We start from the raw sequence: 87,642 nt of genomic DNA, 5'->3' as shown, positions 1-87,642 counted from the left end.
CTAGAAGACCGCCGCGAGGGAAAGCAGCTCCCCCGCGGCGGTCAGCGTTTGCCCAGATAAAACCTGCCAAAATAAACCTGTCCCTTTTTGGCAGGTTAGCGCTTCCAAAAGTGGAGGATGAGCGTGGTGCCTTTTGGTGGAGGGGGGGATATTGATTAATTCGGGTAACAGTTTTTTTAACGCCGGGAACGATGTTAAAATAACCAAAATGCTATCTAAGAGCTTTGATTTTATGGCAACCGAGGCAGCTACCCTGCAAAACGTGACGCGCTCGTTCCTCTGGCATTCAATTATGTTGTTTATAGGGGCGGCTGGTCTGTATTGTGTGGCGCCAAGTATTTATACGGGCCTTTCTGGCACCGTTCTTATCGGTCTGCATCTGCTTTCGGGCTTCTGTGTGGGCCTCATCTCTCGCCCTGTGAGACAGGGTATTTCCAAAAGGCTTTTTGGACTTATGCTCGTAGACATTGCACTTCTTGTGATGTACACGATATCTCTTAATGTCTTTCATCAATTTCATGTTGTGGTTTCGGCGCTCGCGTTCATTTTGTTGTTACTAGCCCCCTTGCTTGTCGCTTGCTGTTCTTGGGCGCTTGGCGGTGAATTCGCAAACATACGTGCGGGATTAAAGGGGAAACATGTGGCCGATGGCTCTGCTCTCCACGGGTATCCTGAGCTCGCACTTTACAGCCCCGTTGTGCTCTTGATTGCTTTGCTTGTTGGCCTTCAGTTTCTTCTCGTCCCGTTGATGGACTCCATCGGTTCTTTCCTTTCCGTTAACGCCGAGATGGGGGTTGCTGCCTTGCTCGTCGAACCTCTTGCGTTTGGTAATGCCGCCGTTATTCTCGATACGGATTGTTTGTTTTCGCGCAATATAAACATCGGAGCTGTTCTCCTGAGCTTTGGTGGGCATCAAGAGATCGTATTGCTTCTGGTTACCGTTTTGGGCAGTATCCTTGCCAGGGCCATAACGCGATTTTTCCCCGACTTAACGAGCGCTTTTTCTGCGGCCGCCAAATTAGGAGGAAAACACTCTGCAGTTGCCGATATCCCTACGGCTTCGGGTTTTTCTCAAAGGGAGTCCGCGGTTTTCTCTATGAGGATAGAGGGAAAAACGTACGAGGAGATTGCTTCTGCCTTGGACATTTCCCCGTCTACTGCCCGTACCTATTTGTCGCGGGCCTTGACTAAAACCGGATATAAAAGCATTTCAGAGGCGACGGCTGGACTTCTCTTGTCAAAGGATGCGTGGCATCTTGACGCAACAAAAGGCCATGATCACCGTTCAGAATCGCTGGGGTCCTCATCGTTCAATCAGAACTGCAGGATAGTCTTCGTCTGCTTCCTGTTTATGTATGCGTCTGGAATGGGCATCGAGGAAATCCTCGTATGCTTCGGCTTTGAGCATGATGCGATAATCCTATCGATAGCTATAGTGCTTGTGGCCCTGTGTTGCCGTGCGGCTATACGGTGGATGTCTGAAATGCACTTGTGCCTTTCGCCTGAACTCACCCTTTCTTCGGTGTCTGTGGGTGCTGGAGCAGCGTTCTGGGTTCACGATGTGGTAAGTCGACTGTACATTTTCTTTGAGTCCGTTGGGAGCGGTGAGGTCGTTGGCGGCCTTATGCCTGCCTTACGCGTGACTGCGTTCCTTGTCGTACTTATCCTTATGGCTAATTCGCTGCTATTCTTGCGTTCGAAAGATACGGTTCGGGTGGGTGATCGACGCGATACCGTGCGTGAGGCCTTCTTGAGACTTGGTTTCACGCCGCTTTATGCCGATATCATGACATGCGTTTTTGATGGCAATAGAACCACCGAGATTTGCGCGCATCTTAACGTTGCTCGGGGAACCGTCAAAGAGGCCAAGAGCAAGAGCTATGCCTTGCTTGGAGTTCACTCGGAGCGTGAACTTAGAGATAGGGTTTTTAGTCTTATGGCAGATGTTATAGAAAATAGCAGGTAGAAGCCTGTAGACAAATAAGATTGTAAATCCATCCTACACGTCTACAGACAGTTCTGACGATGAAGGCGATACTTCCGGACAACGGGTCCAACGACTCGTGTGTTGCGAACCGGAGGTGCTTGCTGTGAAGACCTGTGATTGCCTCACATATGTACGGCTTAATTTAGAAGTTCTTGCGCGCAACCGGGGAATTATGTTGCTGACGGCGCTGCTCGCGCTCGTATTCTGCATCCCGGTATTTCTATCCGTTCCAACGGGAGCAGATTATCTATATGGTAGAGCTTCCATCGAAGACCGGAGAGCCCTTTTGGTCTCTCAAGTCTCTGACGGCGTTTATGACACTGCCCCACAGGAGCTCAACAGCATCATTGCCGACGAAAGGGCGTGCCTTGATCGGGCGCTTGAAAGCAAGGCGGACTCCAGAGAGTATTACGATGCGATTGCCGATTACGACAATCTATTGCTCAAGGAATACCGACTCGGTTATTTGAATGGTGTTGATTCGGAGTTATCGCTTGAAGCCCAAGAACGTCTTCCCCGAGCCATATCGATGCTGGCCCATCCGGAATCGTACGACTCAACAACAAAAATGCCCGGGATGATTCTTCTCGCATATTATTGCGGCGCTGTTCCTGCAATAGCGTGGCTTTTTGTCCCGGTCCTCGTCCTCTATATGTCGCTTGAGGGGGATGGAAAGCGGTTCTACGATCGAGCGTTGTTGTCAAAGTTAGAGATGAATGCATGCCGCGTTCTCGTCTCTGGTATTGCATCGATGCTGGTTTTGGTTCTGGCGTTGGCTCCCTGTTTTGTATTGGCAACGGTGTTTAACGGTGTAGGTCAGGCAGAGTACCCAGTCGTATTCATTCAGTATGGTGACGTAGTCGAAAGAACTGTGTTAGTTCAGCTAGGGCTATTTGCCGTCTTTGAAGCTGTGCTGTCGATGATGTTTGCTTGCTTGGGCGTGTGCGTGTACGCCGGAAGCAGAAACAGGGCCATTTCGTCCATGGTGATCGCTCTTGTGGGGGGCATAAGCCAACTTCCGTTTTATGCGAGCAAAGATGCTCCATGGCATGCGTTGCTGCCGTATATGGTGTCGAGCTATTCTGCCTCTTCGTTTGCGCTCGGCGGCGCATCTTACGCCAATGGAGCGGAGGTATCTCTCGTTCCTGAAGCCAGTGCATCGCACTGCCTCTTTGCCGTGATGGGCGCGTTTGCTGTTTGCGCGTTGGGGGTCATTTCGTTTTCGTGTCTAAAAAGCAAGAATCGCTGGGCCTGGAACCATATTCGCCCGGATAGTTTGGGCGAGAAAAGCTTGCTCTCTCTGTCGCTGGATGCGTTGACGGTTGGAAAAAACCAGCTGGTAAAGGGATTGCAGTTTGATATGCCCGCTGGCCAGATATGGGGTCTTGTCGCGCCAAATGGACATGGCAAGACTACGCTACTGAATACTCTTTGGGGAGATGCTGGGCCATCAGTGCGCGTGTCAGGTTCTCTCTGTTTTCATGCAAAAGTATGCATCGACCGTGAGGAAATGAGAAAGGTATTCTTTTTGGTTCCGAACAGGCCGTCGCTATTGATTCCATACATGACCGTCGCTTTTCATCTCGACCGATGCAGGAGAATTTGGCATTCACCTCGCACTTTGGACCAAGTGCTTGATCGCTTTGACTTGACTGGGTTGAAGAATACGCCCGTATCTAGGCTGTCTGATGGAAATAGACAATTACTTAATGTCGCGATGGCGTATATGTCCTATTGCGAAGTCGTCCTTTTGGATGAGCCCATGAATGCACTTGATGTGAGACACGTTGCGATTGTTTCGAATGCTCTTAGAGATGAAGCGGGTAGAGGAGCACATGTCATTATCTCTTCTCATCTTATCGGAAACCTCGAATCGCTCTGCGATGCCTCCGTATTGCTCACAGGGGATGACTCGCGTGTCGTTACCAGAGAAATGGGAGGTGATTCGAAGTGGATCGGTAATGTATACGCGCAGCTTTTCAAGACGAACGACAGTAAAACTAGGAAAGGAAGATAACCATGAAACGCCATGTAACGAAGAACTTTGTGAAGGCAATGTTCGCATGTTTTATGCTTACCCTGTCGATGGTCACAATTCCCGTTTGTGCGACGGCGAAACCAGATGCAGGTTCTGTCGCGCCTTGTCGTCTTGTGACAGCGGACGTCTTGGACACTTACAAGTCGTTCTCCACTGCGAACCACCCGAGCGAGAATGTTGATTGTTTCGACCAGACATACAAGAGGCTGTCTTTCAAAACTTCGTATTCTCGTACGGGGCAAACGATTCTCTATACGGGTGCAGCGTTAAGCCCACGCGGCAACGGGATGCCCGGGTTTGAGACAAAATATCAGTGCACATATCGTACCTGGTAGACAACTCTAGGATCGGATCTCTCCGAATAACTTTGTGGCGGACTTGTTTAACGCTACCGCTCCTTCGTTTATCTCAATCTGTAACATCTGACTGGCAAAAACGCTTCTACCTGTTACAGATTGAGATTATTCGACGCGCGTTCTGTAACTCGTCTCGATCTGTAACAGTAAGACGGCGATTTGGTCTCCATATGTTACAGATTGAGACGAAAGAAAGCGTGAGCCAGAAGACCGCCGCGAGGGAAAGCAGCTCCCCCGCGGCGGTCAGCGTTTGCCCAGATAAAACCTGCCAAAATAAACCTGTCCCTTTTTGGCAGGTTAGCGCTTCCAAAAATGCAGGATGAGCGTTGTGCGGTTTTGCTGCTCGGTTTTGACCAGGATGTTGTGGATGTGGGTCTTGACGGTGCCCACGGCAAGGAATAGCTCGTCAGCGATCTCTTGGTTCGACTTGCCCAGCACAACCAAGCGCATGACTTCGGTCTCGCGGTTGGAGAGCTTGTAGGCGTTGCGATAGAAAGGCATCTGCTCTTCGATATGCCGGTCAAGATCGCTGACGTTCTTTTCCTCGGGCGCTTCCTGCATGCGGATTGAAAGCACGTGGTAGGAGTAGATAATCAGCAGAATCGCAAAGTAGCACGCAAAGACGTTTTCGCTAAAGTTGCGCTCGGACAGATATAGCTGCAGCCAAGAGGGCGCCAGGCTCATGGGGACAACAAGGATGTTGTAGAAATCCTCGGCAACGATGCAACCGACCAGAATTGCGCCGATAATCAGGTGCTTTCGTTGGTTGTTAACGCGTGCCTTCGGCTCAACTTTTGTACTCTTATGAGCCGTCCAAAAGATATACAGTCCCACAAAGACAAGGAATACCTGACGCATCGTGTAGTAGAGCCACTGATGCATGGGGCCGGAGGGGACAGCGACGATAATCAGCGACTCGCACAGCAAAAACGTTAAGACGGGGATAGCGAACTGCTTTTTTGAATGTTTGTCGAGCAGGTCCATGGCAATCAGCCAAATAAAAGCCTGCGAAGCGGTCGCCACAAGGGTCCGCATTACAGGCATGGTAATTGAGTAATAGTCGCTGGCCGGAAAACTCTGGTTTTGCAATGTGTATTCAAAAAAGAAGATCTCGGTCATCTCGATGGCATAGCAGATAAATACGCCGCTGCCATAGATAAAGAAGCGTCGACGAGACGAGGCATAGGCGGCAAGCGAAAGCACTGCCGTCACAATACAGATAACCAGTATTGCCAAGGTATAGAAGAACATGAGCGTGTTCATCTGTCACCGTCCCGTCTCATTTGATCTGTGTTTGGGCCCCATATAATCCCTAAGGTATATATGCCCCAGCCGGTCGTTTCACCGCGGATTAGGCACCGATATATAGGATAGCCGCATACCGTTCACGGTTCTAGATAGTAAACCCCCTGTAAACTCTTGACCTGCGGGTTTATATTGGATTAGAGAGGGTGTAACTCCGTGAACGGTCTTTAATCCCGAATAAACTAGGTAAAAATTGCATACGGGTGAATGATGGTCTTGTCAACAAGAGGCGTGATGTTCGAGCGCCTCATAGTAATAGTCGGCAAGACCGGCGGAAAGGAAATCGACATGGCACTGCCTAAGGATTTCATCGACACCAACGACTTCACCAAAGAGCAGATCCTGGCTATCGAGGATCTTGGCCTGGCAATGAAGAAGGCCATCAAGGTTGACGGTTATTATCCGCACCTGCTCCGCAACAAGAGCCTTGGCATGATCTTCCAGCAGGTCTCCACCCGCACCCGTCTTTCCTTCGAGACCGCTATGACCGACCTCGGCGGCCACGCCCAGTTCTACGGCCCTGGCACCATCCAGCTCGGTGGCCACGAGTCCCTGGGCGACACCGCTCGCGTTATGGGCTCGCTGCTCGACATCATGATGGCTCGCGTTGACCGTCACAAGGACGTCGTCGGCCTCGCCGAGGGCTCCGCTGTGCCCGTCATCAACGGCATGTCCGAGTTCAACCATCCCACGCAGGAGATGGGCGACCTCATGACCATGCTCGAGAACCTCCCCGAGGGCAAGAAGATCGAGGACTGCACCCTGGCCTTCATCGGCGACGCCACCCAGGTCTGCGTCTCCCTCATGTTCATCGCCTCCAAGGTCGGCATGAAGTTTGTCCAGTTTGGACCTAAGGGCCACCAGATCCCCGACGGCGGCCTGCACGTTGGCACCGTCGAGGAGCGCGCCGAGTTCGGCAAGCAGATGATGGCCATCGCCGAGGAGAACTGCAAGGTCTCCGGTGGCTCCATCGTCATCTCCGACGACATCGAGTGCATCAAGGGCGCCGACTTCATCTACACCGACGTGTGGTATGGCCTGTACGACGAGGAGGTCTCGGGCGAGAACTACATGGACGTGTTCTATCCCAAGTATCAGGTCACCATGGACATGATGAACTTCGCCGGCCCCAACTCCAAGTTCATGCACTGCCTGCCGGCCACCCGCAACGAGGAGGTCGTCGACGAGGTCATGGACGATCCCGAGCGCTCCCTGTGCTGGGTCGAGGCCGAGAACCGCAAGCATTCCATCCGTGCTCTCCTTGCCGCCCTGGGCAAGCGCACCCCGCTCAACGACGAGGGTGTCGAGTACTCTGCCAAGGCTGAGCTTCACGCCGCTCTCGAGGCTCTCGAGCAGCTCTAAGCCTCAAGGCTTCTAAAAGCACGTTTGCGGGCGGCGGATGCTCGTCTCCTGTCGCCCGCTCACCGAGGCCCAAGCAATTGCCTTAATACCTTAGGGCCTCGGATCTGTCCAAGACTGAGCGAAGGAGCTCATCATGAGCGACGGAAAGAAAAAGCTTTCCTTCTTGACGGTCATTTCGACCATCATCTGCGTCGTCTTCGTTTGCGAGGCCGCCGCACCTGCTGCCGCCATTGGCAACCAGCAGTTCTTCTGGTGGATCTTCCTGATCCTGACCTTCCTGCTCCCTTACGGCATGGTCGTCGCCGAGCTCGGCACCACCTATGACGGCGAGGGCGGCATTTACGACTGGGTGCGCGATGGCCTGGGCGACAAGTGGGGCGCCCGCATTTCGTATTACTACTGGGTTAACTACCCGCTGTGGATCGCCTCTCTGGCTACCATGTTCCCCGATATTCTGGGCATGGTCTTTGGCGTCGAGTTCAATCTGATTGCCAAGATGGGTATCGATCTTGCCTTTGTGTGGATCGTCTACCTCATGGGCCGCTCCAAGGCGGCCGACTCCGAGTGGGTCCTTAACGGTGGCGCCATCATCAAGGTCGCCGTTGCCGTTATCGTCGGCGCTCTGGGCATTTGGTATGCCATGGAGAACGGTTTTGCGAACGACATGTCCGCTGCCACCTTCCTGCCCGAGCTCACCAACACTAACGCTCTCGGCTACCTGTCGATCATCATCTTTAACTTCATGGGCTTCGAGGTCATCTGCACCATGACCGACGACATGGCCGATCCCGCTCGCGATATCCCCAAGGCTATCATCGTCGGTGGCCTGTCCATCGCCGTGATCTACCTGTTCGCTGGCTTTGGCATCGGCGCCGCCGTGCCGGCCGACTCCATCGATCCCGACTACGGCATGATCGTCGCAGTCCAGACCATGGTGGGCGACTCCATGATCTTTAAGGTCATCTGCATCGCCTTCCTGATCACCCTGTTCGCCAACATGGCCGCTTGGTCCTTCGGCGTTAACTCCGTTGCTCGCTACGCTGCCGAGCACGGCAACATGCCCAAGGTCTTCGCCTCGATGATCTCGGATGACGACATGCCCAACGGCGCCAACCTGGTCAACGCTGTCGTTGCCTCCCTGGTGCTGTGCCTGCAGCTCGTTCCCATCGACGCCATCTCCAACGGTGTCTTCTGGATGCTCTTTGGCACCTCTGTCGTCTTCCTGCTGTTGACCTACATCCCGATGTTCCCGGCGTTCCTCAACCTTCGTAAGAACGACCCCAACCGTGAGCGCATCTTCACGTTCCCGTTTAAGGGCGCCATGATGAAGGTCATGCTGGCCATCCCCTGCATCGAGCTGGTTCTTGCCATCGTTGCCACGCTGATCCCGTTCTCCGCTGCTGAAATTGGCGACAAGGTCCCGATGATCGTTATCTTCATCGTGCTCGTGCTCATCGGCGAGGTCGTCCGCGTCGTCAGCGCTAAGGGCCGCGAGACCGAGTACAAGGGTCTGACCCCTGAGCTCGCAGCCCAGCGTCTCGCTGAGGAGGCCGCCGAGGCCGAGGAGAACTAGAGCACCCGGTTCTGGGGCTCCAACCCTCCTCGTGTACCAACGCGCGCTTCGTCGGGCTTGTCGCTCCCGACTCCGGGCACTCTAGCCTCTTCGGAGGCGTGTCCAAGCGACAGGTTTGCTAACCATTCCCCCGGGGTGGGTGTGAGCGATAGCTCCGGTAACCACCGCCCACCCCAATCTCTCTTCCGTATCCTTCGTGCGTTTTGTCTCCGCGCACTTGGTTACGTCGTCGCTTGCCGGTGCGATTCCGTGAAAACCGGCACCGGGCGCCCCGACCTTTGCCGGGGAACGGGCGCCTACCATCTCTTGGTTTTAGGCTGCGGGTAACCCGCCCGCAGCAAGCGATCGTTCGATTTGGAGGAAATCTTATGCGTACGATCACCGAGTCCGAGTCAACCCCCAAGGCCGACGGCTTCTTTATGCCCGCCGAGTTCGCCCCGCAGGATCGCGTGTGGATGGGCTGGCCCCACCGCACCGACACCTGGGCCCACGGCGCCAAGCCGGCCCAGAAGCAGTATGCCGCCATCGCCCGCGCCATCTCCGAGTTCACCCCGGTCTATATGTGCGCCAACCAGGTCGACTACGCCAACTGCAAGGCCGTCTTCGAGAACGACGAGAACGTCACCGTCATCGAGATGACCACCGACGACGCCTGGTTCCGCGACACTGCCGCCACCTACGTCATCAACGGCAAGGGCGAGAAGCGCGCCAACCACTGGCACTTCAACGCCTACGGCGGCCTCGTCGACGGCCTGTACTTCCCGTGGGACAAGGACGAGCAGATCGCCCTCAAGATGGCTGAGCTCTCCGGCTGCCGCCGCTACCGTCCCGACGACATGATCCTCGAGGGCGGTTCCATCACCGTCGACGGCGAGGGCACCCTTGTCGTGACCGACCAGTGCCTGCTTTCCCCGGGCCGCACCTGCTCTGCGGTTCTGGAGGAGGAAGAGGATCCCGAGTCCATCTGGCCCAAGTACCACAAGAAGTTTGAGCCCTGGAGCGAGGAGCTTCGCGCCTACATGGACGAGCACCTCAAGGATTACCTGGGTGTCGAGAAGGTCATCTGGGTCAAGGAGGGCATCGACCCCGAGGAGACCAACGGCCACATCGACGACGTCGCCACGTTCATCGCGCCGGGCGTCATGGCCTGCATTTGGACCGACGATCCCGAGTATCCGTTCTACGAGCAGTGCCACGCTGCCTACGAGACCCTCTCCAACGCCGTCGACGCCAAGGGCCGCAAGATGAAGGTCTACAAGCTCTGCATGCCCGTGAACCCGCTGTTCATGGACCAGGCTTCCTGCGACACCATCGACGCCGACGAGAACGCCGAGCCGCGCGTCCCCGACGAGCCGCTGATCGCCTCCTACATGAACTACCTCGTGACCAACCACGGCGTTATCGTCCCGCAGTACGGCGACGAGAACGACCAGCTGGCCGTCGACACGCTCCAGAAGATCTACGACGAGGTCTGGGGCGAGGGCGTCTACAAGTGCGTCGGCGTTCAGTCCGAGCAGGTCGTCTTCGGTGGCGGCAACATCCACTGCATTACGCAGCAGGAGCCGTCCGCGTAATTGTCTGGCTTCCTGAGGCACGGCACCTTCCCGTTCATTCGTCGCTTGCGTACCAAAGTACGCGGCGCTCCTCTTTCACGAGAATCTGCCGCACCTCAGAAACCCAGCCGATCAATCGGACAGTCGGTGAATCGCACCGTGACCATCTCGGGGCATTGATGGTCTGGTCACTTGATGTCTTGGTCGGCTGGGTTTTTCTTTGGGCACTCCGTTGCCTCCACTTCGGAGTGCCCGCCTCTTTGATTGAGTACGCGTCTGATCTGGGATTTATTGCGGGTTAGGCCAATTGTTCGCTTGAATTTCCCAGGTCAGACGCGTATTCAATTGCTGATAGTTTCCGGTTGCGAGCGCGACCGGTTTGATCGGAGTATCTATGTACCAGCGTATCATTATCTACACGCGCCTGTTCCGCGAGCGTTGGTCCAACAATTGCACCCTCTCTTCTCTTTGGGATGGCACCTGTACCGGTGACGCGGCCTGCAACCCTACCTTGGGCTGCGCCTTCGGTGCAGATGCCATCCTTTTTGCTGTAGGGGGAGCGTGCCGTGGCAGGTAAGAAGTTCTCCCTGATCGAGGTCATCCTTTCGGTTATCTGCGTCGTGTTTACCATCGAGGCGGCGGCTCCGGCATCTGCCATGGGTAACGTGCAGTTCTTCTGGTGGATCTTCCTCATCATTACGTTTTTGCTTCCCTATGGCCTGGTGGTGGCCGAGCTCGGTACGGCGTTCGATTCCGAGGGCGGCCTGTACGATTGGGTTCGCCTGGGCTTGGGCGACCGTTGGGGCGCCCGCTGCTCCTGGTGCTATTGGGTCAACTTTCCACTATGGGTAGCAAGTATCGCCTGCATGTTTCCCAGTGTCATCAATGCGGTATGGGGCATCGAATTTTCGCTTGGGGTCCGAATTGCCATCGAGCTTGCCTTTGTGTGGGGCGTCACGGTCATGGCAATGCAGCCGGTGGCCGAGGCCGATTGGGTCATGGATGGCGGCGCCGTCATCAAGGTGCTCATTACCGCCGTGGTGGGAATCGTCGGTATCTGGTTTGCCTGCAATAACGGCTTTGCCAACGACATGTCGCTTAAGACCTTCATTCCAGATTTGGGCGATACCAATTCGTTGACGTACCTATCGATCATCTTGTTCAACTTTATGGGCTTCGAAGTGGTCGCGACCTTTGCCAGTACGATGAAAAACCCGTCGCGTGATATCCCCAAGGCGGTTATCGCCGGCGGCGTTGCCATCGCGGCGATCTACATCATCTGTGGCGTTGGCATTGGGGCCGCGGTCCCCACCGAGCAGCTTTCGCTCGATTCGGGCATTGTGGACGCGGTCGGCGCCATGGTGGGGCGCAGCCACCCGCTGACAATGATCGTGGGCATGACCTTTTTGGTAACGCTGTTTGCCAACATGATCTGTTGGAGTTTTGGCGTCAACAACGTGGCGAGCTATGCCGCGCGCCATGGCAACATGCCACGTCCCTTTGCGCTGGTGTCCAAGAAGACCGGCATGCCCAACGGCTCGGCGCTCATTAACGGTTGTTTTGCCAGCTTGGTGCTGCTACTTCAGATTCCGCTGGGCGAAGGTTCCGACGTCTTTTGGGTCTTCTTCTCGATGAACGTCGTCTTTCTGCTCATGAGCTATATCCCGATGTTCCCGGCGTTTTGGCGCCTGCGTAAATACGACGACCGCCCACGTGTGTTCCGCGCGCCCTTCGAGGGCAAGGTGCTTGCGGTAGCGCTTGCGGTGCCGGTGGTAGAGCTCGTGCTTTCCATTGTTGCGACAATCGTGCCGCTTAACAGCTCGCCCGCCGAGATGTCAAAGTTGCCCATTCTCATGGGTGTGGTGATCGGCGTGTTGCTGGGCGAGGTTTCGCGCCTCATATCGCGCCGCGGCCGCAGCATCGACAATCCCGGCGTTGGCACAAGGGGGACAGGTCGCTTTGCACCAAAACAGTAGCGCCGCGAGTTGTGCGGTGCTAGATGCATCTTGGATTACTGCTCACGCTGCTCGGGATCAGATGCGAGCTTGGGTGCAAAGTAGGGGACGTGGCCCAGGTAGGGGCAGCTGTCCGAACGCGCCTCAACGGCGCAGGGGACATCGTCGTAGGTCATGGAAGAACCGAGTCGGGTGATGGCCTTGGCGGCGGGCGCGACGAGCATCTTGAGCGGAGCGATCGGTGTCATGGCATCTCCTTTCATCGGTGAGACACAGCTTGTTTATCTAAACGATACAGTACGTTTAATCGGTGAGTCTAATCTTGCGGCAAAGAATCTGTCAACATCCTCACAGCATCTAGACAGGGGGAGGCGGGCATGAGTTTCGCGTTCTATATCTACACCACGATTATCATGGGTGTGGCTCTGGTGACCAGTGCCGTGGCATTGGTGGTTTGGCTCATGACGCGCCGTCGCGACAGCCTGGTGGCCGCGGCGGGCTTTTTGCTCTACATGCTCGATATGTCAGTCATCTTTTTTGACGAGTACAATCGGCTCAAATACGACTACGCCGTTACCTTTAGCGAGCCGTTGCAGCACCCCTTGCTGCGCTGCGAGCTCGGTATTGCCATCTATGCCTGCGTGGTACTGTGGATGTTTGCGCGCTTGCGCAAAAGGCCGACGTCGCGCATGCTCGTACTCGCTATCGTGCCGTTTTCAATCTTGCAATTGCTGCTGGTGCCTCGCAGCGGCGCTGCCGGAGAGATGCAGCAGTATCTCTTTTGGCTCACGCGTGACCTGGGCAATGTAGGATGTCTTGCCTATGCCGCCTGGCATTACCGGTACAGAGCCACGCGTGTTGAGAAACTCGACCTCGACCGCTCAAAGCTCTTTTGGAAGGTGGCCCTCGTTCTTGCGTTTTGCGTAATCGCCGAGGACACCTACATGATTTTGCTCTGCCGCCCCGACTCTCAAAACCCCGTCATCAGCCTCTTTTTGTGGTATCTGTCCGAGCGCAATATCTCCGAAAACGTGCTGCTCGTGGTATGCGCGGTCCAACTCTTTTGCCAGTTTAGCCATATCCTGCGTGTGTATGCCCGTCATCCGCGTGCCGATGAGGACGTGGCGGCCCAGAGCGCAAGCTCTGAGGACGACCTCGCATCGCGTGTGGTGATCTATGCCGATGCCCATAAGCTGTCGCGGCGCGAGCAGGAGGTGCTCACGCTGCTGCTGAAGGGCAACGACGCCCAAAACATCGCCAGCGAGTTGGTCATCAGCCCTGGCACGGTCAAGGCGCACTTGCATCGCATCTACGTTAAAAGCGGTGTCTCCAACCGAGATGACCTCATAGATACCTTTTGGCGTTCCTAGCCCCATTCTTCCTCGCATGCGGGTCTTGCCGTGTGGGCGGCCATACCGTTGGGCGTAATGAAGCGGTAATAATCTCAGACAATAAACCTGCAGGTAAAGCGTGTAAACCTGCTTAAACTGACCGTTTGCGGTCCCTGGCCTTGGCACGGATTTGCCCCTGTGTATCAATGGGTGTAGCGCGAAGCCGCGGACGCGGGACAGACGTCCGAGCACGGCTTGTAGGCACGCGCCGATGCGGGAGCGCTACGCTCCCAACCGAGTGCCCACGCGGGCGGTGCGTCCGCGTTGCAACCAAAGATGCCTGAGGAGGCTCACATGGACAAGGCTGATGTAGTTATCAAGAGCAATGCCGTCTTTACCGGCGATGGGCTCGAGCCGTTTAAGGGCGGCGTTGCCGTGCGGGGCGATAAAATCGTTGCCTGCGGTGACGATGCCCACCTGGCACCGTTTATCGGCCCCGATACCGAGGTGCGCGACTTTGGCGACCAGCTCGTCATGCCCGGCCTGATCGACTCGCACACGCATTTTGCCCAGGGCGCGTTCATGACCGACCCCGATTTTGCCGTCAACCTCATCGACTGCACCAGTTTTGAGATGGCGATGGAACGTGTCGTGGCGTTTGCGGCCGACCATCCCGATAACGAGTGGATTCTGGGCTGCCAGATTATCCAGTTCCAGTGGGATGTCCCCGAGATGCCCACAGCCGCGATGATCGATGAGTACATCTCTGACCGCCCGGTTTTTCTGCAGCAGGTTGACCTGCATACCTTTAGTGCCAATACCTGCGCCATCAACAAGGTGGGAGTAACTTCGCAGACGCCCGATCCCGCAGGCGGCAAGATCCTTAAGGATGCCGAGGGCAATCTGACGGGCGTGTTTTCCAACAACGCCGGCGCCTTCTTTATGGACGAGGTCTACGACCCAGCGCCCGAGGTTGTTGACGCGTCGTTTGCAAAAACCGCCCGGCGCGCCAATGCCCTGGGAATCACTACGGTCGGCATGGTCAATCCTACGTTTGTGAGCATGGAAAACCCGTATGCGGTGTTGGCAGGTCTTAATGCCAAGGGCGACTTGCCGTTGCGTGTGTTCCTGTACACCGATCTGTTCGAAAACGAGTCCTTAACACTCGAGCAGATCAAGGAGAAATACGCCTTCCCGGGTACGCAGGTGGAGTGGCACGGCTTTAAGCAGTTTCTTGATGGCGTGTGCTCCGACCACACCGCGTGGATGCTTGAACCCTATAGCAATGCGCCCGATACCTGCGGTGAGCCCGCGGAGGAGCCAGAGCGCATCCGTGCTGCCATCCTCAGGGCGCAGGAATGGGGCGTTGACACGCGCATCCATACGATTGGTGATCGCTCGGTGCGTTTTGTGCTCGATTGTTTTGAGGAGGGCGAGCACTTGCATGGCAAGCGGGATTGTCGCCACTCCATGGAGCACAACGAGACGGTTCAGCCCGAGGATCTGCCGCGCTATGCCGAGCTGGGTATATGCCCTGGCATGCAGCCGTGGCACATGCTGCTCGATATGGCTGACCTTGCCAAGGACGATGCCGTGGGCCCCGAGCGTGCTGCGCTTTCGTGGCCCCTGCATAGCCTGCTTGCCAGCGGTGCCGTGGTGCACCTGGGCAGTGACTTCCCCGTTGTGGGCTTGGAGCCCATGGAGGAGGTGTACGGCGCGGTCTTCCGCATGCTCGAGGACGGCTCCAACCCCGAGGGCTGGTTCCCCCAGGAGCGCATTACCATGGCCGAGGCTCTGCGCGCCTACACCTATGGCAGCGCCTACGCCATGCATGCCGAGGACCGCATCGGCACGCTCGCGTGCGGCAAACAGGCAGATATCTGCGTGCTCGACCGCAATCTCTTTGATTGCGAGCCGGCCGAGGTGCTCGAGGCTACCGCGGCCCTCACGATGATCGCCGGCAAGGTGGTCTTTGAGGCATAGCGCCATCGTTTGATTGGGCGGCTTGGTGCCAGTTGTCAGCCGCCTGACATCCATTCAGCACTACTCTCTCAAGGAAAGGGGAGAACAATGGCAGAAGAAGTAACCGCTGCCGTGGAGGAGGAGCGCGAGCTCGCCTCCCAACCGATTCCCGGCCTGGTGCGTAAGTACACCATCGTCACCGGCCAGGGCATGCTCGCCCAGATCATCATGGTGGTCCTCGAGGGCCTCGTGATGGGTTGGGGCCTGGGTGCCCACGGCCTGGCCTGTGTCTCGATCATCATGTCGGTCGAGTACATCAACCTGGCCTTTGGCAACCTGTTTGGCACCGGCGTGCCCGCCGTGGTGGGCAACCTTTTGGGTGCCGGCGACATCAAGGGCGCAAGCAAGGCTTTTAGCCAGGGCTTTTGGCTTACCACGATCGTGAGTGTGCTGCTTGCTGTGGTGATGGCCGTGTTTACCGAGCCCATCTGCGCATTCTTTGGCGCCACGCCCGACATCATGGCCGATACCGTTGCCGGCGTGCGCACCTTCGCCGTGCTGCTGCCGCTCACGGTCATTGGCCAGATGATCACCGCTGTGATGCGTGTGGATGAGAAGGTTCAGATCCAGGCCAACCTCATGACCGTTTCGGCTATCGTCGCCATCTGCTGGCTCGCGCTTTCCACGTTTGTGCTCAAGTTTGGCGTTATGGGCGCCGGCGTGTACTACGGGCTTTCCATCGGTATCTGGGCCATCGGTATCTTCTGGTTCATCGGGGGCAAAAAGTCCCAGCTCCAGATTAGCCTGGCCGACCTTAAGCTCGACCTCGCCATCTGCGGCCAGATCTTCAAGATCGGCTTCCCGTTCTTCCTGGTCCAGGGCGCGACCTTTATCTTTAATACCGTTGCCAACTCGCTTTTGGGTTCGCTCGGCGGCGACATGGGCTCGCTCTACATCGCAGCCTTTGGCGTGATCAACGGCTACATCCTCTACATTACCATGATGGTTGCCCAGTGCTTCTCCTACGGTCTGCAGCCCATCGCTGCCTTCAACGCTGGTGCAAAGGCGTGGGCGCGCCTTAAGGAGACACTCTCTTGCACGCTTAAGTACCAGGTTGTGACGCTGGCGCTGGTCACCGTCGCGCTCTGGCTTGCCGCCACTCCGGTGTGCGCCTTCTTTGCCGGCAGCGATCCTGCGCTCGTTGAGGTTGCCGCCAACGCCACGCGTACTGTCATCCTGGCTGTTGCCCTGGGCTATCTTGCCATGACCATGTCGATGTATTTCCAGGCGGTCGAGAAGGTTGGTGTCGCCACGTTTACCGGCCTGCTTCGCTATGTGATCTGCTCGGTGCCGCTTATGTACCTCCTCGGCAACATGATGGGTGTCGAGGGCGTGTGGATCGCCCTGGTGGTGGCCGATGCCATTACCGGCATCATCTCCATTGCGCTCGCCGCGCACGAGTCCAAGCGCCTGAGCGGGCTTCCCGCGTAGCCAACGCGCGCTTGCGACACATGACAGCGACTGTTTAATGTAAGCCGCCGCAGATGCTCCCAAGGCGTCTGCGGCGGTTCTTTGCAGCGAGGTTCAAATAGGCAATCTGCCAGCGCTACTTTCAAATTAGAGGCCGGCTTATGATTGTTCTCGAACCAATGCCATGAGGCCCAGGCGGTTTTTGACGCCGAGCTTGTGATAGAGGGCGTTGACATGCTTTTTTACGGTCGACTCCGAGATATAGAGCTCCTCGGCCATTTCGCGGTTGGTCTTGCCGGCAAGCATCATCTTGAGCACCTCTGCCTCGCGGGGGAGGACTTCGAGCTCGCTGATGAGCGCCTCTAAGGGATTCTCGCAAGCTTGCTGTGCGGTGCTCTGCGCAAGGATCCCGTACAGGCGCAGGCTCAGGTGCCGCGCGAGCTGGCGTAGGGCTTCGAGCTCTTCGTCCGAAAAATCCCCCGCTTCTCGTGCGCGAAACAGCGTGAGCGACCCCAGGGATGTGCCCCCGTGCGCGAGCGTGGCAGTGCAGCCATAGTAGATGCCGAGCGGCTTCATCCACTCCTGATAGATGGGCGTTGCGTTGCGGCGCTCGACATCCACGAGGTCCAGGTCGCGATAAACATGCACGTTGTGAACGTCAAAGCTCCAAAGGGTGTAGTCAAAGGCGGCATAGCGTTCGTAGTAGCTCTCGAGCTGGTCTTCTGCCATGCCACGGGCAACGGGGCTTACGAATTCTGTCTGTCCGTGTGTGCCGGCGCGTGCGATATCAAACATCGAGGCCCGGTGCGATATTACCTGATTAACCCTATCAAGAAGCCCGGCTTGAAGCGTGGCGAAGTCGCCGCAGCCATGAATCCATAAGGCGCATTCGTTGAGGGCGGACCAGCGGCTCCCGTGGATCTCATCGGGGTTAAAGCGGGTATGCGTGGTATTGGTCATGGATGTCCTTTCATGCGGCTTTGTCAGTATGACACGTCTCGCGCGCCACTAGAACTTTAGGTCAGTGAACGGTGTCCTTTTGGGTGGCGAAAGGGTCCCCTAGGCCCATTGAGAGTGGGCTTCCGGAGCCGCACAATGGGGCCGTCATCACAAAGGGTCGTCCATATCGTTAGGAGCCAACATGAAGACCATTTACGAGAGCGAGTCTACGCCAAAGAAGGACGGATTCTACATGCCCGGCGAGTACGAGGAGCAGGAGCGCACCTGGATTTTGTGGCCGCATCGTTCGGATGTGTGGCGCTGCGGTGCCAAGCCGGCGCAAAAGGTCTTTACCGAGATTATTAAGACCGTTGCACGCTTCCAACCCATCACCGTTGGTGTCAATGCCGAGGATTTCCCTGCGGTGTGCGAGATTTTCGATGGCGTTGAGAACGTGCGCGTGATTCATATGGAGTACAACGACTCCTGGATCCGCGACCCCGGCCCGGCGTTTCTTGTTAATGACAATGGTGAGGTTGCTCTTTCGCACTTCCACTTTAATGCTTACGGCGGTTTCATTGACGGCCTGTATTTCCCGTGGGACAAGGATGCGAGCATCGGCTTGCAGGTGGCGCAGCTCGAGCAGGTCAACCGCTATCGTCCCGAGGATTACATCCTCGAGGGCGGCTCGTTTAACTGCGACGGCCAGGGCACCGTGGTGACCACCGAGATGTGCCTGCTCAATGAGGACCGCAACCCCCAGTACACCAAGGAGCAGATCGAGGAGAAGCTTGCCGAGTACCTGGGCATCGAGAAGGTCATTTGGATCAAGGATGGCATTGACCCGTTTGAGACCAACGGGCACGTGGACGACGTCGCATGCTTTAGTGCGCCCGGCGAGGTCTGCTGCATGTGGACCGATGATCCCAACCATAAGTTCTACAAGGAGTGCCAAGAGGCGTATAAGACGCTTTCCGAGACGACGGATGCCCGTGGCCGCAAGCTCAAGATCCACAAGGTGATTATGCCTGCGACCTCGGTATATATGACCGAAGAGGAGGCCAGCACGATTGACCCCGTCGAGGGCGTGCTGCCGCGTACCCCCGAGGACGCTTTCGAGCCGAGCTACCTCAACTTCCTGCCCATCAACGGCGCAGTGCTTGTACCGCAGTTCGGCGATCCCAATGACGCCCAGGCGCTCAAGGATATCCAGGCTGCTTATCCGGGCCGTGAAGTCATCGGTATCATGACTCGCGAGGTTATCTACGGCGGAGGCAACATCCACTGCATCACCCAGCAGCAGCCCAAGGCGCGCTGCAAGTAGAGGCGGTTGCAGGCACACGGGGTAGTGTCGATATGACTTGGGGCCCGCTGGCGCACACGCTGGCGGGCCCTTTTGCGTGCGGCGGGCAGCGTTGCACGCGGGCACTCGGGTCTAAGCGAGGGTACCAGGGGCCTTGCTTATCGTCGATAGTTGGTCTAGAATCGTCGATAGTCGATGATAGGGGGTAGCATGCAGCTTGTTGAAAGTGAGACCGTGGAGTTCAAGTGCACATTTACCCCTAAGCTGCTCAAAGCTGTGGTGGCGTTTGCCAATTCGAATGGCGGTACCTTGTATATCGGAATCGACGATTTTGGCAGCATCGTCGGCGTGGACGATATCGATGCCACCATGCTTCAATGCTCTAATGCAATAACCGATGGCGTGTATCCCGACGTTTCTGAAATCACGACGGTCTCCGCATTGGACATCGATGGCGTAGCGTTGGTGAAAATCGAGGTGGAAGCGGGTCCTCACAAGCCGTACTGCCTGTGCTCGAAGGGATTTGTTCCCGCCGGGGTATATCGGCGCCTAGGTCCTGCAAACGTGCCCATCGAGATGGCCCAGATCCGCTCGATGATCAAGCGCACCGACGGCGATTATTTTGAGACCGAGCGCTCTCATGAACAGAGCTTGACGTTTTTTGAAGCCGAGCGGGTCTTTAGGCGCGCGGAGATTACGTTTGACCAAACCTCTCAAAAGAATCTCGGCCTTATCGATGAGCTGGGCTTTTACACCAATTTGGCACTGCTGGTCTCTGACCAAAACCCCTTTGCAGTCCGCGCTGGCCTCTTCAACGACGATGCGTATACCGAGTTTATCGACCGTCAGGATGGCGAGGGCTCGATCTTCAGGCAGATAGAGGATATCGAACGGTTCCTCAATATATCGAACGCAACGCGTATGTACTTTGTGCCGGGAAGGCTCGATCGCATAGATAAGGACGACTATCCCCGCGAGGCTGTTCGAGAGGGAATTCTGAACCTGTTTATCCATCGCGACTACGAATCTTCGGTGGCGTCTCTTATCAAGATGAGCCGTACGGCGCTTGAATTTACCAATGCGGGAGGGCCGCAGCACATCAGCGTCGAGGAGGCGCTTGCGGGCGGCTCGGACGCTCGGAATCCAAAGCTGCAACTGCTCTTTTTGCGTCTGGGGATGGTTGAGGCGTTTGGAACGGGCCTCAAGGGGATCCGTGCGCTCTATGAGGCAGAAGGGTTGGAACCCGAGGTCTGCGCCTACCCTGCAATGTTTAGGTTGTCGCTGCCCAACGTCAACGCCGTGCGCAATTCCTATCTGACGCCTCGTGGCAATAGCGGTCCCAACTTGCGTGGGGATTACAGCGATTATGAGCAGCTCGAGCGGGAAGGGGCGCTGCCGCCCGATGTTTCGCAGGCGTTTGCATCCGTGCGAGCGCAGCGAGAGGGGCACGTGTCGATGAATGGCGACTGCGGCCACGAGGTGCGTGCCAAGCTCGTGGAGGAGCTTGGCTTTGATGTTGCGTGCAAGGCGTCCGCGATGCTACAGGATGTCTCGGACGAGCGACGTGGTGGATACGCTCGCACCTTGATTCGCTTTGCCCTTGAGCGGCCCCGCGGTTTTACGCGCCAGGATGCTTCGGACGCTCTGGGAACTGGGCGCGACGTGACGCTGCGGGTTATCAACGGTTTGCTTGAGGAAGGCGCACTCGTTAAAGAGGGGCGCGCTCGGGCGACGAGATATCGCGCTGTCGGGCAGGTTTAGGGACGGGCGGTCCGGCCCCCTGGGTTATTCCTGGGCAGAGGCCAAGGGCCGGGTGCCCGGCTCGCCTTGATTGAAGGAGTACTTAGAGCGTGCCTCCGTACATATAGACGATAAATCCGTCGCCGGTGTCCTGGCTGTGATCCTCCAGGATGCGCTTCATGTTGAGGTGCTCGTAGAACTGCCAATCGGAGTTGCAGTCGCTCATCAGGAAGAATTTGGTGCACCCGGCTTTGGCGAGTTCGGCGCGCGCAAGGTCGATGAGCGCACGGCCGAGCCCCTTGCCCTGCCATTCGGGCACGATGATGATCAGGTTGAGCTGGCCCTGGGCATATTCGTTGCCCGTGGCGGCAAAGCGGTCGGCTGTTGCCTTCTCGCGGCTATCGCCAAAGAGCGAGCCTTCGAGCTTGGCATCGGCGGTCTTTGCCATCTCGGTTGCCTGGGCGAACATCTCGTTGTAGCAGGGCTCCCACGTGGGATTGGTGCGTGGTTTGCCGTCTTCGAAGATGCCGATGCAGCAAGCGGCGATGATGCGGCCTTCAGCTTCGGCAACGAGCGCGATGGGGGAGCGCTGCAGCTGCATGGCGATGTTAAAGCGCGCACAGAAATCGGCGGCTTCGACGTCGCCTCGGTTGCGCAGCGTGTTGCACCACAGCTGGTTGTAGATGGCGGCGATGCCGGCCAGGTCATCGAGCGTGGCGGCACGCAGAGTTACGTTGTCAAGGCTCATGGGGGCTCCTTCCAAGTTGGGTCAGGCCACTTCTGAGTGTGACATGGCCGCAGGGCGCCCGCATCAATCATTCGGCAGACGAGCCCCGATACCTCGGGGACGGAGAGGTGGCAATTGGGTAGTCATTGGGGATGTTCTTAAACGACCAGTCAAACAAGAGCGTCCCCAACGACTACCTAGCTGCCAGATTTGGCAACGCCGATGTCTTGGTAGTGCCAGCGAGCGACGTCCAGGGCGAACAAGTTGGCATGAAAAAGGCAAGGCATAGACCTTCTGGTCATGCCTTGCCTTTTGAATGACAAATTGTCGCCCTGGGCGGCGCGCAGCGTCGAGCCGTTACGCGGTTTGGTAAAACCGCGTAACCTAGATCCGCTCTGCGATCTCGTGGATGAGGTAATCGGTCTTTTCCCAGCCTAGGCACGGGTCGGTGATCGACTTGCCAAAGACGCCACCGTCGACCGGCTGGTTGCCGTCCTCCAGGTAGGACTCGATCATAAAGCCCTTGACCAGCTTGGAGATGGACTCGTTGCGGCGGCAGCTGTCGAGCACCTCCTTGCAGATGCGGTACTGCTCCAGCGGGCGCTTGCCCGAGTTGTCATGGTTGCAGTCGATGACCGCCGCCGGGTTGGCGTAGCCGGCATGCTCGGTATAGCGCTCGGCCAGGCGCTCCAGGTGCTCGTAGTGGTAGTTGGGGTAGGTGCGACTGTCGAGACCGATGTAGCCACGCATGACGGCGTGTGCGAGCGGGTTGCCGTCGCACTCAACCTCCCAGTTGCGGAAGATGAAGCTTTGATGTGCCTGGGCGGCGTAGATGGAGTTAAGCATGACGGTGGTGGAACCGGCGGTGGGGTTTTTCATGCCCACAGGCACCGAAATGCCGCTCGACACCAGACGATGCTCTTGGTTTTCGACCGAGCGCGCGCCCACGGCAACGTAGCTCAGCAGGTCGACGAGGTACTGGTAGTTGGACGGGTAGAGCATCTCGTCGGCGGTAAAGAAACCGGTCTCCTCGATGACGCGCAGGTGCATGTGGCGGATGGCCTTGACGCCTTCGAGCAGGTCATCGGGCGCCTTGGGATCGGGGTTGTGCAGCAGACCCTTGTAACCGGTGCCCTTAGTGCGCGGCTTGTTGGTGTAGACGCGCGGAATGATGATGAGCTTGTCCTTGACCTCTTCGGCGACCTTGGCCAGTCGGTTCATGTACTCAAGCACCGAGTCCTCGCGGTCGGCAGAGCACGGGCCGATGATGAGCGCTTTGCGTGTGTCCTCGCCGGTAAAGACCTTGGCGACCTCGGCGTCGAATGCCTGCTTTTTGGCGGTAAGCTTGGCGGAAAGCGGCATTTCCTCGCGGATCTCCATGGGGATCGGCAACCTGCGCTTGAATTCCATGGCCATATGGGGCCTCCTTTATCAATTAACGGCAACAATTGGCGAATTCTCGAATGCTCGGCATTATCCGCTGTCGCACGCTAAAGTGCAAGTGAAACCTGCCGAAAAGGGACAGGTTTATTTTGGTCGGTTTTATCTGGGGAAATGTCGGCGCTCGCCGGAAGGGGAGGGCCAACGTACGGCACGCTGGAGCAAGTTGGATCTTCTGCGGCATACCCTGTGGACAAAAAATGGCAAATATGAGTACTGTTGCTAGCGTAGTATCATATCGATCTTACAAGATAATAGACACAACAGTAAATATGTTCATTAACGTTGGCACACAGAAGCATGCTACCGGGCATTTTGATCAATTTGAAGGCATATCTAGGCCGCAAAGAGGTCGTTTGGGGCAGTTTTGGCTGTTACTAAAAAGGTGACAGTACTCATATTTGCCATTTTTTGTCCACGGGGCCTTGAGGGAGGCCGTTAATCAGGTCCCGGGGGAGGCGGTTCGAGGGCCGCAGAACAAAAAACGGGGGCACAGTTCATTCTGCGCCCCCGTTTTTGGGTATTGCGGTTGTTTGCCGCCGGTTTTACGCCGCTTCGTCGAACTGCGAGTTGTACAGGTCCGCGTAGAAGCCGCCTTGGGCGAGCAGCTCGTCGTGTGTGCCCTTCTCGACGATGTCGCCGTCGCGGATCACCAAGATTACGTCGGCGTTGCGGATCGTGGACAGGCGATGCGCGATGACAAAGCTCGTGCGGCCCTGCATCAGCGCATCCATGGCGCGCTGGATGAGCTCCTCGGTGCGGGTATCGACGTTGGAGGTCGCCTCGTCCAGAATCAGCGCCGGGCGGTCGGCCAAAATGGCACGGGCGATGGTCACGAGCTGGCGCTGACCCTGCGACAGGTTGGTGCCCTCCTCGTTAATCATAAAGTCATAACCGCCGGCGAGCGTATGGATAAAGTGATCGCAGCGTGCGGCGCGTGCAGCGGCCTCGACCTCGGCATCGCTCGCGTCGGGGCGTCCGTAGCGGATGTTCTCACGGATGGTGCCGTTAAACAGCCAGGTATCCTGCAGCACCATGGCAAACTCGCCGCGCAGCGCCGCGCGGTCCCAGTCGCGCACGTCGACGCCCTCGACACGCAGCGAGCCGCCGTCCACGTCGTAGAAGCGCTGCAGCAGCTTAATGAGCGTGGTCTTGCCGGCGCCGGTGGGGCCGACGATGGCGATGGTCTGACCGGGCTGTGCCTCGCAGCTAAAGTCGTGGATGATGGTCTTGTCGGGCGTGTAGCCAAACTTGACGTGGTCGAACTCAACGTGACCGGGGCGCTTTTCGGGAATCTGCGCGTCGGCCTTCTGCTCCTCCTCGGGCGCGGCCAGGAACTCAAACACGCGCTCGGTGGCAGCGGACATCGACTGCATCGTGTTGCTCACGTTGCCCAGCTGCTGCACCGGCTGCGTAAAGTTGCGCACGTACTGGATAAAGCTCTGGATGTCGCCGGGCGTGGCGTTGCCGGTCAGCGCGAGCTGCGCACCCACCACGACGACGCCCACGTAGCCCATGTTGCCCACCAAGCTCATAAGCGGCATCATCAGGCCCGACAGAAACTGCGAGCGCCAGCCACTAATAAAGAGGCGGTCGTTTTGACGGTCGAACTCCTCGATCGAGGCCTCGGCGCGGTCAAACACCTGAATGACGTTCTGGCCGGCAAAGTCCTCCTCGATAATGCCGTTGACGGTGCCCAGGACCTGCTGCTGCTCGCGGAAGTACGGCTGCGAGAAGTGAATCATCACGGTCAGGATAATCGCGGCTGCCGGCAGCGTGAGCACGGTAACGCCGGTGAGCGGCAGGCTGATCGAAAGCATCATGACGAGCACGCCGATAATCTGCGTCACCGACGTGATGAGCTGCGTCACGCTCTGGTTGAGTGACTGGCCGAGCGTATCGACGTCGTTGGTGATGCGGCTGAGCACGTCGCCCTTGCTGTGTCCGTTAAAGTAGTTCATCGGCACGACGGCGATCTTGGCGGCGATCTCCTTGCGCATGCGATAGCAGATCTTTTGCGTGACGCCGGTCATGAGCCAGCCCTGGATGAGGCTGCAGGCAGAGCTTGCCAGATACAGGCAGAGCAAAAAGCCGAGCGTCTTGGCGATCCAGGCAAAGTCGACATCGCCGGTGCCGTTGACCTTGGCAACCAGGCCCTCGAACAGTTTGGTCGTAACCTGGCCGAGCACCTTGGGTCCCACAATGTTAAAGATGACCGAGCACACGGCAAAGGCGACGGCGGCAAACACGGCAACCTTGTGTTGACCGATATAGCCGAGCAGCTGCCTCATGGTGCCCTTAAAGTCCTTGGCCTTTTCGCCGCGGCCCATGCCACCCATGCGGCCCATGGGACCACGCTGGCGGGTGGGTTTGGGAATCTGAGTCTTGGTCTCGTCTGCCATTAGTGCTCGCCTCCTTCCATAACGGCTGCAATCTCTTCTTGGGTAAGCCCCAGCTCCTCGGCGGAAAGCTGCGACTGTGCGATCTCCAGGTACGCCGGGCAGCTGTGCAGCAGCTCCTCGTGCGTACCGGTGCCCACCACGTGGCCGTCGTCGAGCACGATAATCTGGTCGGCGTGCATGATGGTCGCGATGCGCTGGGCCACGACCACGAGTGCGGCGTCGGTAACGTTTTTGGCAAGCTCCTCGCGCAGGCGGGCGTCGGTCTTGTAGTCGAGCGCGCTAAACGAGTCATCGAACACCACAACCTCAGGCTTTTTGGCCAACGCGCGGGCGATGGCCAGGCGCTGGCGCTGACCGCCCGAGACATTGGAGCCGCCCTGGCTGATGGGGGAGTCGTAGCCGCCCTCGCGCTCGGCGATAAAGTCCTCGGCCTGTGTGATGCGTGCCGCCTGGCGCATGTCATCATCGCTCACCATGTCGCCGGCAAACTTGAGGTTGCTCTCGACAGTGCCCGAGAACAGGCGTCCCTGCTGCGGGATATAGCCAATGCGGCGGCGTAGCTCGGAAAGGGTCATATCGCGCACATCGACGCCGTCGAGCGTAATGCTGCCGCCGGTGACGTCGTACAGGCGCGGAATCAACTGCACGAGCGTGGACTTGCCCGAGCCCGTGGAACCAATGATGCCGAGCATCTGGCCGGCATGCGTGGTGAAGTTCACGCCGCTGATGACATCGGCGCGGGCATCGGGATACTGGAAACTCACATCGCGGAAGGTGAGCTCACCGCGCGGGGCGCTGGCCGCGGGCAGTTTGGGCGAGACGGGGTCGTTGATGCTCGTGGGGCAAGTGATGACCTCTTCCACGCGCTCGGCTGCGACCTCGGCACGGGGTAGGATGACCGACACCATGGTGAGGATCATAAACGCCATGACGATCTGCATGGTGTAGGAGATAAACGCCATCATGTTGCCGACCTGCATCACGCCGTCGGACACGCCCTGTGCACCAAACCAGACGATAAGCACGGTGATGCAGTTCATGACCAGCATCATGAGCGGCATCATAAAGCTCATGGCTCGGTTGGTGTAGAGCTGCGTGGTCATCAGGTCGAGGGACGCCTGGTCAAAGCGCTCGAGCTCATACTCCTCGCGGTTAAACGAGCGGATGGGCATAAGGCCGTCGAGCAGCTCGCGGGCGGTAAGGTTCACGCGGTCCACAAAGCTCTGCATCTTTTTGAACTTGGGCATGGTGAGGCCCATAAGCACGCCGACGACGGCCGAGACCGCGATGATGGCCACGGCGATGGTCCACTCCAGGCCGGTGTGGTTGGCCAGGACGCGCATGACGGCGACGATGCCCATGACGGGGGCCATGAGGCACATGCGGATAAACAGGGTTGCGGCCATCTGAATCTGCTGAATGTCGTTGGTGCAGCGGGTGATGAGCGAGGCCTGGCTAAACTTGCCCACTTCGGCCGGCGAGAAGTGCATAACCTTGTTGAAGGTCTCGCGGCGCAGGTCGCGGGCGATGGAGCAGGCGGTGCGCGAAGCCACGGCACCGGTCAGGATGGTGGCGACCAACGATACCAGACACAGACCAAACATCGTGGTCGCCATGCGGCCCAGGTAGGCGTTCTGCACATCGGCGGGGTCGATGCCCTGCGCCTTGTACTCGTCCTGCACGTAGGTCACGGCGCGCTGCGTGACAATGGAACCCGACATGGAGCCCATTTTGTCCGCCATACCGTTGGCGCCCTCGACGAGCTTGCCCTGGTCGATTAGGTCGCCTTCAACGCCTAGACGCAGACTCTTCATGGTGATCTTACCGTCGTCAGCATCAATCTGCTTTTGCATATTCTGCGCCGCTGCGGCCTTCTGCTGCATCTCGGCGAGCTGCTCGGGCGTCATCGCTGCCATCTGCTCGGGGGTGGGCATGGACGGGGCGGCGTTGTTGCCCTCCTCGCTGGACGTGCCCATCATGTCGCCCATGGAGCTGGCGTCGATGCCTTGGTTGAGCGAAAGGACGACGGTCTCGGGCAGGCTCATGATATCGGCGAGCTTGCTGCCGTCGGCGCGCTCATCCTCGGTTCCCCTGTACGTGCGAATGCCGTTTTTGTCTGCCTTGCCAAACGCAGCTTCTACTGTCTTGGCGTCCTTGGCGCTCATAAAGAGTTCGAGGTCGTCGAGCGATTCGGCACGAATGGTGTCGGGCACGGGCGAGGCGATGCCGCCTTGCTGCACGCCCACGTCGACGATGTCGCTCATATAGGTAGGCAGTGCCAGATCGGCGTTGCAGCTGATTACGATAAGTACGATAGCTGCGAACAGTGCTGGGACATGCTTTTTAAAGAGCTTGAGAATCCTCACTCGGCATCTCTCCTTTCTTGATTGCGGTCGATAATTTCGTTGGCATGTCTTAGAAGACGCACCATCTCTTGGGTATCTGTTTCGCCGAGCTGCTCGAGGAAAGCCGCGGTGCGGTTCTCGAATTCCCGACGCTTGATTTCGAGATCATGGAATCCCTTGTCGGTCACCGTGACGTGTACGCGACGACGGTCGGTCTTTGAGTGCTCACGCTCAACCCAGCCCTTGGCTTCGAGAGCGCGTAGGATATTGGCGATGCGGGCGTTCGAGACCCAGGCGCGATCAGCGAGTTCGCTCGGCGTGAGCGAGCCGCCAGCGAGTATGAGGGCGCGCATGACAGCCATCTCGCCGCCGAGAGCTTTGTCCGCAAAGCGCGAAATGCGCTGATGCATGCTGCCAAACTCAGTTAAGAGCTGACGCCCAAGCTCATGGAAATCGGTATCTTCCACCGAAAACCCCTAACACTAGAAACTATTTTCGGTGAAAGATGATACCCATGTGCGCGCATCCTAACCGGCAGATTTTGAGGCATGTCCCAAAAATCTACGTGGCTGCCAGTCAATATAAAGAGCGTATAAAGACTTAAAATCATTCAATAATTGTAGCGTTTCAAAGAATTATCATGCACGCGGTTAGGCGAGGGGTTGTCACCACCATGACGACTGGGACTCATATAATCGCCACGTGCGATGCTCCAACTTCCCGCAAGGAGACACCTTATATAAAGGGGGATGGAGTCATGGCATTTGACTTCACGGGCAAGACCGCGATCGTTACCGGTGGCACTCAGGGCATTGGCCTCGAGATCGCCAAGGGCATCGTCGCGGGCGGCGGACACGTCGCGCTCATCGCAAGGAACGCTGCTAAGGGCGAGGCCGCTGTGGCCGAGCTTGGCGAGGGCAACAAGTTCTATCAGCTCGATGTTGCCGATGCGCCCAAGGCGCGTGAGACCGTCGAGCAGATTTTTACGGACCTGCCGCAAACCAACATCCTGATCAACTGCGCTGGCGTCATCAGCACCAAGAAGTTCGACGAGATCGATGACACCGAGTGGCGTCGTACCATCGACATCAACCTCAACGGTACCTTCACTATGATGAATGCTGTGTACCCGCACTTTAAGGCGGCCCATGCCGGCACTATCGTCAACGTGAGTTCCGTTGCGGGCAAGATCGGTGGCGGCCTGCTCGGCACCGCGGCTTACGCGAGCTCCAAGGCCGGTGTTAACGGTCTAACCAAGGCAGTCGCCAAGGAAGGCGGCAAGTTTGGCGTCCGCTGCAACGCCGTGTGCCCGTCGCTCACGTTGACCGATATGACCTCGATTCTCTCTGACGAGAACTCTCAGCGCATCATCAACGGTATCCCTCTGGGCCGCGCCGCCCAGGCCAGCGAGCCTGCGCAGATGGTGCTGTTCTTCGCTTCCGACCTCGCCAGCTTCGTGAACGGCGAGATTGGTGACTGCGACGGCGGCATCGTCCTGGACGGGTAATACCCCGCGGTGATCGTTTGGCGGCGACCCTGGCGACTCGGGGTTGTCGCCTTCTTTCTGACATAGGCGCGTGCGGCTTCGATTCGCATGCATCCAAAGGAGATATATATGAGTGAATCGACTGCGGTGGAGGCGCCGGCGGCAAAGGAGCCGTTCTTTAAGATGTCCTCCATCCCGGGTGCCAATATTTTGGTGCCGCTTTTGCTGGGCTGCCTGCTCAACACGCTGTTCCCTGACCTGTTCAAAACGCTCGGCAGCTTTACGCTTGGCATGACCCAGCAGGGTGCAGGCCCGCTCGTGGGCGCATTTTTGCTCATCGTCGGTACGACGATCTCGTTTAAGAGTGCTCCTGCCGCCGCTGCCCGCGGCGCCATCATCATCGCCGTCAAGCAGATCGTGGTCGTTGCCGTGTCGCTGCTCATCCTTTATGTGTTCAACGACAACCTGTTTGGCATCTCGGCCATGGTGATGCTGGCCGCTTGCACGGGTGCCAACAACGCTATGTACGCTGGACTGATGGGCACCATGGGCAACGAGGCCGAGCGTGGCGCCGTCGCCATCACCACGCTCGTTGTCGGCCCTCCGGTCACGATGATCGTGCTCGGCGCCGCCGGTCAGGCTCCGATTGGCTGGTCGCTCGTGGGCGCCATCCTGCCGATCGTCGTCGGCATTATCCTGGGCAACCTGTTCCCCAGCTTTAAGAAGATGATGGCACCGGCACTTTCCGCCATCATCGTGCTCGTCTTCTTTGCAATGGGCTCGACCATGACCTTTGGCCAGCTCATTAATGGCGGTCTTCCCGGTATTCTGCTCGGCGTGATCTGCTCGGTGATCTTTGCAATTCCCGTCATCGCGGTCGATAAGCTCACGGGCGGTACGGGTGTCGCAGGTGCGGCCATTTCGAGCTGCGCCGGAGCCAATGTGGCCACGCCTGCTGCCATGGCAAGCGTCAACGGGGCCATGTACGGCGGCGCCGTGCTCGCGACGGCTACGGCACAGGTTGCTGCCTGCGCAATCGTGACGGCTATTTTGACCCCGCTGGTCACCAGCTGGTGCTACAAGCATTTTGAGGGCCAGGGTCACAGCAAGGCAACGACCGACAAGGCCTCCGCAGCCGCCTAATGCCAAGCGGCAATCAAAGCTAAAAACTAGTCACGCCACAGGGCGGCCACGGGGATCCTGTGGCCGCCCTGCAGTTTCTGTAGGGTCTCTGTGACACTTTACCCTGCTAAAGCTGGCATAACAGCTAGAGTGAACGTCGTACAAAGGCAAGGAAAAATACCAAACAAATCGGTGAACGGTAGTTGTTCGCGCTCGCATTTCCTGCGGATTTGTTAAAAACGCCCTAATGGTATAAAAAAAGAAACATATAACAGCCCTGATGAAGGGGGTAGCTATGTTATCCTTCTCAAACGGGTGAAATCTTGGGTTTTGGGTTGCAGTTCCAAGGTGGACAAACGTTTTTCCCTGTACCAACGTGTGGTGAAGAACGGAAGAAGCCGGTAGTGCAAGCCGATAATTCAAGAATTCAATAAGCAGCGGTGTGAGAGAGCGCCGCATTACACGTAACTAGGAGCGTGGTTACACAATGCAGGAGGCATGGGAAGGCTTCAAGGAAGGCATCTGGACGGGAGAGGTTGACGTCCGAGACTTCATCCAGAAGAACTACACCCCCTACGAGGGCGACGAGTCGTTCCTCGTCGGTCCGACCGAGCGTACCAAGGAGCTGTGGGGCGAGGTTCTCGACCTGCTGCTCAAGGAGCGCGAGCAGGGCGGCGTCCTCGATATGGACACCAAGACCGTCACGGGTATCGTGAGCCACCCCGCTGGCTACATCGATAACGCCCACCGCGAGAAGGAGACCATCGTCGGCCTCCAGACCGACAAGCCGCTCAAGCGCGCTCTGCACGTCAACGGTGGTATCCGCATCGCTTGCCAGGCCGCCAGCCAGCACGGCTACAAGGTCGACGAGAACGTTGTCGAGCGCTACACCTTCGAGCGCAAGACCCACAACGCCGGCGTCTTCGATGTCTACACCCCCGAGATGCGCGCCTGCCGTTCGGCCCACATCATCACCGGTCTGCCCGATGGCTATGGCCGCGGCCGCATCATCGGCGACTACCGTCGTGTTGCCCTGTACGGCGTCGACTACCTGATCAAGGACAAGGAGGCCCAGAAGGCTTCCACTCCGACGGTCATGACCGCCGACAACATCCGCGATCGCGAGGAGCTGCAGGAGCAGATCCGCGCCCTCGGCGAGCTCAAGATGATGGCCGAGACCTATGGTTTCGATATTTCCAACCCTGCTACCAACACGCAGGAGGCCATCCAGTGGATGTACTTCGCCTACCTTGCTGCCGTCAAGGAGCAGAACGGCGCCGCTATGTCCATCGGCCGTACCTCCACGTTCATCGACATCTACGCTGAGCGCGACCTTGCCAACGGTACCTTCACCGAGGAGCAGATCCAGGAGTTCGTGGATCACTTCATCATGAAGCTTCGCATGGTCAAGTTTGCCCGTACCCCCGAGTACCAGGCCCTGTTCACCGGCGATCCGCAGTGGGTCACCGAGTCCATCGGCGGCATGGGTGTTGACGGCCGTACGCTCGTTACCAAGATGAGCTACCGCTACCTGCACACGCTCGAGAACATGGGCACCAGCCCCGAGCCCAACATGACCGTTCTGTGGTCGACCCGTCTGCCCGAGAACTTCAAGAAGTTCTGCGCCAAGACTTCTGTCGCCAGCTCCTCGATCCAGTACGAGAACGATGACCTCATGCGCGTTTACCACGGCGACGACTACGGCATCGCCTGCTGCGTGTCCTCCATGCGCATCGGCAAGGAGATGCAGTTCTTCGGCGCCCGCGCCAACCTGGCCAAGTGCCTGCTCTACGCACTCAACGGCGGTGTTGACGAGGTCTCCAAGAAGCAGGTCGGCCCCAAGTATCGCGCCGTCGAGGGCGATACGCTCGATTACGACGACGTTGTGGCCAAGTACAACGACATGATGAAGTGGCTCGCTGGCGTGTACGTCAACTCGCTGAACATCATTCACTACATGCACGACAAGTACTGCTACGAGCGCATCCAGATGGCTCTGCACGACAAGCACGTGCACCGCTGGTTCGCTACGGGCATCGCTGGCCTTTCCGTCGTGGCTGACTCCCTGTCCGCCATCAAGTACGCCAAGGTCCACCCCGTCCGTGATGAGAACGGCATCATCGTCGACTTCGAGACCGAGGGCGAGTTCCCCAAGTACGGTAACGACGACGATCGCGTCGACCAGATCGCTCACGACGTTGTGCACCAGTTCATGGAGTACATCCGCATGAACGACACCTACCGCAACTCCGTGCCCACGACCTCGGTTCTGACCATTACCTCCAACGTCGTGTACGGTAAGAAGACCGGTTCCACGCCTGACGGCCGCAAGGCTGGTCAGCCGTTCGCCCCGGGTGCTAACCCCATGCACAAGCGCGATAGCCACGGCGCCATCGCTTCGCTGTCTTCGGTTTCCAAGCTCCCGTTCCGCGATGCTCAGGACGGCATCTCCAACACCTTCTCCATCATCCCGAGTGCGCTCGGCAAGGAGGACCAGGTGTTCTTTGGCGATATCGACCTTGATCAGCTGGGCGAGTAACTATTGTTAGTGCTATACTAACAATAACGATTACTGATTAGCGCGCCGGTTTCGGCCGGCGCCTATCAATCGAAGGAGACACATTATGAAGGTTTCTGAAGTTTCCGAGACTCAGGCCGATAACCTGGTCCACATGCTCGACGCTTACGCCGAGAAGGGTGGCCACCACCTGAACATCAACGTCTTCAATCGTGAGACGCTGCTCGACGCTCAGGCTCACCCCGAGAAATACCCGCAGCTGACCATCCGCGTTTCCGGCTATGCCGTGAACTTCCACACGCTCACCAAGGAGCAGCAGGACGAGGTCATTGCGCGTACCTTCCACGACAAGTTCTAAAGGGACTCAACTCCCACCGGAGACCCGGTAAGGCCTACGCACTTTGCCTCTCAAACGTCCTCGCCGCTTCGCGGCTGCGGAATGTTTGCGAGACAAAGTGCTCCCGGCCTTACCGGGTCTCCTGCGTTGTCGTCCTTTAGGGAACCACGCTAAATTAAATTGGTGTCCTCGGACATGCAAAGAGGCTCGCTGCGCACTTCGTGCGGCGAGCCTCTTTGCGTCCTGCGGAATGTTTTGGGAGGTAGCCCAAACAGCCCCGGCTGGGGTCCTGTGTAGTCACCCTTTAGGCGGAACTTTCCTAATTATTTGGATGAGTCGTTTACTTACTTGTACTGTTACCGTCTTCCCGCTCTTGTTGGGGTATGCTTTGTTCGTATGTAAACGTATGACATGTTGATGGGGGAGGGTGCTATGGCTCGCGAGGGCGCTCGTTCTAAGGATTCGGCTAAGCCTGGCATCAAGGAAGTTGCAGCGGTGGCGGGGGTTTCGCCTACTACGGTATCTCGCGTGCTTAATAATCGCGGCTATATTAGCCAAGAGACCCGCGATAAGGTCCATGCCGCGATGAAGCGCATCAACTATACGCCCAACGATATCGCCCGTGCCATGCTCAACGGTCGCCTGAATCTAATAGGTATGATCGTCCCCTATGTCAGCAGCCCGTTTCATGCCCAAGCGGTCCAAGCCGTTGAGCGTACCCTGGCCGAAAACGGTTTTAAGATGTTGCTGTGCAATAGCGCCAATCGACCTGATCTTGAGCGTTCTTATATCGACATGCTTCGACGCAATATGGTTGATGGCGTCATCGTCAACTCGCTTAATATCGGTGCCGAGGCGTATGCCGAGATGGGCTTGAGTCTGGTTGGTATCGACTGCGACCTTGGCGAAGCCTCTGTTCAGATTGCGAGCGACAGCTATGGCATCGGCGAACTTGCCACGCGTCGCCTGATTGATGACGGGTGTTCGCGCATCTTGTGCCTGCGCAACAATAGCCGCATGCGCATGCCTGCCAATAAGCGTACCGATGCCTACCACGATGTTGTGGAGCAGGCCGGTTTGCCCGCGCTTGTCCGTGAGGTCGAGTTCGTTAAGTCCGATGACGAAAAGAGTGCGGTCGTTGCGAAGATCCTCGATGAGAACCCCGATATTGACGGCATCTTTGCGGGAGACGACACGATGGCGGCTATCTGTCTTAACGTGATGAAGCAGCGCGGCTTGAGCGCTCCGGACGATATTAAGGTCGTGGGCGCGGATGGCGCCCGCCGCACTATGACGTTTATGCCTGACTTAACAACCGTTCGTCAAGATATCGATCGCATCGGAGAGCTCGCGGCGCAATCCATCATCGCTCTTGTTAACGGTGAAAAGCCCGAATCGAATACCAAGCTCCCCGTTGAACTCATTGAGGGCAAAACCGCGTAGTTCATCCCGTGCCAAAAGAATTCCTCAAACGCCTCTGATGACCGTTCGCCGGCATATGTCAACCGTTTGCCGACGACTGGAACTGCGAAAAGACGTATTGGTGTGAAAACGTTTGACATATGAAAACGATTGACATATCTTGCAGTTGTACCGAGTTAGTATCACGTGGGAAGGAAGTCTCGGATGCACAAGGTGTATTACCAGCCTGAGGGAATTTGGGTGGGCGACATCATGCCGTACGGCGAGGACGGCACGTTCTATCTCTATCATCAGCGTGACACGCGAAACCCCGGACCTTTCGGAGAGCCGTTTGGCTGGGCACTCGCGACAACCAAGGACTTCGTCAATTACAAAGACTTTGGCGAGAGCCTTGAGCGTGGCGGCGACGAGGAAGTCGACCAGTATGTTTATGCCGGCACGGTGTTTAAGGTGGGCGACAAGTACCATGCGCTCTACACTGGTTGCAATCGCGATAAGGTCAAGGCACGCTTGATGAAGCAGGTTCTTCTTCACGCAACGAGTGACGACGCCGTCAAGTGGGAGAAGAACATCGCCGAGACGCTGCTTCCGCCCCAGGAGGGTTACGATGACCGCAACTGGCGCGATCCCTTTGTGCTTTGGGATGAGGAGAACGAAGAGTACATGCTCATCCTCGGCACGCGTGTGGGCGAGGACAAGCGTCTGATGACCGGTCGTCTGGTCAAGTTCACCTCCAAGGACCTGGATACCTGGGAGTTCCAGGGCGACTGGTGGAATCCGGGCCTGTACACCATGTTCGAGATGCCTGATCTCTTTAAGATGGGCGACTGGTGGTATCTGGTGTTCTCCGAGTACAGTGATGGCAACAAGACCCGTTACCGCATGTCTCGCTCTATCAACGGTCCTTGGATCACTCCTGCGGACGATTCCTTCGATGGCCGCGCGTACTATGCCGCGCGTACCGCATTTGACGGCGAGCGCCGCGTTCTCTTTGGTTGGGTTCCTACGCGTGACGAGGGCGGCGACCCCAGCTCTTACCTGTGGGGTGGCACCTTTATGCCCCTCGAGATCGTTCAGCGTGCCGACGGAACGCTCGGCACCAAGCTTCCTGACAGCATGCTTGGCGCCTTTGGCGAGGCTAAGGCAGTCGAGGCCTTTGAGCTCTCCTGCGAGTCGGGCAAGGTCGAGCAGGTGCTCGCCGCGGATGCCGGTTCCACCTATATGCTCGATGCCGACATCGAGCTCGCCGGTGACGCTGCCGGCTTCTCGGTGAAGCTTGCCGAGGACGCCGAGTCCGGTCTTGCCTATGAGTTCCGCGCCAACCTGCGTGAGGGCAAGCTCGAGTTTACGGCGGCCCCCCAGTATCCGTGGTTCCAGGTCAACAACATGGGCCTCGAGCGTCCGTTGTTCTTTAAGGGCGAGGGCACTCATCATGTGCGCCTGGTCGTTGACGACGATATCGCGACCATCTTTGTCGATGATGTTGCGCTCAACGCTCGCTTCTGCAACAAGCAGGGCCAGGGTGTGGCGCTTACCGTCACCGACGGTGCGCTCAAGTGCGCAAACGCAACGATCGCGTCTCTGTAGCGGCAACGAACCGTTTTATGATTTAGAAAAGGAATGGAGAGGAACATGGACTACAAGGCAGTGTCCCAGCAAGTCGTCGACAACGTCGGCGGACTGGAGAACATCGAGGGCGCCACGCATTGCGTGACCCGTCTGCGTCTGGTGCTCAAGGATACGAGCAAGTACAACAAGGCCGAGCTCGAGAACATCGATGGCGTCAAGGGCGTGCTGTACAACAGCGGCCAGCTCATGATCATCTTCGGTACCGGTACCGTCAACAAGGTCTACGATGAGTTTATGGCTCTGACGGGCGTTAAGGAGATCAGCGCTTCCGAGGTCAAGGGCGCCGAGGCGGACAAGAAGGGCAAGTTCTTCTCGGTCCTCAAGGTATTCTCGGATATCTTTATCCCCATCATTCCCGCTTTCGTCGGCGCTGCTATCATCATCGGCCTTAAGTCGCTGATCGTTGCCAACGGCCTCTTTGGCATGGAGGGCAGTCTCGCCGATCACAGCGAGTTCCTCAAGAACCTCGCAAGCTTCTTTGCCATTATCGCCACCACGTTCGACTACCTGCCTGTCCTGGTTATGTACAGCGCGGTCAAGCGTTTTGGCGGTAACCCGATCCTGGGCATCCTCGTCGGTATCGTCATGGTTCACCCGAGTCTTATGAACCGTAACACGTTCGTTATGGACCCGACGGGTGCTGAGTACTGGAACTTCGGTCCGCTCTCCATTCCCATGGTTGCTTTCCAGGGCGGCGTGTTCCCTGCAATCCTGACTGCCTGGTTTATGGCCAAGGTCGAAAAGATTGCCCAGAAGTACATCCCCGAGGTCGTCTCGTTCGTCTTTGTCCCGACCGTTACCCTGATTCTTGCTAACGTCGCCCTGTTCACCGTGTTCGGCCCGCTCGGCAACCTGATCGGCGACGTCCTCGCCGGTGTAATCGATATCCTGTACAACAGGATGGGCGTCTTCGGTGCCTTTGTCTTTGCCGCATTCCTGCAGCCGCTCGTCGTTACCGGTACGCATCAGTTCATCCAGGGTATCGAGGCAAACCTCGTCGCCACGACTGGCTTCAACTACATCCAGGCCATCTGGTCGGTTTCCATCATCGCCCAGGGCGGCGGCGCCATCGGCATGTACCTCATTCACAAGAAGCATTCCAAAGAGCGCAACATCTGCATGTCGTCCTTTATCCCGACGCTGGTCGGTATCTCCGAGCCCGCAATCTTTGCTGCAAACATGCGCTACTCGATCATCCCGTTCATCTGCGCTTGCATCGGTGCAGGCTGCGGCGGTGCCTTCGTGAAGCTCTTTGAGGTGCGCGCCATCGGTCAGGGTCTGACCGGCGTGCTTGGCCTGCTCATCGTCACGCCCGAGACGCTCGTGTGGTATGTGGCTGGCAATCTCATCGCCTTTATCGTGCCGATCGTCTTGATCTTTGCCTACAACAAGGCAAAGGGCGTGCCGACCACTGATGAAGAGGGCGCTGGTGCTGGCTTTGATGTCAGCTTCTAGTTGAGCCGTTCAGCGTAATCTGAGGATAAGTCCATTTGGGGAAGGGCGTTCGACTCGTGTGAGTCGAGCGTCCTTCCCCATAGACGAGAAAGTCAACGGCGATGTTTAATCAAAAAAATAAGGTGACACGCGCGGACTATGAGCAGTGGCGTGCCGGACAGGATGAGACGGCGGGTCGCATCGCGTCCGACCCCGATAGGCTCCTGTTCCATGTGGAGCCTGAGCTTGGCTGGCTCAACGACCCCAACGGTTTGGTGCAGATCGGTGATACGTATCACATCTATCACCAATACGATCCATTCGATGCTGCGCATGGCGGTCCAGTGCTTTGGAATCATCTGACAACAAAGGATTTTGTGACGTACGAGAATCATGGTCCCGTGCTGTTTCCCGATTCCGATTTGGATTCGAGTGGAGCGTATTCTGGTTCTGCCTTTGTACGTGATGGTAAGATTCACTACTTCTATACCGGCAACGTCAAGCATTTTGACCGCGATGATTACGACTACGTGTTGACGGGCCGTGAGCAAAACCAGATTCATGTGGTTGCCGAGAACCCCGACGAATTGGGCGAGAAGCGCATAGCTGTTGGGCCGGTCGATTGCCCCGACGATATCGGTACGCACGTGCGTGATCCCAAAATCCTTGAACACGATGGTATCTACTACATGGTTCTGGGCGCTCGTACGAAAGACGACCGCGGCTGCGTGCTTGTCTATACCTCGAGCGATCTAGAGGACTGGAGCTATGCGACGCGCATTGAGTTGGGCGAGAAGTTTGGCTTTATGTGGGAGTGCCCCGATCTGTTTGAGCTCGATGGTGAGCTTATTCTCGTTTGCTGTCCGCAGGGTGTGTCCGCCGATGGATGGCATTACCGCAATCCGCACCAGTGCGTGTGGTTTCCCATCGAGGCCGATTGGGAGGCGCCGAGTTTTAAGATCGCCGGGCAGGGCATGCCCCCGATGGTCGATGCCGGCTTTGATTTCTACGCACCGCAGTCTTTTGAGGATGCTGCGGGTCGGCGTTTGATGATCGGGTGGTCGGGTTGCCCCGATGCGACGGCAAAAAGCCCGACGGTGGCACGCGGGTGGCAGTGCGCGTTGACGGTGCCGAGAGAACTGAGCATGCGCGATGGTAAGCTCTGTCAGCAGCCGGTGCACGAGATTGAGAGGATGCGCGGCGACTGCGTTTGCGCGACAGGCGGTGAAACCGTTGAGGAGCCGGGCCGCCTGTTTGATCTTGTGGTTTCCTGTGAGGGCGCCAAGATGGTTGAGCTCGAGATTCGCAAGGGTGTCTTTGTGCGCTATGCGGACGGGATGCTTACCCTCGACATGGGTGACGAAGGCTATGGGCGCGACCAGAGGTCGATCGAGCTCAGCGAGCTTCGCGACCTGCGCGTGCTTTCGGACACTACGATGGTCGAGATTTTTGCAAATGGCGGCGAGGCGGCACTTACGAGCCGTACCTATTCGCCGGCGGTTCCGGCGATGGAGCTGCACGCCGAGGGTGCGGCATCGATGAATTTCTACCGCCTCGTGCATTAACCGTGCGTGGAGCACGATTGGATTTGCTGGACGGAATGTGTCGCAGTTGTCGCGGCCAACTACCGCTTACCGCATATAGCGACCGTTTGCGGAATAAGTAACCCTCCTTAATAAACCGTGTGGAATCCTAGATAAGCACGGAGTTTTCCAGGGAGACGCTGTCCTTTGTTGTGTGCAAGGGGCGGCGTCTCTTTGGCGCTTGGACGCCGTTGTGCAACAGTGCGGCGGCGCGTGCCATGTATTGAAAAGCCAATGTCGAGATGGGTCGTGATAATAATGGGCAAGTACGTAATCGTGGTTGAGTCTGGGTCGGATGTGACGCCGGAGCTCTGCGAGCGCTACGGCATCGTGCGCGTGCCCATGCATGTCACGATTGGTGACGAGACCGTCGAGGACGGCTCCATCGATCCGCTCGAGATTTACTCGCGCTGCAACGAGTTTGGCGTGATGCCCAAGACCAGTGGCTGTGCGCCTGCGGATTTTGCTCACGTGTACGACCGCATTCACGCTGAGCAGCCTGACGCGACCATTTTGCATCTTGCGTATTCCGAGGCCACGACCTGTTCGCATCAGTCCTCTAAGATTGCAGCAGAGGGGCGCGACTACGTGTTCTCCATGGACACGCGCTTTGTCTCGGTGGGCCAGTCGCTCGTTGTCGTCGAAACCGCTAAGTATATCGAAGCCCATCCAGATGCTACCGTCGACGAGATCTTTGCTTTTACGAATTCCGTCATGGACCGTGTGCTGCTGGGCTTTGTTCCTACCGACCTAGCCTTCCTTAAGGCGGGCGGTCGTCTGTCCAACGTGGCATTCCTTGGCGCCCACCTGCTCAAGATAAAGCCCTGCATTGAGGTAACGGGCGGTAAGTTTGTGGCGACCAAGAAGTTCCGCGGCTCTATGCTCAAATGCGCCCGCGCCTTTATTGACCACATGGTTGAGAAGGGCGAGATTGACTACTCGCACATTGGCCTGGCGTATTCGGTAGGCCTTTCCCAGGAGCTGCGCGACGACATGGAAGTCTATGCGCACGACCTGGGCTTTAAGGACGTTACCTGGACTCAGGTCGGTGGCGTCATCTCGAGCCATTGCGGCCCGACCGCCTTCGGTGCGGTGCTCACGCTTAAAGCGTAAGGCCTGGCATCTATCGATTTCTATTGCCTCGGCGGCGGGCGGGTTGCGACAGCCTTCCCGCCGCTCTTGCGTAGGGCCAAATAGGACAACCCAATTGACCGCTAAACCGTTTCGCCATCATGCGTATGGGCTAGAATGATTCTGGCATTTATGTAGCTAAAACCAATGAGAGGCAAGGTAGCGGGAATGGCTGAGATGACGCTCGAGGGTGTGGACGCTCGTCCCGAGGACTCTGCGTTTGCCCTGGGCCGCGTACATTCGATTGAGACGATGGGAACGGTCGATGGACCCGGCATCCGCTTTGTGGTGTTTGTTCAGGGCTGCCCCATGCGCTGTGCGTATTGCCACAACCCCGATACCTGGTCGGTTAACGGCGGCACGATGGTGACCGTCGAGCACCTGATGGACGAGTTCCAGAGCAACCATGAGTTTTACCGGAGCGGTGGTATTACGGTGTCCGGCGGTGAGCCGCTCCTGCAGCCCGCGTTTTTAGCCGACCTGTTCCGCGCCATGCACAATAACCCCGATGGTCGCGTGCATACCTGCTTGGATAGCTGCGGCTATGCGTTCGATCCCGCGCATCCCGAGAAGTTCGATGCCGTACTCAACGAGACCGATATGGTGCTGCTCGACATTAAACACGCCGATCCCGTCGAGCATAAAAAGCTGACCGGTTGCGATCCCGCACGCATCCTGGCGTTTGGTGATGAGCTTGCCCGTCGCAAGATTAAGGTCGTTATCCGCCACGTGGTGGTGCCCGGCATTACCGATACGGTTGAGGAGTGCGAGGCACTCGGTCGTCTGATCGCTCCATGGCACAACGTGGTGGGCCTGGAAATGCTGCCGTATCACACGATGGGCGTTGTCAAGTATGAGCAGCTGGGCATTCCCTATAAGCTCGAGGGCGTGCCCCAGATGGATACCGCGCGCATGCCCGAGCTGCGTAATGCCGTTATGACCGGCATGAAAAGGCGCCGTGCGGAGCTCAAAAACGCTATCGGATAGCATGCCATTTTCGTTCCCCAAGGGCACTCATTGGGGACAGACTTAAATGAGTGCCCCTGGGCACCTAGTTGATTGCTAAAGAGCCTCGTCCTGAAAAGACTGCTCTCTGGGTTGCGGTGAGATGCGCAACAGAATCGTGCCATTTGGATAAATACGCTTGTGGTTTCTTTAAAGACACCTTAAACGCTGCTGAATATCTTTGGAAAGAAATGCCTGCTCGGTATCATGCTGCTCGTATATAAACGGTGGCAGTCAGGAGACCACGTGCGAAACATCGCATCGCGGGACGAGTATGTGCCGCAGCATGGCAGCAGATATAAGACGAAGGGCACGTCTTCGCGTGGCCTTGCCGGCGCTCGCATCCGCGTGAGGAAGATTGCCGCTATTGGGATGCTAACGTCGGTGGTTATTATCCTCGGAATTACCGTTAAAACCTACGCCTCGGAGCGAACGGGGCGCCCAGATGCGTCAACGGTACAGCTGCAAAACGAGAAGGTTTCAAAGTCCAAAGCGTCGGCAGATCAAGCTCTGTCGACGGCAGATCTCAAGACGAGACTTTCGAAGGCGGACTTCAACGATATCCCTTCGGGTGATACCGTTCGGACCTTCTCGTTGGTGGATAACAAGACTCCTGCCTTGGAGGATGAGAGCCTTGCCTCGCTCCAGGATGCCCTGTGTCGGGCGCAGGAGCTGGGCGACGTGGGTGTAGTGTTCTACGACCTATCGAGTGGTAGGGGCGTGACGTATAACGCCGATGTCGAGGTGTATGGAGCGAGCAGCTACAAAGCGCTGTATGCGCTCTATATTTGCGAGACGTTGGTCGAATCGGGGCGGGTGTCGCTCGATGGGCCTTTAGCCACGTATGGTGGTTGCAGCATGGGCTGGCAGACGGTGCGCGACCTTATCGAGAATGCCGTCGCCAACTCAGACAACGATTCGTTTATCGCGTTACGCGCGGCGTTTGACCGTGTCGGTTACGAGGATTGGATTGTCGGTCTTGGCATCGATTACGATACGGCACTGGATCCGATGAGTGATTTTCCGACCTACTGCCCGCGCACTTCTGCGAGGTTATGGCGCGAGATGAGCGAGTATCTGAGCATGGATACCGAGACTTCACAGTGGTTGTCGGGCCTTCTGGCATCAACATCGCGCTCGTTTATTCGCGATGGCATTGCGGACGAGCAGGTTTTGGTGCGCAACAAGGCAGGCTGGATTAGCGAGGATGGTTACTATTCGACATGCGATGCAGGCCTCATCGACATCGATGGCCGTACCTATGTCATGAGCGTCATGACATCGATGCCATGGAGTGACCGTTCGAGCGAGGTTACGGCCGCGATTGCAAAGGCTCTGTTTGATACGCGAGCTGCACTGGCTTAGCGTGTTCGTTTGGCGAGGTCAAACAAAATGCTGGTACCATACCTTGGTTGAGAATTTCGTATAGGTTTGGGGAATGGTATGGCTACCATCGCGATTATCGGTGCGCTCGAAAAAGAGATCATGCAGATTAAGGAAGAGCTGAGCGACGTTTGCGAGGCACGGGAGGCAGGCTTGACCGTTGTGAGCGGTGAGCTCGACGACCTGACAGTTGTCGCCACAACGGCGGGCATGGGCACGGTGAACGCCGCCGCTGCAACACAGCACCTCATTAGCAAGTATGCTCCGCAGGCTGTTGTGTTTTCGGGCATTGCGGGCGGTTTGAACCCCAAGCTCCATATCGATGACGTGGTCATTGGCAAACGCCTACGCTATCTGGATACCGATACCGCGCTTATCGCCGAGTCCGCACCGGGGCTCGAGGAGTTTGGCTCGACGCCCGCGCTGGTCGATATTGCCGCCGACGTGCTTGCTGAGCGTGGGTTTGTTGACGCTTCGAAAAATGCAGTCGCTTCGAACGAGGGCACCAAGCAGTTCCTGGTCGGCACGATTGCCACGGGTAACCGCTTTGTGACGGGCGCCACCATGCGCAACGACGCTATCGAGGCGACGCATGCCGATTGTGTCGGCATGGAGGGCGCGGCAATTGCCCATGTCGCAACCAAAAATGGTGTCGATTGCCTGGTGTTGCGCGCTATCAGCGATAATTGTGACGAGGCGTACGATGCAATTTGCGAGCGAGAGTTCGATCTGTTCGAGTACGCGCGTGTCGCAAGTGACATTACGCTCGATATCGTCCGCCGCATTGCCGCTGCGCAATAGCGCGTCTATTTGTAAGAACCTACGACCAAGGAGTGTCCATGGCCGATTCCATTAACTACCAGCTTGCCAAGTTCGTCGCCAGCTATGGCAAGGTTTCGCAGATTCCCGAGTCCACCTGCCCCGAGGTGAGCTTTGTCGGCCGCTCCAACGTGGGCAAGTCGTCGATTATGAACAAGCTATTTGGCCGCAAGAACCTAGTCAAGGTTTCCAGTACGCCGGGCAAGACGAGCAACATCAACTTCTTTGAGGCCGATGACGTGCACTTTGTGGACCTGCCGGGTTACGGTTTCGCCCGTCGCTCCAAGGCCGAGCGCGACCGCTGGGCCGAGCTTATCGGCGACTTTTTCGACTCCGAGCGCAGCTTTAACTTGGTCGTCTCGCTGGTGGACATTCGTCACGACCCCAGCAAGCTCGACCACGACATGATCGACTACCTACAGGGCAACGAGTTCAACTTTATCGTTTGCCTCACCAAAGCCGACAAGCTCAGCCGCACCCAGCAGGCCCGCCAGGCAGCAGCCATCAAAAAGCAGCTCAACGTCCCGGCCGAGAACGTGATCATCACAAGCTCCCAGACCGGCACCGGCATCGATGAACTCAAGCGCCGCATCGCCGAGGCCTGCCTCTAGTAAGGGCTAAACCGTCAAAAGCCCCCGTTCATATCACCCCAGTGATAGTTATTGGTAAACTATCACTGGGGTGATATTTTTTAGGAGGTCGATATGGAGCTTTGGCACGGGTCGGAGGTTGTTGTCGAGCATCCATCGTTGGATAAATGCAGGCAATTCAATGACTATGGGCGCGGGTTTTATTGCACACCGCATGAGGAAATGGCAATGGAGTGGGCATGTCGGACCGAGTCTGATGGCATTGCCAATCGATATGAGCTTGATTTAGATGGCCTTGCGATTTTGGATTTGGAATCAGGTGAGTTCTCGATTCTCAACTGGCTTGCAATTCTGGCGAATAACAGAGAGTTCAATGTTTCAACGCCAGTAGCACGCGAGGGGCTTCGTTATCTGCTGGATAACTGCCTGATTGATATTTCTCCCTATGACGTTATTCGAGGCTATCGTGCAGACGATTCCTATTTCTCGTTTGCAAGACAGTTTGTCAACGGCATGATCTCGCTCAGGCAATTGCAGCGCATTATGTTTTTGGGGGATTTGGGCATTCAATATGCGCTTATGAGTGAGCGTGCGTTCTCGGCGATTAAGTTCCGCGATTGGAAGCAGGCTTCGGGAGCTGAGTTTTATCCCAAACGATTTGAGCGAGAACAGAACGCTCGACGAAAGTACCTGGATACGGTAAACGGATTTGACTCTGAGGGTGTCTACATTAGGGATTTAATGGCAGGGAGGGTTGATTTAAATGATCCAAGAGTTAACGGATTGTGGGCCGAGTAGAACATACCCCGTCTACTATCTCGAGGATGCAATGAACAATCTCGGCGACTGCTTTGACTATGCCGTTAACGATTATGGAGCAGAAGGATCGGAAGTTGCTGAACTCTTTTGCCTGAGCGGCGTAGCTCGCGAGTTCGAACGCGGCAACGCATGGGTAGTGTCGGGAAAATCGGGCGTTGAGCTGTTCGCGCTTATCGCCGAAAGGTCGGGCTATCAATCAAGGCCGATGCCAAATCGAACCTACCGATTCGAAAAGACACCGGAATATTGGACAGGCTGGATATTGGCATACCTTCAGTGGCGCCTAGGAGAGTCTTTCGAAGATTTGCTGCATGTCGTTCCATTTGATGTGCTACGCAGTCTGTACTACCCCTGGCACGAAGCCTCGGAGGAACGTGTGGCTCGCCTCGTCTGCGATATGGCGAAGAAAGCGTCCAGGCAAACAAAACTTGCGTTAGCAAGAAAGAAGCTTAAGAAAACCCAACAAGACCTGGCATACGAATCAGGCGTATCGCTCCGCTCAATCCAAATGTACGAACAGCGCCAACGAAACATCAACGAAGCCTCGGTAACAACCGTAAGAGCTATAGCAAAAGGCCTCCACTGTAACATCGAAGACCTCCTAGAACCAGTCTTCGAATACAAAGAAACAAGCGCCGCCTAAAGGGGATTCTGGCCACTGATTGCTCAACTTGTGGTTCACCAAGGGCAATTTGAGCAGCGAAGCCGGCTGTCTCGTTGGAGCGTGCAGGCCTTGTTGATATTTAAATCCGCTTTCATATTGAAATGCCCCGCCAAGCTAAAGTGCTCGGCGGGGCAATTTTCGATTGACGATGCTGCCAGGGGTTGAGTTTTAATATATCGCGAGTAAGAGGCGTCTGAATTTAGTAATCAAAGAAAATTATTCAATTCGAGCGCTTAGCCAGTACTCTCCATTCGAAGCTACGATTGCATACGCAATTCCATTTTTGACAGTTGGCGTATCTACGCAGGCAGCACCAACTTCCTTGGCGTCTGAAAACGAAAGTGTTGGATCGATTGCTTGTATAGTTGCCAATGCTGTCGCCGCGGCATAGTCGGAGTTTTCGAAGTACATGACTATGTTTTTGAAGCAGTTTTCGGATCCAAGATAGCTGAGTAGCACCGGGTTACTCGAGTCCGAAAAGAAGCCTCCAATACCGGCAATCTTTGAACCGTTTTTAATCTGAAGTTCGAGCCCCATGCCGCTATCGTCTAGTTCGTAATCCGCATTCATGCTGCTGCAATTGGGGATATCGGAGAATTCCTCGTTAAGTCGATCAATAAAGCCTTTTGGGGAAATTGAAAACTTTCCGTCGCCAAGAAAAGATGTGATTTCCTTCTCGTTGCGGGTGTCAACGACCTCTCCGCATCTCTCGCATTCTCGTATTTCCTTCGAAGTGGCATCTACGTAGTCGACTTCTTTGGTCCACGAGCCCGGTTGGTGTCCGAGTGGCTCCCCTTTCGTTTCGCCGCAACGCTGGCAGGTCTTCGGTGTCGTACAAGTTGCTTCTTCCCATTCGTGCCCGAGAGGTTCTCCCTCGGTTTTGCCGCAACTTTTGCATACACGAGGGCTAGTGCAGGTTGCATTGGCCCATAGTTTGTGACTACAAAACAATTGAGGAAACAGCATGGGCAAACTGAAGATGATGACAACTGCCACGGCGGCTGCGATTGCCGCTCGTTTTTTATTGCCTAATTTATGAATGGCCCGCGTTAGAAGTGAGTCGTTTTCTTCATTTTTGCGTGCGCCGCCATCTTCGTTTGATGGCGTAATTTCAGAGGAGGGGGTGTCGCTAGCACCATCAGAAAACTGCTCGGCTTTGAAATCTGGCTTCCGCTCGTCGGACTCGTTGAGCGCCTTTTCCTCGTCGGGCTCCTTCATCTCGTCATTCATGTTTATCGAGGCTCCTTCCTAGCTATGAATCTGCGATGGGCATTTTTGATAAGCGGAATAGCTGGTGACATAAATATATCCCAGTTTGGGATATATCAAAATGGAATATAGCGTAAACGGCATGAACGTTGATGCTAACAGGACATGCGGAAAATGCCTTTCCCAGATTCGTCGGGAGCAAGGTATCACTCAGGTTGAACTCGCAAAGAAACTGGGGGTACCTCAGTCGTTCATCTCAAAGGTCGAGACCGGGGAACGCAGCCTTAGGGTTTATGAGCAGTTTGTCTATGCGGATGCACTCGGAATTACTGTTGAGACGCTAGTATATAAACTTGGGGCTGTTTTGAGTAGCGAAGATAATTAGATGACGCCACGCATCGATCATCAATTAGAAATTAAAACAGAGCTATAGGACGAATGAGATGCTGGGAAGTGCGCCTTTATCAAATAGAAGCCAAAAAATCAGCCCGGCGACTTTCCAAAGCGTAGGTCCCTGTAGCCGCCGTCAGCGAAGCTAACGTAGGGGAGGCCAGGGGCTTTGCCCCCAAATCTTTCCGCAGGACGGCAGGACCCCCGCCGCACGAAGTGCGCAGCGGGGGTCCTGCCATGTCCGAGGACGATTTGGGGGCAAAGCCCCCTGGCCTCCCCGGCGAGTATACGGGACGGCGACTACAGGTATTCGATCTGGGCGCCTTCCGTGTCGCACGTCAGAATATGCGTATCACACTTAGGGAACTGCTCGCGCAGCTTGACCTGCAGGAACTTTGCCACGATGGTATCGTCGGTCACAGCCATAAGGGTCGAGCCCGAGCCGCTAATCCAGATGGTCTTAGCGCCGCCGTTAAGGCAGGTGTCGCGCACGGCGTTGTAGTCGGGAATCAGGCGGCGACGATAGGGCTCCTGGATGCGGTCGTCGTTGGCGGCGGCAATCAGGTCAAGGTCGCCGGTCTCCAGGCCGCGCGTCATGCCGGCGATGCGGCCCATCTGCCACACGGCGGTGGAGAGCGGAATCTCCTGCGGCACGACCTTGCGCGCCTCGCTCGTGTGTACCTCGTAGGGCGGAATCACGGTAATAAAACGCAGGCGATCGCTCACCTCGTAGCGCAGGCACTGGGGGAGCGAATCGGTCGGCGTAAAGGAGCAGACGGCGCCGCCCAAGATAGCGGGGGCGACGTTATCGGGATGGCCCTCGACCTCGGTGGCGATGCGGACGAGCTCGGCGCGGTCGACGGTATGGCCCGTCAACGCGGCGGCAGCCATGATGCCGGCGACGACGCAGGTGGAGCTGGAACCCAGGCCGCGGGCGACGGGCACGTCGGTCTGAATGTCGATGGCAACGGGAAAAGCCGGCTCGCCCCAGGCGGCCAGAGCATCGACAAAGCTCACATAGACCAGGTTATTCTCGTTTTGGAACTCCTCGGGGCAGCCCGTGATGGTGAGCTTGTCGGCGCGCTCGAAGGTGAAGTGCGAGTAGAGGCTGACGGCCATGCCGAGGGTGTCGTAGCCGATGCCTAGGTTGGCGCTCGTGGCTGGGACGGTGATTTTGATCATGTGGGTCCTCCTGGGCGGGTCTGGCCGTTTAGTTCGCTGCTCGGGCAGTCCTGGCTCGCTCGGAAAGCACATTAAGTGCTTTCCGGCTCGTGCGGAACTCGCGACGAACTAAACGGCCAGACTCGCTCGCATGCTCGTCATCATCCCGAAAGCTAAATAATTAGAAGGTGCGCCGGCTTTCGCCGGCGCCTTATAAGGGGTTTTAGTTGGTAGTCATCTTTTTTGCTGCAGACTCGACGTAGTTGGCCATGTCGGCTACGTCGCAGACGTCTTCGAAGCGGACAGGCTTGGACTCAAGCTCGGCGAGCTGGGTCGGGGCGACCGTGTTGGTGGCCTGCTCGAGTACACGCATAGCCTCAAAATCATCTTCGGGAACGTCGAGGCCCAGGGCGTCGCAGCAGGCGCGCGGGAACTTGTAGGGGCTTGCGGTCGAAAGCAGCACGCGGGCCTTGGCACCCTCGGCGGGAGCGACCTGCTCAAAGACGTGATAGCCGCAAGCAGTATGCGGATCGATCACGTAGCCGTTCGCATCCCAGCAGCTCTTGATGGCAGTGCGGACCTCGTCCTCGCTGGCCCAACCGCAGCCAAAGACGCTCTGAATCTTTGCGAGCAGGTCGGCAGGAACCTCGTAGCGACCAGTCTGCGCCAGCTGCTCCATAAGTCCGGCAACAAGCTCGCAGTCGCCATCGGACAGGAAGTACAGCATGCGCTCCAGATTGGAGCTAATAAGGATGTCCATCGACGGCGAGATGGTCGTGAAGAACGGGCGGTTACGGTCGTAAACGCCGGTGGTCAGGAAGTCGGCAAGCACGTTGTTCTTGTCGCTCGCCACGACGAGCTTGGCGACGGGCAGACCCATGCGCTTGGCGTAGTAGCCGGCCAGGATATCGCCAAAATTGCCGGTCGGTACGCAGAACTCCACGGCGTCGCCGGCCTCGATGGCGCCGGCGCGCAGCAGCTGCGCATAGGCGGCAAAGTAGTAGACGACCTGCGGTACCAGGCGACCGACGTTGATGGAGTTGGCGCTCGAAAGCACCGTGCCAGCGGCCTCCAGGCGCTCGGCAAGCTCCTTATCGGCAAAGATGCGCTTAACGGCGCTCTGGGCGTCGTCAAAGTTGCCGCGGATACCGCAGACGGCGACGTTGTCGCCCTCCTGCGTGGACATCTGCAGGTTCTGAACGCGGCTGACCTTGCCCTCGGGATAAAAGACGGTGATGCCTGTGCCCGGAGCGTCGGCAAAACCGGCGAGCGCGGCCTTGCCGGTGTCGCCCGACGTGGCGGTGACGATCATGATGCGCTCGGCGCCGCCGTCCTTGGCAGAGGTGCGGGCCATGAGGCGGGGGAGCATCTGCAGGGCGACGTCCTTGAAGGCGCTCGTGGGACCGCCAAAGAGCTCCATCACATAGGTCTGAGGGGCGTCGGCGCCCAGTGCAGCGTCGAGTTTGACGAGCGGCGTAACCTCTTCACTCGCGAACGTGCCGCGGTATGCCTCGTCGACACACGCCGAAATTTCTTCGGCCGTGTAATCATTCAGTAACATTCCCAACACATCTTGAGCGATTTCAAAGTACGATTTATCTGCAAGCGAGCTGATATCGACCTGCTGGGTGCCGAGCTCGTCCGAGACAAACAAACCCCCGTCGGGAGCGATGCCGGTACGGATTGCCACCTTACTTGAGCACGATAAAGTGCGTCCTCGTGTACTATGATAAGTTCCCATATAACACTGCTCCTCGGATGCCTTGGTCCCAATCGGTGAAACCATGGTATCAGAGCGCGCAAAATAGGTTCGCAGAGGCTTTTTAGAAAGGTAACCTCCAGCCCATGATTAAGATTGCCAAGTTTGGCGGCTCGTCGGTCTCCGACGCCGAACACTTCAAGAAGATCAAGGCCATTGTCGACGCCGACCCGGCCCGCCGTTTTGTGGTGGTTTCTGCCTGCGGCCGCCGTTTTAAGGGCGACACCAAGGTGACCGACCTGCTCTACCTGGTTAACGCGCACGTTAAGTATCACGTGTCGTGTGAGGAGCTGCTCGAGGACATTGGCCAGCGCTATTTTGATATCGTTGACGAGTTGGAGCTCACCTATCCCATCCGCGAGGAGTTCGCGGCCTTTGCCGAGCGCGCCCGCTCGGGCGGCTACTCTACCGAGGAGCTTGTGAGCCGCGGCGAGTACTTTACCGCTCGCCTGATGGCCGAGTACCTGGGCCTGCCGTTCCTGGACGCCGCGACGGTCGTTGCGTTCCATCACGACGGTACGCTCAGCATGAATCGCACCTCCGAGCTGGTGCAGGAGTACGGTCAGCAGGGCGGCTTTGTTATGCCCGGTTTCTACGGCGCGACGCGTGAGGGCCAGATCAAGCTGCTCGATCGTGGCGGCGGCGATATCTCGGGCTCGATCTTGGCTAAGTGCCTGGGTGCCGACCTGTACGAGAACTGGACCGACGTCTCGGGCTTCTATTCTGCCGATCCGCGTATTGTTCCCGAGGCTCAGCCCATCGCCCGCGTTACCTACGAGGAGCTGCGCGAGCTTTCGTACATGGGCGCAAGCGTCCTGCACGAGGAGGCCGTGTTCCCCGTGCGCGAGGCGGGTATTCCGCTGGTCATCAAGAACACCAATGCGCCGCAGGACCCCGGCACCATCATTAGCGAGACGGCTGACGAGGGCGAGGCGGAGCCCATCATTACCGGCGTGACCGGCAAGCGCGGCTTTGTCGCCATCAACGTTGCCCGCGACCGCACCAAGCCCCGTGTCGGCTTTATGCGCCGTGCGCTTTCGGTCTTCGAGCGTTATGACGTTTCTGTCGAGCATATGCCCACCGGCGTCGACCGCTTTGGCGCCGTGGTGCAGGAGCAAGACGTTCACGATTCACTGTACTCGCTCGTGGGCGACATTCAGCAGGAGGTCGAGCCACTCGAGATCGAGGTTGTCGAGGGCCTGGCGCTTATCGCGACCGTCGGTCGTAACCTGCGCGGTCGTGCTGGCATCTCTGGCCACCTGTTTGGCATGCTTGGCCAGGCGGGCGTGAGCGTGCGTATGATTTCGCAGAGCTGCGACGAGATCAACATCATCATCGGTGTCGAGGAGAAGGACTTCGACCTTGCGATTCAGACCATCTACCGTGCTTTCTCCGATGAGAACGGCATTGTGAAGGTCTCCGACCTGGAGGCTCCCGCGCCGGTTGATCCCGCCCTGGCCGCGCTCCACAAGTAGCTGCCATCCCGGTGAATTTTTGGGACAAGTGCCAGAAATCTACGGCGGGGCGTTTCGTTTCGGTTTCGTTTCGACGGGGCGGGTTTCGTGCCCGCCCCGTTCTTGTATACACTGGCAACAATAATCGGCCTGCTCGGCGTGCGGGCAAAAGCCACAACCTTTAAAGGGGGAAGCATGAAACAGTACACGGTTGCTATTTTGGGCGCGACGGGAGCCGTGGGCACCCAGATGCTCGAGTGCCTCAACGAGCAGGAGTTTCCGGTCGGTAAGCTCAAGCTGCTGGCGAGCGCGCGCTCTGCGGGCAAGACCGTTGAGTTCCGCGGCGAGCAAATCGTGATTGAGGAGGCTTGCCCCGAGGCCTTTGAGGGCTGCGATATTGTGCTCGGAGCCGCCGGCGACGATATCGCGAAGGAGCTGCTGCCCGAGGCCGTCAAGCGCGGCGCTGTCGTGGTCGACAACAGCCATGCCTTCCGCATGGATCCCGAGGTGCCGCTGGTCGTGCCCGAGATCAATGCCGACGATATCAAGTGGCATCACGGCCTTATCGCCAACCCCAACTGCGCGACCATTATCGGCCTGGTTCCCACCTGGCCGCTGCATCAGCTTGCCGGCGTAAAGCGTATGATCGTGTCCACGTATCAGGCAGCTTCGGGCGCCGGTGCCCCCGGTATGGCCGAGCTCGAAGCACAGCTTGCCGCCCTGGGCCGTGGCGAGGAGATTCCCGAGCCGCGCGCCTTCGCCGCCCAGCTGGCGAGCAACCTGATTCCGCAGATTGGCGGCGTCAAGGAGGAGGGCTTTACCTCCGAGGAGATGAAGCTGCAGAACGAGGGTCGCAAGATCATGCATCTGCCCGAGCTGCGCGTGAACTGCACCTGCGTGCGCGTGCCCGTGCTGCGTTCGCACTCCGAGAGCATCACGCTTGAGTTCGAGCGCGACATCACGGTGGAAGAGGCCCGTGCCGCGCTGGCTGCCGCTCCGGGTGTCAAGCTAGTTGACGACATGAGCGCCGAGGATGCGCACGACCGCTTCCCCATGCCGATGGACACCTCCGACCAGGACCTGATTTGGGTCGGTCGCGTACGCCGCGACATCTCGAACCCCGAGGCTGCGCGCGGCATCACCTTCTGGTGCTGCGGCGACCAAATCCGTAAGGGCGCGGCAACCAACGCCGTCCAGATCGCTAAGCTGCTCTGCGAGTAGTGTGACCTGTCCGGCGGGGGCCGGGCTTGGTTTTCAGAACGTCCTCGACCATGTGTGGCGCCTTGTCCTGCTCCTTCGGAGCCGCGGACAAGGCGCCACACTGGTCTGCGGAGTGTTCTGAAAACCAAGCCCGGCCCCCGCCTGCGGTGACGCTGCTGCAAGCGACCTGCGATGGGGCCGTTGTTGGTTGGGGCCGCTGGGCTGATGTGGGGGCACGTGGCTGTTGCGGGCCCTGATCCCGGCGGCGGCTTCGGCGCTTTGCGCCTGCCGCCTTGGGGGACTGTGGGGCGCGGCCGGCAGCTGCGGCGCGTTCGCGCCTGCTGCCTAGGGTGACTTTGGGGTCGATTGGGGTTGTCTGCACAATTCGCGGTATTATGTTGCGGAGTTTTGAAAGGAGCCGCTGGTGGTCACGACGACGTTTGCTTCGCCTTTGGGCGAAATCTTGCTTGCCGCTGATGGCCGCGGTCTGACGGGACTTTGGTTTGAGGGGCAGGAGCATTTTGGCTCCACGCTTCTCCGGGAAGACTCCGAACATGTTGAAGGCGCCGATGCGGTTTCTGGTGCTGGCGGCATGTCTTCGGTGAATCCGACAAACGGTGCTGCCTCGTCGGTACTTGAGCGTTCTTGGGCTTGGCTGAATGCTTATTTTGCGGGGCAGGAGCCTCGGTTTACGCCGCCGTTGCATATGATTGGTACGGCGTTTCAGCGCGAGGTTTGGTTTGAGCTGCTTTCTATCCCGCGTGGCGAGGTCGCTACGTATGGTGAGATCGCCCAGCGTGTTGCGGCTCGACATCGTGTACCGGGAAACGAAGCACCCGTTGCGTCTCCCCGTGCCGTGGGGGCCGCGGTCGCGCGTAATCCCATTTCGATTATTGTGCCGTGCCATCGCGTGGTTGCCGCCGATGGTTCGCTCAACGGATATGCCGGCGGCCTCGACCGCAAGGAGCGGCTGCTGCGGCTTGAGGGCGCGTACGAGGAGTAACACTCGAGCGCTTTGCATAGCCAAGATGCCGTGAAAGAACGGGACATGCTTTCCGAATGGAGGCTCAGACGGAAACTACGTCCCGGAATTCCGTTTTAAAGCGGGATGCGCTTTCCGAATGGCGTTCCAAGCGGAAACCGTGTCCCGGAATACAGCCTCAGAGTGGGACGCCGTTTCCGGCTGAGACCACCTGCCTGGACATCGATCTACGCCCGCTCCTGCAGGGCGTAGATGGACTTATCCATGTTGAACAGGTAAGCCACAACGCAGACAATAATGAACATCGGCAAGTTACCAAAGCCGAAGACTTCGCAGCCAATAAGGATGGGTGCGAGCAGCGTATTGGTGGCGCTGCCAAAGACGGCTGCGTAGCCCAGTGAGGCGCAGAGCTCGACGGGCATGCCGAGTTGAGCCTCGTTATGGCGACATCTGGGTAACAGAAAGGCCCGCGTTCCTCAGAGGCAAGATAGGCAATTCTGCTTCTGAGGTAGATCTCAATTCTGCCGACCGCACTGCCGACCGCATCAAACATTAACTGCCGGAGGGCTCGGTCAAATTCATACGTGTAGATGATGGTTTCGAATGTTGTGCCTTCGCGAAAGATGGTAATCCCGGACTTGCATTTGGTTTTGTAGGGAAACCAGTAGGCCGACAGTCTGTAGTGGTTGGCTTCGACCAAAGCTCGCTCGAGTTCGCTTTGATCAGAGCACTTAAGACCCTTGTTTTCTGTCAATAGTGCTATTTGTGCGTTGATGGATATCCGCGACTTCTGGTATTTCATTTAAGCCTCTTGATATAAAAAGAGCTGGAGTTGCGCATCGTTGAGAGGCTTTCCAGCTTTAGCAAAACAAACTTATAAGATGCGACGGGCCGCGTCAAGATAATTACCGGACGGCCTAGGAGGCGGCTGGTTGGCTGGCTTAAAACCCAGCGCGTGAAATGACGCTCCGCGCTATTCAGCGCGCTTGATAGGATGACGAACCACGGTCTTTAGTTTCTCCGGTGCACATTTGCGTGGATCGGAGAGATAGATTTCGTGATGTAAACGGGTGCCTGAGAAGTCGGGGACATAGCCCTGCTCGGTCGTGTATTCATGCATAGCGTTTACGGTCGCCGGTTCGTCGTCATAGGGCCCGGTGTGCATGCATTGAACGCAGAGACCCTCGTCAACTTTAAGCAGCTCGACGGCAGAAAAGTCCAGTTTCTTTTTGGCCGTGGCCTCCGCGACTGCCCAGTCAAAATCATCTCGGCTGACGAAATCGGGCAGGCGGATGCACGAGATAAAGTTGAAATCGTCCTTGCGTACATAATCGATGTCGCCGCTCGGGGAGTCTTGCCACCAGAAACCCTCGAGCGGAGGTACCACAAAGTCGAAATAGCCCTCGATACTCCTTGAGCCTTTCTTCGACATCTTGACGGTATAGGCGATGCCGTAAAGCAGCGGCAGGGCGTTTTGATACTCGCCACCTTCAGTATTTGGGTCGCCCTTTCCGCGAACGGCAACGTAGCTCATAGGCGGGACAGTTATGATACTCGGCTTGCTTGCAGGTCTGTAGAGCTCCTTGCATTCCTTCTTAAAGTCGAACGCCATGTTGGCCGCCTTTCTGCGTATTGGCCTGCTTAGATAGCGGAATCATATCATAGAAACGAACAGCTGTTCGAATGATTTGACTGACAGATTGAGATGCGTGCGTTGTGTTTGGCGGTCGGCCTGACCCCATCGATGATTTCTCTGCCTCCCCGGCGCCTCATCTATAGCTGCCGTTTCCCCATATAGAACCTGCCAAAATAAACCCGTCCCTTTTTAGTCGGTGCGAAATGGGTAATACTAAAGAGTTATCCGACCAGATGGGAACCGATCGATGGCTTATATCGAATTCAAAGACGTCATCAAGGCATACGGCGAGGGCGACGCCCGCATTCACGCACTCGACGGCGCGAGCTTTACGGTCGAGCGCGGCGAGCTCGCCATCATTTTGGGTGCTTCGGGTGCCGGCAAGACCACAGCGCTCAACATTCTGGGCGGCATGGATACGGCGACTTCCGGCACCGTGACGGTGGACGGGCGCGATGTGAGCTCCGCTAACGAGGCGCAGCTCGTGGAATACCGCCGCGCCGACGTCGGCTTTGTCTTCCAGTTCTACAATCTGGTCCCCAACCTGACGGCGCTCGAAAATGTTGAGCTTGCGGCGCAAATCTGCCCTGATTCGCTCGATGCCGAGCAAACGCTTTGCCAGGTTGGCTTGGGTGAGCGCCTCGCCAACTTCCCCGCGCAGCTTTCGGGCGGCGAGCAGCAGCGCGTGTCCATTGCCCGCGCACTGGCAAAGAACCCCAAGCTGCTTTTGTGCGACGAGCCCACGGGCGCACTTGACTATAAAACCGGCAAGCAGATCTTGCAGCTGCTGCAGGACACTTGCCGCAAGCAGGGCATTACGGTCATCATCATCACCCACAACTCCGCGCTGGCGCCCATGGCCGATCGCCTGATCCGCTTTAAGAACGGTCGCGTGGAGAGCGAGACGGTCCAGCAAAATCCCGTGCCTATCGAGACGATCGAGTGGTAGCGCCCATGGACCAAGACCGCCAAAACAGCCTACGCCGCGACGCGCAGAACACGGAGCGCGAGCAGGATTTTACGACCTACCGCACTGCCCAAAGCTCAAACGATATGGTGCCGACGGTTTTTCGCCGTGGCATCTACCGCACGATTCGCGGCAGCCTCAAACGCTTCTTGTCAATCGTGGTCATCACCGCGCTTGGCGTGAGCGTGATGTGCGGCCTTAAGGCGGGTTGCGAGGACCTGTGTGATTCGGTTGATGCCTACTTCGACCAGCAAAATGTCTATGACATTAACGTGCAGTCGACCTATGGCCTGACTGACGATGATCTCGACGCCATACAAGAGGTCGATGGCGTCGAGACGGCCGAGGGCATCTATACCGAGACCGCCTATACCGCCGTGGGTACGACGCGCGAGCGTGTCGTCGTGCAGAGCCTCTCCAAGGAGAACATCGATCAGCCGGTGCTCGTGAACGGCGATTTGCCCGAGAGCGCCGATGAGGTCGCGGTGACTTCGAAGTTTCTGAAGGCTTCGGGCAAGAAAATCGGCGATACGGTGAGCTTTGCCGCCAATGACGCGAGCTCGTCCAATCAAAGCGCCAAGGATCAGTTTGCCGATGGCGATTACACCATCACGGCCGAGGTTCTCGATCCCACTGATGTGAGCTCCGACTCGACAGTCAACGCCTTTCGCGCTGCTTCGGCCGCGGACTACAAGTTCTATGTGAGCGAGGACGCCGCGACATCTTCTTCCTACTCCGCGGTCCACGTGATCGTCGAGGGAGCCAAGGATCTCAACTCCTATTCGGATGCCTACGCGGCAAAGATCAATGAGGTCAAGGGCAATATAGAGAAGATCCGCGAGGAGCGCGAGAAAGCGCGTGCTCAGGAGCTGACGGCCGATACGCCGGCGAACTTGGACGCGGCTGAGCGTCAGGCGAATATGGTCTTTGGGATCGAGCAGGACAACATCAACCGCATGGCCGAGGGCAGCGACGAGCGTGCGCAAGCGCAGGCCGACCTGGATCAGCGCCGTGCCGCCGCCGACCAGCAGTTTGCCGATGCCCGCGCCGAGCTTTCCGATCTGGGAGAATGCACCTGGTACATCCAGGACCGCGGCAATATCGCAAGCTACTCGAGCGTGGAGAGCGATAGCTCGTCAATTGAGGCCATCGCCACGGTGTTCCCGTTCATCTTCTTTATCGTCGCCGTGCTCATCAGCCTCACCACCGCCACCCGCATGGTCGAGGAGGAGCGCACGCTTATTGGCCTTTACAAAGCACTCGGCTATTCGCGCGGACGCATCCTGTCCAAATACGTGGACTACTCGCTGTGGGCGTGCCTGATCGGCGGCGTGCTCGGCAATATCATCGGCTTTGTGGGCCTGCCGCTGTTCTTGTTTACGGTGTTCGACGACATGTACTCGCTGCCCCAGATGTTGCTTTCGTACGACATCGTGTCCTCGATCGTTTCGGTGGCGCTGTTTGCCGTGGGCGTGGTGGGCGCCACGATTATCGCCTGCCGCCACGAGATGGCCGAGACCCCGGCCTCGCTTATGCGTCCCAAGGCCCCGCGCGCCGGCTCGCGCATCTTGCTCGAGCGCATCGGCTTTATCTGGCGCCGCATGGGCTTTTTGAACAAGGTGGCAGCACGTAACCTGTTCCGCTACAAAAAGCGCGCCTTTATGACCATCTTTGGCATCGCGGGCTGTACGGCGCTTGTGATTTGCGGCATGGGCATTCGTGATACGTCGGTCGCGCTTTCGCCCAAGCAGTACGGGCATATCACGCGCTATGACCTGCTGGCGGTTGCCAATCCCGACGATTTTTCGCAGACGTGCGCGGCGCTCGACGAGCGGAGCACAGCCAAGGATTCCGACGTGACCGTGACTTCGACGCTGCCGATTATGACCGACAACGTCACCTTTACATTTGGCGGCAAGAGCGAGACCGTGCAGCTGATCGTGGTGCCCGATGACCGCACGAACGACCTGGACGACTACGTGTGTCTCGAGGATGAGTCCAAAGAGCCTCTATCTTTGCGCGACGGAGATGTGTATCTGAGCAAGAGTTCACAGCTGGTACTGGGGATTCAACCGGGCGATACGGCACACGTCCAGGATTCGTCGCTCAACGTAGCCAAGGTCAAAGTCAGCGACATTTCGCTCAACTATCTGGGCAACACGCTTTACATGACGCAGGGCACCTATGAGCGTACGTTCGGTCGAAGCGCACGCCTTAACGGCGTCTTTGTGCTGCTTAAGGGTTCGTCGGTCGACCAGATTGCATTTAGCAAGAATCTTAAGAGTGACGGTTGGCTCACGATTTCGAGTACGGCCGAGCATTGGGAGAACTATGAAGCGAACTTTACAATTATCAATTCCGTCGTGGTGCTCGTGACCTTTATGGCGGCGTGCCTGTCGTTTGTGGTGGTGTTTACGCTGTCCAACACCAACATTTCGGAGCGCAAGCGCGAACTGGCAACCATCAAGGTGCTGGGCTTCCGCCGCGGCGAGGTGCACCACTACGTCAACAAGGAGACGTTGATCCTCACGGCGATCGGCGCTGCGCTGGGCGTGCCGCTGGGCGGCTTGCTGGCCGAGAGTTTTACGTACATTTTGCAGATGCCGTCGCTGTACTTTGACGTCGAAGTCGAGCCGCTGAGCTACGTGCTTGCCGTGGTGCTTTCCTTTGGCTTTACGTTTATCGTCAACCTCGCTACCAATCGTACCCTCAACAAGATCGACATGGTCGGCGCCCTCAAGAGTGCCGAGTAGCCTGTTCTGGGATTCAAGTTCTAGCGAGCCGTTGACGCGTCCACAACCGCCTTTTTGTATAAACCGCCCCGCCGGATGCATATTTCGGCTGAGTGGTTGCTTTTTGCCCACGGGTACCCCAGGGGGCGGCGTGCAAATTCCGGAGTATTCAGCATCCCGGAGTCCGCGGGCGCGGGGGCGGGAGTGCAAAACTGCGCTGAAAGCTCCGATTCTGAGCCCAAACGTCTCTAGAGCCGCTCGTTTTTTACAGGATGCGGCCCATGGTGCCTGCCTTTCGCCCAAAATCCAGTATGCAGGCACCCTCGGCTGCTGAATACTCCCAAAAATGCACGCCGCATCCTACACCAGGCATCCGCAGCAAGAAGACGAATAGTCTTGGCCCCTCCAGTTACCGCAGGAGGCCCCAGGGCTTACCTCCCAAATCTTTCCGCAGGACGGAAGGACCCCGCCGCGCGAAGCGCGCAGCGGGGTCCTGACATGTCCGAGGACGATTTGGGAGGTAAGCCCTGGGGCCTCCGATGAGAGCAGTTCCGGCCGAGGCTATTCGTCGCCGAAGCTGATGCCCAATGCCTTGGCCTCGCGCACAAGATCGCTCTGGGGGTCGACATACTTGAGCTTGCCGGCGACCTCCTCGAGTGGCATGTGGCACATCTTGCCATCGCACAGGGCGATCATGTAGCCAAACTCGCCGCGCAGGCAGCCAAGCGCGGCCTCGACGCCGCACTGGGTCGCAAAGATGCGGTCCTGAGCGTCGGGCTGGCCGCCGCGCTGCGTGTGACCGGGGATGGCGACGCGGGTCTCGCGACCGGTCTGGGCCTCGATCTCCTTGGCGATGTCGTACACGATTGACGGGCTCGTGCGCTCGGCGAGCTTCTTCTTGTACTCCTTCTTGGACAGCGCCGCATCCTCCTTGGAGATGGCGCCCTCGGCGACGGCCACGATGGTAAAGCGGCTGCCGGTCTCCATGCGATGCTCGATGGTCTTGATGACGTTATCCATGTCGTAGGGGATCTCGGGAATCAGGATGACATCCGCGCCGCCCGCGACGCCGGCGTATAGCGGGATCCAGCCAACCTTGTGGCCCATGATCTCGATAACGAACACGCGGCCGTGGCTCGAAGCGGTGGTGTGAATGTCGTCGATGCACTTGGTGGCGACGTCGATGGCGCTCGTAAAGCCAAACGTCAGCTCGGTGCCCCAGGTGTCGTTATCGATGGTCTTAGGCAGGGCGATAACGTTGAGGCCCTCTTCGCGCAGACGGTTGGCGGTCTTGGTGGAGCCGTTGCCGCCCAGCATAAACAGGCAGTCGAGCTGCAGCTTATGATAGGTGTGGACCATTGCCGGCACCTTCTCGACGCCGTCGGCCTCGGGAATATCCAGGCGCTTGAACGGCGTACGGCTCGTGCCCAGGATGGTGCCGCCACGGGTAAGGATGCCGCTAAAATCGGCGGGCGTCATGACGCGGAACCGGCTGTAGATAAGGCCCTGGTAGCCGTCCTCAAAACCATAGATCTCAATAGGCTCTTCGCTATTGGTCATAAGCGTTTTGACAATGCCGCGCATGGTGGCGTTGAGCGCCTGGCAGTCGCCGCCACTGGTAAGAAGACCGATCCTAAGCATGATGAATCCTTCCGGGCAAGTTATAACATGCGCATAAGTTTACCCCCGCACACTGTTGATACGGGGGTAAAACGTGTTAGCTCAAGCGTATAGAAATGTAAACAACGTCAGGCGAGCGTAAGGTCGACGAGCCTGGGTCCTTACAGTGCGAAGGCGTCGACGTCGCCCCAGTGGCGGCGCAGCGTAATGGCGGCGGCGGGTTCGGTATTGTCAAAGACGACCGACCATTGCGTATTGCTGGTGATGTCTTTCGGATTGGGTTCTTGCGCTGCAGCGCGTAGGGCCTTCCAAGCGACTGCCTCGTCCTGGGCACCGACATGGGCGTCAAGGACATCGGCGATTGCGATGGCGCGCTCTTTACCATGGCCCAGCTCGCCATTCTTTTGGTTGGGCAGCACTTCGTCGCCATAGCAGGCGTAGAAGTTCGTAACCTGGCGTACAGGAGTCGCTTTGAAAGCACGGTCCGGATCGCGCGGATCCCACTCTACTACGCGCGCGTCACCGGCGGCGTCGTTGATAAAGAAGTGGTAATCGCGTCCTGCCATGGCGTGCATGTCGTAGGCGGAAAGCAGGTCGACAGCTTCTTGCGTGGTGGCGGCACGGTCGAGCACCAGGCGGATGGCGAGCGAGGTATTGATGGCGGGGCGTTGCGTGTCCTGGTCACAGGGCTTGGAATCCAGGGTGAGTACGGCAATGGACACGCCGCATTCGTTAACACCGTCGAGCTGGGCAAACGGGCCCATCAACGCCGCGGCGCGTCCGGTGATGGAGTCAAGCGGAGTGTTGGCGCCCAGGTTATTGAGGGCGGCAAACCCGATGGAAGCATAGCCGCCGCGTGGGTGATTGCGCACCAGCAGCGCCGAAGTATCGTCCTTAAAGTCGTAATTGCGACCGGTGCGCACGCGACCTTCGGCATCCACGGCGACAAAGGCGCTGCAGGCAAACTGGGGTGCCTGAACATGCGCCGGCACACCGGGCAGCACCTGTGCCACCACGGCATCGATGTAGGCCTGGTCGTCGCGCACGCCAGCGGCGATGATGCGATCAAGATCGTAGTCGTAGGCGATGTCGATTGCGTACAGGTCATAGCCATCCGCGTAGCTGGTCAAGCGTTTGAGCGACGCGGCGGACTTGATTTGCTTGCGATAAACGATACCGGTGGCAGCGGCAAGGCCGACGGCGACTCCCGCGACACCGCAGGCGATGGCAATGTTACGTGGCTTCATGACGGCTCCTCTCGTCCTGTTAGCGTAATTGTCGCAAAAGGTGCACGGGCATGATGGCTCAACTTGGTGAGCGGTGCGGGATTAAACACGGAATGAAGAGTGCAGCGCTGGCGCGGCGGGGTATGCTGGAAGGGACCATCAACCCAGCGAAAGGGGAGAGCATGACGGATCAGGAAACGCCCGAGCGCGCGCATGTGACGGCCGATGATATCGAGGCCGCCAACGACCTTATCGACTTCATCGAGGCATGCCCCAGCATGTTCCATACGGCGGCGACCATTATGGCCGAGCTCGACGAGGCGGGCTTTACCTACCTGCCCGAGAATGCGGCGTGGGACATCGAGCCGGGCGGGCGTTATTACACGCAGCGCAACACCTCGAGCGTTGTTGCCTTTAAGGTGGGCGAGGACCTGGCCGCGACGTGGGGCGAGGACGGCGTTGCCGGCGACTACCATTTTCAGCTGACGGCGTCGCACAGCGACTCGCCGACGTTTAAGGTTAAGGCCGTGCCCGAGCTCGACGGCGCGGGCGAGACGCTGCGCCTGAACACCGAGGCCTACGGCGGCATGATCGACTACACCTGGTTCGATCGCCCGCTGGCGCTGGCTGGACGCGTGTTGGTACGCGAAGGCGACCGTATTGAGAGCCGCCTGCTTTCCACCGAGCGCGAGGTCGCTATTATCCCGAGCCTTGCCATCCATATGAATCGTGGCGTTAATGAGGGCTTTGCGCCCAACCGCGCCGTCGACCTGTGCCCGCTCATCAGCGCCGGTGACCTTAAGCAGGGCGACTTTGATGCTCTGATCGCCGACGAACTGGACGTTGAGCCCGAGCAAATTTTGGGCCGCGATCTGTTCCTGGTCAATCGTCAGGATGCGCGCATTTGGGGCTGGGCCGATGAGTTTATCTCGACGCCCAAGCTCGACGACCTGGCATGCGCCTACACCTCTCTGCAGGCATTTTTGGGTGCCGAGAACGCGCACGATGTCTCGGTCTTTTGCTGCTTTGATAACGAGGAGGTTGGCTCCGAGACCAAGCAGGGCGCCATGTCGACGTTCTTGGCCGATGCGCTGCGCCGCATTAACGGCTCGCTGGGCTTTGACGACGAGTCGTACCACCGCGCGCTTGCCGCCTCGATGCTCGTGAGCTGCGACAACGCACATGCCGTGCATCCCAACCATGCCGAGAAGTGCGATGCCCGCAACCAGGTGGTGCTTAACGGGGGCATCGTCGTCAAGGAAGCTGCTAACCAGCACTACTGCACCGATGCCTTTAGCCGCGCGGTGTTCCAGGCCATCTGCGATGACGCCGACGTGCCCACGCAGGCCTTCGCCAACAAGAGTGATATGGCCGGCGGCTCCACCCTGGGCAACCTGTCGAACATGCAGGCGAGCATGCACGCCGTAGACGTGGGCCTGCCGCAGCTGGCCATGCACTCGAGCTACGAGACCGGCGGCGTGCGCGACGTTATGTACGCCATCCGCGCCCTCACCGCCTTCTACGAGCGAAACCTAACCATCAACGGCGCCGAAAGCGTGGAGCTCTAAAACCTGCCAAAAAGGGATGTTAATTTCGGCAGGTTTTATCTGGGCGAATGCAAAAGGTGAAACCGAACTGGATTGGTGATGCGTAGCCGCCGAGGTGCAGTGTGCCTCGGCGGCTTTTTGTGTACAGAGTACGGCTGATGCTTGTAAATGCTATACATGCTTTACGTATCTACCATAGAGTTTTATGATAGTTTTGAAGTATTAAGGAGGGGTCATGACCACAACAGCCGCTCAGATCAACGTACGTCTCGATGCCGATCTTAAAAGGAGTGGGGACGCCGCTCTCTCCAAGGCCGGTATGACGCCGAGCCAAGCGGTGCGAGCGCTCTGGCAGCTTGCGGCGTCGCTGGCCGATCGCCCCGGTGCGCTCGAGGATATCCTGCTGCCCAGTCGTGCCCGGGCGGAACAGCGCGAGCACGAAAAGGCCGCCAAACGTAAGCTCGAGCTTATGGATCAGGGGTCGAAGCTGTTCGCTGCCGCTTGCCGTGATTCGGGAATCGATATGGTCAAGGCTCAGCCATCGGACGACGAAGAGCTCAAACGGAATGCCTATGCGGAGCGCTATGGCGAAGAGATGAGCTGGCTCTATGAGTGAGGCCCCAAAGCGCATCTTGGTTGACACCAACGTGTGGCTCGATTACTTCATTCCCTCACGACGTGGTCGTTCGGTGACGATTGAGTTTTTACGCGATGCATGCACGGCGCAGGTGGATTTGCTGTATGCGGCGACATCGTCCAAAGACCTGTTTTATTTGATTTCAAGCGAACATAAGGCATGGTATCGGCGCGAGCATGGCTCGCTGTCCCAAGATGCCGCCGTGGCGTCGACATCACTTGCATGGGATTGCCTCGACGTGTTGTCGCAACTTGCCACGCCGGTACCCTGCGACCTGAGTGACATATGGATGGCGAGCAGGCAGCGTGAGCTCCATAGCGATTACGAAGACGATTTAATCATTGCGGCAGCGATACGTGCTCAAGCGGATCTCCTGGTCACCAACGATATCAAGCTCTGTTCGCATGCGCCCATCGCAGCAATGAGTGTAGAAGACGCAAAAAATTACTTAGCAACGCTCTAGCGATTTGAAGATCCCGCAGGTCGAATAAAAGTCAGCGAGAGCCCATAGGCAGAGCCAACATCAGGCAGATCCCACAGGCTGAGCACGCGCCAGCCAGACCCCGCAGGTAGAACAAAAGTCAGCGAGAGCCCGTCTGGGCGAGCAAGGTGCCTTGAAACAAGGCGGCATTGACTTTCTGGTCATGCCGCCGAAGTTGAAAGGCAGATTGCCGTCCAGACGGGCTCGCAGCGTCGAGCAGTTCCGGCGTTTGGTAAAACGCCGGAACAAATCAGTGCTCGATCCAACAACGTAAAGTTTCGCCGGCCTGTAGGTGACGCAGGTTCTCCGCAGCGATGTCGACGACGTTATTGAGCGTGGCGGCCAAGTGGAACCAGCCCGAGACGTGCGGCGTGATGAGCATGTTGGGCGCATCCCACAGCGGGCTTGTCGCAGGCAGCGGCTCGGGGTCGGTGACGTCGACCGCGGCGCCGGCGAGATGTCCCGACTCCAGAGCGGCAACCAAGTCATCGGTGACCACAAGATCGCCGCGGCCGCCGTTGGCAAAGAAGGCGCCCGGCTTCATCGCGGCGAAGAACTCGGCGTTCGCCAGGCCGCGGGTCTCGGGTGTGCTGGGCATAAAGGATGCGACGACGTCGGCCTCGGCCAGGCGCTCGGGCAGGGCGTCCATGCCGTCCATGTCCTCAAACACGATGGGGTAGACGAGCGGATGGCGCTTGATGCCGCGGACGTGTGCACCCATGCTGCGGCAGAGCGTGGCGAAGTGGCCGCCGATATCGCCCGCGCCCAGCACCAGCACATTGGCGTTTTTGAGCGAGGTGACCGGCCCCAAATCCTCCCAGCGATGCTCGCGCTGCAAGTCGTGATAGCCGGGCAGGCGCTTCATCATGGAAAGGACCATGGCAAACATGTGCTCGCTCACGGCCTGGCCGTAGGCGCCCACCGAGCAGGAAAGTTTAGCGTCGGCTGGCACGGTGCCGGCGGCCAAGTAATCGTCATAGCCCGCGGTCTGCAGTTGCAACAGCTGGAGGTGCTCGCACGCGGTAAGCAGGGCAGGGTCTATGTTGCCCAAGATTACGTCGGCATCGGCGACCTGTTCACGCGTGATGGCGTCGGAGCTCGTGTAGATAAAATCTTCGCCCGGAGCGCTCGACTCAAGAATTGCGCGATGGCGGTCGTTGACGGGCAGCAAAACCAGGATGTTCACAAGCAGTCCTTTCCGCTCGACCTGCCAAAAGGGGGCAGGTTAATTTTGGCGGGTTTTATCAGGCAAAATGTTCAAATAAAACGCCGGATGCAAGACGAGCGTGCCCGTCAGCATCCGGCGTATCTACAGCTACCAGCTGAGCAGTTCGTAGCCGTCCTCGGTCACCACGAGCTGCACCTCGCACTGGGCCGAATCGCTGCCGTCCTTGGTGCACACGCACCAGCCGTCGCCCTTGCTAATCTTGATATCGGGCGCTCCGGCATTGACCATGGGCTCGATGGTAAAGACCATGCCCGGAGCCATGATGGTGTCTACATCGGGCGCCTCGGTGGTAAAGCCCACAAACGGGTCCTCGTGGAACTCCTTACCGATGCCGTGTCCGCCGTACTCGCGCACCACGCTAAAACCGGCGTCCTCGACCGTCTTTTGCACGGCCTCGGCCATCACGGACAGTGGCAGCCATGGCTTGACGGCTGCCAGACCCGCCTCCACGCTGGCGCGGGTGACGTCGACCAGGCGCTGGCGTTCGGCCGAGACCTCGCCGATGCAGAACATGCGGCTCGAATCACTAAAGTAACCATCCAAGATCGTGGAGCAGTCTACGTTGATGATGTCGCCCTCGTGCAGCACATCCGCATCGCAGGGGATACCGTGACAGACCACATCGTTGATCGAGGTGCACACGCTCTTGGGATAGCCCTCGTAGTTAAGGTCGGCCGGCGTGCCACCGTGCTCGACGGTGTAGTCGTAGATCATCTGGTCGATCTGGTTGGTGGTCATGCCTGCGGCGATGTGCTCGCCTACGTAGTCGAGCACGCCCACGTTGATGGCGGCGGAGCGCTTGATGCCCTCGATGTCGGCGGGCGTCTTGTAGAGCGTACGGGGCAGAACCTCCCAGCCCTCCTCCCACAGGCGCTCGAGGCGCTCGTCGAAGGCGCTATGGCATTTCTTATATTTCTTGCCGCTGCCGCACCAGCAAGCGTCGTTGCGGCCGGGCACGGGTCCTTTGTCATACATGGCTAACTTCCTTTCATTCGCAGCTAGTATAGCCCACCCACGCGTCCATAAAAGTTGCGGTGATATAGTTCCGATTTAAGCGGTTTAACAGCACAAACAGGAACTATATCACCGCAACTGATGGAGCGGGATGGCGGGCACTGGCTGCTGCGTGGTTTTGCTAGTAGCTCACCTGGCAGGGAATGCCGAGGGCTTGGACGCGTGCGGCGATCGTGTCGAGCACCTCGGGCGCTGCTTTGGCAAGGCCGGCGATCGGTGTCTCGCGCGCCACCGTGTAAATGGTCGCTTCTTGTGGGCGAATGCGCTCAAGCGCCGCGAGCCAGGGGGCAACGTACTCCTCGCCGGTGTTGTCGATGAGCTTGCCCTGATACTCGCCGGTCAAAAAGATCGTCTGGATAATAACGTGACCGTCAAAGCTTGCGAACGTCTCGATCTGGTGCTCGATGTTGTAGGGGCCAACAGGCTGGTCGAGCAGCTGGATAAACGCCGGGTCGACGGTATCGAGCTTAAGAATGTTGTCGTCGACCATCATGAGCGCGTCGTGCACCTCGGGGCGGTCGGCGCGTGTGCCGTTGGAGAGCACGGCGATCTTGGAGCTTGGGGCAAGCTCGTCGCGCAGCGCGACGGTGCCGGCGATGGCCTGTGGAAACTCCGGTGCGGCGGTGGGCTCGCCGTTGCCTGCGAAGGTGATTACATCGGGGAGCTCGCCCTCGGCTGCCATCTCGCGCAGCTTTGCCTCGAGCGCGTCGAGTACCACGGCAGCTGTGTTGTACGGCTCATGGCAGGGGCGCTCGGCGTTGAGGCCGTTCTCGCAGTAGATGCAGTCGAACGTGCAGATTTTGCCGCTGGTCGGCATCATGTTGACGCCGAGCGAGAGACCAAGGCGACGGCTGCGAACGGGCCCAAAGATGGGGCTGGCATTCAAAAACGTAGACATAGGCATATGCTCCTCAAGACAATTGTGCCTAAGCATAGCATCGGCTCCAAAGCAAGGTGCGGGCTCTTGCTTTACAAGTTTCGTTTTTTCACGTCGCTCATGATGCCGTGCCATGAAAAGCCTCGGGTCGGGTAAAGTTAATCTGTTAACAAGGTGTAAAGCAATGCGGGTCCATCCAACCGTGCTGACGTGCAACTGGATGAGCATTGATGATGGGGGCACAACATGGATTTTACGGTCGAGAATGCGGGCACCACGATCGCCTGTCGCGAATATGCCGGCCCGGATGTGTCGTCTGATGCTCCTGCCTTGGTGTGCGTGCACGGCGCCTGCGTCGACGGCGTCTTTTTTGACGCCATCGCCCGCGAGCTCGCCTGTGACTACCGCGTCATTGCCTACGACCGCCGCGGTTGCGGCGAGAGCGGCGACGCTGCAGACGGACGCTACGACCTCGCCGTCCAGGCCGCCGACCTACAGGCCGTTATCGAGCATATTGGCGCTCCGGCAAACGTGCTCGCGCACAGTGCCGGTACGCTGGTGACGCTGGAGCTTCTCCGTGCAAACCCCGCCATAATCCCGCGTGCGATTCTGCATGAACCCGCCGTGACGGATGAGGGTGCCGGCCTGGGCGCAGCTCCGGTTTTGCTCGATATGATTGCGGCTGGGAAGGTTTCAAGGGCGCTCCGGCTTTTCTTGGGAGCCCTCGGCGACTTGGACCCCGAGGCTCCTGGAACGACCGAGGCAGAAGCCAAGCATGCCCTGCGCAACGGCCGCAGTTTCATGGCAAACGAATACGGGATTACTATGACTTGCGTTCCCGATTGGGATAGCGTTCGCGCGTCAAAAACGGTGGCCGCCGTGCTCCTGGGCGAGCTCTCGATTGGCACGCCCCGCGAGGCTGGCACGCGAGCGGCTGCCAAATATCTCGATTGCCCCCTCGTAACGATTCCCGGGGCGCACAACGGCCTGCGCGATCGTCCGGCAGCGGCTGCCCAGACTGTCCGTGGCATCCTGGGGTTCTAGCACCCGCAATAGCCAAAGCAGGCTCCATCCGCAAACGTTTCGGCCGTGTTAACAAATGTGCTCAAAACCTCACGTCTGCGACTTCAATCGCGCCGCCTGCCAACTCATAAAACTGTAACAGCATTCACGTACTTACCTGCATCGACAAGGTGTTACCCTTGTAGCATTTGGAACCCACCGCTACCATGCGAAACTATCGAAAGGGCCCCATATGCTCAATAATCACGAGGTCAATCTAACCGACGAGGAGGCTGCCGCCGAGGTCGCCCGCGTCGCGAAGACCTACCCCGTGGTGCGTTTGCTGTCGGCCGATCAGATTAAGAGTGAGCCTAACTGCCTGCTCGCCGGCGATCGCTGCCCTTGTCTGCGTCAGTCGAGTCTTGAGGCCTTGGCAGATTCGGGTGAGGTGTCGGAGCAGCTACTCAATGATGGTATTGAGTACCGCGCCCGTCTGCGCCCTCTGAAGGTCGAGGGCGAGCCTCACGTCTTGCTGATGGTGCGTCCGATCGATGAGCAAGAGGCCGCAGAAGAGGACCTTGTCTACACCGACGTGCTGACGAGTGTGCGCAATCGCCGATATTACGAGGAAAAGCTCCGAAGCGCCCGCATGAATGCCGGCGTTGCGATGATCGACCTTGATGATTTTAGGGTCTTCAACGATACATGTGGCCGTCATGCCGGCGACCTTGCGCTCGGTGCTGTGGCGACAGCCATACGCAGCGGAATTCGTTCGACTGACGAGCTTGTGCGCTATGGCTGCGACAAGTTTGTGGTTGTCATGCCCAATATTCCCTCCGATGACTTCACCCGTCGCCTGCATCAGGTGTCCGATGCCGTTCGTTCCACGATTATTCCGGGCCATGAGTACGTGAGCTTGACGGCATGTGTTGGTGGCGTTCGCATTCATGGCGAGACGGTCGATGAGGGCGTTGGCCGCGCTGCCCAGTTATTGAGCCGCGCTAAGGCAAAAGCCGGTACGGTCGTGACCGATGCCGATTCCATCGAGGCCTTCCAAAGCGAAAAGCCCTTGGTGCTTATTATCGATGACTCCGAGATGAACCGAGCCATTCTCAGCGAGATGCTCAAGGACGAGTATTGCATCCTCGAGGCCGATAACGGTCGTATAGCGCTCGACATGGTCGACCGCTATGGCGATGAGTTGTCGCTCGTGATGCTGGACATTGTCATGCCGGGCATAAGCGGCTTTGAGGTGCTGGCCGATCTGTCGCGCCGAACGGGTATCGACAATCTGCCTGTCATCATGATTTCGAGCGAAGATTCCGATGATATGGTTCTGCGCGCGTACGAGCTGGGCGCCTCGGACTATATCAACCGCCCGTTTGACTCCCGTATCGTGCGCCGCCGCGTAAGCAACACCATCCGCCTGTACGCCAAACAGCGCCGCCTGACGAGCCTGCTGTCCCAGCAGTACAACGAGCGCGTCAAGAACAGTCGCATGCTCATCGACATCATGGCCGGCATCATGGAGCTTCGCAACGGCGAGAGCGGCAGGCACGTTACGAACATCGAGAAGCTGACCGAGCTGCTGCTTGGCTGTCTGGTCCAGCGTAGCGGCACGGTCTCCCTCGACAATGAGGAACGCTCTACGATCGCCCTGGCTTCGGCGCTGCACGATATCGGCAAGATGTCGATTGACGATGCGATTCTCAACAAGCCCGGACGCCTTACGCCCGATGAGTTCGAGATTATGAAGACGCATACCACGATCGGCGCCGACATGCTGCTTGAGCTGGGTAGCCATCACGCCGGTAATGCGCTTATGGAATATGCGTACCAGATTGCGCGTTGGCACCACGAGCGCTGGGACGGCAAGGGTTATCCCGATGGCCTTAAGGGCGACGATATCCCCATCGCCGCGCAGGTGGTTTCGGTGGCTGACGTGTACGATGCGCTGACGAGCGTGCGCGTATACAAAGACGCTATCCCGCACAAGGAGGCAATCCAGATGATCCTGGACGGTAAGTGCGGCACCTTTAACCCGCTGTTGCTCGACTGCCTGCTCGAGGTGCAAGACCGTATTGCCGAGACGTTGGCACGCCCCGCCGACGTTGTCGCGTTTCCCACGATTTAGTTTGACCAAAGGAGTTTTAATCCATGATTTCCATGCGTGAGGCGTATGAGAAGATCGGCGCTAATTATGATGACGCGTGCGCTCGGCTGATGGGCGGGGAAATGCTTGCCCGCTTTGCCCTCAAGTTTTTGGATGACGAGAGCATGGATAAGCTGGAGGCTGCCATGGCGGCAGGAGACGCCGAGAGTGCGTTTATGGCAGCGCATACGCTCAAGGGCGTGAGCCAGAACCTGGGATTCGATAATCTGTACGAGCCGGCGGTCGTGGTGACCGAGGCGCTGCGCGGTGCCGATGCCGTTGACGGCGCTCGCGAGGGAATGCATGCGCTGCAACAGCAATATGCGGCAACGATGTCGGCCTTGCGCGAGGCGGCCGAGTAAGAGCTCGCGAGCTTTGATGACTATGAGAGTGGATAATCTCCCGTTTTAGGCCCGGTGACGGCCTCAAAGTGGGAGATTATCCACGCTCGTTCGATACGTGTCCAAAAATCCACTCTCACCCCTTCTGATTAGTGAATGGCCTATGCGCACTGTCGGGACTTTCCGCATGCAATCCATATCGTTGTTCGATAAACTGTTCGAATAACGATAGAGTCGATGAGGGTGAGTGTATGTCCAACAGCGTTCAGCGTATGGCCAAGGCGGGCGAAAATATCAGGAAGCTTGGTTTTTGCATGGCAGCCGTTTTTGCAGGGATGCTCGTCGCTTTTGCCGCGTTGGTTGTTTACGTGATCTGGTATGCGGTTACAAACGTTGCTTCTGTCGATTCTTTCGGTGTCGTGACGCTTCTCAATGGCGGGTGCATCGTTATCCCAAGCGGACTGTGCCTAGCACTCGTCGTGGGCATTTCGCTTGTCGTTTTGTGTGGGATCAGCCGTAATATCTCTCAGGGCGTCTCGCCCTTTACCAAGACGCATGTGCGGCTTATCCGTGTTCTCGCGCTTGCCTTTGCTGTTAACGCCGCGGTTTCGCTTGTTGGTGCCTATGGATCGGTCAATCTCACCATTGGCGGACTGGAGCTTTACATCGTGCCTCATTCCTTCGTTATTGAGATTTGCCAAGGCGCTACCTTTGATGCGGGGTCGTTTATCGGCGCAGTTGTCTGTTTGTTTATCTCGGCGATCTGGAGTTATGCCTCGCTGCTCCAAGAGCAGTCTGACGAGCTTGTGTAGGAGGGAACATGAGCTATCTCATCATCGAGCTTGAGACGCAGCTGCTTAAGACCGGAAAGACCAGCGCTGATCTGATTCGGGCCACGGGGCATACTCCGGCTAATATTTCAAAGCTTAGAAACGGAAAGATAAAAGCTATTCGCCTAAAGACGCTTCTCGATATCTGTGATGAGCTTGATTGTCAACCGGGAGATATTATTCAGCGCGTGAGCGAGAAAGAGCTTGAGGAGCTTATTGTCGAGCGCGCGAAAAATGTCGTGAGACAGATGCGGGATGGCGGAGGCAACGAGGCGTCGCTTCCGACATCAGTCTTCGCTGTCGATTTGAGTGACGAGTAGCTTAAGGCGAACAACTAAAACGAAATATCAGCGTGAAGGGACTCGTGTCTAACACGGGTTCTTTCCTTTAGATTATCTTGACAAATACGAGTTATCGAAAAACAATAACAACTATGGAAAACGATAAAGGAAAGACGGAGCGATATGAGCGGTTTTGCTATCAAGCAGAACGGGAGGCCAATGAACGCATCAGCGATAAAGCTATCAAAAGTATCAAAGCGCTACGGGAAACGGCGTGTTTTGCATGACGTTTCCTTCGAGGTGCATCAGTCTGAGCTCTGTGCCCTGGTCGGTGCAAACGGTGCGGGCAAAAGCACGCTTATTAAAATCGTCCTTGGCATCTGTGAGCCATCGTCGGGAAGCGTGGAGCTCTTTGGAGGCAAGTCAAAAAGAGAGCTGAGCCTGATGCGGACGCGTGTCGGCTATGTACCAGATTCCAGTGGAGCATACCAATCTCTCAGTGCGGTTGAGAATCTTCGGATCCGATGTGCGGAATGGGGGCTCGATGAGAAGCGTGAGATTCCTCGCGTTTTGAGCCTAGTTGGACTGGATGCCGATGAGAAAAAGAGCGTGAGCAGGTTTTCTCTGGGAATGAAACGGCGACTGGATATAGCTACGGCTTTGTTGGGTGACACTGATCTGCTTATTTTTGATGAGCCAGCAAATGGGTTGGACCCGCTGGGCATCGAGAGTATATGGGCCCTTATCGGTCGATTGAATCGAGAACAGGGTAAGACCATGCTCATCTCTAGCCATGATTTGGATGAGTTGGCATCAGTTGCAACAAGTTGCGTGTTTCTTCATGACGGCGAACTGCTGAAAAAGGAATCGATGGACGTCATAAGGGATGAGGCGCCATCCCTAAAAGAGTATTACAGGCGCTTGATGAAGGCGGTCTCGCTATGAAGCGGGCGATCCATCCCATAAAGGCAGATATGATGCGTTTGCACAGGATGTTTCCGGCGAAGTTTGGTCTTGCGCTTATGCTGGCGTTCGGCCTTCTCTTCGGCATCTTTCTAAAAAACGGAACAACGTTGCTCGCCTTTGGCAATAGCGTTTTTGGGGAGGATATTGGCTTCTGCTGGAATGTAATCGATCCTTCTGCACCCGATGAGTCCCTTGTGCGTAGCGCCTTTGCCGGCACCTCTCTGTTCGTTCCGCTCATCGTTTGCCTGGCGATTTTACAGGAGCGCGGCTATGAAGAGGGATGCCGAATTTCTTCAGCAAGAGGTCTTGCCCGCTTTAACGGGGCTCTGGCACATGTACTTTCGTCTGCTTTAATAATCGGCGCAGCATATAGTGCGCTTTGCCTTCTTCTGTTTGCAATCGCGATAACACGTGGAGGGCAAAACTATGCGCATGGCATGCTGGCTGCATTTTTGCCCGCAATGATGATTAACGCCGTATTGGTGATATCGATTGCGCTGGAGACGGTGACCATCTATCGGATTACAGGCAGCGCTGTATTGAGCGGGGCTGCGATAATTATCGGATTTGTCATGAGCTTGACGCTCTACGGAACTTACCTTCAGACGCCCATATCGTCCTTGCGATGGATTTTCCTTCTTCCGGGGCCGTACCTTGGAGTCGGATGTGCCCTTGGGTATAGCGATATGGGGCAGCTGACGCTTCTGGGATATGGCGTGGCAGCGAGCTGTCTATCGGTATTGATTTACGCTCTCGTGAGCTTTCGCGCTGGGGGTGTGCTCAATGGCTCGTCAGATTAAAAGACTTCTCCAGTCAGAATTGAAGCATGTGAGCAAATGGGCGTACGCTTTAATCCTGGTAATTTATGCGTGTATGGTGGTATTGCAGCTTAATTCTTTCCCGATGTGGTTCTGTAGCCTCCGTGAGAACAGTTTCTTGGGCTTTTTCCCAGACCCGACGCTTCGGCTATCGGCAGAGGACGTCCTTCTATTTGGTAATGCAGAGGCTTTTCGCAGTCTGCTGTTCAACGTAGCCCCGTTGGCTCATGCATTGTTCTTTCCGTTTATCGCGGCTTGTATCGTGCCGCGCTTTGTCAGTTCGGACTTTATTGAGGAACCGTGGGGGCTGTCGGAGGCTCGGGGAGGGAAGCGGGCGTGCGCTATCGTTGCTCGAGTGGTGCTGTCTTCTTTTGCCCTTTTGGGCGCGTTTATCCTGTCGAGTGTCGTTTTGTACTGTCTTAACTGCGCGATCGTTTTGGATGCTCAGCAGTATTTCAACCTGCATGTATTTTGCTATCGAGTTGTTCTTGCTGCCGCTGCCTGCCTTGCATACGTGGTATCTTGCGTAATCGTTGTTTCCTATTTTGGGTCCGGCTTCGGTCCGATTGGCATGCTGCTGCTTGTCAATGTTGTAGCGATCTACATACAGCTCGGGGCCAATTCCATGCTTCCGCTTCCGGCCTCGATGCTCATGTGGATTTGCGGTGTGACTCCGTTGGGGATTGGTCAATGCGTTTGGATTTTAATTGACTGCCTAATAAACGTAGCAAGCATTTTTGCCATTTGCTTTGCTGTCGACCGATTGCGGCCGAGATTTCTCTGATTGTTTGTGAGGGATAATCATACCGAGCATATCAAATACAGGGGGGCGGGCACCGTGGCTGGTGTCCGCCCCCCCCCCGGCTTAGGAGGCTTTAACTTGTGTAGCTTGCGAACTAGCGGGCCTGCTTTACCTTTGCCGCTGCCTCGACAAACGACTTCCACAGGTTAAAGTCGGTCTCGAGCGTCTTCCACGTGTACTCAGGGTGCCATTGCACGCCTAGACAGAATGGCTGGCCTTCGACCTCGATGCACTCGGGAACGCCGTCGGTTGCCTTGGCGACCAAACGTGTGCTCTTGCCCAGACGATCGACGCAGCAGTGGTGTGCGGAGTTGGTTTGGATCAGTCTGTGTCCGCCGACCGCGCGGTCGAGCAGCGAGCCCGGCACGACCTCGACGGGATGCACGGGGTCGTTGAGCACGTGGGTATGGCGCCACTGCGTGCGGCCCTCGCGAGCGCCCAGGCTCGGCACGTCCATGCACAGGGTGCCGCCAGTGGCGACATTGAGCAACTGCGTGCCGCGGCAGGTGGTAAAGAGCGGCTTCTTGGCGCGAAGCACCTCGTTGACCAGCTTAAACTCAAAACGGTCGCGGATCTCGCAGCACAGCGTGGGGTCGTAAGGACGCTCGTCGCCCCAGCGCTTGGGATTGACGTCCGGGCCGCCGGGAATGGCGATGCCGTCGGCGATATCCACGTAATGACGAATGACATCAACGTCCTCGGTAATGGACATCTGCAGCGGCAAGCCACCGGCGGCAAGAATGGCGTCGACAAAGACGCTCGCGATCTCCTCGTTGGGGGAGAGCGTCTCGCTTAAAAAGGGTTTCGAGTCTTCCCAGCGCGGTGCTACCAGGATAAGCGGGCGGTCGGCGGGATTGACGTCGACGTGTGGGGTGAAGGATGATGAGGTTCGGGTTCCGATCATGGGCGTGGCTTTCGAATCCGGGTGGACATGGCGTAGGGGCGGCGCGGGATAAACTGCTCCTGATGAATTTGCCCCGTGTGGCAATTGGGTTAGTGGCCCTTGATGGAGTTGAGGAAGTCCTGGGCGCGCTTGGTCTGGGGATGGTCGAAGAACTCGTCGGGCGTGCCGGTTTCCACGATCTGGCCGTCGGCCATAAAGACGACGCGGTCGGCTACGCGGCGGGCAAAGTTCATCTCGTGCGTGATGACGATCATCGTCATGCCCTGCTGCGCCAGACGGACCATGACCTCGAGCACCTCGTTGATCATCTCGGGGTCAAGGGCGCTTGTGGGCTCGTCAAAGAGCATGGCCTTGGGCTGCATGGCAAGCGAGCGAGCGATGGCCACGCGCTGCTGCTGGCCACCCGAGAGCTGTGCGGGCACCTTATCGGCCTGCTCGGCAACGCCCACGCGGCCCAGCAGGTCCATGGCGCGCTCACGGGCCTCGTCCTTGGAGACGCCCAGCACATCGACCGGTCCCAGCATGACGTTCTGCAGCACCGTCATGTGCGCGAACAGGTTGAACTGCTGAAACACCATGCCCAGCTCGGCGCGCATGCGGGCAAGATCCTTGCCTTCCTGCGGCAGCGGCTGACCCTCGATGAGGATCTCGCCCGAGTCGATGGTCTCCAGACGATTGATGGTGCGGCACATGGTCGACTTACCCGAGCCCGAGGGGCCGATCACCACGACGACCTCGCCGCGGTCGACCGAGAGATTGATGTCGTTGAGAACGTGCAGGTCGCCATAGTGCTTATCGACGTGCTTGAGCTCGATCAGCGGCTGATTGCCGGTGGTAGAGGTGCTCTGTGCCATGGTGCTCGGCTCCTTATGACTCGAAATGGTAAAGCGTTAGCGGATGATGGTCGCGCCGGTCTTGTGCGAAACGTAGACAGCAGCCTTGTTGATTGCGACGTTGATGAGGATATAGATGACCGCGATTACCAAGTAGACCGACACGAGAGCGTCGTAGTTGGTAATGAGCACGCGGGCGTTTTGCATGAGGTCGGGGTAGCTCACCACATAGGCGACGGTGGTGTCTTTGACTACGACCACGAGCTGCGAAATCAACGACGGGATGATAAATCGAATAGCCTGCGGCAACACGATTTTAAAGGTGATTTTAGCTTTGGAGAGACCGAGTGCCTGGGCCGCCTCGACCTGCCCGCGCGGTACGGCGTTGACGCCGGCGCGGAAAATCTCGGCAAGTACACCGGCGGCAGCGAGCGCGACGGGAAGCGTGAGCATCCAAAACGACGGCAGCGCGATCTTGTACTGGGGCAGTACCAAAAAGAAGAAGTAGATGAACAGCAGGCTCGGCACGCCGCGGAAGAAATCGGTGAGCACGCGGCAGGCCAGCTGCAGCGGCTTAATGTCGCTGGTGCGGCCGAGCATAAGGGCTAAGCCCAGCACCAGCGCGATGGCGCCAGCGGTGAGTGCGACTTTAACGGTGCCCTCAAAGCCGGCAAGTAGGAACTTCCAGGTGGTGAGGTGCGTAAAGAAATACCAGTAGTGGACCGAAAGCTGGCCGGTCACATAAAAGCGCTGCAGCACCAGGGCGACGAGCGCGGCCACGGCGACGAGTGAGATGGCGGTGCCGATGCGAATCTTGGCGCGCATCTTGGGGCCGGGAGCCTCGTAGAGTGCATCGCGCATGGTGAGTGCAGGGGAGGAATGCTTGCTCATCGGAGGATCCTCACCTTCTTATCGATGTGGTTGCCAATGTGGCTCACCACAAAGGCTGTGCCCAGGTAGCCGAGCGCCGAGATAAAGAACGCGGCGACGCCACCGAGCGAGCGCGTGTTGATATAGCTCACCACGCCGGTGAGCTCCTGCGGTTTAAGCGGCACCTGGCTGCCGAGTGCGGTGGTGAGCATGACGGCGATAAAGAGGTTGGTCATGGGCAACACGCTCGAGCGCAGCGCCTGCGGAATCACGATCTTAGCGAGGATACGGTTAAAGCTCATGCCGAGCGAACGGGCGGCTTCGACCTGACCGACGCCGACGGTGTTGATGCCGCTCATAAAGTTTTCGGAGCCAAAGGCCGAGCCCAAAAGGACCGTGGCGACGATAACGCAGGTGCGGTAGGGCAGGACGACCTTGAGCGGCGGCAGCGCGTAGACGACGATGATAAGCAGCGCGATGCCAGGGATGTTACGGAAGACCTGGACATACAGGTCGCCAAAGACGCGCAGCGGCTTGAGCGGCGACACGCGCATCACGGTGACGGCGACGGCCAGCACCATGGCGATGACAAACGACTCAAGCGTCATGCCCCAGGTTGCTAGCAGCGCGTCGATATAGTTCTGGCCATAGAGCGACCAGAGTTCGGAGAGACTCATGCGGACCTCCCGCCGATAAGGAAAGGGGCTCCCGTGTGTACGGAAGCCCCGACAACTCAGTGAGGAAACAGTTTACCGCAATAAAGCGCATCATGCGTTTCCGTATGGTTTCGTTGCGGCCGTTACCAGGCTCGCTGCCTAGGCGCCGATCTCGGGCAGCTCGGGAACGTTGGTGTCGCCCGTGCGGTCGCCGATGCAGATCTGCCACAGCTCGGTCCAGGTGCCATCGTCCTCGATCTTCTTAAGGAAGTCGTTGACAAAGGCGACGCCGTCGGAATCGAGCGGCAGGCCGATGCCATAGGGCTCCTTGCTGCCGAAGGGCTTGCCGGCGATCTTGTACTTACCGGGCTCGCGGACCAGGGCGCTCTGCTGCATGTTGTTATCGATGATGTAGGCGTCAACGCGGCCCTGCTGGAGTGCCTGACGAGCCTCCTCGTCGGTCTTGAACTCCTGCTGGCTGGCCTTGGGAGCGAACTCCTCCAGGATGGCGGGGCCGTTGGAGCCGGACTGGACGGCGACGTTCTTGTCGGCCAGGTCGTCGACGCTCTTGATGTCGTCGTTATCGGCGAGTACCAGGATGGCCTGCTGGGTGTAGTAGTAGGGACCGGCAAAGGAGACGAGCTTCTTGCGCTCATCGGTAATGGTGTAGGTGGCGAAGACGGCGTCGACCTGGCCGTTCTGCAGGACGGACTCACGCGTGTCCGAGGTTACCTGGGTGATCTCGACCTTGTTCTCGCCCAGAATGTAGTTGGACAGGAGCTGTGCGATACCGGCGTCGAAGCCGCGGGTCTGACCGTCTTTCTCGTTGAGGAGGGAGAAGAGCGTGGAGGTCTGAACGCCACCGATCTTAAAGACGCCGGCGTCCTTGACGGCCGTGGCCCAGGTGCTGGCGGCGATGGCGTCGTCATCGGCCTTGGGGCCGTTGTCGACGAGCTTGTCGAATGCCTTGGCATCGAGTGTGGTGGAAGCCTCGGTATCACTGGAGCTCTTGGAAGAGCCGGCGGCGGAACCCTTGTCGGCCTCGGCGCTGGTGTCGGAGCAGCCGGCAAGACCAAGGCCGGCGACGGTTGCGAAAGTGGCGGCAACGAAGCCGCGACGGTCGAGAACGACCTGCTGGGAGAGGTTCTTGCTCATGGTAGAACACCTTTCTCAATAAAATCCCTAGCGGTTGAGTAGAGTTATACCCTATCGCGCTCAAATGGGTCAACACGAAATAACTCAGAAACATACTTACCTTATGGGTTATTCTAGCTACCAAAAAGGGACAGGTTTATTTTGGCAGGTTTTATCTGGGCAAACGTCGATTATTGCAGCTGAGATAGCGCTTTGCGGACGGCGTGGTCGCCCGCAGCGGTCGCTATAATGGCGGCAGCGAAAACCACCACAAAGGTGCCTGTCCCCTTTGTGGTGGTTTTCTTTAGCGCTGTTTGAGTAGCCTTACGGCTTCGGCGGCCATGTTCTCGACCGTCATGCCGTTCTGAGCGAGCAGCTCGTTGGGGTCGTAGCGGTCGGGGAAGCCCTTGGCGATGCCGAAGGTGCGCGTGCGCACGGGCGTGCAGGCCAGGTAGCACGCCACGCGCTCGCCCCAGCCGCCGTCCAAGATGCCGTCCTCGAGGGTGACGACGACGCGATGCTCGGCGGCAAGGCTGTCGAGGAACTCGCGGTCGAGCTCGGTTGCGAAGCGCGGGTTGACGAGCGTGGCTTCGATACCGTACTCGGCGGCCAAGCGGTTTGCCACACGCTCGCCTAGCTCAAAGAAATCGCCGAGCGCGAGCACGGCAACGTCGCGGCCCTGGCGCACCACGTTGTAGCGAACGGCGCTGTAGTCGGTGTCCTCGGCGGGCGCCAAATCGGGGCGGCTAACCAGGCCAATGCCCGGTACGCGGATCGCCACGGGATGCTCGCGGTGGTCGAGCGACCAGCTCAGCATGGACAGGTATTCCTCCATGCAGGCCGGCGCCAAGTAGCGCATGTTGGGAAGAGCGCCCAGCATGGAAATATCAAAGAACGAGAGGTGCGTCTCGGACGTGGTGCCAAAGATCGACGCGCCAAACACCAAGATGGTTGCGGGGGCATCGTTGAGGCACAGGTCGTGCCACAGCTCGTCGTAGGCGCGCTGCAAAAACGTGCCGTACACACCAAAGACTGGCTTGGCGCCCGAGCGCGCAAGCGCGGTGGCAAAGGTCACAGCGTGCTCCTCGGCAATGCCCACGTCGACAAACTGCTTGCCGGCCGCAGCGCGAAGCTCGGGTGTAAAGCCCATGATGTAGGGCGTGGCGGCCGTGATGCCCACGACCTGCGAATCGCGCTCGATGGCGGCGCTGAGCGCCTCGCCCGTAATATCGGCATAGGTGCGCGGTGCGGGCTCGCTCGGATGGCCCGGGCAGAGCTTGCGCCCAGTCGCCATGTCAAACGGACCCACGTGGTGCCAGCGTTCCGGGTCGCTCTGGGCCGGCTCAAAGCCCTTGCCCTTGGCGGTGGAGACGTGCAGCACGATGGGGTGATCGATATTGCGCAGTTCCTGCAACGCGTCGACGAGGGCCAACACATCGTTACCGGCGTCCAGATAGCGGTAGTCGAGCCCCATCGCGCGGAAGACGTTGCGCTCACAGGCACCGTTGCTGGCGCGCAGCTCGGCCAGATTGCGATACAGGCCGCCATGGTTCTCGGCAATGGACTGGTCGTTATCGTTGACGATGATGACCAGGTTGCTATCGAGCTCGGCGGCATTGTTAAAGCCCTCAAACGCCAGGCCGCCCGAAAGCGAGCCGTCGCCAATGATGGTGATGACGTTATACGTGTCGCCCGCCAGGTCACGCGCGTGGGCAAGGCCGCAGCCCAGGCTCACCGACGTGGAGGTATGGCCCATGGCGAACAGGTCGTGCTCGGACTCATCGGGATTGGCAAAGCCAGAAGCCTCACCATAACGCTCCGGGTCGATATAGGTGTACGCGCGCCCGGTCAGCGCCTTGTGGGCGTAGGTCTGGTGCGACACGTCAAAGACAATCTTGTCGGTGGGGGAGTTAAACACGCGATGGAGCGCGACCGTGAGCTCAACGACGCCCAGGTTGGGGGCAACGTGTCCGCCGACAGCGGCGGAGCTTTCGAGGATGGCGTGGCGAATCTCGTCGCAGAGCTGCGGGAGCTCGGCGCGATTAAGAGCCTTGACGTCCTCGGGCGTTGTCGTTTGCGTAAGCAGCATCGTTGTGGGTTACTCCATGCGAATCGAGCGCCGGCGCTCCCTCGGCCGGCACAATTGCACAAGACAGTCTCGCACATTTTGGCGTTTGATATGTGACGGCGGCGCGGTAATTCGCCAACTGGCGGGGCAAAACGTTTTGTCCGATGCCATACTAGTAAATTCGATGATGATTTTATTTAATGCGTGCAGTCCGTGGTTTGCCGCCGTGAGCCGCTGGAAGGAGGCAGCATGTCCAGTGCCGTTCGTGCCGAGAAAATCGCGCGCGAGGTCGACGATGCCGCCCGCCAGCTGGCCCAGGCAGGTCGCTTGGACCTGACGCACGAGTTTATCCAGCATGGTGACGTGACGGTCTATGCACATGTGACTTCGGTAGCGCGGGCGAGCCTGTCCTTTGCCGAGCGCTTGGGCCGTGTCGGTGTTTCGGTCGACCGCGCCTCGTTGCTGCGCGGGGCCCTGCTGCACGATTACTTTCTCTATGACTGGCACGATCCCGACCCAAGCCATCGGCTGCATGGCTTTTGCCACCCGTTTTTTGCCCTGGCGCGAGCCGAAGAGGATTTTGAGCTGACGTCTCGTGAGCGGAATATTATCGTGCGCCATATGTTTCCGCTGGTGCCGGTGCCGCCGACGTGTCGTGAGGCATGGATTGTATGCCTGGCGGATAAATGGTGTGCTCTGCGCGAGACGATCGCCGGCCGTCTGCCGCGCAAGGACGAGGCAGACGATGGCGTGAGCAGCGAATCGAGTGAAAAGAGGAGAGGGTAGACGGTGGAAACCGCGATCGACATGGCATTTGACGGCGCGACGCTTGCCGCCTGTCCGCTCTCTGCGCTGGTGCTCTCGTTTGCCTTCTACGGGTTTTGCGGCTGGGCATGGGAATCGACAGTCTGCGCCATGCTCAACCACGGGCGATTTGCCAACAGCGGCTTTTTGCTGGGACCGTGCTGCCCCATCTATGGCGCGGGCGGCATTGCCTGCTGGCTGCTGTTGCGCGGAATTCCTGACGCGTCGAGCCAGTTTGTCGCGGCAGCGCTCGTATGCAGCGTGATTGAGTACAGCGTGGGCGTGCTGCTGGAAAAAACAACAGGCGCTCGCTTTTGGGACTATTCGCACCTGCCGTTTAACCTGCACGGACGCATCTGTCTGTACTGGGCATGCGCGTTTGGCCTGGGCGCGTTGTGCATTTGCCGTTTAGTGGAGCCGGCATTGCTGGGGCTGCTTGGCCATCTGCCGGTGCTGATTGTGCGGCTGTCCGCCTTTATCGTCGCGGTTGCGATGATGGTCGACGCGGCGTGCTCGTTGGCGAGCTGGCGGCGTCTGTCCGATCAGCTGGAGCGTGTGCGCGCCGACCTTGCCGACCGCATCAATGAGTCGCTCGCCGATGCGTCCGACTCCATGCTCGAACGTATTCCCGATTCGGCGATCGACTCGGTGGCACAGACGCATATCCGCAGCCGTGCCGTTAACGCGTGGCTGGCGGAGCTGGGCGATGCGACGCTCGATGCCCTGCGCGAGAAGGCTTCGATGCCGACGTTTATTTCGGATGGTGCTCGCGGCCTGGCGCTCGCTGCCCGCCGCGTGGCCGATGCCGCGCCGAGCATGCCGCGTCCGTCGCTCAGTCGTCGCCTTGCCGGTAAGCGCATGAGCCGTCCGGTGCCGAGCGTGTCACTCAGTCGTCGTGACCTGCGCTTTTTCAATGCCTTCCCGCGTCTGCGCATCAATCGCTACGAAGGTGTCATTCGAGCAACTAATCTCCGCGACCGCGCCCACGAGCTGTTTCGGCGCTAGCCGGGATGGGCGCGCTCACGGCTCCCTTGCTCGCGTATTTCCCGTTCGTTTCGCGCCCGTTGCCGCGCCGTTTCCAAGATTGCGGCACCGTTTCCATTCGACAACGCAGCGTTTAACAACGCCGTATCTGGTCTACATCAGTTGCCCCTCGGCCGCATTATGGGCGCCAACAACGTTCATGCGATCAAGGGGGAGCGAATGTACGATACGGGATCGACAACGTTTATGCTCATCTGCACCATGCTCGTGTTTTTAATGACACCGGGTCTGGCGTTTTTCTATGGCGGCCTGTCCAGGCGCAAAAATGTCATCAACACCATGCTCATGTGCTTTGGCGCCATTGGTCTGGTTGGTGTTCTGTGGATTGTCGCCGGCTGGTCGCTGGCCTACGGTGGCGACGGTTCCAGCCCGTTTATTGGAGGCCTTGACCAGCTGCTGTGCCTGCCGGTGCTCAATCAGGTGCTGCAGGCGGTTGAGGGCACCGCGTCGGACGGTGCCGTCTACCCGGAGATCATCAACATTGCCTTTCAGATGGCGTTTGCCATGATCACCGCTGCTATCGTCACGGGCAGCCTGGCCGGCCGCGTTAAGTTTGGTGCCATGACGGCCTTCCTGGGCATTTGGCTGCTTGTGGTCTATGCGCCGCTTGCCCACATGGTGTGGGGCGGCGAGGGCTCCTTTATCGGCGACATCATCGGTGCACTCGACTTTGCCGGCGGCGACGTGGTGCACATTTCGTCCGGTCTTACCGGCCTGATCCTCTGCTTAATGCTTGGCCGTCGTCGCGGTTTTGGCATGGTGAGCTACCGTCCGCATAACGTGCCGTTTGTGGCGTTGGGCGCCGGGCTGCTTTGGTTTGGCTGGTTTGGCTTTAACGGCGGCAGCGAGTTTAAGGCCGACGCCGTGGCCGCGCTTGCCATCCTCAACACCGTGACGGCCAGCGCGGCGGGCATGGTCTCGTGGCTTGCCGTCGAGCGCGTGCACACCGGTCGCCCCACGCTGGTGGGCGCCAGCACCGGTCTGGTTGCGGGCCTTGTGGTGGTCACGCCCGGCGCGGGCTTTGTCGAGCCGTGGGCAGCGCTGGTTATGGGCCTGATCGTGTCGCCCGTCTGCTACTTGGCCATCAGCCATCTTAAGACCAAGTTCGGCTACGACGATGCGCTCGACGCGTTCGGTTGCCACGGTATCGGCGGCATCTTGGGCGGCGTGCTCACGGGCCTGTTCTGTGTGCCGGAGCTCTCGTGGACCGGTAAGGGTGGTCTGTTCTACACGGGCGACGTGTCGCTGCTCATCTCGCAGATTTTGGGCATTGTGGTGACGGTTGCTATTGTGCTGGTGCTCGATTTGGTGATCGCCGCAGTGGTCAAGGCGCTGCTCCACGGCAGCCTGCGCGTGGACGAGGCCGACGAGGCGCTGGGCTTGGATGCGAGTCAGCACGGCGAGAGCGCGTATCCCTCCTTCTCGGGACTTGACTAGCGGCACGGCTTCCCAGACACCCGACCTTGCCCCTCAAACCGTCGCTTGCGTACCGAAGTACGCGGCGCTCCTCTTTCGGGGCAATCTCGGGCACCTGGAAAACCCGTGCCATGTGAAGAACAATCAATTTCTTTTATTAAAGAGAGGAATTCACTATGAAGAAGATTACGGCGATTGTTCGCGCCGAGAAGCTTGAGGTTCTTAAAGATGCGCTGTTTGCTGCCGATGTTCGCGGTATGACTATCAACCAGGTGCAGGGCTGCGGCGCACAGCATGGCTGGAAGGAATACGTGCGCGGCAATGAGTTGCTTGTCAACACGATCCCTAAGGTACAGTTCACGCTCATTTGTGCCGATGAGCATGTTGACGGCATTGTCGACATCATCTGCAACGCCGCCCGCACCGGTGCCGTCGGTGACGGCAAGATTTGGGTCGAGCCGGTCGAGGAAGTCATCCGCATCCGTACCGGCGAGCACGGTCCCGCCGCGGTATAGAATCGACCGCCTACCATCCGCAACGTTAAAATGCTGCAATGAGGCACAAGACTTGCGTTGCGGATGGACGGATTATGGGTCGTAATAAATATCCCGAGGAGACTGTCGCGAAGATTCTCGACGCGGCGCTGGAGCTATTCTGCGTACAGGGTTATGAGGGAACGAGCATTCAAGATATCGTCGACCGCCTCGATGGCATGACCAAGGGCGCTGTCTATCATCACTTTAAGAGCAAAGAGGAGATTTTCAACGCCGCATTTGATCGGGCAATGGCTCCGATTGTTGAGCAACGTCGCTCAACGCTTGGTATCGGCAATATGACCGGAGCCCAAAAGCTCAAGCGACTGTACGCGCCCGAGTCTGTCGTTCCGCAAATTGAGCTATGGGCACGCATGCATCCTGCGGCAGATCCGGTAAAAAGCTCGCGTCTACTGGCGATGCAGTACCAGGGCTCGTTCGACGAGTCGGCCGATGGCTGTCTCTTGCCAGTGATCGAGGAGGGCATCGCCGACGGCTCCATTGCGTGCAAATGCCCGCGCGAAGCGGCTGAGGCCGTATCGTTGTTGGCGAATCTTTGGCTGCTGCCGCTGTTCCGTCCGCTCGAGACCAAAGATCGAATGCTCGCTCGCGCGCAATGTTTGGCGCAGATGGCGGCCGCGGTGGGGCTCGATTTGGGTAATGAAGTGCTTCAGACAACGGCTCAGATTTGGGACGTATGGAACCGTGCTGGGTGGTAATATAGATACTGACGGTATGTAATTGATTTGTAAGGGTAGCCACGGCTGCCCTTTTCAAGTCATTAAATACATACTAACGGTATGTATAGGGGTGGGCTTATGGCTGGAATGCGGAGGAGTAGCGTCTCGTTGACGCAAAAAACAGTACGATCTATCAGACTTTTTGGCCTTCTTGTTGCGCAGCTGTGCACGTATTCGATGCTGTCGGCGCTGTGCTTTGCGTATCCGCTTTACTTGTTCGATTGCAGCGGCTCGTCAACGTTATATGGCGCTGTCGCGGCGATAGCGTTCATACCAGGTGTGCTCGCGACTCCGGTTGGCGGGATCTTGGCGGATCGGGGAAGACAGCGCGGGGTTCTTGTGGTACTCGGCATTGTTCTGATGGCTGCATCACTGCTGTTTATCCCCATGAAGTGTTCGCTGCCTCTTGCGGTTGTCGTGGCAGCAATGCTTTGTGTCCAATATGGCATCCAATCGCTGCTGAAGCCGATGCTTCAAATTGAGACGGTGCGCATGACGGGCCCAGAAAAGGTTGAGCATGCCACTGCGTTGGTCTCGCAGATAACCATGGCGAGCAATATCTTGGGGCCTGTAGTCGGGACGGCAGTCTATGGGTGCTTTGGTATCGATGCTCTATGCGAAACCGCGGCGTTGACGTTTGCGATGTCAGCCCTACTGTTCGGGGGCGCACTCAAGCAAAATGCCTCATCTGGAATGACAGGGGACAGCACGACTTGCTCGACATGCCGAAGCGATTTTCGGGAGTCGATTCGGTACCTGTTTCAAAACGCATCATTGCTCGTTGTGTTTTTGCTTGCGGCTATTTTGAACCTTGCGTTAGTTGGGTTAACGATTGGTACTCCCGTTATTGTTGCAAAGCATCTCGGAATGCAATCATCCTTTGTTGGGATTATTGAGGTGGCTATGGGCTTAGGTGGTCTTGTCGGCAGTGGTTTGGTCGGTATTTGGCCGCATCGTTTTTCCTTCAAGGGCATATGTCGATATGTTGCGATGATCTGTTTTGGAGTCGTGCCGATTATTGTCACGCTACTGAGCGGTCCTGATGAATTAGCGTTTGCCGCGCTTGCGGCCGGCTCGGCATGGGTCATGGCGTGGGCAAGCATTACATCGGTCGAAATCGTTTCATTTGTTCAGCGGTCAGCGCCAAAGGAACTCTGCGGAAAAGTGCTGGCACTCGTTTATATGACGCTTTCCTGTGCAACGCCTATTGGCCAATTGGTTTACGGGCTCGCATATGATCGATGGACACCGGCGATTGTATTCGCAGGCATGTTGGCGGTGCTGACGTTGACGACGGCGCTGTTTTATCGGCTGAAAAGTCGCTTGTGGCAATTGTCTTAAGGCGTAGGGGCACCGTGAATTTGTGGAGGCGGTGGTACGCCGCGCCGGGACGGCATTGTTTAGGCATGCCTCTCCTTCGTCTACAATATCGTGCAGACGAAGGAGAGGCATGCCCATGATCAAGATGTTTGCGAGTGACTTAGACGGAACGCTGTTGAATGCCCTGCACGAGGCAGACGGGACCATTCGCCGTGCCATTCGCGAGCTGACCGAAGCTGGCCTGCATGTGGTTCCCGCGACCGGACGCTCGACGCTGC

General features: G+C 57.9%; 74 protein-coding genes and 1 pseudogene (1 of these 75 running past the window's edge). 50 read left to right on the top strand and 25 right to left on the bottom strand.

Features of this window, described 5'->3' with window-relative positions:
• Nucleotides 1–151 precede the first annotated feature (151 nt).
• Nucleotides 152–1,966 (top strand): helix-turn-helix transcriptional regulator, encoded by a 1,815-nt coding sequence (locus I2H81_RS01650; protein ID WP_229107993.1) that lies wholly within the window; start codon nucleotides 152–154, stop codon nucleotides 1,964–1,966.
• Between the two features lie 124 nt (nucleotides 1,967–2,090).
• Entirely contained in the window at nucleotides 2,091–4,004 is a 1,914-nt protein-coding gene (locus I2H81_RS10555; protein ID WP_195644286.1) for an ATP-binding cassette domain-containing protein, read from the top strand.
• Nucleotides 4,005–4,678: 674 nt separating this feature from the next.
• Here the strand turns inward: I2H81_RS10555 and I2H81_RS01640 are convergent.
• Nucleotides 4,679–5,644, bottom strand: coding sequence for a response regulator transcription factor (locus I2H81_RS01640; protein ID WP_195644285.1), 966 nt, complete (start codon nucleotides 5,642–5,644; stop codon nucleotides 4,679–4,681).
• A gap of 330 nt (nucleotides 5,645–5,974) precedes the next feature.
• Here I2H81_RS01640 and ptcA point away from each other — a divergent pair, with 330 nt between their 5' ends.
• The 4 genes from ptcA to I2H81_RS01620 all read left to right on the top strand — a co-directional run bounded on the left by ptcA (nucleotide 5,975) and on the right by I2H81_RS01620 (nucleotide 12,150).
• Entirely contained in the window at nucleotides 5,975–7,048 is a 1,074-nt protein-coding gene (gene ptcA / locus I2H81_RS01635) for a putrescine carbamoyltransferase (protein WP_195644284.1), read from the top strand.
• Between the two features lie 133 nt (nucleotides 7,049–7,181).
• Nucleotides 7,182–8,621, top strand: a complete 1,440-nt coding sequence (locus I2H81_RS01630) for an APC family permease (RefSeq protein ID WP_022093785.1) — start codon at nucleotides 7,182–7,184, stop codon at nucleotides 8,619–8,621.
• 368 nt (nucleotides 8,622–8,989) lie between these two features.
• The gene (locus I2H81_RS01625) at nucleotides 8,990–10,195 is read left to right on the top strand and encodes an agmatine deiminase family protein (protein ID WP_117743247.1); all 1,206 of its coding nucleotides are present in this window, start codon (nucleotides 8,990–8,992) and stop codon (nucleotides 10,193–10,195) included.
• 545 nt (nucleotides 10,196–10,740) lie between these two features.
• Nucleotides 10,741–12,150: an APC family permease gene (locus I2H81_RS01620; protein WP_195644283.1), complete on the top strand. Its 1,410-nt coding sequence runs from the start codon at nucleotides 10,741–10,743 to the stop codon at nucleotides 12,148–12,150.
• Nucleotides 12,151–12,185: 35 nt separating this feature from the next.
• On the opposite strand, the gene I2H81_RS01615 is transcribed toward I2H81_RS01620, so the two are convergent.
• The gene (locus I2H81_RS01615; protein ID WP_117766509.1) at nucleotides 12,186–12,377 is read right to left on the bottom strand and encodes a hypothetical protein; all 192 of its coding nucleotides are present in this window, start codon (nucleotides 12,375–12,377) and stop codon (nucleotides 12,186–12,188) included.
• Between the two features lie 129 nt (nucleotides 12,378–12,506).
• Here I2H81_RS01615 and I2H81_RS01610 point away from each other — a divergent pair, with 129 nt between their 5' ends.
• The 3 genes from I2H81_RS01610 (at nucleotide 12,507) to I2H81_RS01600 (ending at nucleotide 16,913) form a co-directional block, all read left to right on the top strand.
• Nucleotides 12,507–13,499, top strand: coding sequence for a helix-turn-helix domain-containing protein (locus I2H81_RS01610; RefSeq protein ID WP_195644282.1), 993 nt, complete (start codon nucleotides 12,507–12,509; stop codon nucleotides 13,497–13,499).
• 315 nt (nucleotides 13,500–13,814) lie between these two features.
• Nucleotides 13,815–15,443 (top strand): amidohydrolase, encoded by a 1,629-nt coding sequence (locus I2H81_RS01605; protein ID WP_195644281.1) that lies wholly within the window; start codon nucleotides 13,815–13,817, stop codon nucleotides 15,441–15,443.
• Nucleotides 15,444–15,530: 87 nt separating this feature from the next.
• A complete protein-coding gene (locus tag I2H81_RS01600) occupies nucleotides 15,531–16,913 on the top strand; it encodes an MATE family efflux transporter (RefSeq protein WP_195644280.1) in 1,383 nt (460 codons plus the stop codon).
• Nucleotides 16,914–17,051: 138 nt separating this feature from the next.
• Here the strand turns inward: I2H81_RS01600 and I2H81_RS01595 are convergent, their stop codons facing one another.
• Nucleotides 17,052–17,852, bottom strand: a complete 801-nt coding sequence (locus I2H81_RS01595) for a LuxR C-terminal-related transcriptional regulator (RefSeq protein WP_195644279.1) — start codon at nucleotides 17,850–17,852, stop codon at nucleotides 17,052–17,054.
• A gap of 181 nt (nucleotides 17,853–18,033) precedes the next feature.
• On the opposite strand from I2H81_RS01595, the gene aguA reads away from it, so the two are divergent.
• Complete coding sequence (gene aguA, locus I2H81_RS01590; protein WP_195644278.1) at nucleotides 18,034–19,155, top strand: agmatine deiminase; 1,122 nt, start codon at nucleotides 18,034–18,036, stop codon at nucleotides 19,153–19,155.
• Nucleotides 19,156–19,344: 189 nt separating this feature from the next.
• Nucleotides 19,345–20,895, top strand: a complete 1,551-nt coding sequence (locus I2H81_RS01585) for an RNA-binding domain-containing protein (protein ID WP_195644277.1) — start codon at nucleotides 19,345–19,347, stop codon at nucleotides 20,893–20,895.
• 82 nt (nucleotides 20,896–20,977) lie between these two features.
• Here the strand turns inward: I2H81_RS01585 and I2H81_RS01580 are convergent, their stop codons facing one another.
• From I2H81_RS01580 to I2H81_RS01560, 5 genes are all read right to left on the bottom strand, one after another.
• Nucleotides 20,978–21,622, bottom strand: a complete 645-nt coding sequence (locus I2H81_RS01580) for a GNAT family N-acetyltransferase (protein ID WP_195644276.1) — start codon at nucleotides 21,620–21,622, stop codon at nucleotides 20,978–20,980.
• Between the two features lie 363 nt (nucleotides 21,623–21,985).
• Complete coding sequence (locus tag I2H81_RS01575) at nucleotides 21,986–23,017, bottom strand: 3-deoxy-7-phosphoheptulonate synthase (RefSeq protein ID WP_195644275.1); 1,032 nt, start codon at nucleotides 23,015–23,017, stop codon at nucleotides 21,986–21,988.
• A 569-nt stretch (nucleotides 23,018–23,586) separates the two neighbouring features.
• Nucleotides 23,587–25,443: an ABC transporter ATP-binding protein gene (locus tag I2H81_RS01570; RefSeq protein ID WP_195644274.1), complete on the bottom strand. Its 1,857-nt coding sequence runs from the start codon at nucleotides 25,441–25,443 to the stop codon at nucleotides 23,587–23,589.
• Nucleotides 25,443–27,809: an ABC transporter ATP-binding protein gene (locus I2H81_RS01565; protein ID WP_195644273.1), complete on the bottom strand. Its 2,367-nt coding sequence runs from the start codon at nucleotides 27,807–27,809 to the stop codon at nucleotides 25,443–25,445. Before I2H81_RS01565 ends, I2H81_RS01570 begins: the two co-directional genes overlap by 1 nt.
• On the bottom strand, nucleotides 27,806–28,255 hold the full coding sequence (locus tag I2H81_RS01560; protein ID WP_195644272.1) for a MarR family winged helix-turn-helix transcriptional regulator: 450 nt from the start codon (nucleotides 28,253–28,255) through the stop codon (nucleotides 27,806–27,808). Before I2H81_RS01560 ends, I2H81_RS01565 begins: the two co-directional genes overlap by 4 nt.
• 290 nt (nucleotides 28,256–28,545) lie before the next feature.
• Here I2H81_RS01560 and I2H81_RS01555 point away from each other — a divergent pair, with 290 nt between their 5' ends.
• The 15 genes from I2H81_RS01555 (at nucleotide 28,546) to I2H81_RS01485 (ending at nucleotide 45,709) form a co-directional block, all read left to right on the top strand.
• Nucleotides 28,546–29,295 carry an SDR family NAD(P)-dependent oxidoreductase gene (locus I2H81_RS01555; protein ID WP_006234857.1) on the top strand — a complete coding sequence of 250 codons (750 nt, stop codon included), beginning with the start codon at nucleotides 28,546–28,548 and terminating at the stop codon, nucleotides 29,293–29,295.
• Nucleotides 29,296–29,403: 108 nt separating this feature from the next.
• A complete protein-coding gene (locus tag I2H81_RS01550; protein WP_229107992.1) occupies nucleotides 29,404–30,417 on the top strand; it encodes a 2-keto-3-deoxygluconate permease in 1,014 nt (337 codons plus the stop codon).
• 466 nt (nucleotides 30,418–30,883) lie between these two features.
• Nucleotides 30,884–32,935, top strand: a complete 2,052-nt coding sequence (pflB, locus tag I2H81_RS01545; RefSeq protein ID WP_035137643.1) for a formate C-acetyltransferase — start codon at nucleotides 30,884–30,886, stop codon at nucleotides 32,933–32,935.
• 85 nt (nucleotides 32,936–33,020) lie between these two features.
• Complete coding sequence (grcA3, locus tag I2H81_RS01540; protein WP_006234861.1) at nucleotides 33,021–33,272, top strand: autonomous glycyl radical cofactor GrcA3; 252 nt, start codon at nucleotides 33,021–33,023, stop codon at nucleotides 33,270–33,272.
• Nucleotides 33,273–33,683: 411 nt separating this feature from the next.
• A complete protein-coding gene (locus tag I2H81_RS01535) occupies nucleotides 33,684–34,694 on the top strand; it encodes a LacI family DNA-binding transcriptional regulator (RefSeq protein ID WP_229107991.1) in 1,011 nt (336 codons plus the stop codon).
• 183 nt (nucleotides 34,695–34,877) lie between these two features.
• A complete protein-coding gene (locus I2H81_RS01530) occupies nucleotides 34,878–36,260 on the top strand; it encodes a family 43 glycosylhydrolase (protein ID WP_195644270.1) in 1,383 nt (460 codons plus the stop codon).
• 45 nt (nucleotides 36,261–36,305) lie between these two features.
• A complete protein-coding gene (locus I2H81_RS01525) occupies nucleotides 36,306–37,757 on the top strand; it encodes a PTS transporter subunit EIIC (RefSeq protein WP_052044095.1) in 1,452 nt (483 codons plus the stop codon).
• 101 nt (nucleotides 37,758–37,858) lie between these two features.
• Nucleotides 37,859–39,301 carry a glycoside hydrolase family 32 protein gene (locus tag I2H81_RS01520; RefSeq protein ID WP_195644269.1) on the top strand — a complete coding sequence of 481 codons (1,443 nt, stop codon included), beginning with the start codon at nucleotides 37,859–37,861 and terminating at the stop codon, nucleotides 39,299–39,301.
• A 276-nt stretch (nucleotides 39,302–39,577) separates the two neighbouring features.
• Complete coding sequence (locus I2H81_RS01515; RefSeq protein WP_229107990.1) at nucleotides 39,578–40,432, top strand: DegV family protein; 855 nt, start codon at nucleotides 39,578–39,580, stop codon at nucleotides 40,430–40,432.
• A gap of 186 nt (nucleotides 40,433–40,618) precedes the next feature.
• Entirely contained in the window at nucleotides 40,619–41,437 is an 819-nt protein-coding gene (gene pflA, locus I2H81_RS01510; protein WP_195644267.1) for a pyruvate formate-lyase-activating protein, read from the top strand.
• A gap of 264 nt (nucleotides 41,438–41,701) precedes the next feature.
• The gene (locus tag I2H81_RS01505; RefSeq protein ID WP_195644266.1) at nucleotides 41,702–42,820 is read left to right on the top strand and encodes a serine hydrolase; all 1,119 of its coding nucleotides are present in this window, start codon (nucleotides 41,702–41,704) and stop codon (nucleotides 42,818–42,820) included.
• 78 nt (nucleotides 42,821–42,898) lie between these two features.
• A complete protein-coding gene (gene mtnN, locus I2H81_RS01500) occupies nucleotides 42,899–43,639 on the top strand; it encodes a 5'-methylthioadenosine/S-adenosylhomocysteine nucleosidase (protein WP_195644265.1) in 741 nt (246 codons plus the stop codon).
• 38 nt (nucleotides 43,640–43,677) lie between these two features.
• Nucleotides 43,678–44,268 carry a ribosome biogenesis GTP-binding protein YihA/YsxC gene (yihA, locus tag I2H81_RS01495; protein ID WP_055252447.1) on the top strand — a complete coding sequence of 197 codons (591 nt, stop codon included), beginning with the start codon at nucleotides 43,678–43,680 and terminating at the stop codon, nucleotides 44,266–44,268.
• Between the two features lie 93 nt (nucleotides 44,269–44,361).
• Nucleotides 44,362–45,045: a DUF3990 domain-containing protein gene (locus I2H81_RS01490; protein ID WP_195644264.1), complete on the top strand. Its 684-nt coding sequence runs from the start codon at nucleotides 44,362–44,364 to the stop codon at nucleotides 45,043–45,045.
• 31 nt (nucleotides 45,046–45,076) lie between these two features.
• Nucleotides 45,077–45,709, top strand: a complete 633-nt coding sequence (locus I2H81_RS01485; RefSeq protein ID WP_195644263.1) for a helix-turn-helix transcriptional regulator — start codon at nucleotides 45,077–45,079, stop codon at nucleotides 45,707–45,709.
• Nucleotides 45,710–45,946: 237 nt separating this feature from the next.
• On the opposite strand, the gene I2H81_RS01480 is transcribed toward I2H81_RS01485, so the two are convergent.
• Nucleotides 45,947–46,960 carry a hypothetical protein gene (locus I2H81_RS01480; RefSeq protein ID WP_195644262.1) on the bottom strand — a complete coding sequence of 338 codons (1,014 nt, stop codon included), beginning with the start codon at nucleotides 46,958–46,960 and terminating at the stop codon, nucleotides 45,947–45,949.
• Nucleotides 46,961–47,060: 100 nt separating this feature from the next.
• Here I2H81_RS01480 and I2H81_RS01475 point away from each other — a divergent pair, with 100 nt between their 5' ends.
• Nucleotides 47,061–47,324 (top strand): helix-turn-helix domain-containing protein, encoded by a 264-nt coding sequence (locus tag I2H81_RS01475; RefSeq protein WP_229107989.1) that lies wholly within the window; start codon nucleotides 47,061–47,063, stop codon nucleotides 47,322–47,324.
• Nucleotides 47,325–47,629: 305 nt separating this feature from the next.
• On the opposite strand, the gene thrB is transcribed toward I2H81_RS01475, so the two are convergent.
• Nucleotides 47,630–48,511, bottom strand: a complete 882-nt coding sequence (thrB, locus tag I2H81_RS01470; RefSeq protein ID WP_006234874.1) for a homoserine kinase — start codon at nucleotides 48,509–48,511, stop codon at nucleotides 47,630–47,632.
• Between the two features lie 202 nt (nucleotides 48,512–48,713).
• Nucleotides 48,714–50,231: a threonine synthase gene (gene thrC / locus I2H81_RS01465; RefSeq protein ID WP_195644261.1), complete on the bottom strand. Its 1,518-nt coding sequence runs from the start codon at nucleotides 50,229–50,231 to the stop codon at nucleotides 48,714–48,716.
• A 104-nt stretch (nucleotides 50,232–50,335) separates the two neighbouring features.
• On the opposite strand from thrC, the gene I2H81_RS01460 reads away from it, so the two are divergent.
• The 3 genes from I2H81_RS01460 (at nucleotide 50,336) to I2H81_RS01450 (ending at nucleotide 53,906) form a co-directional block, all read left to right on the top strand.
• Complete coding sequence (locus I2H81_RS01460; RefSeq protein ID WP_195644260.1) at nucleotides 50,336–51,724, top strand: aspartate kinase; 1,389 nt, start codon at nucleotides 50,336–50,338, stop codon at nucleotides 51,722–51,724.
• 174 nt (nucleotides 51,725–51,898) lie between these two features.
• Nucleotides 51,899–52,924 (top strand): aspartate-semialdehyde dehydrogenase, encoded by a 1,026-nt coding sequence (locus I2H81_RS01455; protein ID WP_117640200.1) that lies wholly within the window; start codon nucleotides 51,899–51,901, stop codon nucleotides 52,922–52,924.
• 403 nt (nucleotides 52,925–53,327) lie between these two features.
• Nucleotides 53,328–53,906, top strand: a complete 579-nt coding sequence (locus tag I2H81_RS01450; RefSeq protein WP_271817471.1) for a methylated-DNA--[protein]-cysteine S-methyltransferase — start codon at nucleotides 53,328–53,330, stop codon at nucleotides 53,904–53,906.
• A gap of 206 nt (nucleotides 53,907–54,112) precedes the next feature.
• Here the strand turns inward: I2H81_RS01450 and I2H81_RS01445 are convergent, their stop codons facing one another.
• The 3 genes and pseudogenes from I2H81_RS01445 to I2H81_RS01435 form a co-directional block, all read right to left on the bottom strand.
• Nucleotides 54,113–54,307 carry a chloride channel protein gene (locus I2H81_RS01445; protein ID WP_195644259.1) on the bottom strand — a complete coding sequence of 65 codons (195 nt, stop codon included), beginning with the start codon at nucleotides 54,305–54,307 and terminating at the stop codon, nucleotides 54,113–54,115.
• Between the two features lie 32 nt (nucleotides 54,308–54,339).
• Nucleotides 54,340–54,687 (bottom strand): annotated as a pseudogene (locus tag I2H81_RS10585) (Abi family protein); the annotation flags it as partial.
• Nucleotides 54,688–54,858: 171 nt separating this feature from the next.
• The gene (locus I2H81_RS01435) at nucleotides 54,859–55,497 is read right to left on the bottom strand and encodes a GyrI-like domain-containing protein (protein ID WP_195644258.1); all 639 of its coding nucleotides are present in this window, start codon (nucleotides 55,495–55,497) and stop codon (nucleotides 54,859–54,861) included.
• A 271-nt stretch (nucleotides 55,498–55,768) separates the two neighbouring features.
• Between I2H81_RS01435 and I2H81_RS01430 the strand changes: the two genes are divergently transcribed.
• Complete coding sequence (locus tag I2H81_RS01430) at nucleotides 55,769–56,470, top strand: ABC transporter ATP-binding protein (RefSeq protein WP_138339534.1); 702 nt, start codon at nucleotides 55,769–55,771, stop codon at nucleotides 56,468–56,470.
• Nucleotides 56,471–56,475: 5 nt separating this feature from the next.
• On the top strand, nucleotides 56,476–59,241 hold the full coding sequence (locus tag I2H81_RS01425) for an FtsX-like permease family protein (protein ID WP_229107988.1): 2,766 nt from the start codon (nucleotides 56,476–56,478) through the stop codon (nucleotides 59,239–59,241).
• A gap of 540 nt (nucleotides 59,242–59,781) precedes the next feature.
• On the opposite strand, the gene I2H81_RS01420 is transcribed toward I2H81_RS01425, so the two are convergent.
• Nucleotides 59,782–60,861, bottom strand: a complete 1,080-nt coding sequence (locus tag I2H81_RS01420) for a 6-phosphofructokinase (RefSeq protein WP_195644257.1) — start codon at nucleotides 60,859–60,861, stop codon at nucleotides 59,782–59,784.
• Between the two features lie 140 nt (nucleotides 60,862–61,001).
• Nucleotides 61,002–62,087 (bottom strand): carcinine hydrolase/isopenicillin-N N-acyltransferase family protein, encoded by a 1,086-nt coding sequence (locus tag I2H81_RS01415; RefSeq protein ID WP_195644256.1) that lies wholly within the window; start codon nucleotides 62,085–62,087, stop codon nucleotides 61,002–61,004.
• 161 nt (nucleotides 62,088–62,248) lie between these two features.
• Here I2H81_RS01415 and I2H81_RS01410 point away from each other — a divergent pair, with 161 nt between their 5' ends.
• The 3 genes from I2H81_RS01410 (at nucleotide 62,249) to I2H81_RS01400 (ending at nucleotide 64,713) form a co-directional block, all read left to right on the top strand.
• The gene (locus I2H81_RS01410; RefSeq protein ID WP_195644255.1) at nucleotides 62,249–63,634 is read left to right on the top strand and encodes a M18 family aminopeptidase; all 1,386 of its coding nucleotides are present in this window, start codon (nucleotides 62,249–62,251) and stop codon (nucleotides 63,632–63,634) included.
• Between the two features lie 214 nt (nucleotides 63,635–63,848).
• On the top strand, nucleotides 63,849–64,229 hold the full coding sequence (locus I2H81_RS01405) for a translation repressor RelB (protein ID WP_195644254.1): 381 nt from the start codon (nucleotides 63,849–63,851) through the stop codon (nucleotides 64,227–64,229).
• Nucleotides 64,230–64,245: 16 nt separating this feature from the next.
• A complete protein-coding gene (locus I2H81_RS01400; RefSeq protein WP_195644253.1) occupies nucleotides 64,246–64,713 on the top strand; it encodes a PIN domain-containing protein in 468 nt (155 codons plus the stop codon).
• Between the two features lie 268 nt (nucleotides 64,714–64,981).
• On the opposite strand, the gene I2H81_RS01395 is transcribed toward I2H81_RS01400, so the two are convergent.
• The 3 genes from I2H81_RS01395 to I2H81_RS01385 form a co-directional block, all read right to left on the bottom strand.
• A complete protein-coding gene (locus I2H81_RS01395) occupies nucleotides 64,982–65,917 on the bottom strand; it encodes a D-2-hydroxyacid dehydrogenase (RefSeq protein ID WP_195644252.1) in 936 nt (311 codons plus the stop codon).
• A 129-nt stretch (nucleotides 65,918–66,046) separates the two neighbouring features.
• Nucleotides 66,047–66,934, bottom strand: coding sequence for a type I methionyl aminopeptidase (gene map / locus I2H81_RS01390; RefSeq protein WP_195644251.1), 888 nt, complete (start codon nucleotides 66,932–66,934; stop codon nucleotides 66,047–66,049).
• A 160-nt stretch (nucleotides 66,935–67,094) separates the two neighbouring features.
• A complete protein-coding gene (locus I2H81_RS01385; protein ID WP_195644250.1) occupies nucleotides 67,095–67,871 on the bottom strand; it encodes a radical SAM protein in 777 nt (258 codons plus the stop codon).
• 225 nt (nucleotides 67,872–68,096) lie between these two features.
• Here I2H81_RS01385 and I2H81_RS01380 point away from each other — a divergent pair, with 225 nt between their 5' ends.
• The 8 genes from I2H81_RS01380 to I2H81_RS01345 all read left to right on the top strand — a co-directional run bounded on the left by I2H81_RS01380 (nucleotide 68,097) and on the right by I2H81_RS01345 (nucleotide 75,024).
• Nucleotides 68,097–68,894 carry an alpha/beta fold hydrolase gene (locus I2H81_RS01380; protein ID WP_195644249.1) on the top strand — a complete coding sequence of 266 codons (798 nt, stop codon included), beginning with the start codon at nucleotides 68,097–68,099 and terminating at the stop codon, nucleotides 68,892–68,894.
• A gap of 211 nt (nucleotides 68,895–69,105) precedes the next feature.
• Nucleotides 69,106–70,986, top strand: a complete 1,881-nt coding sequence (locus tag I2H81_RS01375; protein WP_195644248.1) for a diguanylate cyclase — start codon at nucleotides 69,106–69,108, stop codon at nucleotides 70,984–70,986.
• A gap of 23 nt (nucleotides 70,987–71,009) precedes the next feature.
• Entirely contained in the window at nucleotides 71,010–71,366 is a 357-nt protein-coding gene (locus tag I2H81_RS01370) for an Hpt domain-containing protein (protein WP_117584145.1), read from the top strand.
• A 251-nt stretch (nucleotides 71,367–71,617) separates the two neighbouring features.
• Nucleotides 71,618–72,157, top strand: coding sequence for a hypothetical protein (locus tag I2H81_RS01365; RefSeq protein ID WP_195644247.1), 540 nt, complete (start codon nucleotides 71,618–71,620; stop codon nucleotides 72,155–72,157).
• Between the two features lie 8 nt (nucleotides 72,158–72,165).
• Entirely contained in the window at nucleotides 72,166–72,495 is a 330-nt protein-coding gene (locus tag I2H81_RS01360; protein ID WP_089572320.1) for a helix-turn-helix domain-containing protein, read from the top strand.
• Between the two features lie 144 nt (nucleotides 72,496–72,639).
• A complete protein-coding gene (locus I2H81_RS01355; protein ID WP_195644246.1) occupies nucleotides 72,640–73,401 on the top strand; it encodes an ABC transporter ATP-binding protein in 762 nt (253 codons plus the stop codon).
• Entirely contained in the window at nucleotides 73,398–74,222 is an 825-nt protein-coding gene (locus I2H81_RS01350) for a hypothetical protein (protein WP_195644245.1), read from the top strand. Before I2H81_RS01355 ends, I2H81_RS01350 begins: the two co-directional genes overlap by 4 nt.
• Nucleotides 74,206–75,024: a hypothetical protein gene (locus I2H81_RS01345; protein ID WP_195644244.1), complete on the top strand. Its 819-nt coding sequence runs from the start codon at nucleotides 74,206–74,208 to the stop codon at nucleotides 75,022–75,024. Before I2H81_RS01350 ends, I2H81_RS01345 begins: the two co-directional genes overlap by 17 nt.
• A gap of 112 nt (nucleotides 75,025–75,136) precedes the next feature.
• On the opposite strand, the gene I2H81_RS01340 is transcribed toward I2H81_RS01345, so the two are convergent.
• The 6 genes from I2H81_RS01340 to I2H81_RS01315 form a co-directional block, all read right to left on the bottom strand.
• The gene (locus tag I2H81_RS01340; RefSeq protein ID WP_195644243.1) at nucleotides 75,137–75,946 is read right to left on the bottom strand and encodes a gamma-glutamyl-gamma-aminobutyrate hydrolase family protein; all 810 of its coding nucleotides are present in this window, start codon (nucleotides 75,944–75,946) and stop codon (nucleotides 75,137–75,139) included.
• 89 nt (nucleotides 75,947–76,035) lie between these two features.
• On the bottom strand, nucleotides 76,036–76,800 hold the full coding sequence (locus I2H81_RS01335; RefSeq protein ID WP_195644242.1) for an amino acid ABC transporter ATP-binding protein: 765 nt from the start codon (nucleotides 76,798–76,800) through the stop codon (nucleotides 76,036–76,038).
• Nucleotides 76,801–76,836: 36 nt separating this feature from the next.
• Nucleotides 76,837–77,670 (bottom strand): amino acid ABC transporter permease, encoded by an 834-nt coding sequence (locus I2H81_RS01330; protein ID WP_195644241.1) that lies wholly within the window; start codon nucleotides 77,668–77,670, stop codon nucleotides 76,837–76,839.
• Entirely contained in the window at nucleotides 77,667–78,326 is a 660-nt protein-coding gene (locus I2H81_RS01325; protein ID WP_195644240.1) for an amino acid ABC transporter permease, read from the bottom strand. Before I2H81_RS01325 ends, I2H81_RS01330 begins: the two co-directional genes overlap by 4 nt.
• A 138-nt stretch (nucleotides 78,327–78,464) precedes the next feature.
• Complete coding sequence (locus tag I2H81_RS01320) at nucleotides 78,465–79,460, bottom strand: glutamate ABC transporter substrate-binding protein (RefSeq protein WP_195644239.1); 996 nt, start codon at nucleotides 79,458–79,460, stop codon at nucleotides 78,465–78,467.
• Nucleotides 79,461–79,743: 283 nt separating this feature from the next.
• The gene (locus I2H81_RS01315) at nucleotides 79,744–81,528 is read right to left on the bottom strand and encodes a 1-deoxy-D-xylulose-5-phosphate synthase (protein ID WP_195644238.1); all 1,785 of its coding nucleotides are present in this window, start codon (nucleotides 81,526–81,528) and stop codon (nucleotides 79,744–79,746) included.
• A gap of 228 nt (nucleotides 81,529–81,756) precedes the next feature.
• On the opposite strand from I2H81_RS01315, the gene I2H81_RS01310 reads away from it, so the two are divergent.
• The 7 genes from I2H81_RS01310 to I2H81_RS01280 form a co-directional block, all read left to right on the top strand.
• Complete coding sequence (locus I2H81_RS01310) at nucleotides 81,757–82,293, top strand: HD domain-containing protein (protein WP_195644237.1); 537 nt, start codon at nucleotides 81,757–81,759, stop codon at nucleotides 82,291–82,293.
• A 3-nt stretch (nucleotides 82,294–82,296) separates the two neighbouring features.
• The gene (locus I2H81_RS01305) at nucleotides 82,297–83,316 is read left to right on the top strand and encodes a putative ABC transporter permease (RefSeq protein WP_271817470.1); all 1,020 of its coding nucleotides are present in this window, start codon (nucleotides 82,297–82,299) and stop codon (nucleotides 83,314–83,316) included.
• A gap of 198 nt (nucleotides 83,317–83,514) precedes the next feature.
• A complete protein-coding gene (locus I2H81_RS01300) occupies nucleotides 83,515–84,792 on the top strand; it encodes an ammonium transporter (RefSeq protein WP_195644236.1) in 1,278 nt (425 codons plus the stop codon).
• Between the two features lie 155 nt (nucleotides 84,793–84,947).
• Entirely contained in the window at nucleotides 84,948–85,286 is a 339-nt protein-coding gene (locus tag I2H81_RS01295) for a P-II family nitrogen regulator (protein ID WP_117629936.1), read from the top strand.
• A gap of 74 nt (nucleotides 85,287–85,360) precedes the next feature.
• On the top strand, nucleotides 85,361–86,023 hold the full coding sequence (locus tag I2H81_RS01290; protein WP_195644235.1) for a TetR/AcrR family transcriptional regulator: 663 nt from the start codon (nucleotides 85,361–85,363) through the stop codon (nucleotides 86,021–86,023).
• A 99-nt stretch (nucleotides 86,024–86,122) separates the two neighbouring features.
• A complete protein-coding gene (locus I2H81_RS01285) occupies nucleotides 86,123–87,385 on the top strand; it encodes an MFS transporter (RefSeq protein WP_195644234.1) in 1,263 nt (420 codons plus the stop codon).
• Between the two features lie 115 nt (nucleotides 87,386–87,500).
• On the top strand, nucleotides 87,501–87,642 hold the 5' end (the start) of the coding sequence (locus I2H81_RS01280; protein ID WP_195644233.1) for an HAD-IIB family hydrolase. 716 nt of this gene lie beyond the right edge of the window; 142 of the gene's 858 nt are visible here — the first part of the coding sequence; the start codon lies at nucleotides 87,501–87,503; the stop codon falls past the right edge of the window.

Origin of the sequence: Collinsella aerofaciens, from assembly GCF_015561195.1 — a bacterium.
In the GTDB taxonomy this organism is placed as follows: Bacteria; Actinomycetota; Coriobacteriia; order Coriobacteriales; family Coriobacteriaceae; genus Collinsella; species Collinsella aerofaciens_AC.
Note: the sequence above shows the minus strand (reverse complement) of the source record. Positions and strands in the feature narration are given on the sequence as shown.

Excerpts from the sequence above, each read along its gene's own strand:
- I2H81_RS01640 (WP_195644285.1), bottom strand. The coding sequence starts at position 5,644 with ATGAACACGCTCATGTTCTTCTATACCTTGGCAATACTGGTTATCTGT.
- ptcA (WP_195644284.1), top strand. The coding sequence starts at position 5,975 with ATGGCACTGCCTAAGGATTTCATCGACACCAACGACTTCACCAAAGAG.
- I2H81_RS01630 (WP_022093785.1), top strand. The coding sequence starts at position 7,182 with ATGAGCGACGGAAAGAAAAAGCTTTCCTTCTTGACGGTCATTTCGACC.
- I2H81_RS01625 (WP_117743247.1), top strand. The coding sequence starts at position 8,990 with ATGCGTACGATCACCGAGTCCGAGTCAACCCCCAAGGCCGACGGCTTC.
- I2H81_RS01615 (WP_117766509.1), bottom strand. The coding sequence starts at position 12,377 with ATGACACCGATCGCTCCGCTCAAGATGCTCGTCGCGCCCGCCGCCAAG.
- I2H81_RS01610 (WP_195644282.1), top strand. The coding sequence starts at position 12,507 with ATGAGTTTCGCGTTCTATATCTACACCACGATTATCATGGGTGTGGCT.
- I2H81_RS01605 (WP_195644281.1), top strand. The coding sequence starts at position 13,815 with ATGGACAAGGCTGATGTAGTTATCAAGAGCAATGCCGTCTTTACCGGC.
- I2H81_RS01600 (WP_195644280.1), top strand. The coding sequence starts at position 15,531 with ATGGCAGAAGAAGTAACCGCTGCCGTGGAGGAGGAGCGCGAGCTCGCC.
- I2H81_RS01595 (WP_195644279.1), bottom strand. The coding sequence starts at position 17,852 with ATGACCAATACCACGCATACCCGCTTTAACCCCGATGAGATCCACGGG.
- aguA (WP_195644278.1), top strand. The coding sequence starts at position 18,034 with ATGAAGACCATTTACGAGAGCGAGTCTACGCCAAAGAAGGACGGATTC.
- I2H81_RS01585 (WP_195644277.1), top strand. The coding sequence starts at position 19,345 with ATGCAGCTTGTTGAAAGTGAGACCGTGGAGTTCAAGTGCACATTTACC.
- I2H81_RS01580 (WP_195644276.1), bottom strand. The coding sequence starts at position 21,622 with ATGAGCCTTGACAACGTAACTCTGCGTGCCGCCACGCTCGATGACCTG.
- I2H81_RS01575 (WP_195644275.1), bottom strand. The coding sequence starts at position 23,017 with ATGGCCATGGAATTCAAGCGCAGGTTGCCGATCCCCATGGAGATCCGC.
- I2H81_RS01570 (WP_195644274.1), bottom strand. The coding sequence starts at position 25,443 with ATGGCAGACGAGACCAAGACTCAGATTCCCAAACCCACCCGCCAGCGT.
- I2H81_RS01555 (WP_006234857.1), top strand. The coding sequence starts at position 28,546 with ATGGCATTTGACTTCACGGGCAAGACCGCGATCGTTACCGGTGGCACT.
- I2H81_RS01550 (WP_229107992.1), top strand. The coding sequence starts at position 29,404 with ATGAGTGAATCGACTGCGGTGGAGGCGCCGGCGGCAAAGGAGCCGTTC.
- pflB (WP_035137643.1), top strand. The coding sequence starts at position 30,884 with ATGCAGGAGGCATGGGAAGGCTTCAAGGAAGGCATCTGGACGGGAGAG.
- grcA3 (WP_006234861.1), top strand. The coding sequence starts at position 33,021 with ATGAAGGTTTCTGAAGTTTCCGAGACTCAGGCCGATAACCTGGTCCAC.
- I2H81_RS01535 (WP_229107991.1), top strand. The coding sequence starts at position 33,684 with ATGGCTCGCGAGGGCGCTCGTTCTAAGGATTCGGCTAAGCCTGGCATC.
- I2H81_RS01530 (WP_195644270.1), top strand. The coding sequence starts at position 34,878 with ATGCACAAGGTGTATTACCAGCCTGAGGGAATTTGGGTGGGCGACATC.
- I2H81_RS01525 (WP_052044095.1), top strand. The coding sequence starts at position 36,306 with ATGGACTACAAGGCAGTGTCCCAGCAAGTCGTCGACAACGTCGGCGGA.
- I2H81_RS01520 (WP_195644269.1), top strand. The coding sequence starts at position 37,859 with ATGTTTAATCAAAAAAATAAGGTGACACGCGCGGACTATGAGCAGTGG.
- I2H81_RS01515 (WP_229107990.1), top strand. The coding sequence starts at position 39,578 with ATGGGCAAGTACGTAATCGTGGTTGAGTCTGGGTCGGATGTGACGCCG.
- pflA (WP_195644267.1), top strand. The coding sequence starts at position 40,619 with ATGGCTGAGATGACGCTCGAGGGTGTGGACGCTCGTCCCGAGGACTCT.
- mtnN (WP_195644265.1), top strand. The coding sequence starts at position 42,899 with ATGGCTACCATCGCGATTATCGGTGCGCTCGAAAAAGAGATCATGCAG.
- yihA (WP_055252447.1), top strand. The coding sequence starts at position 43,678 with ATGGCCGATTCCATTAACTACCAGCTTGCCAAGTTCGTCGCCAGCTAT.
- I2H81_RS01490 (WP_195644264.1), top strand. The coding sequence starts at position 44,362 with ATGGAGCTTTGGCACGGGTCGGAGGTTGTTGTCGAGCATCCATCGTTG.
- I2H81_RS01485 (WP_195644263.1), top strand. The coding sequence starts at position 45,077 with ATGAACAATCTCGGCGACTGCTTTGACTATGCCGTTAACGATTATGGA.
- I2H81_RS01480 (WP_195644262.1), bottom strand. The coding sequence starts at position 46,960 with ATGAATGACGAGATGAAGGAGCCCGACGAGGAAAAGGCGCTCAACGAG.
- I2H81_RS01475 (WP_229107989.1), top strand. The coding sequence starts at position 47,061 with ATGGAATATAGCGTAAACGGCATGAACGTTGATGCTAACAGGACATGC.
- thrB (WP_006234874.1), bottom strand. The coding sequence starts at position 48,511 with ATGATCAAAATCACCGTCCCAGCCACGAGCGCCAACCTAGGCATCGGC.
- thrC (WP_195644261.1), bottom strand. The coding sequence starts at position 50,231 with ATGGGAACTTATCATAGTACACGAGGACGCACTTTATCGTGCTCAAGT.
- I2H81_RS01460 (WP_195644260.1), top strand. The coding sequence starts at position 50,336 with ATGATTAAGATTGCCAAGTTTGGCGGCTCGTCGGTCTCCGACGCCGAA.
- I2H81_RS01455 (WP_117640200.1), top strand. The coding sequence starts at position 51,899 with ATGAAACAGTACACGGTTGCTATTTTGGGCGCGACGGGAGCCGTGGGC.
- I2H81_RS01445 (WP_195644259.1), bottom strand. The coding sequence starts at position 54,307 with ATGCCCGTCGAGCTCTGCGCCTCACTGGGCTACGCAGCCGTCTTTGGC.
- I2H81_RS01435 (WP_195644258.1), bottom strand. The coding sequence starts at position 55,497 with ATGGCGTTCGACTTTAAGAAGGAATGCAAGGAGCTCTACAGACCTGCA.
- I2H81_RS01430 (WP_138339534.1), top strand. The coding sequence starts at position 55,769 with ATGGCTTATATCGAATTCAAAGACGTCATCAAGGCATACGGCGAGGGC.
- I2H81_RS01425 (WP_229107988.1), top strand. The coding sequence starts at position 56,476 with ATGGACCAAGACCGCCAAAACAGCCTACGCCGCGACGCGCAGAACACG.
- I2H81_RS01420 (WP_195644257.1), bottom strand. The coding sequence starts at position 60,861 with ATGCTTAGGATCGGTCTTCTTACCAGTGGCGGCGACTGCCAGGCGCTC.
- I2H81_RS01415 (WP_195644256.1), bottom strand. The coding sequence starts at position 62,087 with ATGAAGCCACGTAACATTGCCATCGCCTGCGGTGTCGCGGGAGTCGCC.
- I2H81_RS01410 (WP_195644255.1), top strand. The coding sequence starts at position 62,249 with ATGACGGATCAGGAAACGCCCGAGCGCGCGCATGTGACGGCCGATGAT.
- I2H81_RS01405 (WP_195644254.1), top strand. The coding sequence starts at position 63,849 with ATGACCACAACAGCCGCTCAGATCAACGTACGTCTCGATGCCGATCTT.
- map (WP_195644251.1), bottom strand. The coding sequence starts at position 66,934 with ATGTATGACAAAGGACCCGTGCCCGGCCGCAACGACGCTTGCTGGTGC.
- I2H81_RS01385 (WP_195644250.1), bottom strand. The coding sequence starts at position 67,871 with ATGTCTACGTTTTTGAATGCCAGCCCCATCTTTGGGCCCGTTCGCAGC.
- I2H81_RS01380 (WP_195644249.1), top strand. The coding sequence starts at position 68,097 with ATGGATTTTACGGTCGAGAATGCGGGCACCACGATCGCCTGTCGCGAA.
- I2H81_RS01375 (WP_195644248.1), top strand. The coding sequence starts at position 69,106 with ATGCTCAATAATCACGAGGTCAATCTAACCGACGAGGAGGCTGCCGCC.
- I2H81_RS01370 (WP_117584145.1), top strand. The coding sequence starts at position 71,010 with ATGATTTCCATGCGTGAGGCGTATGAGAAGATCGGCGCTAATTATGAT.
- I2H81_RS01365 (WP_195644247.1), top strand. The coding sequence starts at position 71,618 with ATGGCCAAGGCGGGCGAAAATATCAGGAAGCTTGGTTTTTGCATGGCA.
- I2H81_RS01360 (WP_089572320.1), top strand. The coding sequence starts at position 72,166 with ATGAGCTATCTCATCATCGAGCTTGAGACGCAGCTGCTTAAGACCGGA.
- I2H81_RS01355 (WP_195644246.1), top strand. The coding sequence starts at position 72,640 with ATGAGCGGTTTTGCTATCAAGCAGAACGGGAGGCCAATGAACGCATCA.
- I2H81_RS01350 (WP_195644245.1), top strand. The coding sequence starts at position 73,398 with ATGAAGCGGGCGATCCATCCCATAAAGGCAGATATGATGCGTTTGCAC.
- I2H81_RS01345 (WP_195644244.1), top strand. The coding sequence starts at position 74,206 with ATGGCTCGTCAGATTAAAAGACTTCTCCAGTCAGAATTGAAGCATGTG.
- I2H81_RS01340 (WP_195644243.1), bottom strand. The coding sequence starts at position 75,946 with ATGATCGGAACCCGAACCTCATCATCCTTCACCCCACACGTCGACGTC.
- I2H81_RS01335 (WP_195644242.1), bottom strand. The coding sequence starts at position 76,800 with ATGGCACAGAGCACCTCTACCACCGGCAATCAGCCGCTGATCGAGCTC.
- I2H81_RS01330 (WP_195644241.1), bottom strand. The coding sequence starts at position 77,670 with ATGAGCAAGCATTCCTCCCCTGCACTCACCATGCGCGATGCACTCTAC.
- I2H81_RS01325 (WP_195644240.1), bottom strand. The coding sequence starts at position 78,326 with ATGAGTCTCTCCGAACTCTGGTCGCTCTATGGCCAGAACTATATCGAC.
- I2H81_RS01320 (WP_195644239.1), bottom strand. The coding sequence starts at position 79,460 with ATGAGCAAGAACCTCTCCCAGCAGGTCGTTCTCGACCGTCGCGGCTTC.
- I2H81_RS01315 (WP_195644238.1), bottom strand. The coding sequence starts at position 81,528 with ATGCTGCTTACGCAAACGACAACGCCCGAGGACGTCAAGGCTCTTAAT.
- I2H81_RS01310 (WP_195644237.1), top strand. The coding sequence starts at position 81,757 with ATGTCCAGTGCCGTTCGTGCCGAGAAAATCGCGCGCGAGGTCGACGAT.
- I2H81_RS01300 (WP_195644236.1), top strand. The coding sequence starts at position 83,515 with ATGTACGATACGGGATCGACAACGTTTATGCTCATCTGCACCATGCTC.
- I2H81_RS01295 (WP_117629936.1), top strand. The coding sequence starts at position 84,948 with ATGAAGAAGATTACGGCGATTGTTCGCGCCGAGAAGCTTGAGGTTCTT.
- I2H81_RS01290 (WP_195644235.1), top strand. The coding sequence starts at position 85,361 with ATGGGTCGTAATAAATATCCCGAGGAGACTGTCGCGAAGATTCTCGAC.
- I2H81_RS01285 (WP_195644234.1), top strand. The coding sequence starts at position 86,123 with ATGGCTGGAATGCGGAGGAGTAGCGTCTCGTTGACGCAAAAAACAGTA.